Origin of the sequence: Natrarchaeobaculum aegyptiacum, from assembly GCF_002156705.1 — an archaeon.
Classification (GTDB): domain Archaea; phylum Halobacteriota; class Halobacteria; order Halobacteriales; family Natrialbaceae; genus Natrarchaeobaculum; species Natrarchaeobaculum aegyptiacum.
On sequence record NZ_CP019893.1, the window covers coordinates 2,540,795 to 2,656,137 of the forward strand.

The window sequence follows — 115,343 nt, forward strand, 5'->3', positions numbered from 1 at the left end:
GCCGTCGCGGCGACACCGCCGGCGAAGCTCACTGCCGGCGAGAACGCCGGACCGAAGGCGACTGCACCCGTGATGTGCCCGTACTCGTCACCGCCGACCAGCACCGCCGACTCGCCGGCGATCACCAGCAGGCCCGTGAAGACGAACGCCGGGAGCGGCCCGATCGCCGCCCCGAACGCCCCGCCCCCGAGCGCCGCGACGATCTCCGGCAGACTCGAGAGCGCCTCGAGCAGCCCGCTGACGGTCATGCGTCGTTTCCTCCGTCACCGTCGGCGTCTCGCGCCCAGCCGAGCGAGCACTGGACGGCGTCGCTCCAGCGGTCGTACCGCGTGTCTGCGGTCTCGCGGTCCATCGTCGGGTCGAACTCGCGGTCGACCTGCCAGTTGCGTCGCAGTTCCTCGAGGTCGTTCCAGTAGCCGACTGCCAGTCCCGCGGCGTAGGCGGAGCCGAGCGCCGTCGTCTCGTCGACGACTGGCCGGACGATGGCCGAACCGAGGATGTCGGCCTGGAGCTGACAGAGGAAGTTGTTCTTGACCGCACCGCCGTCGACCTTGAGACTGCGCATCTCGATGCCCGAGTCGGCCTCCATGGCCTCAGCCACGTCGCGAGTCTGGTAAGCGATCGACTCGAGGGTCGCCCGGACGATGTGCTCGCGACGGGTGCCCCGTGTCATCCCGACGATGGTCCCGCGAGCGCGCTGGTCCCAGTGGGGCGCGCCAAGGCCCGTAAACGCGGGCACGACGTAGACGCCGTCCGTCGAATCGACGCTCCGGGCCAGTTCCGCGGTCTCGGTCGGGTCGTCGATCAGCGAGACGTCCTCGAGCCACTCGATGGCCGCGCCGGTGACGAAGATCGAGCCCTCGAGGGCGTACTGAACGGGTTCGCCCGAGCGCTGGAACCCGATCGTCGTCAGCAGGCCGTGGTCCGATTCGACGGCCTCCGGGCCGGTGTTCAGCAGGAAGAACGAGCCCGTCCCGTAGGTGTTCTTCGCGTCGCCCGCGTCGAAGCAGGTCTGGCCGAACAGCGCCGCCTGCTGGTCGCCGAGTGCGCCCGCGACGGGGATTTCGGCCTCGAGGAAGCCCTCGGGGTCGGTCGTCCCGTAAGTCTCCTCGTCGCTCGAGGGACGCACTTCGGGGAGCATCTCGCGTGGGACCGAAAACTCCGCGAGGAGGTCGTCGTCCCACTCGAGGTCGTGGATGTTGTACAGCATCGTCCGCGAGGCGTTCGTGACCTCGGTCACGTGTGCGCCCGTGAGGTTGTAGATCAACCAGGTGTCGATCGTTCCGAAGAGTACGTCGCCACGCTCGGCCCGGTCGCGGATGTCGTCGGGCCGCGAACGCTCCATCTTGATCGGGTCGCCCTCCTCGAGTAACCACTCGGCTTTGGTCGCCGAGAAGTAGGCGTCGGCCTCGAGGCCGGTCTTTGCGCGGATCGACTCGACCTGTCCGTCGGCCTCGAGTTGCTCGACGCGCTCGGTCGTGCGCCGGTCCTGCCAGACGATGGCGTTGTGGACGGGTCTCCCGGAGTCTGCGTCCCAGAGTACCGTCGTCTCGCGCTGGTTGGTCACGCCGATGGCCTCGAGCTGGTCGGGCCTGATCCCCGCCTGCCCGAACGCCTGCGTGATGACTTGCTTCGTGTTCTCCCAGATCTCCATCGGGTCGTGTTCGACCCAGCCCGGCTCCGGGTAGATCTGTTCGTGTTTTTCGTATGCGTTCGCGACGACCCGCCCCCCGTGATCGAAGACGATGAAGCGAGTCCCGGTCGTTCCCTGGTCCACTGCGCCGACGTAGGTATTGTCTGTCACTGGTGTCACCCCGGTGGCTCACGCACCATCTTTATCGACGGTCACGTGCTACTGGTAAACAATCATGACGATCATTATAAAATTTTCCACGGTCAACTGGTAGTTACACCGGTTCGATTCGGTCGATCCACCGGACGGGCCGGACTCAGGGTGAGAAATTGTCGATCTGTGTGGCCGCTGGGACAGTCGACGGGTCCCCCTCGGGTGCGCTGATCGGCTACCACCTCGTCCGTCGTCGCCGACTCTCCTATCTCTTACGGACGCTCTGCTGGTGCCGATAAAATAAAGGGAAGCGGGCTCGAGGTACGAGTAACGGAAATGCCATCGGACACCGACGTGCTCGTCCTCGGTGGCGGCTCGACCGGCTGTGGCATCGCCCGGGACCTGGCGATGCGCGGCCTCGAGGTCACCCTGCTCGAGCGCGGGACGCTGACGGACGGAACCACGGGTCGCATGCACGGACTCCTCCACAGCGGCGGCCGCTACGCGGTCTCTGACCGGGCGAGCGCCCGCGAGTGCATCGAGGAGAACCGGGTGCTGCGAGAGATCGCGGGCCACTGCGTCGAGGAGACTGGCGGGCTGTTCGTCAAGCGCCCCGAGGATCCCGACGAGTACTTCGAGGAGAAACTCGAGGGCTGTCGCGACTGCGGGATTCCGGCGCGCGTGCTCTCCGGGCGCGAGGCCCGCGCGAACGAACCCTACCTGGCCGCTGACGTCGAGCGCGCGATCGAGGTGCCCGACGGCGCGGTCGACCCGTTCCGCCTCTGTGTCGCGAACGCGATCGACGCCGAGAACCACGGCGCGCGCATCGAGACCCACGCCGAGGTGGTCGACCTGCTGTGCGACGGCGACGACGTCACCGGTGCCGTAGTCCGCCACGGCGCAGGCCCCGGTAAACGGACCGACGTGGCCGCGGGGAGCCTCGAGGAGATCACCGCCGAGTACGTCGTCAACGCGACGGGCGCGTGGGCCGGCCAGATCGGGGCGATGGCCGACCTCGAGATCGCCGTCCGCCCGTCGAAGGGTGTAATGACCATCATGAACGTCCGGCAGGTCGACACCGTGATCAACCGCTGCCGGCCGAAAGGCGACGCAGACATCGTGGTTCCCCACGAGACGACCGCCATCCTCGGCACCACGGACGTCGAAGTCGAGGACCCAGACGACTACCCCGAGGAGCGCTGGGAGGTCGACCTGATGATCGACAGCCTCGCCGAACTCGTGCCGATCCTCCGGGAGGCCCGGACGATCCGCTCGTTCTGGGGCGTTCGCCCGCTGTACGAACCGCCGGGGACCGGAACCGTCGATCCGACCGACATCACGCGGGACTTCTTCCTGCTCGATCACGCAGACCGCGACGAGGTAGCTGGAATCTCGAGCATCGTCGGGGGGAAGTTCACCACCTACCGCGCGATGGCGGAGGATATCGCAGACCACGTCTGCGACAAACTCGGCGTCCGGGCCTCGTGTGCGACCGCCGAGGAACCTCTGCCCGGGAGCGAGAACCTCGAGACGCTCGCGGCCGGCATGGACGACTTCGGGTTGCGCTCGCCGATCGCTCGCCGGTCGAAACAGCGTCTGGGAAGTCGCAGTCAGGCGGTACTCGAGTGCTCGGACCCGAACCCGGTGATCTGCCAGTGCGAGGGCGTCACGCGAGCGGAGATCCGTGACGCAATCGAGCAGTCCGGCGCGGACCTGAACGCCGTTCGCATCCGGACCCGGGCCTCGATGGGCAACTGCCAGGGTGGCTTTTGCTGTCAGGCGATGGCGACCGAACTCCATCCCGACCACGACGCCGACACCGTCCGCGCGGCCCTGTCGGAACTCGTTGCCGAGCGCTGGAAGGGCGAACGCCACGCCTGCTGGGGCGAACAGCTCTCCCAGGCGATGGTCAACTACGCGCTGTACGCGACGACGGCGAATCTGGACGCCGACCCGGCGAGCGACGCCGGGACGGATCCGGGGGATGGCTCGGACTCGCTCCCCTACGCAGCGTTCGACCGCGGTCCGGATCGCGAACCCGAGGGAGCGGCTCCTCGAGCGGGGACCGACCGCCCCGACACTCGAGGTGCCGGAACCGACGCCGGAGGTGGCCGCTGAATGGCCATCGAGGACGACGTCCTCGTAGTCGGTGGCGGCCTCGCCGGGGCGACCGCCGCGCTCGCGGCCGCGCGAGAGGACGTTCGCGTTCGCATCGTCAGCGCCACACAGAGCACCCTCCGGCAGGCGAGCGGACTGATCGACGTGCTGGGGTATCCGCCGGACGGTGCCGGTACCGAGGACCCGATCGTCGACCCGTTCGACGCCATCGCCGACCTGCCCACGGGCCACCCCTACGAGCGAGTCGGAGCCGACGCCGTCCGCGACGCGCTCGAGTTCTTCGACAGGGTCGCCGGCGACGCCTACGCCGGTTCCCACACCGACGTGAACGCGCTCGTGCCGACCTACGCCGGTCGGGTCAAGCCGACCGCCCGCTACCCGGCCGCGACGGCCGCCGGCCTCGCGAGCGACCCGCGAGACACCCTCCTCGTCGGCTTCGACACGATCCCCGACTTCGACGCGCCGCTCGCCGCCGGCCACCTCGAGGCCGCCGGCGTCCCGTTCGCCGTCCGGGGCGTGACGGTCTCATTTCCCGGCATCGAGCGGGACGACGCGAAGGTCACTCGCTACGCTCACCTGCTCGACCGGAACGAGCCCGTCTGGCGTGGCGGGAGCGAGACCGGCTCGCGGGCGGCCCTCGCCAGCGTCGTCGAGGATCGACTCGCAGGCGAGTCCCGCGTCGGGTTTCCGGCCATTCTGGGCGACGACCACGCAACCGCGGTCAGGACCGACCTCGAGGCGGCTCTGGACGTCGACGTCTTCGAGGTCCCGATGGGACCGCCCAGCCTGCCGGGATTGCGACTCGAGGACCTTCTTTACGGCGCGCTCGAGGACGCAGGCGTCCGGGTGACCACGGGAGTGCCGGTGGTCGACTACGAGTCGGCCCGCGGTGGGGCCGACGATCGAACCGGAGCGGACAGCGACCGGATCGGCCACGTCGTCGTCGACCGCAACGGCGCTGCGGTGCCCCACCGGGCCGACCAGTACGTCCTCGCGACGGGCGGTCTCGTCGGAACCGGAATCGAGTCGGATCGCGAGCAGGTTACCGAACCGGTCTTCGACTGCCACGTCGCGCACCCGGACGATCGGTACGACTGGTTCGTCGACGACGTCTTCGGCGACCAGCCCTACGCCCGGTTCGGCGTCGACGTCGACCGCGACCTCCGACCGCTCGAGGCCGGCGGCGGCCTCGAGTTTTCCAACCTGCGGGCCGCGGGTTCGGTCCTGAGCGGCTACGACTTCGCCGCCGAGAAGTCGGGCAGTGGCGTTTCGCTGGCGACGGGCTACGTCGCCGGCACGCGTGCAGCCGCGGAGGTGACGAGCTAATTCCATGAGCGATGCAGATACCACGGCCGATGCTGGCCGACCGACAGACGAGCACGCTGACGACGAGAACGACGCGTTCGAACCGATCGAGGTCTTCCCCGAGGCCGAGTCGATGGACCTCCGGCCCGGTGCCGACAGTTGCTACAAGTGTTCGACCTGCGATACGAACTGCCCCGTCGCGGAGGTCGACGAGGAGTTCCCCGGGCCGAAGTTCCAGGGGCCGGAGCAGTGGCGGCTCAAACGGCAGGACGACCACGACATCGACGAGACGGTGATGAAGTGCTCGAACTGCATGCGCTGCGATAGCGCCTGCCCGACGGACGTCCCGCTCTCCCAGATGCACAACACGGCTCGCGGGGCGTACGTCGACGACCAGATGAACACCCTCTCCCGCGAGTACGTCCGCAACCGGCTGCTCGCGAACTACCGCCGACTCGCGCCGCTCGCAGCCACGTTCCCGCGTACCGCGAATTTCGTGATGGGCCTATCTGCCGTGCGCTGGCTCGGCGAGAAGACCCTCGGGATCACGAGCGAGCGCGAGTTTCCGGAGTTCGCGACCGAGACGTTCCGTGAGTGGTTCACGGCTCGAGGTGGCGCGCACGTCGAGAACCCCGAGAAACGCATCGCCTACTTCCACGGTTGCTACGCGAACTTCAACACCCCAGCGGTCGCGAAGGCGCTCGTCCGGGTATACGAACACTTCGGCTACGAGGTGCTGGTCCCCGAACAGGACTGCTCGGGCACGCCGATGTTCGCCAACGGAATGCTCGCAGACGCTCGCCGAGCAGCAGAGACCAACGTCCGGGAACTCGCCGGGGCCCTCGAGGAGGGGGCGGACGTCATCACCTCGTGCAGTTCGTGTTCGATGTCGCTCCGCCAGGAGTACCCCGAACTGTTCGACTTCGTGGACACGGAGACGGTCGCCGCGAACACCTGGGACGCCCTCGAGTACCTGCGGGTCCACGAGGACCTCGAGGCCGCACTCGAGGGGGCCGCAGTCGGCGAGGAGTTCGACGACGTCGTCTATCACGCACCGTGTCATTCACGTAACCAGGGACTCGATAGCCAGACGATCGAAGTGATGAACGCGATCGACGGGATCGAGGCACACGACGTGGGGGATTCCTGTTCGGGGATCTCCGGAACCTACGGGTGGAAGGCCGAACGCTACGAGACGTCGATGGCGATCGGCGAGGAGATGTTCGAGCACATGGCCGCCGCACCGGCCGAAACGGGCCTGACGGAGTGTCCGACGTGTTCGATGCAGATGGAACACGGCTCTGGCTACCCCGTCTACCACACCCTCGAGGTGCTCGAGGCGGCGCTCGTCGGGTCGGAGGCTGACGGCACCGAATGAATCTCCGGGATCGCATCGCGAGACGACGATCCGTCCACCGGGACGCCTCCGTCGTCGTCGACCGGAGTCACCTGAGTCCCGTCGTCCACCGTTCGGACCCGGTCGGTCGTGGCCCCGTCTTCGAGCAACTGCTCGACGCACTCGAGCCAGTCTTCGACGACGGCCTCCCGGAGCCAGTCGCGGTGGTCGGTCCGGCCGGCTCCGGGACGTCTGCGATCGTCACCGCGCTGTTCGACGCACTGAACGATCGACTCGGTGACGCGAGCCGGGCGATCGGGACGACCACGCGCGACGAGCAGGTCGAGCCGGTCACCTGGTTCGTCTACGTCGACGGCCGACGCGTCGAGAGTCCCTTCGCGTTCTACCGGGCCGTCCTCTCGGTTCTCTCACCCGATCCCGTTCCGCAGAGCGGCATCGGAACCGATCAGCTTCGTGAGCGCCTGCGAGAGCGCCTCGCACGGCCCGACCGTCGCGCGGTCGTCGCCGTCGACCACCACGACGAACCGGAGACGCTGGCGTACGAACAGGCGTGTGACCTCCTCGAACCCGTCGCGGACTCGGTCTCGACGGTTGCCGTCGGCCAGCGCGAACCGGCCGGGTGGGCCGGCGAACGCGTATCGGTGCCCGCCTATCGCAGTCACGAACTGATCGACGTCCTCACGGACCGCGCCTCGACGGGGCTCGCCGCGGGCGCGCTCGATCACGAATCGGTCCGCGAACTCGCCGCGTGGGCCGACGGAAACGCCCACGACGCGCTCGCAGCGCTGTTCTCGGCTGCGGTGTGTGCAACCGCCGACGACGCCGACCGCATCGAAGAGGCCCACCTCGAACGAGCGAGGATGGACGTCCCCGACGACGGGGTCCACGTCGACCGTGCGCTCGCCCTCTCGAAGACGCGACAGCAGGTTCTCGTCGATCTCGTCGCGCTCGAAGACCGCGATCGGCCGATCAAAGCCATCGCGACGGAAATCGCCGACCGATCGGAACTGACCACGGGAACGGTGACGCGGTTTCTCTACGAACTCGCAGATCAGGGGGTGATCGAGCGGGTTCCGCTGTCGCGCGCCGGCAGCGGTCGCCGTCCCAGCACCGTCGTGGCGCGGTTCCCGACGATCGTCTTTCGCGAACAGAGTTCGGCGTCCGCAGGTTGCCCGCAGTAGTTTTCGCCTGTGGGACGGCCGGACAACGCTGCTTCCTGCCAAATTGACGCCACAATCGTTTTGCACCCGCGGTCGAAAACAAGAGCCAGCCCTAGCCGGAGTTATGACTATCACCTTCGACGCGACGACTGATCCTCCCGGCCTCGAGTTTCACGACTCGATCGAGCAGCGGCGACTGCAACTCGGGATCGACGGGTCCGTCGACCCCGAACCCGTCGCGGTCGAGACGTTCGAGTTTCCACTCAATACTGCCTGTACCGTCGAGACCGATGCGCTCAGGCTCGACCAGACCTGTTCGGTGACGATCCACGACGAAACCGGGCGAACCGAGGCCGCCCTCGGCACCGGCCAGACGGCCGAACTCGAGGATCGGCTGCAGTTCGTTGGCCTCAGTGGCCCGATCAAACTCTACTGTCGAGTCCCCGTCGCCGGAACGGTCGGAATCGGTATTACGGCGGTTCGGATCTCCCTCGAGCGCGAGGCGACCGTCGGCGTCGGCGCTCGTTCGTTGCACGACCGCCCCGCCGGCACGATCACGACCACTTCCGATATCGACGACATGATGGCGGCCGTCTCGGCGATGCCGTCGGCGTTGAAGACGACGTCACCGGAGCGCACGTGGCCGACCCTGCGCGGTCATCCGCCGCTGATCGAACTCGGCGATCGACTCGAGATTCCCGACCCGGTCGACGTTCCGGACAGTGACGTTTCTCTCGTCGTTCCGCCGAATTACCGCTCGGTGTTCCAGGCCGCCCCGCTCGCGTTCTTCCTCGGGGCGACCGTCCGTGCGGGCCAGGAGCCCCGGCTCGAGACGTCGGAATTTACCCACTCGCTGATCGAGGCCGGCTCGCTCGAGGATGGGATCGCGACCCTGTTGAAGCGCGTCTTCTTCCTCGATTCACTGGTTCGGATGGAGGGGGTCTTCCAGTACGACCTCTACGAGCGGTCGGTCCTCGAGGACGACCTGCCGTTCGAGTTCCGGGAGACCTACGACCTGTCGCTCACCGAGCGACTGGAACGGTACCTCGAGGTGCCGTTCGACCGGCTCGAACCGTACGTGCCGCGGTGGCCGTTGACCGCGCACGTTCCCGCGGATCCGGAGACCGTGGAACTGTTGCCGTTCGTGGTGAACGAACTGGGGATCGTCCGCGAGACTCGCGGGCAGGTCCCCGAGGCGATTCCGGAGCCCGAGCCTGCGACTGCCCAGCTGGTTCGGTCTGCAGCCGGGTCCCGGAGCCAGTCTCGCGCGCCACCGTCGTCGCCCGGCGAGTCGGTGTTCGTCCGTCCGGCGGTCGCCGACGAGTCGGTCGAACACGCCTGGTTTGGCGATGGGATTCCCAAGCAGGCCTCCAAGGCCACGGTCGAAGCCTACCGCAACCAGCTCGATCACGACGAGCGCACCGCCTCGATCGAGATCCTGCTCGTCTGTAACGACGCCCGGATGCTCGAGGAACACGACATCCTCGACGAGACCTACGGCAACCGGGAGACCCTGCCGTTCGAGATCGATTCGGAGTTCGGCGTCAGTACCCGACGACTCACCGAGTTACTCACCGGGGGTGGCTACGACTTCCTCCACTACATCGGTCACGCGACCGAAGACGGGATCGAGTGTGCAGACGGCGACCTCGACGTCCGTACGCTCGAGGCCGTGGACCTCGGCGTCTTCTTCCTCAACGCCTGTCGGTCCTACGAACAGGGACTGGCCCTGACCGAACGCGGTGCGTTCGGCGGCGTCAGCACCTACGCCGACGTCGTCAACGAAGACGCCGTCGAAGCAGGCGAGACGATGGCCCGCCTGCTCAACAGGGGCTTCCCGCTCCGAGGAGCCCTCGAGATCGCACAGGATCACTCCGCACTCGGCGATCAGTACCTGATCGTCGGTGACGGCTCAGCCGATATCGCCCAGTCGGACGGTGGAACGCCCGGCCTGCTCGAGTTTGATCCGATCGACGACTCGACCTATACACTCGGTGGACAGGCGTACACAACGAAGGAATACAAACTGGGAAGCGTCTCGACGCCCGCCATTCAAACGATTCAGCAACATCATTTGAGCCCCGGTGCTCTACCTCAGGAACGAGTCGAAAGGGACGCGCTTGAGGAGTATCTTACGTGGAGCAAATATCCGCTTCTATTCGAGGATGAAATTTACTGGAACGACGAGGTTGGGACTGACCTATTAAGATAGCTCGATTATAATTTTCTTTATTTGTAGAACAGGTGTGGTTTCGTCCCGGAACGCGTAGATAATTCTACACTTAAAAAATCACGGGCCAACTTGAGTAGCAATCGCTGCAGAGGCCGACCCTGCCTGACTCAGCAGGAGCAGGATGGTGAACAGTGCGCCGATCATTCGGGGGTGCTGTGCGAGGTAATCTTTCATGCTGTCGTTGTCGGACATTGCATTCTAATGGTTATTTCCATTAGTATTAAATTTTTCTTATACTTTCTTACGTATCCAAAGATAATTCTGAGTTGGTGTGTTCAAACATAACAAGGAAACGTCGGCAAGCACGACTATCCGGCCGTGGCGACGGTACGAAAGACGGCGTGCACTCTCGAGACCGCGGAACGGTAGCCGGGTGTGCCACCGATCGGCTCGCTCTCACCTGTCCTGGAACCTACGCGGTAGTCGTCGTCACTCGAGAAGTCGGTAGAACGTGTGCTCTCCGGGTCAGAGACTGCGTGTCACCGGCGTTCACCGGCTGCAGCTAAAATATCAGTCGATGTGGCCTTCGCGACGGAGCTGATCTGCGTCCTGGCTGGTGTAGCGCCACTCGATGGTGGCTTTCTCGTCCTGCCAGTCCCAGGGTTCGGCGACGACGATGTCGTCCTGCTCGATCCAGGTGCGGTACTTCATGCGGCCGGGGATGCGCCCGAGGCGCTCTTTCCCGTCCTGGCACCGAAGCTGGACGTGGTTTCCACCAAGGTGCTCGGTCACGATTGCGAATACTTCGTCGCTGTTTGGCATACGGAGGTTCCGTCGCCCTGATTCTTCTGTCACAACCCGACTACGTGCGGAAGACATTTAAATGGTTGGAGATGCGTGGTAACACGAGACAGCCACGTCTCCGGATCGTGACGGTCCCCGAACTCACAGCACGCGGTCTGAATCGGGGTTCTCGAGCTCCCAGAGCAGTTCCGGTAAGAAGGCCTCGAGATTGTCGATCACTCGCCGGTCGCTGACGTCGAGTCCGTCGCAGTGGTCGTGGGCCGACTCCCGGATGTCGACGTGGAGGTCACCCTCGTCGAGCCAGACGCCAAGTGGAAAGACCGAACACCGCGTTGGCTTCCAGTCTTCCTCGAGATGGAGGGTACAGAGGCCGTCGTCGCGAAGGAACGCACAGGCGTGGCCGTCCTCGCCGACGTGGTCGTCCCGGGATTTCTCCTCGCGCGTGACGAACTTCTCTCCGCGGAAGTCGGTCGTCGTCTCCGCGAGGGTCGCCCGCTGGGCCAGCTCGAGGAGGTCCCGGTCGTAGAGCAAGACACCGTGGTGACAGCACCAGGTGCACTCCTCGACGCACTCGAAGGTGAGGTCGGGGTCGAATTCGACGACGACCTCGCGGCCGGGGTAAACCTCGACGCGGCGGGCGGAATCAGCGCTCACATCTCGTCGGTGGCAGTCGGCGGTCAAAGGCGTTTCTCCACCGACTGCTCACGGGACTGCCTCACTCCCGACCCTCGACTACCGTATTTCGCAGGGTGCCGATCCCCTCGTAGGTAATCTCGACGGTGTCGCCTGGCTCGAGCAGGCCCGGATTGGCCGGACTCCCGAAGGCGACGACGTCGCCCGGCTCGACGGTAAAGCGCCTCGAGAGGTAGGAGACGATCTCGTAGGGATCGAACAGCATCAGCTCCGTGTTGGCCTCCTGCCGGCGCTCGCCCGCGACGTCGGTGTGCATGTCGATCGCGCGCGGATCGAGATCCGTCTCGAGCCAGGGGCCGAGCGGCCCCGAGCGGTCGAAGGCCTTCCGCGCCGTGCGGCCCTGCTGGTCGAGCGCGTCGACGTCGTTCATGATCGTGTACCCGCGGACGACGTCGGGGACGTCCTCGGGGTCGACGTTACGACAGCGGTCGTCGATCACGGCCGCAAGTTCGCCTGCGTAAGTCAACTCCTCGGTGAACGAAGGGTAGGGAATCGGTTGCTCGTGGCCGACCACCGACGCCGGCGGCTTGATGAAAAAGTCCGGTTCCTCGGGTCGGTCGTACTCCATCTGCTCGAGCGTTTCGGCGAAGTTGCGCCCGACGCAGTAGAGTGCGGTTGGTTCCGCCGGTGGCAGGAGACGGCCGTCGACGCCGACCTCGTAGGCTCCGTCGTCGGCGTAGATGATACCCTCCTCGTACCTGCCGGCCACCGGTCCGTCCGGTGTCAGGAGTCGTGCGAGTCGCATATCCGGATTCACTGCTCGAGCGGGTTACCAGTGCCGATCGACGGCGGTTTTACGGCCCGAATCTGCGTCGGCGTTTCCGGGAGTTGTTGCCGGAAGTCGCCACGACGCAGGAGCCCGTCGGACGCCGGGTACGATTCTCGAAAGTGCCGGCTGACGTTTCCTCCGGCCCCTGTCTTCGGGGCGATTCGATGGCTGTCGCCGTCACAGCTAGCACCCATACATACCCATGCTGACACCTATTAGTGGCTCCTCGGGATAGAAAGAGGTGTATGACCGACTACGACACCGACGTACTCGTTTCGGCCGACTGGGTCGAAGACCGACTCGACGACTTCCAGTCCGACGATCCGGCGTATCGTCTCGTGGAGATCGAGAGTCCGAGCCCACCGGACAACGACTTTCCGTCGCTGTACGACGAGGGCCACATTCCGGGTGCGATCGGCCTCAACTGGGACGACGATCTCTCGGACGACGATCAGCGTGACATCCTGAAGAAAGAGGACTTCGAGGACCTCGTGGGCGAAATCGGCATCGGCGAGGACTCGACGGTCGTCTTCTACGGCGACGGCCACGTCCCCAACTGGTTCGCCGTTTTCGCCTACTGGCAGTTCAACTACTACGGTCACGAGGACACCCGGATCCTCGACGGTGGAAAGGACTACTGGGTCGAGAACGACTATCCGCTGACCGAAGAGCAGCCAGACTACCCGTCCCAGGAGTACGAGGCCCGCGGGCCGTTCGAGAGCATCCGCGCGTATCAGGGTGAGGTCGACAAGGCCCGCGAGGCTGGCCTCCCGATGGTCGACGTGCGCTCGCCAGAGGAGTTCTCCGGCGAACTCATCGCACCACCCGAACTCGACGAGACTGCCCAGCGTGGCGGCCACATCCCCGGCGCGTCGAACGTTCCCGTGCCGACGAACCTGCAAGACGACGGGCGCTTCCTGCCGCCGGAGGAACTGCGGGATCTCTACGAAGAGGCCGGCATCGACGGCGACGAGTCGGTCGTCACCTACTGCCGCGTCGGCGAGCGGTCGGCGATCGCCTGGTTCGCCCTCCACGAACTGCTGGGCTACGAAGACGTCCAGAACTACGATGGTTCGTGGACCGAGTGGGGGAATCTTATTCGAGCGCCGATTGCGAAAGGGGAGGACGACTGAGCGAAGCGAGGGAGTGCTCCAAAATGCGAACGGGGAGCGAAGCGACCCGTGAGCAAGGCGAGGAGTGAACGTAGTGAACTCCTCGAGGCGGAGCGGTGACCGGGAGGGAACCGCGAAGCGGGCGAGGAGTGAGCGAAGGGAAGTTCTCGAGGCGGAGCGGTGACCGGGAGGGAACCGCGAAGCGGGCGAGGAGTGAGCGACGTAATTTTTCTGGAGCCGTTCCCTTCGAGTCGTGACCCTCGCATCTCCACTCGAGGAGAAGTGGCGGCGGCAATCGCAAGGTGAGGTGGTTTCCACTGTGCTGGCTCAACGAGGAGTATGTCGACGACGACCGGCGACCGACGGAACCTGGTATCGAACGCGAGCACGATGACGACGATCGCCGACGCGGTCGTGGAGTTCGCGAAGGGGCGCCGAAAGGCCGGTGCGCTGTTGCTCGGGGCGGCGGCGATCTCGAGGCGGGTGCCCGGGTTCGGGACGGCGGTCTCGATCGGACTCCGGGTGTACCGGCGGCTCGGTTGACGCTCACACGAGGAGCGACTGGAAATTCTGGTACCGGATGTCGGCCCACGCCTCGAGTGAGAGGTCGAATCGGTCGAAGAGGTCGAAGTGGTCGACCTCCTGGCCGGGATAGAGGTAGTCGGTTCCGAAGACGAGCTGGTCGTGGTGGTCCTCGAGGAACGACTGGCCGAAGTCTTCGTCGCGGGTGAGTGCAGTCCAGCCTGCGGCAGCGGAGAGATCACCGTAGAGGTTGTCGTAGCTAGCGAGGAGTTCCGGAACGCGGCCGCCTGGTTCGACCGGGCCTTCGTGGGCGCTCCCGCGTTCCATCGTGTCGACGTCACCGGAGACGTGGATCCACCAGCCGTGGGCGTGCGCGAGGAAGTCGACGTCGGGGAACGACTCGAGGACCGACTCGAGTCCGGGGAGGCCGAGGTCGTCGGTCATCGCCCGGCCGTCGGTGTGGAGGGTGACGGGAAGGTCGTAGGACGAACACAGTTCGTAGGCCTGGCGAGCCATCTCGTCGTCGATACCGATGCCGGCTTTGAGTTCGCCGAAGCCGCGAGCGCCGCCCTCGAGGTACTGTTCGAGGACGTCTTCGATGACGTCGCGGTCGTGGACCAGCGTCCGCGGGTCGATGGTGACGAACGGCACGAGGCGATCGGCATACGGCTGGATTTCCTCGAGGAGCCACCAGCTCGTCGCCTGAACGGGATAGGCCTCTGGTGACTCGAGTGCGAGAACGGCCGCGGTGTCGACGCCGTTGCTGTCCATCCAGTCGACGAGGGCGTCTGCCGAGAGCGCGTCGTGCCCGCGGGCTGCCATCGGCGTAATGTGGGTGTGGGCGTCGAACAGCGGGAGTTCGTCGACGCTGTCGGCCTCCTCGTGGTGGGGGTCTGCTCGGGACGATGCCGGCGAGTCGTCGGAGTCCGTGTCGACGCATCCTGCGGTCGCCGAGAGGACGGTCGATCCGGCCGCGACGGTGAGGAAGCGTCGCCGCGGGGACGAGAGAGCGGACGAGGGCGCGGGCGAGGGCAGGGTGTGGCTCCGATCACGGTCAGAACTCGAGAGGGTCGACTGGCGCTGGTCGTGGTCGTCGCGCGACGGGCTGGCGGACCGGTCGGACATACGCCGCTGTGTGCCGACGGCTTACAAAGAACTGATTCCGTACGGTGAGCGTACACGCCGAGAAACGAGTCGATATCCATCCGTCCGCCGACGGTTTCTTCGGTAACGTGTCAGTTATCGTCTTCGCGCCACTTGTACTCACACTCGGTGCAGATGAAAAACCGCGTCTCGGACTCGTCTGCAGACCGGATCTGTTGCATGTACCAGTAGGCGCGGTCGTTGCCACACTCCGGACAGAAAGCGTCGGTCTCTGGCAACGAGGTTTCCTCCGAGGACTCGATAATCTCGGTTGCCTCCTGGCTGTCGGTGACGGTGTACTGGGCGGCGTCACCTTTCGGCTTCGTAAAGCCACAGCTGCCACACTCCCAGACGCCGTCGACGGCTTTCATCATCGAACCGCAATCGTCGCAAAACTCCATCAGTGTCGGGGATACGTCGGCCGAACGACTTAAGCGACGCGTTTGGATCGTCCACACTCGAGGGATAGGTCAGGCCATCCACCGACGGTCGGTGACACGTACGGTCCATCGTCGCCAGCCTCCGTTATGCTTCGAAACGTAATACTAATCGGATAGCCAACGTGACGGGTGGTATGCAGCGGTTCGCCCGCCTGGTCGTCGCCCAGTTCGCCGTCGACCGGCGGGTCCTCGCGCTGGCGTTCGCGCGGATGGCCGACGGTATCGGGAACTCGTTTCTGATCATCGTGATCCCGCTGTACGTCACCAGCGACGTGATCGGCGGGGCGACCTTCGGCCTCGAGGAGGCGATGATCATCGGCATCATCCTCTCGCTGTATGGCTTTCTCAACAGCAGTCTCCAGCCGGTTACGGGGCGTTTCTCCGACCGTGTCGGGCGACGAAAGGCGTTCATTCTCGTGGGCCTCGGCGGGCTCACCCTGACGAATCTGGCGTACCTCTTGGCGGAGTCGTACCTCTCGTTGCTCGTTATCCGCGGGTTGCAGGGGCTGAGCGTCGCGTTCATCGTTCCCGCGTCGATCGCGCTGGTGAACGAACTCGCCACGCGGGGCGATCGCGGTGGGAACATGGGCGTCTACAACACGTTTCGCCTGATCGGCTTCGGTGCCGGGCCGGTCGCGGCGGGGGCCGTCGTCAACCTCGGGCCGTACACGCTCCCCCTCGGCTCGTCGGGGGTGACGATCACCGGGTTCGACGCAGCGTTCTACGTGGCCGCGATCACCGCCGCCCTCAGCACCCTCCTGGTGACGGTCCTGATCACCGACCCCGAAGGGACCCAGGCGAACGCGGCCGCAGACCTCGCGATCGACGTCCGCGACCCGAGCGGGCGGAACCTCCTCGACCCGATCTTCACCCTCGGGGTCGCGACGCTATTTATGGCCACGGCGATCGCGCTGCTCGCGACGATCCAGCCGCAGGTCAACGCCCGACTCGAGCAGGGCTCGACCTGGTTTGGCATCCAGTTCGCCGCGTTCATCCTCGCACAGGTGCTCCTTCAGACGCCCGTCGGTCGGGCCTGCGACCGGTACGGTCGGCGCCCGTTCATCGTCATCGGAATGGTGTTGCTGATTCCCACGACGCTCGTTCAGGGACTCGTGACGACTCCGGAGACGATGTTCCTCGCTCGACTCGCTCAGGGGATCGCCGGCGCGCTGGTGTTCGCCCCCGCGCTGGCGCTGGCCGGCGACCTCGCGGGCGAGGGAGAGTCGGGTTCGAAGCTCTCGGTGCTCACGATGGCTTTCGGGTTCGGTATTGCCGTCGGCCCGCTCGCCTCCGGCGCGCTGGTCGGCTACGGCTTCGTCGTCCCGTTCGTCTTCGGGACGATCCTCGCCATCGTCGGGACCGTTCTCGTCTTCACACAGGTCGAAGAGACACTCGAGACACGGGCGTCGTTCCCGATTCCGCTCGTCGGCGGGGACTGACTGTGCTCTCGTTCAGTCGCTCGCTCGCGACCTGACGGCGACCTGTCGGCCCATCACGGCCCACATAAACAGTTTTCATAGCGGAGTGTCCACACACTGAGTATGAGTACGCAGGAGCAGTCGGCCGCCGGCGGGACGCCCGAGACGTACGACCCGGACGTGGTCGTCGTCGGGGCCGGAACCGCAGGCTGTTACGCCGCGGCGACCCTCGCCCACGAGGGCTACGACGTCGCCCTCGTCGAGCGCAAGTCCGAAGAACTGGCTGGCCACATCGCCTGTGGCGACGCGCTCAAGGGCGCGAGTGCGTTCCCCGATTCGATCCCGAAATCACAGATCGAACCGGCGTTTACGAACACCGACGTCGACCACGGGCGTTTCGAAATCCCGCAGGAAGACACGGTCCTCGAGATTCCCGTCCCCGGCGAACTCGCCGTCATCGACCGCTGGGAGTACGGTCGGCTGATCATCGAGGGCGCGGAGAACGCGGGCGTCGACATTCACTACAACACCGTCGTTCAGGACGTCGTTCAGGACGCCGACGGCCGCGTTACGGGCGTCGAGGCGATGAGTCAGGGGACCCCACGCACCTACGATGCGGAAGCCGTCGTCGACGCCGCCGGTTCACTGTCGGTGCTGCAGGACAACGTCGACTTCGGCGACTCGACGTTCGACACGAACGTCAACTACACGCACTTCTGTTCGGCCTACCGTGAGATCGTCCACGTCGACGAGCCAGTCGAGTGGTCCGACGCGCTCGTGTTCAAGCCGACCGAGCGCGCGGCGGGCTATCTCTGGTACTTCCCGCGAACCGAGACCGAGATCAACGCCGGACTGGGCTTCCAGATGACCGAAGAGCCGATGGAACTGGTCGAGGACCTGAAACGCGACCTCGAGAATCGCTCGGAGTTTCAGGGTGCGGAAGTCGAGAACAAACTCGGCGCTGCGCTCCCGACCCGTCGACCCTACGACTCGGCGGTCCACCCCGGTTACGTCGCCGTCGGCGACGCTGCGGGCCACGTCAACCCGACCACGGGTGGCGGGATCGCTGGCGCGGCCTACGCCGGCAAGTACGCCGCCGAGGCGATCGTCGACGGTCTCGAGAACGGTGGCGTAACCGAGGACGTCCTCTGGGAGTACAACGAGCGCGTGATGGACCACTTCGGGGCCCGGTACGCCGCCCTCGACGTCTACAACATCCTCTCGACGGCCGTCGACGTCGACGACCTGATGGGGCTGCTCGCGGCCATGCCCGGCGAGAAACTCGCCGAGGCGCTCTACTCGGGCAGTACGGACATCGGCTTCAAACTCAAACTCGAGGCGCTGCTCAAGAGCCGCGGTCACTGGGGAACGGTCTGGAACCTCTACCAGACGAAACGCCGTGCCGACGAGGTGCTCGCCCACTACGAGAACTACCCCTCGAGTCCCGACGGCCTCGCCGAGTGGCAGGCTCGCCGCGACGATCTGATGGAGTCCGTCTACGAGACCACGGGCGCAGATCCGAAGTACTGACCTGCGTCTCGACCCCCGTTTTCCCCGGTCGATCGAACAGTCGTGACCGTTCACCCGAACAGGGTGGTGCCTCCAGATTGGCCACGTGTCGGATACGTACACCGGGGACAGGTCGACGAACAAAGTTATTTGCTTTCGTAGTCGAGTTGTACCACATGGCACGGACGACTGCCGCGGACATCATCGAAGAGGACGTCACGGCGTTCGAGGCGTCCCAGACAGTCGACGAGGCGATCGACGCGATCCGGACGTCGACCGCCAACGACGACGCTGAACGGACGGTCTACTACGCGTACGTCGTCGACGAAGACGGCGCACTCGAGGGCGTCGTCTCGCTTCGAGAACTGTTGAATGCACCCGGTCAGACACCGCTATCGACGATCGAGACCGAGTCGGTCGTCACGGTTGGTGCCGACGACCCGGTCGACCAGCTCGCGACGACCTTCGCTCGCCACCGGTTCATGGCACTCCCGGTCGTCGACGAGGGACAGGTCCTCCGCGGCGTCGTCACCGCTGGCGACCTCATCGAGGCGTTAGACGAGGAGACCTCGAAGGAAGTGCTCGCGGCGACGATCCGAGACGTCGCCTACGACCCGGCCGAGGAGAGCACCTACGAGTGTTTCAATTGCGGGACGCTCATCCACGCGACCGACAATCCCGGCACCTGCCCGAACTGCGGCGGCGACGTGCGCCACCGCCAGACGTCGATCGAGTGACTGCTCCTCGACGGCCGTCGGCCGTTTTCTGTCTCCCGTCTCCCACGTCCGCATCTCGAGACGTGGCGTGGATCCGGTCATCGTCGTGAAGGCGCGAGCTGTTGCGTGAGGTCGGGTCCGTAACTCGAGGGAAAGCGGCGTCGGATCGGCTACTCGTACTCGCGTGTGACTTCCCGGAGACGTCGAACCCGGCGTTCGGTTCGCGGGTGGGTTCCGAACAGCCGTCGGCGGACGAACCGTCGGGTCCGATCGAAGAAACGGTGTTCTTCCCACGGTGGTGGGACGATCGAGAACGCCGCCGTCGAGCCGTGTCCGCGCAGGTCGCGTCCGGGTTGGCGAGTGACGTCCCGATCGAGGGTCTCGAGGGCGCTCGCCAGCGCGGCAGGATCGCCGGTGAGGGCGATGGCACCGCGGTCGGCGACGTACTCGCGGTACCGTGCGAGCGACGCGATGGCCAGTGAGGTCACGAGAAAGACTGGAACTGCTGCCACGAGTACGAATCCCGAGTGGGGCCCGGCTGTGCTGGGATCGGTGTTCGTCTCCTGCTCTTGTGCATCCTCGTGTTGCTCACCCTCGGCGAACATCGCTTCGACCTTGGTCGCAGGCAGCGACAGCGCGGTCAACACCGCGGCGTCGCGGTTGATCACGTGGGCGAGTTCGTGGGCGAGGACGGCCTCGAGTTCCCGCTCGGAGAGGCGATCGACGAGGCCGCGAGAGACGACGATCGAGGACGTGGCCGGACGGTAACCGACGGAGGCCGCGACGGGGACGCTGGATCTGCCGAGTAGAACGGTGGGGGACGGGGCGTCCGCCTGGGCAGCGAGTCTGTCGACGCGCGCCTGGACCGCCCGTCGCTCGGCCTCGAGCTCGTCGTCCGAGTCGGCGTCGTCCGAAGCCGGCACCCGCGCTGTCTCCGCGATGTCGTCGCGGACAGCACCGTCGGCGGTTACTTCCTCGTAGACCAGTCGGCCAGTTCCGTAACAGACCAGCCCCACGCCGACGACGAATCCGAGCACGAACGGCGTGACGACCGGGAGCAGGTCGATCGCGAGGTAGCCGGCGAACGCGAGGACCGGACCGCCGACGGCGATCGCGAGCCCCCGTCGAGTGACGGGGACGGTCGGGTTCGCCAGACCGCGTGCCAGTGGCTCGAGCGCGTCTGCCATCCCGTCGTGGCTGACTCGCCCGACGACCAGGGGGGCGGGCATCAGGCGTCGGTACGTCGCCGCAACCGTGATCCAGAGTCCCAGCGTGACCGCGACGACGGCGACGAGACCGAGGATGATGAGGGCGAACTCGGGAATCGCCTCGATGAACACCGCAGCCATCAGGGCGGCGAACGCGACCTCTGCGACGAAGAGCACCACCATCCCGACGCCGGCGACGACGCCAGCGACGAGCATCCGAATCCACAGGCCGAGTGTGAGTCGATCGAGTGCCATCGTCGGTCACCTCGAGGGGAGTCGGTTTCGAAGCCGCTCGATTCGCGACGCGGTCGTCGGGTGCGTGCCGAAGATCCCACGAGCGACGAACCGTCGGGTCCGATCGAAGAAGCGGTGCTCCTCCCACGGCGGCGGGACGATGGCGAACGCGGTGGCCGTATCGCGCTCGCGCAGGTCTGCTGACGGCCGATGCTCGAGCTCGTCGTCGAGAGACTCGAGAGCACTGGCCAGCGCCGCGGGATCGCCCGTGATCGCGACAGCGCCGTCGTCGGCAGCGTACTCCCGGCCGCGGGAGACGAGGGCGACGTACCAGCGACTCGCGAACCGAACGGCCATCGCGAGCGGTTCGACGACTGGATTGTAGCCGTACCGGCTGCGCGCGAGCTGGGCGACGGCACCCGGGGCCGACAGCGCGGTCAGGACGGCCGCGTCCCGGTTGGCGACGTGGGCGAGTTCGTGGGCGATCACGGCCTCGCGTTCCCGCTCGGTGAGCGTCTCGAGAAGCCCCCGAGAGCAGACGAGCGTCGTCGCGTCCGGGCGGTAGCCGACCGTCAGCGCGACGGGCGTGCTGTGTTCGAGTACTCGAACGTCGGGAGCCGGTAGGTCGGCCTGTCCGGCGAGTCGCGTGACGGTCGACTCGAGTGAGTCGTCGGTTCCGGGAGCACCAGTCGCGTCACTCGGACGCCCGGCGTCCTCGGCGTCGACAGTCGCGACCGGACGGTCGGAGGCCCCGGCCGTGCGCGACTCGAGGTTGAATCGGTCCTCGAGGTCCCGGAGGACCGCGGTGTCGCCGGCGAACTCCGCGCGGATCGCGCCGCCGACGTGGACGCCGACGAACGCGAGCGCGCTCACGACGGCCACCGTGACGGCGAGCGTTTCGACCGACACGACGGTCGTCGACCAGTAACTCACACCGATCACGGCGAGGGTGGCGACCATCGCCGGAACGGCCGGTCCCAGCCCGGTGGTCCGCTCGAGGCGGGTACGAACCCGTCGAACCTCGTCCGTGAACCCGTAGACGTCGTCCGGGTCGACGGGTTCCTCCTCGGCGCTCTCGGCAGCACGCCGTTCGACGGCGTCTCGAACCCGTTCGACGTGGCCGGGGACGACGGTCGAGCCGAGGACGAGCCAGACGAGCGCGGCCACGACCAGCAGGGCGAATCCAGCCCAGTAGGAGACGCTGAGGTAGCCGACGGCGATCACGCCGATGACGAGCCAGTTGCCGCCGGTCGTCCGTTCGTCTTCGTCGTCGTCTCTCGAGTGGACCCACTCGTGGGCGGCCCAGGCGTACCCGACCGTCAGCAGGTAGAAGAACCCGAGCAGGATCAGGATGGCGAACACCGGGTCGGGAAGCACCGGTCGAACGAACGGCACTGCTGCGAGGACGATCAGCAGCGACGACAACAGGAGGACGTAGGAGGCGAGTTCGACGGTCCCCTGGGTGAGTGCGCCCGCCGGTGACGACCGCTCGCGGGCGCTCCGGACGGCTCGAAGCGACAGTTGGACGGCGACCAGACAGGGAATCGCGACCGCGACCACGAGCGCCGCGGCGAGCGGTTCAGCGACGAGTCCCGAATCGGTTCCTGGCACGAGTCCCGGTGCCGAAAGCGTCTCGATGCCGTAGTAGACGCCTGCGTAGACGGGGACGCCGACGAGCAAGAGCGCCGCGACGACGACGGTACTCGAGAGGACGAGACCACAACCCGCGGCGACGAGCGTCCGAACGAGGAGGCTGGCGCGGGTTCGAATCGAGGTCACGGCGGAGTCACCTCGAGTGCGTGCAGGCCAGTGGTGGAGGGAGGCTGCGGGGAACGCATTTCGTGTCGAAAATTCGTCTCGAGTGCCATATAGGTGTCCGGCTTCCAGGCCGAGTAGGAGTCACCGGAAGGGGTGGACGGTCACCGGAATGGGTCGGTGATCACTGCGGCCGATACGACCGCGCGCGGCTCACTTCTTCCGCCGGGGTCGCTCTTTCTTGGTTCGCTTCGGGGGCTTGCGAACCCTGACCGGTGCCGGAATCAGCACCGGTTCGGGTTCGGGGACCGGCGTCGGAACCGGATCTGGAACCGTAATTGGCTCCGGCAGTCCCTTGGTGAACGACTCGACCGCGCCGACGATCGTCAGGCCGTCTGCCTCGACGACGGCGCGGAACTCGTATCTGAGTCCGAACGCCAGACCGTCGATCTCGGCGGCGAACGCGCCCGACTCGGTCCGGGTGAGTGGGCCAGTCTCGAGCCACGTGTCGGTGCCGGCGACGCGGTACTGGAACGAGACGTCGACTGCTGGGAAATCGCCGAGGGTCTCGAGCGTCGCGTTGAGCGTCGCCGAGGACTCGTTGACGTCCGTCGCAGGGTCGGTGGTGACCACCGGCAGGACCACGTCGGGGGCCTCCTTGACGAACGTCTCGAGGTCGCCCCTGATGGTGGTCGCCTCGGTGACGAGCACCGGCCGGAACTCGTACTGGACGCCCTGCTCGAGGTTCGTGACCTGCTGACTGATCGGGCCGGGTGCCTCGAGTGTGACGGTGTCCGTCGTGAGCCACGTGTCGGTGCCGACGGCGCGGTATTCGAAGCCAGCGGCGACGACGGGGAACTGTCCGAGGTCGGTGACGGTGGCGTTCAGGGTGGCGCTGAACTCGTTGACGTCGGTCGCTGGGTCGGTGTCGACTGTCGGCAGGTCGACGACGATCGGCGGCTCGATCGGAATCGGCTCCGGTGGTTCGAACGGCGGGGTGACTGGGGGTTCGAACGGCGGCTCGATCGGTGGCTGGATCGGCGGTTCCGGTGGCTCGGGCGGTTCGACTGGTGGCTCGACCGGCGGGTCGATGGGTGGTTCGACCTTGGCGAACCGCTGGATCGGCCCGACAACGACGCTGTCGTTCGCGAGCGCGACCGCACGGTACTCGTACTCCAGCCCCTCGGTCAGCCCGGGTATCTCGGCGCTGAATGGGCCGGGCCCAGTGAGCGTCTGGGGGGACGTCCCGGTCCACTCTTCGGTCCCCACGAGCCGGTACTCGAAGAACACGTCCACTTCGGTGAACGTTCCGGGATCGACGAGGACGCCGTTCGCGGTCGCAGTCGCCTCGTTGACCTCGGTTGCGGGTTCGGTGCCGACGGTCGGCAGCTCCTCATCTGGTGGGAGCAGGGGCTTCGTGAACGTCTGTGTGAGTCCCTCGATCCGGATCCCATCCGTGACGACGACGGCGCGGTATTCGTAGTCGTTACCGGGCTCGACATCGACCCCGGCGCTGAACGGTCCGGGTGCGGTGAACGGCTGGGGAGCCGTCTCGAGCCAGACGTCGCTGCCGACGATGCGGTACTCGAAGAAGACGTTGACCGGGGAGAAATCGCCGAGTTCGACGAGCTCGCCGTTGAGCGTCGCGGTCGACTCGTTGATCTCGGTCGCGGGGCCGGTGAAGACGACCGGGTCCATGACCGGCTCAGCAGACTTGGTGAACTGCATGATCGCACCCGTGCTGGTGGTTCCATCGGCCGCGACCGCGACGGCGCGGTACTCGTAGGTGGTGTCGAGGTTCAGCCCCTCGATCCTGACGCTGAACGGCCCGGGTGCGGTGAGCGTCGTTGCGCCGGTGGTGATCCAGATGGCATCGCCGGCAACCCGATACTGGAAGAAGACCTCGACGGGAAACGGCTCACCGACGGTCATCAGCGTTCCGTTGAGGGTGGCCCCGCCGCCATTGACGTCGGTCGCCACGTCGGTCATCGCTGTGGCCTCCGGAATCTGGTCCGGATCTTCGATACACTCCCCTTCGCTGATCGTCAACACTGGGTTGTCTCCACCGCCAGTGAAGTCGGCGAACGCGCTGACGATCGTCCCGCCGCCTGGACGCGTTACCTCGAACTGGATCGCACCCTCTCCACCACCCGGGAAAAATCCGGGCACAGTCAGGGTTTCACCGTCGGAGAAGACGACGGTCAACTGGGCCTCCTGAATCGCCGTTGGCCCACCGCGCGTGAGGTTCCACTTCCAGAACCCGAGTTCGCCGGGACACGCCTGCGTCGCGTTTTCACTGCCCATCCCACCCCACTGTATCACGCGCTCGAATCCCGGGGCGGGGTCTTGCTGGGCACCAGCGGTGCCATTCGCGAACCCAAACCCGGCACCGAGGCCGATGGCTGTCGTTCCGGACGCCGCAAGAAACCGCCGTCTGCTGGTCGAATCGACCATACGACGCCGTCGCCCAGGAGGTTCATTGTTATCAACTGGTTGAACGATAGTGGGCCAGATGCTACAACCTGTTCGGTGGCACTACTGTAGCACCGTAGTAGAGGACGCCACTCGTCGGCTCCCCACTCGAGGTGTATCCACTCACTTCGGTACTGGTCCCGGTCACGTGGCCATCCCTGTATTCGTCGATTAGCGACGGATACGCCCTCGAGAACCGAATTGGTACGATCCGAGTACCCGCGTTCACACTGTCGTATCTCTGCTCGAACGCCCCCGAAAAGCACTGACACCCGCCCGCCCCGTCACGAGGGAGTGCCAGCGACGCCGGTTCGCCACTCGAGAACCGACTGGAACGCGATCCAGAGGACGAGCCACGCTGCCGCCCAGCAGACGACGAGTGCGGTCGTCGAGAGGCCGCCGAACGTCTGCGTCACCGCGGCCAGTACCGGATACAGGCCGTAGACGAGGGGTATCGTGAGTCCGAATGCGACCAGACAGGTCGCAGCGGTCCACCGTGGTCGTTCCTCCTCACCGGTCGACGTCGGGTCGTTCCCCGAGCGATACGGATCCGCGCCCGAATTCGGTGTGGTCATACATACCAGCCCCTGATTCGAGGTTCTCGGCGTACGGTAATAATTGCTCGTATCGTTTCGTTGAAACGGGAATCTGCGGTTTCAGGGCCGCTCGATCGCGATCTGCTCGATCGTTTGCGAGAGGACGTCGACGCCGTGGCCGATACTCGTCTCGTCGACGTCGAACGTCGACGTGTGATGGCCACCGGGGTGGTCGGTGCCGATCCCCACGTAGGTCGCCAGCCCACCGTTTCGCTGGACCTCACGCATCAGGTAGGTCGCGTCCTCGCTTCCGCCGAGGTCGTCGCGCTCGAGCACGCGGTCGACGCCGGGCGTCCCGGCTGCGACGCTGGCGACGATCGAGACCAGTTCCCCGTCGCTCGTCGCGCTCGGGGCCTCCGCACCCGTCTCGAGATCGACCTCGCAGTCGTGCATCTCGGCGGCACTGTGGAACACCCGCTCGGCTCGGTCTCGGACGTACTCCATGAGGTTGGTCGTCTCGCCGCGAACTTCGGCGACGATCCGGGCGTGCTCGGGGACGATGTTCGCGGCGCTGCCGCCCTCGACGATTCCGGCGTTGACCCGGGTCGCGCCGTCGTCGTGGCGCGGAATCGCGTACAGGTTCTGGACCGCCGTCGCCATCGCCTGGACGGCGTTGCGCCCGCGTTCCGGATGCCCGCCTGCGTGGGCTGGTTCGCCCGTAAACTCGGCCTCGAGCTGGGTGATCGCGAGGAAGCCGTCGATCCCGGCGACGACCTCGCCTGTCGGGTGGTCGAGTCCGACGTGCAGCGCCAGCAAGTAGTCGACGTCAGCGAGGTGGTCGCTCTTCGCCATCGGCTTCCCGCCGCCAACGACTTCCTCGGCCGGCTGGAAGAACACCTTCAGCGTCCCCGAAAAGTCACTTGTTGCAACCTGCTCGAGCACGCCGATTCCGATCGTCGCGTGCGCGTCGTGGCCGCAGGCGTGCATCGCGCCGTCGTTTGCCGAACGAAAGCCTTCTGCTGCAGGGACGTGCTCGGCGTCGGCGGCCTCCTCCCGCGGCAAGGCGTCGATATCGACTCGCAACCCCACGGTCGGCCCCTCGCCGCGCTCGAGAACCGCCACCGCGCCGGTGTACCCTCCCTCGAGACGCTCGAGCGTCGCTTCGTCCGCACCGGCGGCGAGCGCGCGGTCGTACCAGTCCTCGAGGGCGTCGTCTTCGGGAACAGCCAGTCGGTGCTCGCCGGCGATGGCATCCGGGCCAGTGTACAGTTCGTCGAGGTCGACCCGGGACTCGAGTTCGTCGACGATCCGGGCCGTGGTGTAGAACTCACACCAGGCGGGTTCGGGCCGACGGTGGAGGTCCCGCCGGAGTGAGACGAGGTCGTCTGCGGTCATACCCGTATCTCGTCGCGCGAGCTATAGTAGCCACTGCAAGTCAGTGCACACCTGATCGCCAGACGAATCGGCGATCAGTGTGTGGATCGTTGCAGTTGTTACTATAAAAAGTGCTGTAGCTCGAGTCGCTGGAGCGTTCGAGAAGACGATCGTTCCCGCCGTGGCGTCTGGGGCGGTCCGGCGAGAGTCAGTTCGTCCGACCCGTCCCGCGAAGCTGTTCGATCTCGGCTTCGACGTGGACCGAGTCGGGGAAGTTTCGACTGGCGACCGTCCGGGCGAACTGGGCGTGACCGTGGATCTCGAGTTCTCGGGTGAAGACGGTGTACTGCCAGGTGTCGAACTGGCGCTCGTCGTCGACGTGGAGCCGGCTGTGCTGGGGTACCGAGAGCGTCTCGGGCGGATGGGTGTGTGGTCCTTTGAGTGCGGCTCCCTTGCGCTCTGCAGCGGATTTGATATCATCGACGACGCCGTCGAGAGCGGCGCGATCGCCGCTCTGGAGCGTGAGGCGGGTAACGAAGGTCATGGCTGTCACACCGTCTGCGGTCGGCGCGTAAAAGTCTGCTGAGATTCGACGGTTCGGGGCGGACGCTCCCGGGCGGAAGGCGGTGACGGTCACTCGAGCCCCTCGCGTAGCGTCGACACGTTGCGACCGCCTCGCCGACGCCCGCTCTTCGGCGACGACGAAACGGTGAGTTCTCCAGTCCAGTTCGGGACACGCGTTGGGTCCGGTCCGATATTCTCTTAACGACGTATCTATTAGTTCGGGTAATGGCAGTCGAAGCTACGAGCGCAGGCGCGATCCTCTTCCGCGACACGCGGGGCCGGCGCGAGTATCTTCTACTCAAGAGCCGCCCGGGTGACTGGGAGTTTCCGAAGGGCGGTGTCGAAGGAGAGGAAGAGCTACAACAGACGGCAATTCGAGAAGTACAGGAAGAGGCTGGAATCGAGGACTTCCGCCTCATCGACGGCTTTCGCGAGGACTACGACTACGTCTTCGAAGCCAACGGCAAGACGATCCACAAGACGGTCCATCTCTTCATCGCGAAGTCGTTCGAAGCGAGTGCGGAACTCTCGAACGAACACCGCGACCTGCAGTGGCGCGACTACGAACAGGCCGTAAACACCGTCACACAGGACGGCCCCCGCGAGATCCTAGAGGAAGCCCACGAGTTCCTGGACGAACTCGAGGCCGAGGCCGAAAGCGAGGAGGCGTAGTTTCTCCTGCCGGCGATCCATCGTGGTGACCGGCGGCGGACCGACCGACGATCGCCGGCCTAGCGCTGGCTGACGACGACCGTGTCGGCCGCGAGGTCGCCGACGCGCTGGTTCTCGTTCGTGACGAACAGCATGACGATGCCGAGGAGGTAGAAAAACGGCAGCGAGTCGACGATCAGCAACAGGTTTCGGATCGCCGAGGAGCCGAGCGTCATGTTCTTTCCGTCGGATTTTACCACGACGAGCCCGAGCAGGTGTTTTCCGGGCGTACAGCCGTACAGTCCCTCGAGGACGATGAAGTACGCGAATCCGAGCACGGGCGCGACGAACCAGCCGAACAGCATGGCGAGGCCCACGTCGCCGATGGCGACCAGAATACCGACGATGACGGCGTACGCGATGCCCAGCAGAAGGCTATCGACGACGAACGCGAGTACACGCTTGCCGACGACCTGTCCGTTCGTTCCCATCTGTGGCGTCGGGTACTTTTCCATACGTGACTGTGTTTATCCAGCCAACTTAACAGTTGATGTTTCCTGCATCACGACGAGAGTATACGTCCCCGATCAGTCGATCAGCCGGAACGGAACGGTCCGAAACGGTGCCAGCAGGTTTATCGGCTACCGGTGAGACCGGACGCCCGAACGATGTCGCGACTCGAGGACCCACTCCGGTATCCGCTTCGTGGCAACTGGCTCGAGCGGACGCTCTACGGGTCGGCACTCGTCGTCGGTTCGATCCTCCTCGTCCCGCTCGTCGTCCTCGCGGGCTACGGCGTTCGCGTCCTCGAGACGAGCCTCGAGGGTCTCGAGGAGCCGCCGGCGTTCGACGGCTGGGGGTCCCTGCTCCGCCGGGGAGCGGGTGCGATTGCGATCACACTTGCGTACCTTTTTGGTCCCCTCCTCGCGGGGACGCTGCTCGCGCTCGCCCTCGGCGTCGTCGGCTACTACGGATTACAGGGCCTCGTACCGGTGATCGGCGGTGAGACGACGATCGTCTGGCTGGTCAGCGGTGCAGCAGGGCTGTTCACGGCGCTCGTCGGCCTCGTCGTCGCCGGTGTCGTGTTCGTGAGTTGGCTCTGTCTGCCGGCGGGGCTGGTTCGGTACGCCCAGACAGGCCGCCTTCGGGCTTCGCTCGACCAGACGGCCGTCGGGTCGCTGGTCCGCACTCGCGAGTACCTCGGTGCAGTCGTCGTCTTGCAACTCCTCCCACTGGTGGTCCCGCTGCTCGCCGTCGTAGCGCTGGTGACGATCGTCGGCGTCCTTGCACTCCCCGCACTCGGTTTCCTGACGGTGCTCGTGTTCGCTCGCGTACTCGGGGTCTTCCTCGCCGGTCCGGGGGCCAGCCAGGTGCCGACCGCTCGAGACGCCCACCTCGAGCAGGCCGCACTCGAGTGAGTCGGTCAGGGCTGCCGAATGGGCGAGTCTTTTCCTCTCTCGGTCCTAGTGGCACTCGTGACAGTCGAGGCTGGAGAGTTCGGGTTCGAACTGCGGACCTGTCGCTGGGCCGAACGCGAGTGGCCACCTCACGAACCGCTCGCGAGAGCGACGACCGTCCTCGTCGCGAGACAACTCGGGACCAGACGGCGACGCTGGGATACGATCGTCCTCGAGTGCGACCGCGAGGCTCTTCGCCAGCGCGCGAACTTCGGCCCGGAACGGCTCGATAGCGACCTCCTGCACGTGGTCCGGAACGCGCCAGCAGAGTGGGAGTACTACCGGGATGCCCTCCCCCACCCCGGCTACCCGTGGCGATACGTCCGCGAGGCGATCCACCGGGCAGCCGACCGCGACGTTCTGGAAACCCGCAAGCGGTCGAACCGGATCGAGATCAGGCGCAAGTGGGCCTACCCGGACTGGCTCGAGCGCCTGATCGCCATCGAGAACAAGCCGGACCTCGACGCGAGCGCTGCTCGCGCACTTGGAACACAACTCGAGTACGACGTCGCGATGGCGCTGGCCGACGAGGTCTGGGTGGCGACCCGGGAGACCGGCGAGCGCGTCGAACCGGTGTTGCTCGAGGACTTGCCGATCCAGGCCGGCGTCCTCGCGCTCGACCCCGATGCGCTCGAGGCGAGCGTCGAGTGGTATCCCCGGTCGCTCGCCGTCGACGATCCGGGGACGCGCATCCTCGAGCGACCGGGTCGATCGACGGACGGTCGGAACGCCTCCGCCGCCCGCTTCGAGTACGTCGATCCCGACGAGAAGGCTGCGACGCGCCTCGAGATCGCCGAACGGGCCTACGAACGCGGCTGGCGCTCGTTCGTGGAGACGATGCGACCAGACTGCCGACACTTCGAGTTACGGGCCCGGGACGGCCTGCAGGCACTCCCCCACTGTGGCGCGAACGGGACTTGCCAGACGGCGTCGGCGTGTTCGGGCTCCTGCCCGGACTTCGAACCCGAGCCGCCGATCTGGCGGACCCACGACTGGCCGATCGAGGGTGGGCCCGGAAAACGGCTCAAACGCGTGCTCGAGGAGCGCCGAGAGCGGCGACGGCCCGGGCTGTGAGTGGTGTGTTCGGCACCTGATTCGTGTGCCGGCGGGAACAGTCGTCAGTCCGAAACGGAGACCTCGAGGTCGTCGGGATCGACAGCCAGCCGGAACGTCGGCACAGTGCGATACTCGACCTCGACGACGTCCTTTCGGCGCAGGCTCTGGAGGCTCGAGCGAACGTCCTCGGCGTCGGGATCGACGTCGAATTCGTCTCTGAGCTTGTGCAGGACGGAGACGACGCTCTCGGAGTCTTCGTCGGGTCGGGCGAGCACCTCGACGATCTGGGCGTGTAGCTCCGGGACGCGGATGCGTGAGGGTGCGCCATCTGCGTCGGGATCGCTCTCGATGCCGGGTTCGACGTCGACGAGGTCTGCGGCCTCCTCGGTCGCGCGGATCAGACTGTTGTCGTCTCGAAAGTAGTAGTCCCCGAGTTCGTTCTCCAGATACTGGTGGACCTCGCTGCCGCTCTCGAGCCCCCATCGCTCTTGCAACTCGGCGTTTTTCGTCGGCTGTAACTCGACGACGTCGGCCAGCCGGTCTCTGGCCTCCTCCGAAAGCGTCATTGGCTGGTTCTTCGCGGAACCGGTACTTTTGCGTTGCGTCCCCCGATCAGTTCGTTGTCGCCGATCCAGACACTAACAATTTTGAGGGGGTCCTCCGTACCTGCCGGTATGACCGAGTACACCGTCGAGTTCGTGGGGACGGGCGAGACCATCACCTGCTCCGACAAAGAGACTATCCTCAGCCGGTGTCTCGAGGAAGGCATCGCACAGGAGTACTCCTGTCGCGTCGGGATGTGTCTCGCCTGTTCGGCCGAAATCATCGAGGGGGAGGTCACCCAGCCGGCCGCCCGGGGATTCACTGAGCAGGAAGCAGAGAACTACGCACTGACCTGCATGGCTCGCCCGCAGTCGGACCTGAAACTCGAGCGCGGTGTCTACCCACCGAGCATCGAGGGCGACCTCTCGGGTGACGCTGCGCCCGCGGACGACTGACCGGTCGCTCGAGGTGCCGTTGTCCGCTGAACAGGCGCAATACCACGCCGTTTACGGCGTGGATATGCGCCGCCACTTGATGGCACTTTCAACGATGACAGCATTTCTCGAGTTTTGATCCGTACTTTCAGACGCCAAGAAATACTATGCGTCAGTAAGGTCAGGTCGGAACGGAGCGGATTCCGAGCGACCTTCAGAGGTCGTTCGAAAATCGGAGATTTTCGTGATCACGAGAGGCTCCGTCTCTCGGACGACAGTATCCGAAACGCCGACGCGGTGAACGCGAATCCGTGAAGGGTTCGTCGCCTGCCTGTCGGTCGGGCACGCACGACGATACCTCCGAATGCGTCGAAGCGCTACGACCCCTTGCTGGCAAAAACAACAGGTGGGAGTCACCGGCGTCGAGGATAGGAGAACGGCGGTTTGGCACTGCCGGTCAGCTACCGCCACGACGGCTGGATCAAACGGGTTCTCGTGAAGTGGCGGGGCAATGATTGGGAATCTGACATTCTCACCGCTCGAGATTCCTCCGCGTGAACACGGAGGCGGACGTCAACCCACGTTTCGTCGTTTCGAACACTGTCCGATCCTGTGCAACGACGGACACCCTCCCCGCGCTGAAGCCCGAGGGTTTGCGCCTGTTCATCCCAGACCCTCCGATACTCTCGAGCGAACACTCCTGCGGTCGACTCGCGTTCCGAGTTGGAATCGAGACTGCCTCGTATTCGATTTCTGAGTTGTTCGATGCGTAGCTGGCGGTCGGGGATGAGAGGAAAGCAGTCACACCAGTGCACTCGAGTGCTTGCTGAGTGTAGTGTAACAACGCAGGTCCAGCGGGAGAACGAACAGCGCAGATACCTCGAGTGAGCGAACAGGGCGAAATAGGACGTGACGATCGTTCAGTCGACGAAGTCGATGTCGTTCGTCATCTCGGGCTGGACGGCCTCGCTGCCGTCGGGGCGGCCGTAGATCTGTGGGGACTGGACGCCCGTGACGACGATCATGGTGCGCATGCTGCCCTCGAGTGTTTCGTCGATGGAGGTTCCCCAGATGATGCGGGCGTCGGGGTCGATGCGGTCGTAGATCTCTTCGACGACGCCTTCGGCTTCCTCGATGGACATGTCGTTGCCGCCGGTGACGTTGACGAGCGCGGAGTTCGCCCCGGAGATGTCGACGTCCAGAAGCGGCGAGCGCAGCGCGGTCTTGACGGAGTCTTCGGCTTTCGCCTCGGAGTCGGCTTCACCGAGGCCGATCATAGCGACGCCACCGCGTTCCATGACCGTGCGGACGTCGGCGAAGTCCAAGTTGACGAGGCCGGGTTTCGTGATGAGTTCGGTGATGCCCTTCACCGAGCGCATCAGGACTTCGTCAGAGACCTTGAACGCCTGACGGACGGGCAGTTTGCCAACCGAGTCGAGCAGGCGGTCGTTCGGGACGACGATGACGGTGTCGGAAACGTCGCGCAGACGCTCGAGGCCAGCCTCGGCGTTGGTCCGTCGGACCTCGCCTTCGGCGGTAAAGGGCGTCGTGACGATCGAAATCGTCAGCGCGCCAGCCTCGCGGGCGGCCTTGGCGACGACGGGGGCCGAGCCGGTGCCGGTGCCGCCGCCGAGTCCGGCGGTGACGAACACCATGTCCGAGCCTTCGATGGCCTCGTAGATGTCTGCCTGACTCTCGAGGGCGGCCTCCTCGCCGACCTGCGGGAGCGAGCCGGCACCACGGCCGCCGGTCTTCTCCTCGCCCATGAGGATCTTGGTGTCGGCCTCGATTTCGACGAGGTGCTGGACGTCGGTGTTGGCGGCGACCATCTTCGCTCCGTGGATACCTTCCTCGAACATCCGGTCGATCGTGTTGCCTCCGGCACCGCCGCAGCCGACGACGGTGATGTCCGTCTGGAGATCCTGCAGCACGTCTTCGAGCTCTTCGTCCGTCATCGTCCCCGATTTGCGCTCGCTCGAGGAGTCGGTCGGGGGCTGGCCGCCTTCCGTGGCCGGCGGCTCCCCCTCCTCGGCCTCGTCGATGGCGTCGTCGATGAGTGAGTCCATTCTTGGACGCGTCTACACGATGGAGCGTAATTACCTTTCCCCTGTACGTCAGTCAGGCGTCAGACATAGTACATTGTGATTACCTATCAAGAATGGTCTCTTTAGTCATCCTTAGACAGTGGTGAGTACTGTGTTATTACTATATGGGAAATTTCACATTGGAACTCGTCTCGAGGCGACAGGTAGACAGGTCGTTCGGTCGACGCCTGCTCGCGTGTGACGTATCCGTGGTTGGCGTAAATCGCCCCGGGGTCAAGTGGTTCGAGAGACTTCGTCTCTCGTCATCGAGCGAGATCGGAGGTCTCGCGGACATCGCGGAGCTTCGCTCCGCTCAGTCACGGAAGATCTCTGATCTTCCGAACGACCCCGAGGCTTTCGCGTGGACTCCCGTTCTATGCCTCAACCGAAGCAGGAGGGTTGTACTCCTCACTCACGTTCAGCGTCCCGCGATCTGCTCACGGGCGCGCAGCGCCCGTTTGCATGGTATGCGGGACCTCTGGTCCCGCACTATTCAGGCGCACATCTACGGGTGCGCCTCCGTCGTCTGCGTTTTGCCGACGTTGACGAGACGCTCCGCGTCTCGTTCGCACACCAGAAATCGAACATTTCTGGGGACGACGGAGATACTGCAAACCGATGTTCTTCGAGGCGTTGTAGTCAGCGTGGTTCTCGTACCCACACTGCTGACACTCGAACGACTCCCCGTTACGGTTATCGTTGTGGGTGAACCCACACGTCGAACAACGCTTGGACGTATTTCGAGGGTCTACGTGGACGACTTCAACACCGTGTTCTTCGGCCTTGTATTCGACGTACTCGTAGAGGCGTCGGAACGCCCAGACGTGTTGCCACGTTGCCTCGGGAATGTTCTCCCGAATGTGGGTCAAGTCCTCGAACACGATGTGCGAACAATCGTGTTCGACGGCTTCCTCGATAAGTTCGTTCGCCACCGTATGCAGGTATATCTCGAACCGTCCCTGCTCTTTCTGCCCGACGCTCTCGATGTTTTCGTGGGCGTGGCGAGAGCCACACTGCTGGAGCGAGGCACGGCGCTTCTCGTACGCTCGACGCCAGTGATTGAACTCGTCTGCCGACCAGAACCGCCCCGTCGAAGCAACGGCGATGTTGTTCACGCCCAGATCCACACCAAGGACTGTTCTGTGTCTGGACTCGGATTCGGACGATTCCTCGTCTGCTTCGACTTTCCGCATCGAAGCGTGGAGATACCAGTCACCGTCACGGTACTGGAGCTGGGCCATCCGAAACTCGAAATCCTCGTCGGAGACGTACTTCGTCGGCGGTGTCTCCGAGTCGTCGGGAAGGATGTAATCGCACTCGATTCGCCCGTCTACGGTCGAAAGGGAAACGTGGTCGCGGTGGAACGTCGCACTCCGCCTGTCGTAGACCGCGCTGTCTGCCGAGAAGTGTGGTTGCGACGTGTTCTCACCACGTTTGAGCCGTTCGACGCCGCTTTTGACGGCTTCGACCGCCCGTCGAATCCCTTTCTGGACGAGATTCGCGGTAAGGTCGGTTTCGTCACGGAGTCGGTCGTAGAGGGCGCGTTCGGCTTTCGCTTTCGAAGTGACGTGGTAGCCGTCGTCGTCACCAGAAACGCGCCGCGTTTCTGGTTGGCAGCCAGATTCCGCAGGAATCTGGCGACGCCCGTGCCAGCACCACTCGCTCGCGGTGTTGGCGCAGTGTTTGAACTGCCTGACAGTCTCTCGAAGGGAAGCCTCTGCTCCTTCAGGAGTGTCGAGTTTGATGACGGCGGTACGACGGTATTCCACTGTGTTTTCACATATACTGCTAGTGTTACTCATACATTCGGGGGTCGGCCTATCACTCTGGCGTGGTTTGTGTCATCGAGTGTCGGCTTCCTCCACGGGGTCAAGCCCCGTGGCATCCGCCTCGGTTCTTCTGTGAAACGATCGGTCGACCGGTTCGTGGCTCGGACGGAAGCCGGGGTTCCGTGACACCGATTCCGGCTTGTTAGTTTCTGACCAGTCAGATCGAGAACCGATCCGTCCGGTGTCGCCGAACGTCGTTCGGGTCGATCCGCTCGCCGTCGACGGTCACCGACTCGCCGCTTGCCAGTTTGCCGAACGCCGGTCCCTCCGGGACACCCACCTCGCGGGCCAGTGCCGGATCAAACGCCAGCGTCTCGGCGACGACTTCGTCCTCGCCGACCGAGACTGACTCGTAATTCAGCTCGAGAATCGCTGCCAGTTCCTCGACGAGCGTCCGGTACGGGTCAGCCGAGGTTGCCGATGCGTCTGAACCGCCACCAGCACTCGAGTCCGGAATCGCCGCTTGCGACCCGATTCGGCTGCCACCGTTGGTCGTCTCGAACGCCACCGTGGTCGCCTCGACGGTCTCCCGGACGGCTTCGGGGTCGATCCCCTCCGCGGTTCCGACGAGGTCGGTGGGGAGCGAGCGGATCGTGAACGACGTAGCGGGGCAGTCACCGAACCGGATGCCGTCCTCGACGCGGCCAAGGGCGGACTCGACGGCCTCGACGACCTCGAGCGGTCGATCACCCACGGCTCGAACCCACGTCTCGCTGACAGTCCGGTAGCCGAGGTCGGTGATTGTCGCCTCGAGGACGGGCCACTCGCCGTCGACGACGGCCAGATCCGTGCCGCTGGCTTCGAACAGTGACGCGACGAGGTCCTCGTGGGCGCCGGGGTGGCCGAGCTCCTCGAGGCCCCAGTCTGCGGCGACGTGGCCCACCGCCCACGGAGTCTCCCGGAGGATTCGCTCGAACCGCGGTGCGTAGTGGTTCCCCCCGATTCCGACGACCGCTCGTCCGCGGTGAGGTTCGACGCCCCGAAGCTCGAGGATCGCCCGTGCGACGGCCTCGGCCCCGTCCGGATCGTCCCACTGCTCGTCGCCGCTGCCCAGTTCGGCGAACAGCGACGGGCAGCCCACGTCGGTCGGACCGTGATGGGTGCACTCCACGCCGGTCTCGTAGCCCTCGGGCGCGTACTCGTCGAAGGCCTCGCGTAGCCGTGCGAGGGCGTTCGGGGCTGCCTCGGCGACGGCGTGATCCGCACCGCCGAACTCCGCGGGACCGACGTTCCCCGTGAAGTGACCCGTCAGCAACGCGCCCGTGTCTCCGCTGTGGCGCGAGGCAAACACCAGCAGATCGGGCTCGCAGTCGAAGGCCGACGCCGGTCGCTCGAGCTCGAGGTGAAGGGCGTCGAACGACCGCAACTCGAGGTCGTCGGCCCGCCAGTAGGTGCCGCCGCCGTCGCTCTCGGCCCGGTCGTCGTGGCACACCTCCCAGTCGACCAGTTCCCGCAGGTGATCGCAAATGTGCACTGACGCCCGATCCGCCCGGCTCTCCACGATCGCCAGCTCGGTCATACGCGTTCTCGAGGGTCCCCGATCCTTAACTCGCCGGATTCTCTGCTCGGTGGGTGGTCTCTCGACCTCTCTTCCGATGATACACTTCGGCTAGTGGCGGTCCAGGCCTGAACTGAGAGGTCGATCCGACTGACGCCGATCGGTTCGACCTCTCAGTCGACGCTTGGAACGGTACTAGTAGTCTGTCAAAAAGACTTCACTCAATTCGCCCCCCATTCATAGAATGTAACACAGAACGAGAACACGACGAAAGCCCTCGGCACGCTCTCCCTTTCGATCCACCAGGGCCGCAGAACGCCTGCCCTTCCCCGTTGAGCGAACTCGACGAGTTCGCGAGCAACGCGAGCGAACGGCTCGGAAGACGCTCGCGTCTTCCGGTGGACGAGCGAACGCAGTGAGCGTGCCGGGGGCTTCCGAGGCGTTCTCGATCATTTTGACCGATGCTCGTGACGGGATACTATATCGAAAATGGACAAAATATTGATGGGTTGAGAGACGACTAGCCGACGTTTTTCAGCAGCAGTGTTACTGCGTGGGCTGGGTGACGGCCTGGGCTTCGCGGGCTTCGTAGGCGTTGTAGCCGGCGAGCCCGGCGATCAGCAGTCCGGAGGCGAGCGTGCTCCAGAAGAGCCCGCCGAGCATCTCGAGCAGGGCGGCGGCGACGATCAGCCAGATGCCGAGCAGGGCGACGAGCGTGGAGACGCCGATGCTGAGCGGGACGTCGTTCGAGAGCCGGTAGACGTTGTAGCCGGCGGCGAGCAGGACGAGCAGGCCGACGAGCACGTTGTTCCAGATGGATGCGGTCGCGGCATCGAGTAGGAAGACCGAGATGGCGACCCAGAGGCCGACGGCCGCGGTGATCGCGCTGACGGCGACGGTCTTCCGGCGGCGTTCCTCGCTGGCGAGCTGGGTGGTGTCGTCGCGTCGGTCGATCCCCTGGTCGTCGCGGTCGCCGTACCCGGTCCCGGAGTCCGGCTGCTCCCCGGGTTCGGTGTGGCCCGGCTCGTCGACGTCGTCGGCGCTCGGGTCGCCGACCGGAGACGCCGCCTCGTCGTCTCGACCCGGGATCGACGGCGTCTCGTCGGCGCTCGAGTCGGTGTTCCACGGTTCGTCCTCGTCTCGCCTGTCGAGGATGCTCTCGTCCGACGTCGACTCCGCTGGACTCGAGTCCTCGGTCCGTGTGGCCGGCGTCTCCGGTTGCTCGCCGCGACCAGCGTCCTCGGCATCACCACGCTCCTCGTGGCGCTCGGGCGCGTCGCTCGAGTCCGAATTGGCTACTGGATCCGGCTGGTCGCGACCCGGACTCGAGTCGTCTCCCGGCTCGCCTTCGTCGCCGTCACGGTCGCTCATAGCTGACGGGCCGCGTGCGACCGGGAAAAGGGCCGCGACCGTTTCGTTTCGACCGCGGAGCCGCGGGTCCGTAACCCGCCGTTACCGGGCACTGTCGTGTCAGTCGCCGCCGGGGTTCCACGCCGCCGCCCGCTCCCAGAGATCGTCGAAACTCCGGCCGAGACTGGCGGCCAGGTCGACGTCACGGAAGTCGACGACGGCGAGGAGTTCGTCGTCGGCGGCCGGGTTCACCACCTCGAGACAGACCTCCTGGTCGTCGAAGAGGATGAACCGCTGTGGTGGCACGCGTTCGGCCACGCGAACCTCGAGCCCGTCGTCGACGAGACGCTCGAGGGTCTCCGTTGCGTTCGCAAAGTCGGTCGCGAGCAGGCGAACCTCGACGCCGCGCTCGAGCAGTTGTTCGATTCGCGCGACGGCGGCCGATCGGAGTTCCGGCCCGACGTCGAGACTCTGGACGACCACCCGCACTGACGCGTCCGCTGCAGCGAACCGCTCGTCGAGCAGGTCGCGGGCAGCCTCGTCGCCGAGCGCGCTGGTCGCGAACCCCTCGCCGCCGTCGTGGTCTGGAGCGAGCGCAGAGAGCGTCGTCTCCGCGCGGTCTGCGACGTGTTCATACGACGTGCGACGCTGCTCGAGTTCGTCTACCCGGCGCTCGAGCAGCCGGTCGACGGCGGCTGTCGGCTCGACGTGGGTGTACGTTCGCGGGCGGCCGTCGTCGGCCCTGACGAGCGCCCGATCGACGAGCCCGTTCAGCACGTCGTAGACTCGGCCACGCGGGACACCCGATTCCGCAGCGAGGTCGTCTGCGGTCATCGCACCGTGTTCTGCGAGCGTCACGTAGGCCCGGGCCTCGTAGTTCGAAAGGCCGAGTTCGGCCAGTAACTCGGCGCTGTCGTCGTCCATACTCGACCCACGATCGGATGAAACAACAAGCTTGTGGTTTGTAATAGAAAACATTATGAATCAGCTGTCAGAACTGCCGGGCAATGAGAGTCAACCGGCTTGCCACCCTGGGAGTCGTCCTGTTGCTGTTGGCCGGGTCCCCCTTCGTCGGTTCCGTCTCTGCCTCGAGTACGCCCGATTTCGAGGTGTACACCCCGGAGAACATCGTCGAACCGGGCGAAGAGACGTCGTTCGAACTCGAGCTTCGGAACGCCGCTTCCGCCGAGGAGGAGTCCGATACCGATCCTGGCGACATCCCGACGACCGAGGCCCGGGACGTGACGGTGACGCTCGACGGTGACGGTGGGCCGGTCGAGGTGAAAAGCGACGAGACGCCGATGCCGACCATGTCGGCCCAGGCGCTGTTCTCGGAGACGTTCACGATCGCCGTCGACGAAGACGCCGACGCTGGCGTCCACGAGGTCGACGTCGAGATCGAGTACACCAGATCGACTTCGAGCGGTGCCGAGCGGTCCGAAACCGAGACCGAGACCATCGAGGTCGTCGTCGCCGACGAAGCCCGGTTCGAGGCGGGTACCGTCACCTCGGACCTCGTCGTCGGCGACCGCGGGCTCGTCGCGATCGAACTCGAGAACACCGGCGCTGACGCCTCCGACGCGGTCGTCAGATTCGACTCGCCCGACGAGAACCTCGAGGCACTCAGACCGGTCACCGAGGATTCGGAACTCGAGACACAGGGGAGTAGGGCCTACGTGGGCGACTGGGACGCCGGTGAGAACCGGACCGTCGTCGTCGCGATGGAACTGGCAGACGACGCCGTTGCGCGAACCTACCCCGTCTCCGCGACGGTCCAGTTCCGCGACGAGGAGGGCGTCGACCGGACCGCCCGAGAGGTCCGGGTCGGCGCACGCGCCGCCCACGAACAGTCGTTCGCCGTCGAGCAGCTCGAGTCCGACCTCTACGTCGGCGAAGACGGCACCGTCACCGGGAACGTGACTAACGAGGGGCCACACGCGGTCGACGGTGCGGTCGTCGTAATCGCCGACAGGGGAAGCGTAGATCTGGTGCCACACTTCGACGATCGGCTCGGTCCGACGTCGAACGTCTACCCGCGAGAGACTCACTACGCCGTCGGTTCCCTCGAGCCCGGCGAGTCGGCACCGTTCGAGTTCCGGCTGGGCGTCGGTAGCGAAGCCGAACCCGGCCCACGCGTGCTCGAGGCCGACGTCAGGTATCGTAACGCCGACGGCGACGTTCGGATGACCAACGAGCCGGTCGACCTCACGCTCGACGTCCAGCCCGACCGCGACGAGTTCGCCGTCGAACCCGTCGACTCGACGCAGACCCTCGGGGAGACCCGCGTCGTAAAACTCGAGGTGACGAACCGGCTCGAGGAGACGGTGACCGACGTCGAGGCGAACGTCTACACCGACGATCCGCTCGACGACGAGGGTGACGACCCCCTGATCCCGGTGCTCGAGCCGGGCGAGACGGCGACGGTCGCCGTCGAGGTCTCGGTCGCCGACGACGCTACGCCCCAGACGTACCCACTGCGGGTCGACTTCCGGTACGACGACGAGCGCTCGAACTCACAGCTCACGGACACCTACCGGGTTCCCATCGAAGTCGTCGAACCCGACGACGGACCCATCTCCGCGCTCGGACTTGCCGTCGCCCTGCTGACACTCGGGGCCGCTACAGCCGTCGGCTGGCGCTACCGCGCCCGCCTCGAGCCCTACGTCGACGGTATCCCCTATCTCGAGAACCTGCCCCACGCGGAGACCCCAGAGCGGATCGCCGCACTGGTCGCCCGCCTGCCCGTCGGCGAGCCATCTGACACACTCGACGCTCGTTCGGGCAACGGCTCGGCCGGTCCACTGGCCGACGACTCGAACGGCGGATCGACCACGGACGTGACCCAGACCTTCGACGAAGCCGCGGTCGCGCCAGCCGACCTGCTCGAGGACGACGAGGAGGCTGCTGGCGATGGCAGTGCTGTCACCGACGACGACAGGCCTGACCCGCTCGCGACCGAGGCGTCGGATCGGGACGACACGCAGAACCGTGACGAAGAGCCGGCCGAACGACCGGCAGACGTCGACGACACCTGATCCGATGGCCCCACCCTCGATCGAGCGAACGCTCGCGGCGTCCACCCGCGTCATCACGGAGCGACCGGGCACGATCGTGGTCGCGTTCTTGCTCCTGACGGCGCTGTTTGCCGGCGGGTTCAGCGACATCGAGATGGAAGAAGGACTCGACACCTTCGCCGAGGGTGTCGAGGCGCAGGAAGCGCAGGATCAGATCGAATCCGAGTTCGAGCCACCGTTCGAATCTGACGCGCCGACGACCCAGCTCATCCAGCGCGGCGAGAACGTCCTGACGAAAGACGCCCTGCTCCGGCTGCTCGAGTTCCAGCACCACCTCGAACGCGGCGACGACTATCGCGTCGAGGAGACCTCGAGCATCGCTGAGGCGGTCGTCCAGTCGATCGACCCGACCGCGGAGAGTCGCGAGGAGCAGATCCGGGCGCTCGAGGACGCCTCCGACGGCGAGGTTCGTGAAACGATCCGTGAGCTGTCCGAGGAACCGGCGTTCACCGCGTCCCTGAGCGACGACTTCAACCCCGACGAGCCATACGCGTCGGCGACGATCGCGACGGCGACCCACGATGGTGGTGCTGACGCGGAGGTGGTCCAGTTCCGGGTGCAAGACGCCGCCGCGTCGATGGACGGCGAGTTCGTCGTCTTCGGCGGCGGGATCCTCGACGCAGAGTTCGAGAACGTCATCGAGGATTCGCTCGCGATCATCGTCCCGGTGGTGATCGTCCTGATCCTCGCGTTCCTGGTCGCCGCCTACCGCGACCCGTTCGACCTGTTGCTCGGTCTGGTCGCGCTCGTGATGGCAGTGATCTGGACGTTCGGGTTCACCGGCTACGCCGGCATCCAGTTCACCGACATGATGATCGCCATCCCGCCGCTGTTACTGGCGATCGGGATCGACTTCGGCATCCACGCCGTCAACCGCTACCGGGAAGAACGGGTCGACGGCGCCGGCATCCACGACGGAATGCGCGAGGCCGCGACCCAGTTACTGGTCGCCTTCTTCATCGTCACGGGGACGACTGTCATCGGCTTCGGCGCGAACGTCACCAGCGACCTCGAGCCGATCCGGGACTTCGGATTCGTCGCGAGCGTCGGCATCGTCTTTACGTTCCTCATCTTCGGTCTCTTCCTCCCCGCGGCGAAGGTCTGGCTCGACGACGTTCGGGCGACCTACGGTCTCCCGACGTTCGGGTCGTCACCACTCGGCTCTGAAGACTCCACGCTCGGCCGGGTTCTCCCCGTCGGCGCACATCTCGGAAACCGGGCTCCCGTGACGATGTTGCTGGTCGCGCTCCTCGTCACGGCCGGGGGCGGCGCCTACGCCACGACCGTGGACACGACGTTCGAGGAAGAAGACTTCCTCCCGCCGGAAGAGCTCCCGGACTACGTCGAGGCCGTTCCCGGTCCCATGGCTCCCTCGGAGTACACCGCGACCGGGACGATCAACTACCTCGAGGACACCTTCGAGAGCGGCGAAGACGACGAGGTGACGGTCTACGTCGAGGGGCCGATCGCCGCCGATCACACCCTCGAGTCCATCTATCGCGCCAGCGAAGACCCTCCCGAGACGGTCGTCACGACGACCGACGGGACCGCCGTCGTCGCCGAACACGAGAGCGTCGTCGACGTCATGCACGAATACGCCGCCGACGACGTGGCCTACGCTCGCGCACTCGAGGCCAACGATCGGAGCGGCAGCGGCGTTCCCGACCAGAACGTCGAGTTTCTCCTCGAGGAACTGCTCGCTTCCGAGTTCCGCGAGGACGCCCTCGAGTACGTCACCGAGGATCTGGACAGCACCCGGGTGATCTACACCGTCGAAGCCGACGCGACTCAGGCCGAGGTCACCGCCGACGCCGAGGAACTCGCCGACAACTACCGACTCGAGGCGACGCCGACCGGCGACGTCGTCGTCTTCCACGAGATTTCAGAACTCATCCTCCGCTCGTCGTTGCTCAGTCTGGGCCTCGCGATCGTTTTCACCGCGGCGTTTCTCGTGGCTATCTACCACGTTTTCGAGGGGCGAGCCTCGCTCGGAATCGCGAATCTCGTCCCGATCGTGGTCACGGTGGGTGTACTGGGCGGGACGATGCCACTGCTTGGAATCCCGCTGAACGCGCTGACGGGGACCGTGCTCTCGATCACGATCGGCGTCGGCGTCGCCTACTCGGTCCACGTCACTCACCGGTTCGTCGACGAGTACAACGAGTGTGGCGACGGTTACGAGGCGCTACTGATCACGCTACAGGGAACCGGTGGTGCGCTCACCGGGTCGATGCTGACAACCCTCGGCGGGGCCGGGTCGCTCGTGCTGGCGATCACGCCGCTGCTCGGCCAGTTCGGCTTCCTCATGGTGGTCAGCGTCATCTACTCGTACCTCATGGCGGTCCTCGTCTTGCCACCGACGCTGTTGCTCTGGGAGCGGTTCGCAGGGTGAGGACTGTCAGCCGTGGAGGCCGAGTCGAATAAACTAAGAGTCGACGCTCGTTCGTTCACGAAAACGAGGGCGTCTCCTCGGGATCGAAATGTTATCTCAGCTATATTCAGTCGGAGGCAGCGGCTCGAGAGAGCGTGATCTACGATGACGGGCGGAGACGAAGAACTCGCGAAAGACCTCGGTCTGATCTCGGCGCTGGCGATCGGCATCGGGACGATGATCGGCGCCGGGATCTTCGTCCTGCCGGGCATCGCCGCACAGGAGGCGGGTCCTGCCGTCGTTATCTCGTTCGTCATCGGCGGGATGATCGCGATGATCAACGCCTTCTCGGTGAGCGAACTCGGCACGGCGATGCCGAAGGCGGGCGGAGCCTACTACTACATCAATCGTGCCCTCGGGCCACTGTTCGGCTCGATCTCGGGTATGGGCGACTGGATCGGACTCGCCTTCGCGAGTGCGTTCTACGCGATCGGCTTCGGCGGCTACCTCGCAGACTTCCTCGACGGTGCCACCGTTACGCTTCCTGCACTGGGGGAGGTCGCTCTGTTGCCGACGATCGTACTCGGTCCGCTCGTCCTCACTGACGTTCAGGTCGGGGCCGTCGTCGCCGGCATCATCTTCGTCGGCGTGAACTACATCGGGGCCAAAGAGACCGGCGGGGTCCAGACCGCGATCGTTACCCTCCTGCTCGGGATTCTCACGATCTTCGCCCTCGTCGGCTTCTTCTCGTTCGACTGGGGGACAGTCGCCGCCGACGGAAGCTACTTCCCGGAGGGAACGGTCACGATCCTCCCCGGCGCGGCGCTCGTCTTCGTCTCGTACCTCGGTTACGCGAAAATCGCCACCGTCGGCGAGGAACTCAAGAACCCCGGCCGTAACCTCCCGATCGCTATCATCGGCAGCGTGGCGATCGTGATGGTCATCTACACCATCCTCGTCGGCATCCTGATGGGGCTGATCCCCCACGAGGAATTCTTCCTCGAGACCGTCGAGAACGCACCGATGTCCTACGCCGCCGAGATCGTTTTCGACTACGAGTTCGCGGTCGTCGGCTTCGAGATCCCCGTCCTCGGCGTCGGCGTGACGTCGATTACGCTCGGGGCGCTGCTCGCGACCGCCTCCTCGGCCAACGCCTCGATCCTCGCGTCGGCGCGGATCAACTTCGCGATGGGCCGGGACAAGATCGTCACCCCTGCACTCAACGAGATCCACCCGCGATTCGCGACGCCGTACCGATCGATCGCCGTCACCGGGGCCATGATCGTCGTCTTCATCATCGGGCTCGGGGAAACCGTCGAGATCCTCTCGAGTGCCGCGAGCGTCCTCCACCTCGTCGTCTACGCGCTGATCAACGCCTCACTGATCGTCTTTCGCGAGACGCAGCCACCCGAGTACGATCCGGACTTCGAGGTGCCGTTCTACCCGTTCCTGCCGATCGCCGGGTTCGTCCTCTCGCTGGCGCTGATCTACTTCATGGACCCGCTCGCGACACTGATCAGCGCCGTGTTCGTCGTCTTCGCCGTCTTCTGGTACTTCCTCTACGCTCGAAGCAAAACCGACCTGTCTGGAATCCTCGGGACCTACATTCTGGACCGCTCCGAAGAGATGCCGGACGTCGCGGTGACGGCCGCGAGCGCGGTCCAGCCAGAGAGCGACGACGAGTACACCGTGGTCGTGCCGGTCTCGAACCCGAGAACCGAGTCGACGCTCCTCTCGCTGGCGAGCGTCGTCGCGAAGGCCAACGGCGGCCGCGTCCAGGCCGTCCACGTCGTCGAAGTCCCCGACCAGACACCCCTCGAGGAGGGCTCGGAACACCTCCGACAGATCGACGACGAGTCACAGAAACTGATGACACAGGTCCGCGAGCGCACCGAGACGCTCGACGTCCCGGTCGACGTCCGAACCGTCGTCTCCCACCGCTCGTTCGAGGAGGTCTTCAACGTCGCCCGCCGGGAGAACGCAGACACCGTCGTGATGGGCTGGGGGCCGGACCGTCACTGGTCTGCCGGCCGCGTCGAACGCCCGCTCGACGAACTCACCCACGACCTCCCGTGTGACTTCCTCGTGCTCAAAGACCGCGGGCTCGACCTCGAGCGCGTCCTGGTGCCGACCGCGGGCGGCCCCGACTCGGTCCTCAGCGCCGAAGTCGCCCGCGACCTGCGCGATCAGGTCGACGCCGACCTCACCCTCTTGCACGTCGTCGACGACGAACGTCAACTCGAGGAGGGCAAGACCTTCCTCGAGACGTGGGCCGAGGAACAGGGGCTCGAGGACGCGACGATCCGCGTCGACGCCTCCGGGAGCCCGGACGAGGCGATCGCCGCCGCCGCGGCCGACCACACGCTCGTGATCCTCGGGGCGACCGAGCGGGGCCTCCTCTCGCGGCTCGTTCGTGGCTCGCTCGCGTACGACGTGGTCGACGACCTCGACACGTCCGTGGTCCTCGCCGAACGACCGACCTCGCGGTCGCTTCGCGAACGGCTGTTCGGTCGCTGACCGCCGTCGACGCGTTCGGGAACGGCTTTAGGCCCCCGGCCGCTACGGGACAGGTATGACCGACGACGACGCAGCCGCGGGCTGGTTCGTGGCGCTCGATCCCGACGATCCGAGCCTCGAGTCGGCCACCGAGGCCGTACGCGACGGCTCCGCGTCGACCCCGCGTAACTGGCCGACGCTGGCTGTCGAGGCTGGCGTCGCCGACGACGCCGAGGACTACTACGACCTCCTACACGAGGCGACCGTCGACGCCACCCGTGAGGCCGTCCGTGAACGAGAAGCGGCCGACGACCGCCAGCTCGTCCACGCCGTGCGCGCGATGGACGACTGCGAGCGAACCGCGAACGAACTCGCCGAGCGCCTCGCCGAGTGGGCCGGGTCGGTCGATCCCGACGCTGGCGTCGGCGTCGAGTACGCCCGCGATCTCACAGAGCGTGAGGACGTTCCGCTCCGGATCGCGTCGCTCGCCGAGCGCGTCGTCGCCCTCGACGACGAGACCGCCGACCTGCGCGAGTACGTCGAACGGGAGACGCCCACGATCGCACCGAACCTCGCCGCGCTGGCCGGCCCGGTCCTCGCCGCCAGACTGCTCTCGCTCGCTGGCGGCCTCGAGCCCCTCGCAAAGAAACCGAGTGGGACGATCCAGGTGCTCGGCGCCGAAGACGCGCTGTTCGCCCACTTGCAGGGCCACGCTCCCTCGCCGAAACACGGGATCATCTACGTCCACGACGCGGTCCGGGGAACACACCCGGACAATCGCGGCTCGGCCGCGCGGGCGCTGGCTGGCAAACTCGCCATCGCCGCACGCGTCGACCACTATTCCGGCGAGATGAAGCCCGAACTCGAGGCCGAACTCGCAGAACGGATCGAGACGATTCAGTCGCGGACAGACGGATCGAACGCCGATGCCGACGACTCGAGCGACGACGAACCCGGAGGTGACGGTGATGACTGAACCGGAATCGCTCCCCGAGGGCGTCGAACGCCGGGAAATCGACGGCCAGCAGCGACTCGCGACCCGCGGTGAACCCGTCTACGGCGAGCCGACCGAGGGAGAGTGGCGCGCGTGGGACCCCACTCGCTCGAAACTCGGTGCAATGTTGGAACTGGGGATGGACACCGCCCTCGAGGGCGGCGACACCGTCTGCTACCTCGGTGCCGCGAGCGGGACGACGGTGAGCCACGTCGCCGACTTCGCCGGACCGACCTACGCCGTCGAGTTCGCGCCACGACCCGCACGCGACCTGCTCTCGGTCGCCGACTCGAGACCGCGACTGTTCCCCCTGCTCGCCGACGCCCGCAAACCCGAGACCTACGCCCACGTCGTCGAGGCAGACGTCGACGCGCTCGTCCAGGACGTCGCCACGCGCGGGCAGGCGCGGGTCGCTCTCGAGAACCGGCAGTTCCTCGCCGACGACGGTCGCCTCCTGCTGGCAGTCAAGGCCCGCAGCGAGGACGTGACACGTGACCCGAACGAGGTCTTCGCAGACGTTCGCGAGACGCTCGAGGAGGGCTACGAGGTGCTCGAGTCCCGGCGACTCGACGACTATCACGCCGACCACCTGGGGATCGTCGCGCGACCGCGGCGCTGACAGGCCCCCGGAACTGAAGGCGTGCGCAGCAAATCACAACCACTACTTCACCCGCTCGCCGAGTGCACCCCATGCAACTGGGCGTCATCGGACTCGGACGGATGGGACAGATCGTCGTCGACCGCGTGCTCGAGGCGGGCCACGACGTCGTCGCCTTCGACCTCGACGAGGAAGCCGTCGCGACGGCGGCCGATGGGGGCGCGGACCCGGCGGACTCACTCGAGGACCTGCTCGACCGACTCGGCGACGAGAAACGCATCTGGCTCATGGTCCCCGCCGGCGAGGCCGTCGATATCACGCTCTCCGAACTCGAGACCCATCTCGACGAAGACGACGTCGTAATCGACGGTGGAAACTCCTACTTCGAGGATTCGGTCCGCCGGGCCGAGTCCTGCCCCGCGGCCTACCTCGACTGTGGCACCTCCGGCGGCCCCGCAGGTGCGGAACTCGGATTCTCGCTGATGATCGGCGGCCCCGAGTGGGCCTACGAGGAGTGCACGCCGGTCTTCGACGCCGTCGCGACCGGTCCCAACGGCCACGAACGCGTCGGGCCCGCCGGTTCGGGTCACTACGTGAAGATGGTCCACAACGGCGTCGAGTATGCGCTGATGCAGGCCTACGGCGAGGGCTTCGAGCTCCTCCACGAGGGCCGGTACGACCTCGACCTAGAGCAGGTGGCGTCGGTCTGGAACAACGGCGCGGTCATCCGCTCGTGGCTGCTCGAGCTCTGCGAGGAGGCCTTCCGCGAGGAAGGGACCGACCTCGGGGACGTGGCCGACCGCATCGAAGGTGGCTCCACGGGGACGTGGACCGTTCAGGAGGGCCTCGAGCAAGAGGTTCCCCTCCCGTTGATCTACACGGCGCTCGGCGAGCGCTTCGGCTCGCGGGCCGACGACGGCCGGTTCTCGCGGCGACTGGCGAACAGATTGCGGTACGGCTTCGGGCGACACGAAGTGCAGCGACGGGACTGAGGTCAGTTCGCGTTCGCTCTCTGCATCCGCTGTGCGGTACGTGACGTGGCTTTTTACCGCCGATCGTGATACCGCGTTGTATGAGTTCCTGGGCCGGTGTGACGAGGTACAGTTCGTATCTGGTGGCAGTTGCGCTTGCGGTCCACGGGCTCATTCACTTCCTCGGAGTCGTGGTCTACTTCGAACTCCTTCAGCTCGCAGACCTTCCGTACAAGACGACGCTGCTCGGCGGGGCCGTCGCCGTGGGTGGGACGGGGATTCGGGTCTTCGCTGTATTGACCGCCGTGGCGGGTGTCGGATTCCTCGTATCGGCCGTCGCACTGGTCACCAACTGGCGATACTGGTGGTCTCTATTGTTCGCAGTGACGGCGTTTTCGCTCGTGCTTACCGCTCTCGACTGGACGGTCGCGTCGATGGGTGTGCTGGCCAATCTGGCGATTCTGGTCGGACTCGTCGGTTACAGATTCCGCGCGACCGTCAGATAGCCCGTGTGCCCCACGGGAGCCGTCGACGGGCGCGAGCCGCGGTCGTCGAACTGCATCTCCCGCTGGATCGTCTCTCTGGTGGTGACCTCGACGAGACCGGCTTCGCGCGCGGCCTCAGCGACTGCCCGCGTGGACTCGATGAATGGGCTGTAGACCGCGAGAAAGCCGCCCTCGACCAGCAGGTCCGGCGCGTGCGGAACCACGTCGGGCGCGTCGCCCGTATCGAGGGTCAGCACGTCGAACGACGAGGCCTCGAGCCCCTCGAGTTCCGCGGTCAGGTCGCCGGTCCGGACGTCGACACGGTCTTCGACCCCGCCGAGGGCCATGTTCTCGCGGGCGACGTCGGCGAAGTCGGGGTCACGCTCGTAGGTGACGACCGTCGCGCCCGCCCGGGCCATCGAGGCGGCGAGCACGCCGGTTCCGGTACCCGCATCGAGCACGCGATCGCCTGCGGCGACGCCGGTCTCGCCGATCACGAGACCGATATCGCGGGGCACCATCGGCGCGCCGGTGCGCTCGAAGTGGTGAAAGAGGTCCGGCCCTCGCAGTCGCCGGACGGTGAACGCCTCGCCGAGATGGGTCTCGACGGTGTCGCCGGGTTCGACGTCCTCGGGAACCTCGAGCACGCCGAGGTCGGTCCCCATTTCTTCGCCGGGTTCGACGAGAAACTCGCGGTCACCGCAGACGAGCAGGACGGGGACGCGGCCGGTGGACTCCGCCCCATCGGCGTCGCTGTCGTCGGCCGACGCGTCGCCTTCGAGGCCGGAATCGTCAGCGCCCGGCACGTCACTCGAGGGCGGCGATCGCCGCCGCGAGGTCGCCGTCTGCGTCCTCGAGGGCCTCGCGGGCCTCGTCCTCGCTCACGCCGGCGCGTTCGGCGACGAGCCCGACGTCTTCGTCGGGGATCGCGCTTCCGGCATCATCGGCGCTCGCGCCGGCATCGCCGCCCGCGGAGCCGGCTTCGACCTGCTCGGGCGAGCCGATGATCTGGTAGGTCTCCTGGCCGCGTGCGTCCATCTTGGTGACGTCGGCGTCACTGAAGACGAGGTCGTACTCGTCGGTGCGGATGATAACCTCTTCGGCGTCGATGTCGTCGACGTCGATGCCCATCTGTTTCATCATCTGTTCCATCTTGCGCGGGTTGAGCCCGCCGCCTCCTCCGAACATAGGCGAACCGTCGGCACGCGCAGTCTTTTATGCTGTGGTTCCAGCTAGTGTCATGTCACCCAGAGTGATGATCGACAGCACGGGTGAATCGAGTTGATTCTACCGAGACGGTACTCGACGGTGTCACACCCGGCGTACGAGAAGCGACCAAACGGCTAAGTGTCCGGTCGTCTACGCTCGAGACATGAGCGACAAAAAGTTCACGTTCGTCGAGTTGCATCTCGAAGGCGCACAGTTCGGTCCCAGCACGATTTCAGACGCGCTTCCGTTCGGTGACGCCGGACCGGCCCTCGAGGGCGAGGCTGAGACCGAGACCGAATCCGCCATCGAGGAGACGAGCGGCGACCTCGAGGGCGACGACGAGTCGGGATCGAAGGGAAAAGCTGCGATCGGTGCCATCGTCGCCCTCGCGTTCCTCGTCGGGATTGGCGTCGCCGTCAAGAAGTTCCGCGGCGGTGACGAGGAAGAGGCAGACGCGCTCGAGGAAGAACCCGAAGTCATCGTCAACTGACGGCCCGCCCGTCTCACCGTTTCCGTTCGTTTTCACCCACCAGTCACTACCACGTGCCAAACACTTTTCGTGTCGTATTGCTAACTGGTCGGTGTGAACCTCTCACGCCGTCGCGCACTCGCGGTCTGTGCCGCCGCGGCCGGCAGTGGCGGCCTCGTCTGGTACGCCCGGCGGGGTCACGAACCGATGGCCGGTCCGCAAACCCGCCCGCAAGCCACCGACGCGGGCCTCGAGGCGTTCGTCCGCGACACCACCGAGTTTGGAACCACTCTGCTCTCGGAACTCGCCGCGGACGAGCCGACTGGCAACGCGATGCTCTCCCCGCTCAGCCTCACCAGCGCACTCGCGATGGTCTGGGCCGGCGCTCGCGAGGAGACCGAACGACAGATCGCCGACACCCTCGAGTTCCCCCACGAGCAGGACGAACTCCACCCCACAGTCGGTGCGTTACTGTACGACCTCGACGGGCGCGCCGAGGACGCCGCCTCGCCCGGTCTGCTGGACCGCCTTCGGGGCGGTCGGGCGTTCGACCTCGCGGTCGCGAACGCCCTCTGGGGGCAGGAGCGCTTCCCCTACCGCGAGTCGTTCCTCGAGACGCTCGAGACCAACTACGGCGCTTCACTCCGGACCGTCGACTTCGTCGGCGACCCCGATGGCGCTCGTGAGGTGGTCAACGACTGGGCCGCGGCCGCGACCGACGGCCGGCTCGAGGACCTCCTCTCGGCGCAGGCGGTCACCGAGGAGACGCGGCTGGTCCTCACGAACGCCGTGACGCTGCTGGCCGACTGGGACGAACCGTTCGACCCCGAGGACACGACCGACGAGCCCTTCACCGCCCTCGACGGCTCTACCGACGAGGTGGCGACGATGACCCAGACCGAGGACTTCCCCTATGCGCGTACCGGATCGGGTCTTCAGGCCGTCGAACTCCCCTACGTCGGCCAGTCGGTCAGCATGGTGGTCGTGCTCCCGCCCGAGGGCGAGTTCGAGTCGTTCGAGGATGACCTCGACGCCGACCTGCTCGCGGAACTGCTCGCAGACCTCTCCGAACGGGAACTCAGGCTCTCGCTGCCACGGTTCGAGTTCGAGGTGGGATTCGACCTTCGAGAAACACTGTCCCGTCTCGGCATGCCCGACGCGTTCGATCCGGAGGCCGCCGCCTTCGATGGTATCGTGTCGGCCGACGACGCCCCCGACCTCCACCTCACGGATGTCCGCCACGAGACCTACGTCGCCGTCGACGAGGAAGGCACCGAGGCCATCGCGGCGACCGGTATCTCCGGTGGGCTCGCCTCAGGCCCCGCCGATATGACCGTCGATCGGCCGTTCTACGTCCTCATCCGGGACAGAGAGACGAACGCGCCCCTATTCCTCGGGCGCATCGTCGACGCTGCTGTGGCGCAGTAACAGTAGCTGTAGCAGTACCTGGAACAGTACCGGTTCTGTTGAACTCCCTAGCAGACGACTGGAGGCGGCTGCTGAATCCAGAGTATAGATGCAGCACAGTGATATCGTTTGTATCACGTCTAATTCTCCAAACATCTAAATACCATGTATGGGGACTAACAATCAACTCTGGTTCACTACCCTGCAGACTTTTCCCCTCTCCCAACTAACATCTAACCATGGAAATTGGCAACTTGCTGTCGCAATTTAGTGAATTCCTCGAAGGAGAGGATATGACTGGAAAACAGGCGGCTCTATTAGTTGCTGTCTGGATGGGGGCTACCGCTCTCTTTGGTATAGTTTCCTATATTGTAGTGTTCGTAATTATGGGTGTTTGATATTATTGCTTGCTCTGTCTCTCACCTGTACTGACCGATCACTACTGTCGTAAATCGAGGTGAAACCCGTGCAACATTCGCGCTTTGTATCTTGCAGGTCTCGTTCTAGTTATCCGGTAGCTGGCAGAAAGCGCGTGCAACATTCAGGCCAGCAACAAAGAGTCGGAAAGACGAAATGACAATAGCAGGCATGACTGAGTTTGTGTACCGAATAATCTGGGGCTGCTGATAAAAGGCCACGCTGATTTTAACAAACAGTACTAAGAATATTGTACATATTATAACAACCTTTTTTATGCGATGGTCGCCAACTTAGCAATACAATGGCAGTCACTTGCTCAAACTGCGACGAAGAGTTCGAAACCGCAGCAGCACTCACCCAGCACCTTCCGCTCCACCACAACACCTGCGGCGTCTGTAGCGAGAAATTCGACGATACAGAGTCCCTGCGCGAACACGTCCACGCATCGCACTGACCGAACTGTCCCTTTTCGTTCGTATCGTTCAGCCGCATTCGTTCTATTCAGCACTGATTTTCGTGGTCGACAGAGGACTGTATCGATAGGTCGTAATTCCGACCAGTCGAGATACGAACAGCCACCAGATGCTTCCGCTACGATCCGCACCGGATTAATAACGCTAGATTTAATATTATTAAACCCCGTGTTACCAGGTGCGAGAGACGTGAAGCAAGTGCGGACTCAGCATCGTACCCGTCTCTCGCCACTGGTCGGTAGCCAGCATCCGCCATCGTATGGCAACGACACCAGCATTCCCCTTTCTTCCTTTCGAACGGTAGCATCGAGACGGGGTAAGAGCAATCAACACCTCGAGTCGGCGCGCTGTCGACACGGCTACCCCGTCGAGATGAGCGATCGGTCGGTTCCCATCCCACGTCGCCTCCGTCACCGAAGTTCGGCCGAACGCTTTTGCGCGTCCTGCCCGTACGACAGGTGTGAATCTCTATCGTAGCGTCCGGACCGTCGCCGGCGCGTCCGGCCCCGACGCGATCGACTGGGAGTCGGCAGCCGACGCCGCCAGGGCCGGCACCGACCCCGGGTCGCTCGACCTCTCGGAAGCGGAGCGGCAGGGTTACGCCCGGGACGTCCGGGAGGCCCGGGCCGCCGTGCGATCGGTCTCCGGCGTCGACTTCGAGGTCCCCGACGCCGTCGAGATCCAGAACCGCCACCACTGGATCGACGCCAACGTCGAGACCTTCGAGCGCGTGATGGGGACGCTCGAGCCCCACACCGACGACTTCCCGGGGATTGCCCGGACGATCAACACGGGGACGATGACGATTTTGCTCGCGTACCTCGGGCGAAACGTCCTCGGGCAGTACGACCCGCTGTTGCTCGCCGATTCTCCCGACGCCGACCACGCGCTGTACTTCGTCCACCCCAACATCTGTGCGGCCGCCGACGCACTCGAGGTCGACCGCGAGCGGTTTCGCCGCTGGATCGCCTTCCACGAGGTGACCCACGCCGCGGAGTTCGGTGCTGCCCCGTGGCTCTCGACGCACCTCGAGGATCGGATGGAAGATGGCATCGCGACGCTCTCGACCGGGCGATTCGATCGTGAGGCCTTCCGGGACCTCGACGCGGCGATGACCGTCGTCGAGGGCTACGCGGAACTGCTGATGGATCACGCGTTCGACGACGAGTACGCGGATCTTCGGCGAAAACTCGACGAGCGCCGGCAGGGTCGAGGCCCGCTCCAGCGGACGTTTCGGCGACTGCTCGGACTCGGACTCAAGCAACGCCAGTACGAACGCGGCAAGCACTTTTTCGAACGCGTCGTTGCTGTCCGGGACCTCGAGACGGCGAGTCTGGTCTGGGAGGGCCCGGCGTACCTCCCGACCCACGACGAACTGGATTCGCCGGGGCTGTGGCTCCGGCGGGTCGACCGCTAGTGCCATTTCCGCAAACCCACGAGGCCACCCTCCTCCGATCGACGCCGCTCGAGCGGTGTCCCAGATTCGACCGCCTCAGAATTCCTCGCTCGTACTCACGTGCAACGTCGCGAACCGCCATGGTGCGGTCGACCGGTCGCTCGCCATCACGCTCGTCGCTGCCGTCGACTGTTCGCCACCGCTCGGGTCGGTGGTGGCCTCGCGGACGAGCGTGCCGCTCCATCGGGTTTCGAACGCCTTGCGCTCTTCGCTCTCTGCGTCGGTCCAGGCCATGGTCACCTCGTCTGCCATCGTGGCGAACCCGTCGCGCTGGTCAACGACGAGGTGGTGGCTCTCGACGGTCCAGTCGGTCGTCGTCTCCGTCTGGGTGCGCAGGGCCTCACAGACCCGGGAAGCGCCGAACAGCGCCTCGCTAATTCCGAACTTGATCGTCGACTCGCCCGGGAGCACGAACGGCTCGAGTGCCTCGCCGGCCCGGAGCGCGTCGTAGTACGCACGAACGGTCTCGTCGGCGCTTGCTGGGGCGTTCAGGCTCATGACTGGGACGTCACCGACCGCGTACAAAGCGTTCGCGGGGACACTCGCAGGCTGAGACGAGTCTCTCGCGTTCCGATCACATGAAGCCGCGGTCGACCTCGTCGGTCTCGATGAGGTCCTCGAGTTCCGCGTCCAGCAACTCGTCGGCCTCCTCGAACCGGGTTGCGAGGTCGTCGAGTTCGTCCGGACGGCCGTAGCCGTCGTACTCCATCGGGCCGAACGCCGGACTCTCGAGTGCGTCCATCACGTCGTCGAAGAGGTCTTGCGGCCGCGTCGGAGCGTCCGCGTGGGTCTCGAGAACCGTCTCGAGTCGCTTCGAGACCGTCTCGGCCTGGTCTTCGTCTTCGGGGGGCGACTGGACGGCGAAACGTCCGCCCGCGTCCTCCTCGGGGAGGAACGAGCCGATCTCGTCGTCCAGTTTGCGGGCGACTTGCGTGCCGACGCCACGTACCTGATAGGGATTTTTCGCGTATGTCTTGAGGAAGTAGACGCCGGCACGAGGGTGTGCGAGGTACAGTTCCTCACCGACACCGCGGGCGCGGTCGCCGGCGACCGCCCGCCAGCCCTGGGAATCGACGCCGCTGCCGGTCACGTCCTGCAGGACGTCCTGCCACTCGCGAATCCGCATGGCAGACGGTTTCGGCCCGCAGAGAAAGAACGTATCGGTTCGGAAAGAGTGACTGACAGAACGGACGATATATTCGCGTCGGAGCTCGTGAACCAAAAGAGATACCCTTGCTCGCTCGAAGAACTGGTAACTACCTGTTTCCATGCCTGCCCGTCGATCACTTCCGCTCGTCGAACTGTTTCGGACCGCCCCAGCGAAGAGTTTCCTCCTTACAGTCGGTCCACTGGCGCTCGCACTCGGCCAGCTCGCAAACGCCGCACTCACCGACTTCTCACCGATCCTCGCCGTCGGCTTCGCTGCCGTCATGGTCGCGTTCGCCGTCGTCGCGACCCGCCACCACGCCGCGGAGGTCCGTCTCGAGCGTCTCGAGGGGTCTCTGTCCTGGGACGATGCGACGCCCACGGCGGGCGAACTGAGTGACTGACGCGGTCGGACGGTTCTCTCGCAGCTCGTTTCGCAGGCCGGTCGTTTTCGCTCGAGTTCACCGGGTGAGCAACGTGTGATTGCGCCCGGTAATGGCTCCGAGTCGACACCGACGTTCGCGGACAGTCAGGGGACGAGGGCGTAGACGAATCCGACGTATCCGGCGAGTAATATCGCCCCGTCCAGCCGTGAGAGTCGGCCGCCGGTGGCCATCATCGCGACGAGAGCGAGCGTGAATCCGACGAGGACCGGAAACTCGAACTGCAGGGTCGACGTGGCCACCGGAATCGGCGTGACCACGGCCACGATTCCGAGGACGGCGAGCACGTTGTAGACGTTCGACCCGACGACGTTCCCGATGGCGAAGTCGACTTCGTCTCTGATCGCACCGACGACCGAGGCCGCGAGTTCCGGGAGTGACGTTCCGAGCGCGAGGACGGTGAGCCCGACGAACAGTTCCGAGAAGCCGAAGGCGAACAGTAACTCGCTGCCGCCGGTGATGAGCCACCGCGAACCGAGGACGAGGCCGACCAGTCCACCGAGCACGAGCGCCACGTCACGAACCCCGAATCCCGCTCTCGAGCGCGCCTCACTCTCTCCCTTCGATCGGCCGGGCTCCCGGCGAGCCGATCGAAACAGGAACGCGGTGAACGCGGCGAGCGTCGCGAGGAGGATCGTCCCCTCGAGTCGCCCGATCGTGCCGTCGGCGGCGAGAACGACGAGCAAGAGCGCGGCGAACACCATAAACGGGACGTCACGGCGCATGACGGTGTCGCTGACCGAGAGCGGACGGATCAGCGCCGCCAGTCCCAGTACGAGCCCGATATTGGCGACGTTCGATCCCAGGACGGTGCCGAGCCCGGTATCGGTCGAGACGTCGAGTGCACCGAGGACGGCGACGAACAGTTCCGGTGCCGTGGTGGCGAACGCGATCACCGTCACACCGACGGTCACCGGGCGAAGGCCGAATCCCAGCGCGAGGCGACCGGCACCGGCGACGAGCAACTCTGCTCCGACGTAGAGGACGACGACCCCGGCGAGGAGGACGAGGACGGCGCCGCCGGTGCCCGTGAACATGCAGGTGGGTACTCGAGAGCGTCGTATAAACGGCGCGGGACGGTTCTCGAGCCCAGGGGAGTGCGACTGGTGCCCCAGTAACTGATGCCCGTCGGCACACTACACTCGAGAGTCGAGAGCGAGGACCAAAATCAACGATCGTCCTCCCGTCGTAGCTTCATCTTGTGACCAGAGACACTTAAGCGACGCCGGCTCACCGGATCCGACTGGATCGTCACGAGCCTCGGACGGTCGTGGTCGCCCCCCGAGTCGAGTCGCTTGCTCTCGGCCCGCGTCGGGCCGCTGCCCCGGAATTTACTCGTCAGTCTGTGCGCAAAATGTGGGTTCCGAAACCCCTATTCACGCGCTGTCCCGAATGCGAGTAATGAGTCATCAGTTGCCCGACGTGCAGGCGACGTCGCCCGAGGTCACCGTCGGCCTCAGTCAGGTCGGCGTCACCGGCGTCGAGAAACTCGTGAAGATCGCTCGCGAGGACAAACGCCCGCTCGTCTTCACCGCGGAGTTCGAGGTCTTCGTCGATCTCCCCGCCTGGCGCAAGGGCGCGGACATGAGCCGCAATATGGAGGTCATCGACGAAATCCTCGAAGACGCTACCCGCGAGGAGGCCTACCGCGTCGAGGAAGTCTGCGGGGAGGCCGCCGAACGCCTGCTCGAGAAACACGACTACACCTCCCGCGCAGAGGTATCCATGGAAGCTGAGTTCATGCGCCGCGAGCAGACGCCCGCGACAGACCGCGAGACCCAGCACACCGTCGACGTCATCGCCTCGGCCACCGCAACGGAGGAGGGCACCCGCGAGGAGATCGGCACCCGCGTCACGGGGATGACCGTCTGCCCCTGCTCGCAGGGGATGTCCGCCGCGCGGGCGAAACAGACCCTCGAGGACCTCGAGGTCGACGAGGAGACGATCACGCAGTTCTTAGAGGAGGTCCCACAGCCAGGTCACTCCCAGCGCGGGCACGCGACCCTGACCGTGGAGACACCCGGCGACCCCGAGGTCGACCTCAACGACCTGATCGACGTCGCCCGGGACGCGATGAGCGCGCGGATCTACAACCTGGCGAAGCGACCAGACGAAGATCACATGACGTTCGCGGCCCACTCGGACGCGAAGTTCGTCGAGGACTGCGTCCGGTCGATGGCCGAGGGTGTCGTCGCCGAGTTCGACCACCTGCCCGACGACGCAGTGGTGACGATGAAGCAGTCCAACGACGAGTCGATCCACCAGCACAACGCCCACGCCGAGCGCGTCGTGGAGATGGCGACCCTTCGCGGGGAAGTCAACGGCGACGGCTCCTGACCGGGGTTACTCGTCGTCCGGTCGTCGCGCGATGATCCCGTTCCCGATCATGGTGATGACGACCTCGTCGTCCTGATTGAACCCCTCCGTTTCCAGCTTGACGTATCCGCGGTCGTCTCGACTCTCCGAGGGTCGTTTTTCGATAACTTCGCTCCGTCGTCGGAGGGTGTCACCGGGTTTGACGGGTGCCTTCCACCGAAGTTCGTCGACTCCAAACGAGCCGAGAAAGGCCCTGTCCCGGCTACTTTCGACGCCGAGGCGCATCATGATTGACGCGGTGTGCCAGCCGGAAGCGACGAGTTCACCGAACATGGAGTCGGCTGCAGCCTCTTCGTCGACGTGAAACGGCTGTGGATCGTACTGCTCGGCGAACTCGACGATTTCCGCTTTGGTCACGTCGTACTCGCCGGACTCGTCGACGTCCCCGACCTCGATGTCTTCGAAGTATTGCATCGACGTGATATTCTCTCACAACTATTGTTATCTTTGTGGACGGCCGGTGTTCTCACGCCTTCAGATCATTCGTCACTCGTTCGAGACGCGAACTCGAGTCGAACTCACAGGTAGCCAAACAGCGGCATCGCGAGGCCGACGACCCAGCCGAGCAGTCCGATTCCGAAGATCGCCGCACCTTCCGCGTCGCTCCGAGCCGACCCCGCGGCGAGCAAGCCGAGTGCGACCATCAGTCCGAGCCGGTGGAGCAGCAACTCGATCGGGAGCGTCGTGATCCCGATCCCGAGGAAGTCGAGGACGAATCCCGCGCCGAGGCCGACCAGGCTGAACGCGAACGCCGACTGGGGCGCTAGCGGCTTACCGAGCCAACTCGCGACCCGTTGCAACCGCAGGAACCGGCTCGCTCGCTCGAGTGGCTGGGTGAGCACGATCGCCGTCACCGGCAAGCCGACGACGAGTATCGGATAGAATACCGTGACGAACGCCTGTGGGGAGATCCACGGCACTGCCGCCTCCACGGCGAGACCACCGGCTCGGACTCCGACGACCAGTCCCGCGAGCGCGACGGCGAGGACGAACCCCCTGACGTTCAGATACGCCCACGTGAGTGCCCGACGGCTCCCTCGAAGGACGCCGCAGAGTGCGTCGGTGCTGAGAACACCGAGCAGCCCGAGGACGCCCCCGACGACGATCGGTGCGACGAGCGCCAGTTCGATCACCGAAAGCCAGCCGTCGTTCCAGCCCTCGTGGGTACCGTGGTACTCACGGCGCACCTCCTCGACGTACGGCTCCTCGAGAAACTCACCCTCGAGGGTGTTCTGGGACCTCTGGATGTCCGTCACCGAGTGGCGCAGCCGGAACCAGTCGAAGTACTCCTGGTGGACCTGAATCGCCGTCCAGTCGTCGTGCTCCGTCGTGTACGCGCGAATGTGGTGTCGGCTTCCGAGGTACGTCCCCGCGTGGAGCTGATAGCTCTCGTCGATCCAGATGCGTTCGCCGCCGTGTTCGGCGGCGTCGACGTAGGTATATCGCGTCGAGCCGTGGGCGTCGTCCCACTGGATCTGGTCGTCGGCGTCCTCGTACACCTCGGGTTCGTCTTCTTCGTCGGGATCCAGTTCCTCCCACTCGAGGTCCTCCTGGCCGACGAGCAACCGCTGGACTCGCTCGTCGGAACCGTGGACGACGAGGTTGATCGCGAGCGTCTGCTCGTCGGTCGACCGGTCGCGACTGGTGTACGGCCAGAGGTAGCTGCCGTTGTCTGCCGGCTGGATCAGCTGCTCGCGGTCGAGGGTCTCGGGTTCGCCCGGATCGGGTAACGGGTCGACGAACCCGCCGGCGACCAGATAACTGGCAGCGAGGACGAGCAATCCGAGGACCAGGAGGTGGCGGCGCTTCATCTGCGGCTCGACTCGAGTACGTCGTTACTCGCCGCCGGGCATGTAACACGAGTGCTTGCGTCACCCGGTGAGAACCGTGGGTGCAACGATACGCGTGGACTCGGGACTAGAACTCGAGTGGCTCTGCGTCTCTCCAGCGCGGGAAGAACTCCTCCTGGACGCTGGCGGCGAACTCGGGGTCTTTGAGGTCGATCATGCCGAAGGCGTCACCCGAGGAGAGCGGGTTCGGCACCTGAATGCAGATCTCGACGTCGTCGATGATGTTGAACGAGCCAGTGACGTCGTCGTTCGTCCGGACGCGGAAGTCCTCCCGGCCCTGCAGTTGGGTCCGGTAGCGCTCGCCGACCCGCTCGGAGAGTGAGGCGACCATCTTGCGAGTCATCAGGACGTCGACGGACACTCCGCGATCCAGCGCATCGTCGAGCTGGGCGTAGACCTCCTCGCTGACGGCCTGCATGTCCCGTTCTGGAACTGGGTCTGCGGCGACCATCACGATGTGGTCGTCGGCTGCGGCCAGCCGCTCGAGCAGGAGGTCAGTCGTCTCCTCGGGGCCGACGGCGGCGGTCCAGAACTGCTCTTCGACCGGGTCCGCGGCGTCGAGTTCGTCCGAGAGGTCGTCGACGATCGACTCGTACTGGTCGACTTTCTCCTCGAGTTCCCGTTTCTTGTCCTCGAGCAGGCGATCGAGTGCCGTCGCGGGCTCGACCGCGACGTACTTCTTCGGGCGACTCGCGGTCTGGCTGCGCACGAGATTGTACTGCTCGATGCTGTTCAAGACGTCGTAGATGCGTCCCATCGGGACGTCGCTCGCCCGGGACAACTCTTTGGCCGTTGTGGGACCGGTGTTCAGCAGCGCTCGGTAGGCTCGAGCTTCGTACTCCGAGAGTCCGAGATCCCTGAGGCTTGCCATACTGGTACAGACGACTGTGGAAACTTAAACACTGTGGTAGTTTGTCGAAATGGCCGATTCTTCGGTTCTGGGCTCAGAGGTCACTCGAGAACGGACTGGAGCCGTTCGCTCAACTCGTCAGGAGTTTCGGCGGTCGCGGAGGCGTGATCGCCCAGTTCGACGCGGGCAGTCCCGGCCTCGAGTTCAACCGCTTCGGGGACGACGACCTTCTCGTGGTCTGCCATCCGGAGTGCCGCCCGGTGGAGCTCCGTACCCGGCTCGTCACCGACGCGGATCACGAGTGGTCCCTCGAGTAACCGGGAGACGGTCGTGGCGTACCGTGCGACCTGCGGACCGAACCGGTCGCTGGCCCCCGCGAACGACTCGAGGGCTTCCCGGGCGTGCGTGCGGTGGGCCTCGTCGCCGGTCAGGATGGCGAGCTCGAGGAGGCCGTCGGCGAACGCCACGTTCGAATCGAGTGGACGGAGCTGACGCTCGAGCAAGCCTGCGCCTGCAGCGGGCCCGTCGAGGAACGACCCGTCGTCCTGCAGTCGGTCGATCGTCGCGTCGGCGACCTCGCGAGCGTCGGCGGTCGCCGTCGGATCGATCGTGCTCGCGACGGTCGTAAGCGCACCTAGCACGCGCGCCTGGTTCGAGAGGAGACAGGTCGGTCCCGCCTCTGACTCGAGGGCTGCCTCGCGCTCGTGGGCGACGACACCGTCTCTCAGGAGATCTTTCCGGAGGGTCTCGAGGGCGCGTTCGGCGTAGCGGCGGGCGCGTTCGTCGTCGGTGTAGGCGTAGTAGGTGAGCAAGCCTTCGATGGCGAGCGCGTTCGAGCCGGCGAAGACGCCGTCGTCGACTGGTGGCTCGTCGGCGTCGGCGCGGTCGGTGGCGTCCAGCCCGTGTGCAGCGGGCTCGCCGGGTGCCTGGCTGTTGGCGAACGCGTCAGCCTCGTCGTTCCAGAGCGTCGTGGTCAGGAACTCGATGGTTCGTTCGGCGGGCTCGCGGTAGGCGTCTGCACCGGTGTGGAGGTAGGCGTTGGCGAACGCCCGGACGAGCGCCGCGTTCGAGTCCAGCAGCTTCTCGTGCTGGAGTCCGGACCAATCGCGCTCGGTCGCAAAGCGATAGAACCCGCCGTCGTACTCGTCGAGCAGGTTCGCGCTGACGGCGTCGAACGATCGCAGCGCCATCTGCCGATCTCGCTTGAGGGAGAACTCGAGGGCGTCGGGAAGGGGGAACTTCGGGCTCTCACCCCAGCCGCCGGCGTGCTCGTCGTAGGACTCCGTGAGCTGGCCGAGCATTGCGGCCTCGACGTCGCCCGTGAGGTCGCCGGCTGGTGGTTCGTCGTCGCGAAGCAGGCGGGGGACGCGTCCCGCGCCGCTACCGCGGGCCTGCCACGTCGAGCGGACGCTGTCGAGCACCTGTCGCATCCCGTCGGGGCCGAGGTAGCCCGCGCCCGTGAGGATCGTTCCGTCGGGTGCGAGAAAGACGGTCGAGGGGAATCCACCCGAATTGTAGCGGTCGCGAACGCGCGGATGGCGGTCCACGTCCACGCGCACGGGAACGAAGCTGTCGTTGACGTTCGCGGCGATACGCGGCTCGGCGTAGGTCGCTGCGTCCATCTCGTGACAGTGATCACACCAGGTTGCCGTCAGCGAGAGCAACACCGGGACCTCGGCTTCGGCAGCCTCCTCGAACGCCGCCTCACCCCACTCGCGCCACTCGACGCGCGTTGGATCGTCCACGTTCATACGCGAGGGTAGCCCGTCGCGTGGGTAAGCCCTTCGCTCGCCACCGTGACGGCGCGGCTGGCCTCACGAGCGAATCGCCACTCGTCACGAGAGTAAAGCGTTTTCACCCTTCGCGGGTTACGTCGGGGTATGTACCGGTGGATCGCGGTCCTGTTGCTCATCCCGTTTCTCGACGCCGTCTTGCTGGCGGTTCTCGTCAGCCAGTTCGAGGCAGTCGGCTGGGTCGCAATGGTCCTCTTCGTCGTGCTCACGGGCCTGCTCGGGATGCTCTTCGTCCGCGCCGAAGGCCGGCGCACCCTCCGGAAGATGCAACGCTCGCTCGTCGCGGGAGAGCCCCCGACAAACCAGCTCCTCGACGGTGGGCTGCTGATCGCCGCCGGGGCGTTCCTGCTTACGCCCGGTCTCGTCACGGACATCCTCGGGTTCCTGCTCGTCGTCCCGATCACCAGAGTTCCGATTCGGATGGGGCTCAAACGGTTCGTGATCGTCCCGTACCTCGACCGGAAGGCCGACGGGCTCGTCAGTGGCACCGTCTGGACTGCTGGCTTCCCCGACGAGACGATGGCCGGACAGGGGACGGCCGACTCGAGTGGCACCGGTGGCGGTGCTGGTGGCACCTACGACCTCGGCGCGGACGCCTACTCCGTCGACAGCGAGGGCCGCACCACCTACACCGTCGACCTCGGCGACGAGCGGACCACGGATCGGTCGGACGACGAGGACGACGACCCCTCCGCTCGGTAGCGATTCGCACCCCTCCTCAGGAAGGAAACGCTTAAACCTTCCACCCGGCAACGATAGGATGCGAAGCACGAAACGCGGGCCGATAGCTCAATCAGGTTGAGCGCCACTCTGATAAGGTGGAGGCTCTCGGTTCAAATCCGAGTCGGCCCATGTTCTTGTCGTGAGCAAATCGGCGAGCGGAAGGTATCGAATTCAACTCGGATTCGAATCAGGGAGGAGTGTGCTCCGACCGTGGTTCGAATCCGAGTTGGCCCACTCAGTTTCTGAACGGTTCGTAGACACCCGGTACCGCTAGGTTTAGCGTTCAACAGTTCCGTTCACGGCGGTTGGGGAAATCGGTGCCCCCTCGATTTCGCCGCTTAGTTGATTCAACTTTGAACGCGGGTCACCTCCGTCTCGGGATTCCGGTTAGCCCAAACGATAAATCGAGTGATAAAACTAGGGGTGGTATTCGTTGAAACGGTGCCTCTTGACCTATTCGGGTCTATTCCGTGGCGAGTGCTCGCTCGCAAAAGTCCGGGCTGGTCATCGATGCGTTGCTCGCCTGCTCTGTCGATTTTCTCTCTGGCGCTGATCTCTCAAAGTAGTCGTTGACAACTTCTGCACGCCTCATGGCTCATGGCAGCGCGCAAGAGCCCCACTGACTCGATCGATTCGCCCTCCACGAGATCAAATCTGGTTCTCTCGATTGGTTTTGTCATCGCTCGACCGAACGGTCTCATTGCTCCGAGCTCGGTGCTCTCGAACCGCTCGCTTATCGGGTCGAGCACGCTCGAACCGTATCGGTAGACAAACTCAATGTGCCCGTGGGTGTCTACTTTAGCCGGTTTCGACTGCCAACTGATTTCTGCCTTGGAATCACCGACTCGCTGAAATTTCACGGAATACTGAGTGGGGGGTCGTCGATTCGAACCCGTACTTTGAGTACGTTGCTTCGTAGGCTCGCTAGACGATGCTTGATTTCGGCGTTTTCACTCACTCTGCCATCCGGCGGAGCCGAGCGTGCGCTTGATCGACGAGAAGCCAGTCTCACCCATCCAGCGGTGGGTGTACCAGCGGCTACTCATTCGGGCGTTATGTGCTCGGTCGAGCGAGGAGTAGATCCGATGCGTGATTGACAGGCAAATGCCGTCTGCACGAAGATCGTCGCGGAACGGCTTTCGGTCGTAGCCACGATCAGCAGCCAGTGACGGAAGGTCTGCGGCGTTATGCCGCGCGACCTGTGGCCCGATCTTCGTGTCGTGTTTCTTCGTCGTCGTACAGTGAACGTCGAAGATGTACAGTGTTTTCACGTCCGCGAGGGCAGTGACTGTGAGCGAGCGAATCCGGGGTGTGCCCGCTGTGCGTAGTGACGAGACGGCTGATGACGATCGAAGCCAGTCGTTTCGATCGCCGCGTGGCCAGTGCGTTTCTCGGCTGATTCGCCGAGAAACGCACGGTAGGTCTCCATCGAGATGGTCTCGAACCAGTCGCGGAGCACGGTGAAATGAGGAAGGCACGTAAGCCCGATTTCGTCGAGAATGCCGGGCATCTCGCTGAGGAGATCGATCGTCTGGCGGTAGGACTTCGCCAGCTCGATTCGGAGTGCTTGCAGGGTGAGCATCACCCACTCGGCGAACCCGCCACCCCCTTCGGGGTCGGCGGGTTCGTCTGGGTTCTCGACAACGTCTTTAGCTTTCGTGACGCATTCTCGGGTGAAGAGGCGGATTTCGGATGTCAAACCAGTCTGCCTCTTCGCTTTCTACGGAGATAACACAGTCGTAGCGACGCTGTCTAGCGATCCTACAGAGCAGATTAAACAAATATGTTCATCAATCAATAGTAAGTTCGGGATGGGCGTCACGAACCGAACGGATAGCCTCTTCCAATGACGTTGGAAGTTCATCATTTGCGGAGGCTTTAAATCCATGATGAGTGGCGACTAGGGAAAACATTACATCGTCACCTTTCTCCTCAATGCGAACGCGGTGGTGAGGGCCAAACTCAATCTCTACAAATGAGTCTTCGGTGTCCGTAATGCTAAGATCAACGTTCCGGATGCCGTTGGCATCTGATGTCATGTTAGAACACGGCACACCTGGTCTTATTAGCGTTTCTCTGTTACCCGCGGCCCCTCGCCTTGACATGAGAAGTGACTATGTACCGTTCCAAACGTAGGGTGATGCGTCGAACTGATGTGCACTACGGGAGTTCGCTCCTTCAAATTAGGCTCGAAACACCACAAAGAGCCAATACATAGTGAATTCACTCGTTGAACGCATCACGTTTTCCCGTGTCAACAAATCCTGCGTCTGTCTGCTCGACGTACCCGTATGCTTCGAGCTGCTGTAGCTGCTCTGTAACATAGTCCCGATGGAGATCGCGCTCTTCAGCAATCGCGTCGACCGACAGGGGATTGTCCTCACTCAAGACGAGTCTGATCTCCAACGTCTTCATATACTGCGCGTAGTATTCGTCGATAGCGCTTTCCAGGGGAGTCTGAACCTCGTATTGCTCGTACAACTCATCGAGCGACTCGCGGATATGCGTCGTGAACTGTTTCCCCTCCAGTAACTCAATCTGTGCCGCGATCTCGTGCTCGATCGCCCCGAAGTCCAAGCTCGTCTGTACCAGCGTGTTCATGTCGTCAATATCGTCAGGACGCTTGGCGACCGTCTTGAACAGGAAAATATCTTCCAGCGCGGTTAACCGGACAGATAGCGCACCGGACGTGAGGTACTCCTCGCCTCGCTGTTGCATCCCGTTGCTGAAGATGAGTTTGTTGGCAACCTGTCGGTTGAACACGTCGATCCGACATCCATCGTCGTTCTCGACACACAGTCTGGCTCCCAGCTGTTGGTACGTCTCGTCGAGTTCGGACACTTCCTCGTACCCCTGGTCGCCCAACGCAGCGAACAGTCGGTCGAACTCGGCTTCGGTCGTGACCACCAGGTCGATATCCTTGGTTGTGTCCTTTAGCCCTCGAAACGCCATTGCTCCGCCTCCGATGAGAAAGGGCGCGACCTCGGCGTGTAACCTATCGCCGAGCTCCTGCAGCTCGCCCTCGATATATTCAGAGTCGAACTGTGGACGTGGCGTCATACGGATATATCGTAATCAGCGGCCGTCGATTTGAACGTGTCCCATTCCGGGAGCTTCTCTCCTGACACCGCACCATTGGATTCGAGGTACGCACAGAGCTCTTGGATAATGTTGCTGAGATCTATCTCGGCTTCTCGATCATACTGGCCGGCTGACCGCGCAAGTACGTTTGCGTCGATCTCACAGGAAGCAATCAGTAGCAGACAGTACGATCGGTACCGAGCGCCGTCGTCGATGAGCAGCAGTTGGCACACGAGGTCTTCAGGAGCAAGTTCTGTCCGGTCTTCGGAGCGGAAATAGTACCGCCCCTCTCGCGTCAATAGAGAGATACCGTACTGATCGAGCGCGTCCGGGCCAGTCTGGTGGAACAGTGGCGCAGTCACCTCAGTCCGGCAGCTGAACAGATACTCATCTACATCGGTCCAGATAAGCCGGACGCCAGCAGCGTGGTCACTCGCTTCCTGCCGATGCAGATGACGCACGAGCGACCGCGCGAAAGCGGCTAATTCTTCGAATTGCTTCGTCAAGGCAAATTGACTGTCGCGTTTCGTGACGATACCGACGTTCCGTAACTGTTTGAGCCGGCGGTAGACTGTCGCTCGACTCACTGTAGACCTTTCCGTGAGTTCCGCTGCAGTTCGCGTAGCATCCAAATAGTACAGGAGCTGGATCGAGGGACCAGCGAGGAGTTCGGGAAAATCGACATGTGGGAACTCGCGTGTGAGATCAGCGAACCGCTCGGTCGGCTCAGCGTTCGACAGTGATATCCTGTACCGGCCGTTTCGTTGCTCTCTGATGATCAGCTCGCGCTCTGCGAGTTTCGATACAACGCGAGATGTATGGCCCGGATCCCAGCTGAGTTCGTCAGCTAACTCCCGCTGTATCAAGCCCTCCTCTGTGTGTGTGCTTAGATGTGAGAGGGCAGTGAGTTCCGATTCTGAGAGCAATCTGTCTCAGAATAGGCAATGTATTTATAAATATCTTGCCTTTTTTGAGACACTGCATCCGGCTGGTGGACCTCCAAATGCGCGTCTAGTATCCATCAAAATTTATGCATTGAGTAATAACGCTTAGCATCACCTGATCCCGGCTATTGACTCAAAGCTTCAATAGCTGGCACTACAAGGAGAGACACATGTACATCGGCGTCGATGGGTGCTCGGCGGGATGGGTCGCTGTCCAGTTCGACGAGGATGGCTACGAAGGCACCGATCTATACGAAGATATCCAAGAACTGTGGACGGTTCACGGCCATGCGGCAGAACAAATATTAATCGACGTACCAATCGGTCTCCGAGAAAACTCAAACGCGAAGCGCCCGTGTGACGATGCCGCCCGCAAGAAACTCAGTCCCAACCGCCACTCCAGCGTGTTTCCCGTTCCCGTACGGGCTGCCGTTCACGAAGGGAGCTACGAGGATGCAAAGAAGACGCAGGAGAAGCGCACTGATGGTAGTCTCGGCGTTCAGTCGTGGGGTATAGCCGATAAGATCGCCGAACTTGATTCATTCCTCTGCGAGACAGAGCCAGATGCTGTTGGAACGATCCGTGAGGCCCATCCCGAAGTCTGCTTCTGGGCGCTGAACGATGAATCCGCCACGGAGTACTCAAAGACTGGAAAACCGGCAGCAGCCTTCTGGGAACGGATCGGGATACTCGAAGCCATCGATGAAGCGATTATCGATGACGTCCGTGACGCATCATTGAATCTCGATGCTAAGGTTGGAAATGATGACGTCATCGATGCGTTTGCATTAGCGCTTATTGCCAGCCCAAAGACCGGACCACCACGAACGCTTCCTGACGAGTGGCCAGATAACGATACAGGTGATCCAACTGATAAACTCCCGATGGAGATGGTCTACGCCTATCCGTAGCCTACCCGGACTCCCACTCATCCTCCTCGACGAATTCTGGCAACGTGTCTTGAAGTGGGCCACTCGCTTGAGAAACGAACTCGTCGAGTGGTTCACCAGTTCCACCGCCTGGCATCGGACCGTAATGATCCCACGTGGTAGCGAATCGAACAACAACCTGCACGTCTTCACCGTGCCCGGATTCGGTATTGAACCCATCCGTTCTAGTTTAACAGGTCGGGGTATCCAGAGACGCCAAGCTAGAATCGTCAGTAACTAGGAATGTGAGAATCCGGTGGGAAGTGTGTACAAACCACCGGATTCAGTAGTTGTGAACCGAATTCAAAGAGCGTTTCCATCCGATGAGTTGCGCGAGCGTGCTCGCGCAACGAATCTTATCCAGCGAGAGCGGAAACTCGACGTCGTCGCGTTGTTTTACACGCTCTCCCTCGGCTTTGCCGCTGGTTCTGATCGATCCATTCAGGCGTTTCTCGAACGCTACGTCGAGATGGCTGACTGCGACGAACTCTCGTATGCGACGTTTCACGGCTGGTTCAAACCAGGGTTCGTCGCACTCCTTCGAGAGATTCTCGATGAGGCCATCGAGAATCTCGACACCGGCCAAACCGAGCTGAGCGGACGTCTCGAACGATTTCGAGACGTCCTCATCGTCGACGCGACGATCATCTCGCTCTACCAAGACGCCAAAGATGTCTACGCACTCGATGATGACCGAGCCGGGGCGAAACTCCATCTCACCGAATCGCTCTCAACGGGACTTCCAACGCGATTTCGGACGACCGACGCGAGCACCCATGAACGGAGCCAGCTACCCACCGGCGAGTGGGTAGCTGGCGCCCTCATTCTGTTCGATCTCGGCTACTACGATTTCTGGCTGTTCGACCGCATTGACGCCAATGATGGCTGGTTCGTCTCTCGCGTCAAAGAAAACGCAGACTTCGAAATCGTCGAAGAACTCCGGACGTGGCGAGGGAACAGCATTCCGCTAGAAGGCCAGTCGCTGCAGGCCGTCCTCGACGACCTGAAGCGACAGGAAATTGACGTACAGATCACGCTCTCGTTCGACCGCAAACGAGGGTCGGGCGCCAGCGCGACCCGAACCTTCCGATTAGTCGGCGTTCGCAACGATGACAGCGGCGAGTATCATCTGTACCTGACGAATCTGGAGAGAGACGACTACCGCGCGCCCGATATCGCACAGCTCTATCGGGCGCGCTGGGAGATCGAACTGCTGTTCAAAGAACTCAAATCACGGTTCGGTCTGGACGAGATCAACACGACCGACGCCTACATCATCGAGGCGCTGATCATCATGGCAGCACTCTCGCTGCTGATGAGCCGGGTTATCGTCGACGAACTCCAGAAACTGGACGCAAAGCAGCGAGACTGCGCCGACGACGCCGCGGCGTCGTCGACGCGGCTTCCTCGACGACGATGTTCACACGCTGTCGAACGCCACGCTCATCTGATCCAGTTGTACCTGATGTTGGATCTGGGGTACGAGCTACCGGATCTCGATTCGTTGTTGCTGTGGTCGTCACGAGATCCAAATCCACACCGTCCGAGGTTACGTGAACAGGTGGAGTCAGGCGAGTTCTGGTAACGAACTCGCCTGACGAGACGGGCTGGATCGCCCAGGCTGGTCAGCGACGGCTCTGGAACGGCGGCGCACTCACGACTGCGAGTGCGCCGCCTTCGACGGGAGACATGACCAAGAACCGGCTGGTTTGCTTGAGCAGCAGCTATCTCGGTATGATTGCGGTGAGACTCGACGCATTTTCGGCGTGATCACCGTCTCAGTTAGTCGCTAAGCTAGAACGGATGGTATTGAACCGGTTGTAAATCCGGTGAAGCCCGAGAACGACGATACGTCCGTGCTCATCGTGTTCGTAGAATCGATTCGCCTCTATGAGCATACCCGCAACCATTCGGGCAACGCTCAAAACTGCACGGGTCTAGTGTCCTTACTGGATCCGCAGTAGAGTCAATAGAGATCGGCTCTGTGGCCACGCGATGAAATCTACCTGATTTGATTCTGCCCGCTGTTCAACCTCGTCTAAGCCCACTCAACAGACCAGAAACAATTGGCTCCGGCCTTGTTGAAACCCTCAATTGGTGATGGGTTTCAGCGGACTTGCTGACTCGATGGAAATTCTGCTATATCCCATGAGAGCGTGAAACAAGTATGGGACGCAAGAGACCGAGCTGTATTCCGTGCCCGAGAGCACGTGCTGCTGACTGGTCCGAGTGCGTAGGAAGCCGAGTCCTGGGCATTACAGCCCGACTGCCGCCAGGAGCGGCAGTCGGGAAAGCCCGCATAGGTGAATCTCTGTTTCACGCACCGGCGTTCCAAGGTGAGCCCAATGTTCATTGGAATCGACGTACACAAGCGGTACTCACAGATCGCAGTACTGGACAAAAACGGTGAGATCGTCGAAGAGGTTCGCGTCGAAAACGCGAACCTCGACGACTTTGCCCAGCGGTACGCTGGGTCCAAAGCCGCGCTTGAAGCCACCAGCAACTACTACCACATCCACGATACGCTTTCAGCGTATCTGGATGTGACTGTCGCTAACCCCGGCGAATTGAAGCTGATCTCTGACTCGGATAAGAAAACTGACCGCGTTGATGCGAAACAACTCGCTCGAATGCTTCGGTTAGGCTCGGTTCCAGAAAGCTACGTTCCAACCGACGAGGTTCGGCAAGCCCGCGCACTCGTGCGCGGGCGCCAGAAACTCGTTGAGAACCGGACTGAGTACGCGAACAAGATCCATGGCTTGTTGAGTGACCACGGTATCACCCGTGAGGTAAAGCCGTTGAGTGTGGAGGGACGAGAGTTCCTGGCGGAACTCTCGCTCCCGGCACCGTGGGACGCGTTGTTGGAGTCGTACCTGGAACTGATTCAGGTGCTCACCGAGCAAATCGAATCGTTAGAAGCAGAGATCGAGGAGCGGGCTGGGTCTCTGAAGGAGACCCAGCTCCTGATGACGATTCCTGGTGTGAGTTACTTTACGGCGTTGACGATTTACGCGGAGTTGGGCGAGGTCAACCGGTTTGACCGGGCCAAGGAAGTTGTTAGCTACTTCGGGTTGAACCCGATAATCCGCGAGTCTGGCGACTCGCGGTTTGAGGGAAGCATCTCGAAGCGAGGGTCAGGACGGGTCCGGTGGCTGCTCGTTCAAGCGTCGTACACAGCGGTTCATACATGCGAAGACGAGTACCTTAGCCGGTTCTACAACCGGTTAGCTCGAAAGAAGAACTCGAAAACAGCGATTGTGGCAACCGCTCGGAAGTTGCTGGTTTCAATGTATCATATGCTGGACCGTGAGGAGGTGTACGATCCACCAGGGGTGAGTGCCTGAGCGCCGCCGGGGCGGCGCTCATTGGCTGGCTGGTGGCAGCGTGAGTGATTACTCTCGCAAACAGGAAGTCCCCCGCCTGATGGTTGTGACAGTAGCCACCGGTTCGCCGGTTGTCGATTCTAGGCCAGAAAACCACAGCAAGTCCTTGTCGCCCGAAGAATTATCTTGGCAAACGTGGTTTGATCGATTAGCAGAATTTCCATAGGTGAATATAGAGGGAGAGTGCAGCACCGCGACTCTGTTTCTTTCGCGCCGGAATCGCTGAACTAGCCGCCCACTACACCTGCGAACTGATCAGCATTTCGAGTGGCGCAAGAGTTTTGTATGTCAGCATAGTAGTGGGAATTAGGTGATTCAAAATGGGAAGGTCTGCATCTGAAGCGAACAGCGGGGAAGAACTCACACTCACAGTGGACGATAGAGGGCGGGTAACACTCCCAAAAGAGGTTCGGGACCGATTAGGAATCGAATCAAACGATGAGGTTCCTGCAACCCTCGTCGGGTCGGTCCTTGAAGTCAACCCCAAACCAAGCTCGAAATTAGAAACAGCAACAGCCGGTCAGAAGAACTGGGAGAACACGACACCAACTGATGCCGGAGAAACCCTCTTCGGGCCGATGGACCAGTGAGCGACTATCCGATGACTGATTCTCTCCCTACTGAAGTGACAGTTCTCACTGACGTGAACGTACTAGCAATCGCGCTCACCGATGATCATCCTGCACATGACGATGTGTATCCGTGGGTCCAAAACGCAATTGATGGGCCAAACGTCTTGCTCGTGTTTGATTATTATCCGTTGCGAGCGCAGTATCTGATGACGAGCAATTTTGGAGTAGACGCAGTTGATGCTCGAAATGCTATCCAATCACTTGTTCGTAGCCCTGCACGAATCGTCAGTGCCACCGAGACAACGCTGCTTGAGGCGTACGAGATTAGCGCTGAGAAAAACCACGACGTGTACGATTCGTTCATCGTTGCGCTTGCACGAGCATATGACGCCGATTACTTGATTACAACTGACGGCGATTTCGACGATCTTTGTGACGACGAAGATGTGAAATACGTCAATCCAATCCCAACTGAGACACGTGAGAAATTAACCCTAATTGATGGATAGTATGGTCTGTGATGCATATGCGGCCTGCACTGACCGATCAGTGCCTTCGCAAATCAAGCCACGCTTTGTGTGACATTCGCGCTGTGTATTCCCTATAAAAACTATCGTCGCCTGAGGGTTTCAACAAGACCATCCTTCTCTAAAAGTTGGACTGCGACAGCTGCAAGCGCGGCATCTGCCTTCTCGATTTGGTCTTCGGTCCGGTTTGACGAACGAGCGATGAACGTTCGGACATCATCCATCACTCGTGAAACCGTCCCCTTCGTGGAGTCGGGTTCGGTAGCGATCTGGACCCACTCGGCGTCGATCGCGCTGTTGATCGGCGTCTGTCCTGGAGTGCTACGGTCCGGTGCTCCGCCCAGTTCGTCGTAGACGCGCTGTGGAACACAAACGTGAGATCGTTCTGTGCCGCGAATCGTTCGAGTGCAGCGTACGTGTTGTTCTGCTGTCGGCCACAGGCGATAAACAGACCCGAATCTGCTATCCAGGCTACGGACCCCTGAAACGGGTCGAAAGACTCACTCATCGTTTCCGCCCCTCATTCATCTGCAACCGGTTGATCACGAGCGTTACGGATGTCTTCGAAGTAGGGATCTACCACCTTCATATCCTGCACGACATCTCCCAGTGCTTGGAGAACGGCAATAGCAAACGCGTATTGAAGATCGAGTTCCCGGGCAGCGATTCGTTCGGGCATTTCTCCCTCGGCGTACGGTATCGCGTATGTGAGAGCAGCTGCGAGCTTCCCGAGCCCGTGTTTTTCGATTAGGAGGTCAAGGTCCTGATCTTGGGGCGAGCACCCGAACGCTTCAACGAGCGTTGGGGTGACCGTATATTCGTCTCCGTCGAGGTTCGCGGTGAGTGTAACTGGAATCGCCGAATAGGTGTGCGTCTTCTGCTCCTCATCTCGGGTCAGCACGCCGAGTTCGACGAGCGTCCCTGTGTCCGAGTACGCCGTAGTGCGTGGCATCTCCAGTTTGTCGACAATATCGTCGATAGTGACATCTCCCTCTCGCAGGACAAACGTGTAGAGACGAGCCAGTCGCGGCTCTTCCAGGAGCTGTGCGACCGACATGAGACCGTTGATCGCTCGTTCGGGGTCACCGGCGGCCTCCGACATACAATTCATGATTTGTGTGTTGAATAATAACGCTTGGGGAGAGAGAGAAGATCGTTTGGTTGATTCACTTCAACGCCAAGTGACTCACACGAGCTACATTTCGGGCCAAGAGGCATTTGGAGCACCACTACTCCAAGTATCTTCGGCGTTGCTCCATTTTCGTTTTCTCGCTTCGTTTGTCGTAATGGATTTCCAGAACTCGTGAGCTGACGTTCATCCGGTTACTGACGACATCTGTCGGGACGTCCTGAGTGAGATGGTACGTTATTGATCCACGTCGTATCGCGTGAGGGGGAACTGAAGACGGGCAGAGACTCGGCGATTTCTGGGTATCGTTGAGGGCTTCGCAAGTAGCGAAGTCCCTGTTGTGGGGACAGACCCCGGTGTATACGCAGGGACGAGTCCATCGGTAGATAGTAATCCGAAGTGTATTCTTATTATATAATTGGCCATTGGCACGGGCCGTCGCCAGAATATGGCTGTAACGCTGAATATGGTACGTCTCCCCGTGGGCGGTGGGTCGAGGTGGGTGAAACTGGAGTCGATCGAGTCGAACTGATCCCCAGTGCACATGCCCACGTCATTCTGTGCTCCGACGACCGAGAACGCCCGCTCGAGCGTACCGTGGGCGAGTGAAGGACGCTGTCCTCGAGCCTCGAGCCCCGTCAGGCGGCCTGACTCGTCGCCGACCGATACTGGCCTTGCCAGCCGAACTCGAGCCAGGCCACACTGAGCGTGACCATCGCGGCGCCGACGACGTCCACGTAGCCGCCACCGTGGCCGACGACGACGAGGGGGATGCCGGCGAGCAGGAGGACGGGAACGAGCGGCGCCCCGGAGCGCCGGAGCAGGACGCCGAGAGCGATCGTCGAGACGGTGATCCCGGCCGATCCGATCAGTACGAGGGCGGCGACCAGTGGGTCCGTGGCCATCGCCTCGAGGGCCGCGGCGACGCCGGCCTGTTGTTCGCTCGGCAGCCCCTGGCCGGATCGAACCAGGAGCCCGGTTGCGAGTCCGGCGATCGCCTCGAACGCGAGGTAGGCGACGAGGTAGACGGCGACGCCGATCCGTCCGATCGTCGCCAGTCGTCCCGCGTACTCCGCGAGGAGGAGGTACACGCTCACGCCGAGGAGCCCGAAGAGGGGGAGCAACGCGACGTGGACGTGGAACCACTGGTCTGCGACGGGTGTGAGACTCTCGTAGAGGTTCTCGCCGCCGTGGGGGTGGACCGCCAGGACGACACCAAGAGCGATCGGCGTCCCGAGGAGGACGAGCCAGCGTATCGCGTTGGTCACTGGCCCGGGTCGGCCATCGAGCCCCGTGCCGGGGTAGCGCCTACTACCGGCACCGGACGCGAGCGTCCCGTCCCCGTCGCCGGCGGATGAACGACGTTCGGTCATCGGTCGACACCCCGGTGATCGCCGTCGGGTGGCTCACAGACGATTCCCGTGATGCGACCGAACTGGGCGGTTTCGACCTCCGCGACGGGGAGGCCCGCCCGGTCGACGACCTCGAGTGGCTCCTGGGTCAGCCGACAGCCGGACTGTTCGTAGTGGGCGTCGGCGCGCCACTCCTGAACGCGAGCGAGGAGTGGGTTGTCGCTGCGGCCGTGCTCGAGCAAGAGGATTTGTCCGTCTGGCTGACAGACCCGGCCCATCTCCCGGAGGGCTGCCTCCTGGTCCGGAAACGTACACGTCGAAAACGACGAGATAACGGTGTCGAAGCTGTCGTCGTCGAATTCGAGCGCCTGGGCATCCATCCGTTCGACCGTGCCGTCTCGGTCGAGGGCCTCGAGTTCCGCGCGAGCCTGTTCGATCAGCGGCTCGCTGATGTCGATACCGACGATGTCGGCTGCCTCGGGCAGGTACCGGAAGTTCGATCCCGATCCACAGGCCACGTCGAGCACGCGACCCTCGGCGGAGTCGAACTGACGGCGACGGTAGCGGCCGGTGAGCAGGTGGTCGAGCCACCCCAGTCGGTCGATCCAGGGTGCGTTTCGCGCGTAGACGTCCTGAACATCCTCGAGCGTCATCGTTCCGGTCTTCGCCGACTCCGTGTGCGGAGACGCCACTTCGTCGGGCGAGCGTGCGTCGGTCGGTCCTGAATCGGGTGGCTGTGAACTCTCGAGCGCGTCGTGTGGTTCGTATCGGGTCATTGGTGGTCACCTCGATCCTCGTTCGACCAGACGCCGATCCGGCCCTTAAATATTATCGAATAATTGATATATTACCGGCTCGCTTGCAAAATCGTCGTTGAGCCATCGACTGCGATCCCGAGCGACTGACTCCATTCGAGGTGGTTCACGAGGAAATGGTGTCCGTGGCGCTCAACGGTGCTTTTGTAACGATTGTGTCACGGTTCGGTCAGTCGCCCCCCTCGTCCGCGCACGCGCTCGGTCCGGATGGTTCGGGCGTCGTCGTCGAGGAACATCCGTAGCTCCGCGTTTCCGTGGCGAAAGACGACGCGGTACTCCGCTGGGTCGGTCGCGATCCGATCGGCAGTCCACTGGCCCGCCACGAGGTGGTCGTAGAGTTCCCACCAGCCGTGCTGGACGAGGTCGACGCCGTGGTCCCAGTGAAAGGCGATCGGCGGCGTGCGGAACGCGGCGGCGTAGGCAAGCGGTCCGCTGAATCGTCGGAGGCACGCTTCACACTCGTGCATCGTGAAGTGTGAAATCGGCACCTCCTCGAGCGTCGCCAGATCGTCCACGCTGTAGACGTCGGTTTCGACTCGTCCGGCACACTCCGGGCAGACGCCCGCCTGGACCAGTCCGAACTCTGCCCACTGTTTGCGCGTGAGCGACTCCAGCAGTGCCTCTCCAGAGGAGGCGCGCGCCTGGGCGGGCGTGACGATGTAGCCGGTTACCGGTCGATCACAGGCCTGACAGCGGACCACGAAGTACTGGTCGTCAAGCCCTGCCTCGAGTGCGGTCTCCTCGCAGTAGAAACAGGTCCCGTCGGTCTCGATGGTGCCGACGTCGGTCGGTTCGTGGAAGTTCTCCGCGAGAATGAACCGGACGATCTGGTCACCGGCGTGGGTGAGTGCGTAGCCGTCGTCGTCTTTTCGCAGATACGTTCCGGTGAGCTCGCCGAGGTGGTACGACAGTTTCGAGGTGTTGTCGACGTCGACGCGGTCGTAGATCTCGGAGAACGCCAGCGACTCGAATCCCGGGCTCGAGGGGTCCTGTTCGTACTGAGCTACGGCGACTGCCCGGAGGATGGTCACCCGGCTCGGATCGGAGAGGAGAGCGAACGCGTCGGCCGCCGTCTGCGCAGCGGTCATATCTACCCGGCCAGTGTGTGACGAGTTGAATCTATGGGGGTTGAACCCATGGGTGCGACCATCTCGTCTCTCGCGTCCCTGCGAACGGGCACCTTTTTTACGCGCAGGACAGAGGGTGGGAGACGATGGGAACCGACGGCGACGGGAGTGGGGACGGCCGCGTCTACTACGTCATCAGCGACCTCCACATCGGCGGTGACGAGCAACTCGAGGAGGTCGAGTTCTTAGACGAGCTACTCGCGTTCCTCGAGCGCCTCGAGGAGACCGACGAGGACGCCGAGTTGATAATCAACGGCGACGCGTTCGGGCTCTGGGAGTTCACGCAGGTCGAGGGCATCGAGAAGTTCGAGATGCTCGAGGAGACGTATCCAGAGCTGTTCGAGCAACTGCGCGCGACGGGTGAGAACGTTCAGGTCACGCTGTTGCCGGGGAATCACGATCACGAACTCGCGGCCTACGACGAGTACGTCGAGCGCTTTGCAGCCTACAACGTCGACCTCTGTCAGGAGCAGTCGATCACGCGGCCGGTCGGCGAGCAGGCGATCCACTTCGAGCACGGCCACCAGCACGACCAGAACAACCGGATCGAAGACTGGGGCAATCCCCACGCGACGCCGCTTGGGTACTACTACAACACGCTCGTGACGAGTCGGGCGGGCAAGCTCTCCGACCGCGGACGGTACAACTGGCTGAAAGACGTTCAGGCGGTGACGCCGACCGAGCGGATGCCGGTCTGGCTCTTCTCGAAGTACTTCTACCGGGAGATGAACCCGCTCTTGCGGTATTCGCTGGTGCCGTTTCTCCTGCTGTTCAACATCAGCGCTCTGCTCGCGATCCTCGCTGGCCTCGACTTGCTCGGGATCTACTCGATCCCGACCGAGCAGGCCGCCGACGCGTTCAGCCAGTTCGGACGCGCGGGCGCGGCTGCCTGGTTCCTTCTCTCGCTCAACGTCACCGTCGTCGGCCTGTTGCTTCTCGTCGGCATCCCGCTGTACTTCATTCGACGGGACGTTCGCAAGACGATCAACCGCTTCGGCGTCTTCGAGACCGAGTTGACCGTCGACCCGGAGACGCCCTACTACGACGCCGCTCGAGCGGTCTTCGCCGAGCAACCGGAGACGACGATCTACTGCTTCGGTCACACGCACCGTCCGACGATTCAGGAGGTCGACGGCGGGATCCTCGTCAACACCGGAACGTGGCTCAAACGTCTCCACCGCCGTGACGGCATCATCGGCATCCTGCCACCGGTCTTCTATCCGTCCTACCAGCTCGCGTCCGTGCGCATCGAAGCCGACGCGGAGGAAGATGGCGTCGTCGTCGAGTTCGAACGGATCACCAAGCCCAGTCCCGCGACGGAGGAACTCACCAGAACGGAACGATTCTTCACCGTCGGCAGGGAGCCCGAACCCGAGTTCCCTGATCGGTACGTCGTCCCAAACGACGAGATGAGAACGGAGACGGAACGAGCAGTGTCGACGGACGCTCCGTCGTGACTACCCCGACCACCGCCCCACTCAGAACGCTCGCAGCCCCTCGAGCACTGCCTCTGCACTGCCGTCGGCGAGCACGTCACGTGCGCGCTCGAGTCCCGTCTCGAGGTCGTCGACGTCGCCGCGGGCGTAGATCCGAAACGCGCCGTTGAGGGCGACGGCGTCGGCGAAGTGGTCCTCGCGTTCACCGGCCAGTACGGATTCGGTGAGCGACGCCGAATCGGCGGTCACGTCCTCGACGGCCAGATCCCCCCGTTCGACGTCCATCCCGTAGGCCGCGGTTTCGATTTCGTAGTCCTCGAGTTCGCCGTCGACCTCTCCGGTACTGCCATCGGAGCTCCACTCGGCGACCTTGGTGTACCCGGGTCGGATGTCGTCGTAGCCTTCCATCCCCTGGAAGAAGATCGCCCGGGAGTACTCGAGTTCGTCACTCTCCTGGATGCACTCGGCCATCTTTTTCGCGAACGCGAGGTGGTAGAACGAGCCGAGGTGGACGTCGGCGTTGGTTGGATTCGCGAGGGTCTCGATCGTGTTGACGAACGTCCGGACCCCCATCTCGTCGCGGCGCTCGATCAGGTCGTCGACCGCAGGGTTGAACGCCGGCTGGTAGTAGAAGCCAAAGCCGGTCTGGTCGACCATCTCGGCGCTCTCGGCTGGCTCGAGTTCGGTGCGAACGTCGAGGGCGTCGAGGACGTGTTTGTACGCCGTTGCCTTCTGGGTCGGAACCCGATCGCCGGAGTGGACGACGACAGGTGTGCCAGCGGCGGCAGCGACGACGCCGGCGGCGACGCCCAGCAACGCGGTGGTGTGTTTCCCGTCGTAGTTGGCCCCGCAGTCGACGGGGTCGACGCCGGGTTCGGCGGTTATCACCGACTGCTCGCGCATGACGTCGACGTAGGCACCCAGTTCCTCGGGCGTGTTTCGTTTCCAGCGGTTTGCCAGCCAGAACGCACCGAGGGTCGTCTCGTCGGGATCGCCCGCGAAGATGCGCTCGAGCGCCTCACGAGCCTGTTCGCGGGTCATGTCTTCGGCGGACTTGTGTCCCGAGCCGACGACCTCGGTCATGAGTCGTTTCACCGGCCACTCGTCTCCGGTCTGCGAGTCGTCTGTCATTGCTGGCGACTCGAGAGCCGCCCGCAAAAGGATCCCGTTCTGTCCAGTCGTTGCCGCCATCTCGGAGACGGCGCGCCGTCAGGTCCCCGGGGCCGGCCCACCGTCGTGCCAGGTCGCCCCCTCGAGATCGACGTCCCGCAAGCGCGCGCTCTGGAGTCTCGCCCCCTCGAGGTTCGCCTCGCGGAGCGTCGCGCCGGTCAGGTCGACCGTCCGGAGGTCGGCGTCGACGAGCGTCGCCCGCTCGAGGGTGGTCTCCGAGAGGTCTGCTCCCGACAGATCAGCGCCGGTGAGGTCGGTCCCGGAGAGATCGGTTCCGGAGAGGTCCTCCCCGGAGAGGTCGACGCTCCCGACGACGGCCCCGGTCAGGACCACACCGTCGAACGACGCCCCCTCGAGCGTCGCCCCCTGCAGGTCGGCGTCGGTGAGATCGGCGTCGTCGAACGCGGCGTCGGCGAGGTCGGCGTCGGTGAGGTCGGCCTCCGAGAGGTCGGTCCCGGAGAAGTCGACCTCGGCGAGGTCGGCCTCCCGAACCGTTACGCCGCGGAGATCCAGGCCGGAGAGGTCGACCCCGGGGAACGACGCCCCCTCGAGCGTCGCGCCGCGAACGGAGGATGCGGATCGAAGGGACCTCGAGAGCATCGCTGCGTCGGTGAGATCGGCGTTGCTGAGGTCTGCGTCCTCGAGGTCGGCGAGAAACAGGTCGGTGCCGGTGAGGTCGGCTCCAGACAGGGTTGCGCCAGAGAGATCGGCGTACGCGAGGTCACAGCCGGAGAGGTCCACACCAGAGAGGTCGGCGCCGGGTTCGATCGCGTGCCCGTTGCAGGACGTCGCTCTGCCGTCGCCACGGGCGAGACAGCCGGCGAGGCTACCGGTGGCCGTCGCGACGGCGGCGAGACTCGTCCGACGTAACAGGCGTCGTCTGGTCGGGCTCGAGTCCGGGTCGCTCGCGGGCATGGATGGTCTGCCGGAAGCAGGACGCTCGGGTGGCAAATCTCTTGTGATCGATCCGGTTCTCGACCGACGCGGTGACGGAGCCACTACCTGTGGGCAGCGATCCACCGAACGTGCGGCCCGCCCGCCTCCTGCGGGGGGACCGCCGCCGGTCGATTACCGCGGGGGAAGGGCCTCGGCGAGGACTTCGACGGGGGTCGGTGGCTCCCCGCTCGCACCGGGTCGATCCCCGAGTTGCGTTCGACAGGAGGAACCGGGGGCGACGACGCGGTCACCGGGACTGTCTGCGACCTGTTCGTAGAGGACCTCGCCGATGGCGCGGCTCATCGAGTAGTGTTCGGCCTCGTAGCCGAAGGAGCCGGCCATCCCACAGCACGTCGAGTCCAGCGGGTCGACGGCGTAGCCGGCCCGCCGGAGGACGCCGACGGCGTGGTGATCTCTCGCGTGGGCCTTCTGGTGGCAGTGGCCGTGGTAGGTGAGGTGCTCGTCGGACGCGTCGAAGTCGATCCCCTCGTCGAGGTCGAACCGGTCGAGGTACTCACAGACGCCGTAGGTGTTCGCGGCGACCGTCTCGACGGCCTCGCCGGCGTACAGGTCCAGGTAGTCGGCCTGGACCATCACCGCGTCGGAGGGCTCGAGCACGAGCAGGTCCCAGCCGTCGTCGACGCGGGGAACGAACGTCTCGATGGCGTCACGGGCCCGTTCGGCGGCGTCCTCGAGCAGTCCCTTCGAGAACGCCGGTCGCCCCAGGTCGCGAGGGGCTGCGACCTCGACGTGGACGCCCGCGGCCTCGAGTACCTCGAGTGCGGCCTCGCCGGCGCCGGGATACTCGTGGTTGGTGTAGATGTCGGGGACGAAGATGGCCTGTCGGGGTGCCTCGGCGGCGGGGACGGCCGGTTCTCGCTCGGCGACGCGCTTCGCGAACGTCCGTCGGTGGAACGTTGGGAGGTCCCGTTCGCTGGCGATTCCGAGGGTTTTCTCGCCGATCAGCCCGGAGCCGGGGAGACTCGAGAGCCAGTTCGAGACGGGGGCGGTCGCGGAGCCGAGGCGGGCGAGGTGTTCGAAGTCGGCAAAGAGGCGGTCCCGGAGCGAGGTGCCGTGGCGCCGGTGGTGGGCGTAGGAGACCTCGGCTTTGAGTTTCGCGAGGTCGACGCCGCTCGGGCAGTCGTGTTTGCAGCCCTTACAGCCGATACAGAGGTCCAGCACTTCCCGAACGAACTCGTCGTCGGTGGGGTCGTCGGGCAGGTCGCCGCTCATCGCCTGTCGGAGCATGTTCGCCCGGCCGCGCGTCGAGAGGATCTCCTCGTCTTCGGCGCGGAAGGTCGGACACATGACGCCGCCAGTGGTCGACTGCTCGCCGCGACAGCCGCCACAGCCGTGACAGAGTTCGGTCATCCCCTGGAACCCCTGTTCGGTCTCCCAGCGCAGCACGGGATCGAACCCGGCGTCGAAGTCGTAGTCGGGACCGAACCGGTGGTCCTCGGTCATGTCGGTCGGATCGTCTTCGCGATAGACGACCTGTCCGGGGTTCAGGAGCCAGTCCGGATCGAACGCCGACTTCAGGTCGCGGAAGGTCTCCCAGAGTTCCTCGCCGTAGCGCTTCCGACTCCACTGGGTGCGAGCGCGGCCGTCCCCGTGCTCGCCGGAGACCGAGCCGTCGTACTCGAGTGCGAGATCCGTCACGGCGTCGGCGATCGACTCCATCGTCTCGAGGCCGTCTCCGGTCTTGGTGTTCACGAGCGGGCGGACGTGGAGAACGCCGGGACCGGCGTGGGCGTAGAAACTCGCGTAGGTGTCGTGCGCCTCGAGAATTTCCTGAACGTCGGCGACGTACGCCCGCAGATTCTCGGGCGGAATCGCGACGTCTTCGACGAACGCGACGTGTTTCTCGTCGGTCGTCCGCGAGAGCAAGATCGGCAGGCCCGACTTGCGGAGCTTCCAGAACTGTTCGCGTCGGCGCTCGTCGTGGGCCTCGAGGGCGTCGAACGCGACGGGGTCGGCCCCGGTCACCGTCCGTTCCTCGGGCGGATCGGAGTCGACGGACGGCTCGACGGCCGGGCAGCGATCGGCGAGCAGGTTCGCGACCTGCCGCTGGCCGTCTTCGGGATCGTCGGCGTAGAACTCCACGAGCAAGGCGGCAGTCGTTCCCCCCGGTAAGAGCTCCGTCACCGGCCCAAACTCGGGCGTCTGGCGTGCGAGGTCGAGCAACACGTCGTCGATGGCCTCCACTGCCGCCGGGCCGTGCTCGACGATCCGGGGGACGTCAGCCATCGCCTCGAGCACCGTCTCGTAGGCCAGCAGTGCCATGCTCTTCTCTGCCGGGATGGGCTCGAGGACGACGGTGGCCTCGGTGACGACCGCGAGGGTTCCCTCGCTGCCACAGAGCAGTTTCGCGACGTTGACCGTGCCGGCCTCGGCGTCTGGTTCGCCGACTCCGCGTTTTGCCCCACGCACACCTTCGACGAGCCAGTCGAGATTGTACCCCGAGACGTTCCGTTTCAGGTCTGGATAGACCTCCTCGATGCGATCACCCTGCTCCTCGACAATCCGGGTGACTTCGGCGTAAATCTGAGACTCGAGGTCGTCACCCGTCGAAAGTTCGGGCAGTTCGTCGACGGCGACCTCGCCAAAGGTGGTGACGGTGCCGTCTGCGAGCACCACCGTCACCGCTTCGACGTAGGCGTCGGTCTTCCCGTACTGTAGCGAGTGCGCCCCCGTCGAGTTGTTCCCGATCGCCCCTCCCAGCGCGCTCTTGTCGCCCCAGGAGGGATCCGGCGCGAACTTCAGCCCGTGGGGAGCAACCGCTTCGTTCAGCGTCTCGAGGTAGATTCCCGCCTCGGCCGTGACACGGGCGTCGGCGGGGTCAACCGAGACGACGTCGTCCATGTGCCGGGTGAAATCGAGGACGACGGCCTCGTTGACTGCTTGCCCGGCGAGGCTCGTTCCGCCGCCTCGTGGGAGGACCGGAATGTCCCGGTCCGCACAGTAAGAGACGACCGCCGCGACGTCCTCTGTCGACGTCGGGAAGACGACGCCGATCGGGGTTACCTCGTAGATCGAGGCGTCGGTCGCGTACAGCTGTCTCGAGTAGGAGTCGAACCGGACCTCGCCCTCGACGAGGCGCTCGAGGTCGGCGACGAGCCCCGGTCGGTCGACGTCCTCGCTGTGGTAGTCGTAGCGCGCTCGCTCGTCGGCAGCCGGGTCGGTCTGGTCAGGTGGACTCGAGGTCATTGCTCGGCGACCGTGGTGGTCGATACTCGCCTACCACGTGGTGACGGGTCAATGTGTGGGCCGACTCTCGCTCGCTGCGGTCCGCGTGGAGATGCGCTGTCGCAGTCATAAATATCGATAGAATGTATATCTTCTAAAAATGGTACTACGGGACAAGCACGTACGTTGGAATATATATTGAGTCGATCGATGTTTCCACCCGACGACTTCCTGTTCCGGATTGCCGTGTCGATTTTTCGAGCAGTGCTGTGGATCTCTAAACGCACGATATTGGCAGAACGTGGCCCCGGTGTCTCGTCCACCGAGGAATATATTGTAATGTTGATTGGTCCATTCTGCGATGAACCCCGGACGGTCGGTCACGTCGTTCACTCCCGGACCCACTCTCGAGCCTCGCCGATAGGGGGTGAGAGGAGCGTCCTCGACGGGACCCTGCCCCGGCGTCTCACGTTGAACTGGGCTGGGGGCACTGGTGATCTGGTACGATCGATTACCATTCTGGACTAACCATCTATCTGTGTCTGTTCTTCTATACTTTCGCCCAAATATAGTGCTTATTCTATATCTGTGGACGTCGTCTCGCGCCGGCGGCCGACTGGCTTCGTGAGCTCACTCGAGCGGCCGTTTCGAGAACCGGATTCGATCGTCTACGGTGCTCCTTCCGGGAGGGCCGCACGAATCGGTTTCGGATCGGAGACTATACGGCCCGGGTGCGTGTACTGTTCTCTCACGATGAGCGATAGCCAACCCGTTATCGTCGACGCAGCCAGAACACCGCAGGGAAAACACGGCGGCGTCTACGCCGACCTCGGGAGTGAGGAACTCTCGGTGCCACTCGTCGACACGATGCTCGAGCGGACGGGTCTCTCGAGCGACGCGGTCGACGACGTTCGCTGGGGCTGTGCCAAGCAGGTGAACGAACAGAGCAACAACATCGCGCGCGTCATCGCCCTCCTGTCGGAGCTCGGCGAGGACGTGCCCGGGACCACGATCGATCGCCTCTGTGCGTCCTCGGCGGAGGCCATCGCGAGCGCGAGCGACGCAATCCGGGCTGGCCAGCGCGAGGTGATCGTCGCCGGTGGCGTCGAGAACATGACCCGGAACGAACGGCGGAAGGGGATCGACGCGTACGACGGGATCGCCGAGCAGTACGACGCTGCAGGGCTTCAGATGGGGCAGACGGCCGAGACGGTCGCCCGCGAGTACGACATCAGCCGCGAGGCACAGGACGCCTACGGCGCGCGCAGCCAGCAGCGCGCAGTCGAGGCGACCGACGACGGTCGGTTCGACGCCGAGATCGTCCCCATCGACACCGGTGACGAGGTCGTCGAGGAAGACGAGGGACTGCGTCCCGCCACGACGAAAGAGAAGATCGCAGACCTCCCACCGGCGTTCGTCGAAGACGGCACCGTCACCGCCGCGAACGCCTCCCAGATCTCAGACGGTGCCGCGGGCGTCATCGTCACCTCACGCGAGTTCGCCGAAGCACACGGCCTCGAGATTCGCGCGGAGATTCTCGATCACGCGGTCACCGGCGTCGATCCGCGCGTGATGGGAATCGGTCCCGTTCCCGCCGTTCGCAGCCTCTGGGAGCGAACCGGCCGCTCGGCCGCAGAGTACGACCTCGTCGAACTCAACGAGGCCTTCGCCAGCCAGACGCTCTACTGCCAGCGCGAACTCGGCTTCGACGACGACGTCTTCAACGTCAACGGCGGCGCGATCGCGATCGGCCACCCGCTCGGTGCCTCCGGCGCTCGCCTCCCCGTGACACTCATCCACGAACTCGAGCGCCGTGGCGGCGGCCTCGGGCTCGCGACGATGTGCGTGGGTTACGGGCAGGGGATGGCCACGGAGTTCCGCGTCCCCGAGCAGTAGCTCCTGACCCCGGTTCCGTTCCCGGGGCGGTCACACCGACGCCACGGGAGTCGAGTCCGATAGTGATCCGAGAAAGCGATGGGGAAGTGAACTCGAGAAGACCGCGAGCACGCTCCGGGCTCGAGCGGGTAGCGCGAAAAATCCGACGGGACCGATCCGTCGCGAGTGCGTTACAGTACGCGGTCGGCGATGATGCCCTTCTGGATCTCGCTCGTGCCCTCGTAGATCTTCGTGATGCGGGCGTCGCGGTAGTAGCGTTCGGCGGGGTAGTCCGTGACGTAGCCCGAGCCACCGTGGACCTGGATGCCCTCGTCGGCGACCTCGACGGAGATCTCGCTCGCGAACAGCTTCGCCATGCTCGAGTACTTGGCGGCGACGTCCTGATTCTCCTGTTCGACCTGACTCGCAGCGCGGTAAGTCAGCGAGCGGGCGGCTTCGACCTTCGTCGCCATCTCGGCGATCTTGTGCTCGATGGCCTGGAACTCGCCGATCTTCTGGCCGAACTGTTCGCGCTCGTTGGCGTAGTCGACGGCTGCGTCGAGTGCACCCTGGGCGGCACCGACGGCCTGGGCGGCGACGTTGGTACGCCCGGAGGCGAAGAACTCCATCAGCTGGTAGAAGCCCTTGTCGACTTCACCGATGACGTACTCCTCGGGAATGCGCACGTCGTCTAAGATGACTTCCGCAAGGTCCGAGGCGCGGATACCGAGTTTGTTGTCGATCTTCTCTCTCGAGATTCCGTCCCAGTCCATCTCGACCAGGAAGGCGGTGATGCCGCGGTGGCGCTCGCCGGGGCTGGTCTTTGCCATCAGGACGCCGACGTCGGCGACGGTCCCGTTGGTGATCCACATCTTGTTCCCGTTGACGACGAACTCGTCGCCGTCCTTCTCGGCTACCGTCTCCATCCCGGCGACGTTCGAGCCGTGGGCTGGCTCGGAGATCATCGAGACGGACGCGACCTCACCGTCGGCGATCTTGGGCAGCCACTCTTCTTTCATCCACTCGTCGCCGAACTCGATGATCATGTTCGAGCCGAAGCCGGCACTGCCGATCGCAGAGCCGATCCCCGGGTCTGCACGCCAGAGTTCCTCGGTGACGATGGTGCTCGAGACCTTGTCCATCCCGGCACCGCCGTACTCGAGCGGGATGCTCGGTGCGACGAAGTCGTACTCTGCGGCCTTCTTGCGCAGGTCTTCGGGGTAGATCTGTTCCTGATCGTACTCCTCGGCGACGGGTTTGATCTCGTTCTCACCGAACTCGCGAACGGCGTCGCGAATCGCCTTCTGCTCGTCGGACAGACTGAATGCCATATCTAACGATTGTGTGCGAAATACAAAACAGCTTCGGATGTAATCGAACGATGCAAACTAAAATCGCCTGTCAGTAAACGTTGTTAAGATACACTGTCCAGTCTCCTCGGGGATGAACGACGGCCTCGGATCGCCGAGACGGTACTTCAGCAGCTACTCCTCGTCGCTGATCTTGAACTTCTGAACCTTGCCCGTCGTGGTTCGCGGGAGTTCGTCGACGAATTCGACCTCGCGTGGGTGCTTGTACGCCGCGAGATGCTCGAGGCAGTACTCTTTGATATCTTCTGGTGTCGCCTCGGCGTCTGGAGTTGGAACGATCAGGGCCTTGACGGTCTCGCCCCGTCGGTCGTCTGGAACCCCCACTACTGCTGTGTCAGCAACGTCCTCGTGTTCGAACAACAATTCTTCGATTTCGCGCGGGTAGACGTTGTAGCCGCCGGTAACGATCATGTGTTTCTCCCGGTCGACGACGTAGAAGAAGTCGTCTTCGTCCCAGTACCCGACGTCGCCGGTGTGGAACCACGTTTTGCCGTCGGCCTCGGTGAATACTTCCTCGTTGGCCTCCGGAAGGCCGTAGTAGCCCTGCATGACGTTTGGTCCGGAAATGACGATCTCGCCGGTGATTTCGTTCAGATCGACCTCTCCTTCGTCGACTGGCCCTTCCTCGACGCGTGGGACCTCCTCGAAGTCCTCGTCGACGACCTTCGCGTCCATGCCGTCGAATGGCTGACCGATACTCCCCTTTCGGCGAGCGTCCGGTGCGTTCGCGTGAGTCGTCGGGCTGGTCTCGGTGAGCCCGTACCCCTCGTAGAGGGTGACACCGAACCGCTCCTCGAACTGTGCGAGAACCTCGAGCGGGAGGCTCGAGCCGCCGGAGTTGACAAAACGGAGCGAGGAGAGGTCGTACTCTCCGGCATCGGGCTGGTTGATCATGTCGTTGAACATCGCCGGGACGCCGAACATGATGGTGATGCGCTCGTCTTCGATCAGGTTCATGACGTTCTCGGCGTCCCACTCCGGGACGGGGTAGTAGCTCGCGCCGTTGAATAGTCCGCCGTTCATCACGACGGACATTCCGTAGATGTGGAACAGCGGCAGGGTCCCGATCATTTTGTCCTCGGGCTCGATGCCACCAATGAGGTCTGCGTTCGCCTTGGCCGTCCACGCGAGGTTGTCGTGGGAGAGCAAGACGCCCTTCGGCGTTCCAGTCGTCCCGCTCGTGTAGGGCTGGACGGCGATATCGTCGTCCTCCCGGTCGACGACGTCGAGGGATTCGTCGGCCAGGAAGTCTTCGAACGCGGTGGCCCCGTCAGCGTCGCCACCGACGGAAACGATCTGTTCGACGTCCGTCTCCTCGAGAACCTCGCGCACTTCAGGGACGTTGTCGGCGAGTGAGACGACCGCCTTTGCACCGCTGTCGCCAAGGAGGTGTCCGATCTCGCGTGCCTTGTACTGGGGATTCATCGGGACGACGATACCGCCAGCACGCAACGTCCCGTGGAACGCGGTCACGAACTGTGGGAGGTTCGGCAGGTATATCCCGACCCGGTCGTCTGCGCCGATACCGCAGTCTGTGAGTGCCTGGGCGAATCGACCGGCACGCTCCCAGAATCGTTCGTAGGTCGTCGTCTCGCCGTCGAAGACGATCGCCGGTGCGTCGGGTGTCGATTCGACCGAATCAGCTACGTTCGTCACGAGATTAGTCATTCGTTCTGTGCGTCGTGTTAACGTCACAAAAACGTTGTCTTCCCGGCGGCGTGCACGCGTTTCTGGTCACTCGGCTGATGTCTGCTCGACGGGTGTCGAGTCGCGATCGAACTCGTACCCAACCACCATGGTGGCGTAGACGAGGCCCGCGACGATGATGGCAGCACCGACGACCTGAACGCCGACATGGACGATCGAGCCGAACATAGCGACGAACGCGAGTGTACCGTAGGCCGCTCGCCACGGCACCGAGAGGGTTCTTGCACCGTCGAATCCCACGGTTGCGACGACGAGGCCTGCTGTTCCTGCAAGTACCACCGGGAACGCTATTAGTGTTTCGGGGAACGACCAGTAGATGAGGCTGTTATTCGTGACGAACGCGAACGGGATGACGAACCCCGGGGCGCCAATACGCATCGCCTGGACACAGGACCTGGTGAAACTCGCACCGGCAATACTCGAGCCGATCGCGACGGAGACGGCGACCGGTGGTGTAATCGCCGACAGCATGGCGAAGTAGAAGACGAACATGTGGGCCGTGATGTCGGCGACTCCCATCGCCGTCACGCTCGGCACGATCAACATCGCGACGAGGACGTACGCCGCAGGGGTGGGCATCCCGAGTCCAAAGAGGATGCTCGCGAGCATCGCCATGATCAACAGGAAGATCAGTACACCACCGGCGAGCGAGACCATCTGTTGACTGATTGCGCCGGCAAGGCCGGTCCCCTCGATCAACTGGAGGACGACCCCGAGCGAAGCGAGGATCCCGACGAGCGGAGCCATCTCGACGGCACCCTGCTTGAACCCCTCGATCGTCTGTAAGACCGTCCGGAACAGACTCGAGCCGAGTCGTCGAACCGGAAACTCCGTCAGTCCGCGTGCGACCGCGGCGAGTGCCTTTGGGACTGTCGCGAGCAGTGTGACGGCGACGGCGGATTTCGAACCGGCGTCGCTCAGGTCCTCTCTGGCTGTCTCGCCGACACCGAAGACTTCGACCAGTGGATTTCGAAGGAACATGACGACTACGATCGTGATCGTCGTGTAGAGCCCCGCTGCAAGCGGCGTGTATCGGAGGTAAACGAGCGTGTAGAGCAACACGGCGAGCGGAATCGCGAAGTGAAGTCCGCCGAGCAACGAGGTGAAATCAAATCGCTCGATCTCGTCGGTGGTCCACCCGAACTTCAAGACGATGAGATACACCGCGAAACCGACGCTCAGGTAGAACAGCGCGGCTGGAACGATGCCTGCCTGGACGATCGACAGGTACGGCACACCTAGTAGATCGGCCATCAGAAAGGCAGCGACACCCATCACGGGGGGAAGCATCTGTCCACCGGAGGAAGCTACCGCCTCGATCGAGGCGGCGAAGTCGTCGCGGACGCCCTGTTCTTTGATCATCGGGATCGTAAAGCTTCCCGTCGTCGCCGTGTTTGCGGCCGCGCTCCCGGTGATCGACCCCATGATCATACTCGAGACGACAGCCATCTGGACGACGCCAGTTCGGAGGCTCTTGCCGACCTCTCGGCCCACCTCGAGGACGTAGTCGAGCGCGCCGAACGCTTTGGCAATCCCGGCGAACATGATGAAGATCGCTACCCACGTCGATCCAATCTCGAGAATAAAGCCGTAGGTTCCCTGCAGGGAGATCGCGCCTTCGCGGGCGATCCGACTCGGGCTCATTCCGCTGTGGTTCAGGATGCCGGGTAACAGCGGCCCGACGTATGCATAGACGATCGCGAAGACGACGACCGACGTGAGCAGGTTCCCGAACGCTCGTCGCGTCGCGTCGGTCACCAGGAAGACGATCAAAAGCCCCACGAGAATGTCCATCGTCGTATAGCCGACGAGGTACGCTTCCTCGAGTCGCCCGAAGTGGACGTGGACGTATCCGGCGGCGGCGAGCGACAGCGCAGCCGACACGACCGCGACTGTCGGGACGGCGAGCGCTGCAATTCGGCGGAGGAGGGGGCTGACGCGCTCGAGGCGGCCGCCCGCGAACGGGTTTCCGGTGAGTCCCTCACGGGCCTGCAAGATGTAGAACAGCGCGAGCCCCATCCCGAGAAATACGTTGGCGTACTGGGTAGGATCGGAGAACGGCAACGCGTAGGCGTAATAGACCGTCAGACTGGTCAGTCCGACCCCAAATAGGTATACGAGTACCGTCAGGATTCCCGCGAGGGTCACGTCCCCCGGCGATGGCAGGTCCTCTCGGGTCAGCTCGTGTAGCCCGGGCCTGTCGCCTCCATCTCGAACGGATACGTCGTCACTCATGGTAGCTGATTACTCCCCGACGACGAAGTCGTCGTCCCAGACGCCGATCTCTTGGTAGAAGTCGGCTGCCGCGGGGTGGAAGGGGAAGTCATCGTACATACGCGACGTGAACCACTCGTCGTCCATGAAGTATCCCAGGTAGGCGTGGTCGTCTTCCATCTCTTCGCGGTGTTCGTACAGCGTCTCGAGGAACTCGTAGACGACGTCGTACTCGAGGTCGTCGCGAACGACGAAGTTATACGGAATATTGATCGCGACTGCCTCGTCGGGTACGTGGGCGTAGCCGTCGAGGTGGTCTCTGGTCATGTCGACCGTTTCGACTGGAACTCCGGGGTCGTTCTCGAGGTCCTCGACGACCTCCTCGGGCCACTCCAGAACGTACGTGTCGACCGTCTGTTTCATCTCCTGAATCCATGCTGCCTCGAAGTCGAAGTTCGAGATCGTCACGACGCCGACGTCCAGTTGCCCCTCTTGCATTGCACCCGCCTGTTCGCCGTAGGAGACGCTGATGGTTTCGTAATCGTCGAGGGCGTAATCGAGTGCGTCCGTCAGCGTATCTCTCGTCCCCGAGGACCCGGGCGTAGGAGAGATGGTAGCTCCGTCTTCGATCTCGTCGATCGATGTCCAGCCGTGGTTGTTCACGAGCAGCCACGGGAGGTCGTTGTAGTTGAGGATTTGCTGTGGTTCGTAGCCAAGGTCGTCGTATGGCGCTTCGCCCTCGAGAATGTCGAGCGCCGCGCGGTGTTGAATCATTCCGATGTCTGCCTCGCCGCGTCCGAGACGACCGATGTTGTCGGAGGTTCCCTGACTCGGCTGGGCGTCGACGCTGATCATGTCACTGTTGGTGTCGACGGTCGACGCAATCCCCTGGCTGGCGGCATAGGTCCCAGTTTCCGACTCCGAGGTGACGATCACGAGATCCGAATCGTCGCCGCTGCCACCAGTATCACCATTATCGTCTCCGAGTCCGCCATCGAGACAGCCTGCGAGTGCGAGTGTCGAACCGGCTCCTGCAGCGGCGAGGAACGTTCGTCGTGATGTACGAGGTACGCTGTTGAGTCTCCGATCTTCCATACGAACCTCTTATTAATTGACCGGATTTAACGATGTCGGTTACGCTTCGGGTAGCAGTTCCTCGTATACACTCCGGTAACTGGTCCTGCAAGAAAAGCGCGCGAGGGAATCGACGTCGTCCCGGCTCACTCGGGCGTCGACGAGGGTGATGCCACCCTGTTCGAGTCGTAGCCAACGACGAACTTCGCGTGTGCCAGCGTGGCGACGATGACCGTTGCGGCGACGAGCTGGACGCCGACGTGAAGGATCGACCCGTACATCGCTGCAAACGACAGGACGACGTATGCACCGACCCATGGCAGTGAGAGGGTTCGCGCACCGTCGAACCGGACCGTTGCGACGATGATCGCGACGGTTCCTGCGAAGACGACCGGGAACGCGACGAGCGTCTCCATCGACCAGTAGATCAGACTCTCGTTCGTGATCAGGGCAAAGGGGATCAGGAAGCCCGGCGCACCGATTCGCAACGCATTGACACACGCCGTCATGAAGTCGGTGTTCGCAATCCGCGACCCCACGGCGACCGAGATTGCCACTGGAGGCGTGATCGCCGAGAGCATGGCGAAGTAGAAGACGAACATGTGTGTCGTGATCTCCGGAACGCCCATCTCCATGACTCCCGGAGCAACCAGCACGACGACGAGAACGTACGCTGCTGGCGTCGGCATCCCGAGCCCGAACAGGATACTCGCGACCATCGCCAGAAGCAAGACGACGACCAGCAGCCCTCCGCCGAGCCCGACGATCATCGTGCTCGTCCGCTGGGCGAGCCCAGTCTGTGTCAACATCTGGATGATGATCCCCATCGCTGCCAGCACGCCAACCAGGGGAGCCATCTCGAGGCCGCCACGGCGCAACCCGAGAACGACGGTCTCGAGTTCTTCGAGCGGTGCGCGAGGGGAAAGCTCGCTCTGATAGGCCTTTCTCGCGAGAGATACCACGATTCCGATGGCGAACATCACCGCGATCGTGTAGAGACCAGCTGTCAACGGTGTAAACTGCCGCCAGATGAGGAAATACAGCAAGACGGCTAGTGGAACGGCAAAGTGGATACCCTTGGTGAGGACTCGATAGTCGAACGACCCTGTATTCGGCGTCGTCCAGCCGAACTTGAGTACCAGGAAGTGGACCGCGATGCCGACGCTCAGGTAGAACAGCGCGGCCGGGATGATCCCTGCCTGAATGATGGTGACGTACGGAACGTCGACGAAGTCAGCCATCAGGAACGCAGCGACGCCCATTACCGGCGGGAGCATCTGGCCGCCTGCAGACGCGACGGCTTCGATCGAGGCTGCATACTCAGACCGGATGCCCTGATCTTTCATCATCGGGATCGTGAAGCTTCCCGTCGTCGCCGTGTTTGCGGCCGCGCTCCCGGTGATCGACCCCATGATCATACTCGCGATGACGGCGATCTGGACGACACCTGTCCGAAGACTTTTCCCAAGCTCACGACCGACTTCGAGGACGAAATCCATCAACCCGTAGGCTTTGGCGATCCCGGCGAACATGATGAAGATCGCCACCCAGGTCGAACCGATCCCCATCAGCGTGTCGTGGTACACTCCGGTAAGTCCGACGGCACCCTCGGTTGCGACGTCGGTCCAGTCGAGGCCAGTGTGACGGAGCAGCCCTGGTAGATTCGGGCCAATCAGGGCGTGAGCATACCCAATCGATGCTACCGTGACCATCGCAATTACCCAGCCGAACGCTCGCCGCGTCGCCTCGAGTGCCAGCCCAATCAGGATGAGTCCGACGGCGAAGTCTGCGAGTTCGAACCCGAGAAGGTGGACCTCTTCGTGGAGGCGCTGGAAGTTTATCCAGACGTAGGCGCTGGCCGCCAGCGAGAGGGCTCCGAGGACCATCGCCACGTATGGATCTACTCGCGCCCACAGCTGTTGAACCTCGTCGACGAGCCCGCTCTTTCCACCGTCCCCCATCGCCTCGACGTCCTCGGTTGGCGTGTCGTCTGACGACGGCCTGAAGTGTTTTCGCGCCTCGTCGAAGAAAAACGTCGCGAGCCCGAGTCCGAGAAAGATCACCGAGTACTCGAGTCTGATCGTCCACAGCGTGATCGCGTAGTGAAGCGTATACGCCGTGAACAGCACCGCGAGAACAGACGTCACTCCGTTCAATGCGACGTAGGACCGCGGTTGTGATTTCACCCGTGAAAGAACGTTCATTGTCAGTGCCTGTCTATGGCTCGTCGGCGCGTTCGAACCCGTCAGCGAGCCCGTGCTCGTCCCAGAAGTCGTACGCTGCCGCGTGCATCGGCACGTCGTCGAACAGCAGCTCGGTCATGTTCTCTTCGGCTTCGAGCAACTCGAGGACGGCATGATAGTTCCCGAGCTCTTCGCGGTTCTCGTAGAGCACGTCGAGGAAGCCGTAGACGGTATCGTAATCGAGGTCGGTGCGACTGATGAAGTTGTACTCCATCACCGGTGTCGCGATTTCGTCCGGACCGTCCGCGATACTTTCGAGTTCGTCGGTGGGGAACGATTCAACGGCCATCCCGGGATCGGCCTCCCATTCCTCTCTGACGTCGTCCGGTACCGAGAGGATCTTGGTGTCGACCGTGCCGCCGATCTCCTGAAGCCAGCCGGGTTCGATCGAGAAATTCAGATACGTACCGGAGCCGACGTCGAGTCGGCCCTCTTCCATCGCTGGTCCCTGCTCGCTGTATCCGTAGCTGACGCGTTCGTAGTCGTCGGCAGCGAACGATAGAGCGTGTTCCAGTGCGGGAGCGGTACCCGACCCTTCTGGTGTGGGGTTGACCTGGGTCTCTGGACCGATATCCGAGAGTGTCTCGAGTTCGTCGTCGGCGGTCAGGAAGAACCACGGCAGTGAGTAAAAGTGGAGAATCTGTGCAGGCTCGAAATTGACCTCGTGGAACGGTTCGACTCCCTCGAGGATCTGGTTCATCGTCCAGTTCTGGACGTAGACCATCTCTACGTCCTCGCGCATGAGTGCACCGATGTTTGCTTCAGAGCCCGCACTGGGCCGAGCTTCGACAAAAAGGTCGTCGGTGTGCTCGTTGACGACCGCGGCGAGTCCCCCGTTTGCCGCGTACGCGGTTGTTCCCTCCGTTGCCGTTTGCATCCGGATCGTCTGTTCATCTGTCCCCTCGGTATCGCTTCCACCGAGGCATCCTGCGACCGAGAGCGTCGTCCCTGCTGCTGCGCTCGCTAGAACCTTTCGTCGGCTCACGTACCTATCTCTGGCCATCACAATGGAATCGAATTAATCGAGGTGGTTAAAGATGTCGATGCCCGCTTTCACGATCGCGTCAGACGCGGTCCCTTATGGCGATTATTACCTCGGCGCACAGTCCGTGATGACGCCGCTGAGGGCTAACTTGCCGGTCGCCTGTCACTCGAGTTTCTTATACGCGTGTATCGCCGTCCGAAGCGATGGATTCCACAATAGCTAATGCACAGCCGGTAGAGGTACCAGTATGCTCGACTACGTTCAGCTCGAGGAGGACCTCGACCAGGAAGAGAGACTGATCCGGGACACGGCTCGAGACTTCGTCGAAGAACACATCAAGCCAGATATCGGCGAGCACTTCGAAAACGGCACGTTCCCGACCGAACTCATCTCCGAGATGGGTGAACTTGGCTTCTACGCGCCCAACCTCGAGGGCTATGGCTCCCCGAACGTCTCCGAGACTGCCTACGGCCTGCTGATGCAGGAACTCGAGGCGGGCGATTCGGGGCTGCGTTCGATGGCCTCGGTGCAGGGTGCGCTCGTGATGTACCCCATCCACGCCTACGGGAGCGAGGAGCAGAAAGAGGAGTGGCTCCCCGAACTCGGTAAAGGCGAGGCCGTCGGCTGTTTCGGCCTCACCGAACCCGAACACGGCTCGAACCCGTCGGCGATGGAGACCTACGCCGAACGGGACGGTGATGGCTACGTCCTGAACGGCTCGAAAACCTGGATCACGAACTCGCCGATCGCCGACGTCGCCGTCGTCTGGGCGCGCGACCGCTCGGCCGACGAGAATCCCGTTCGCGGATTCCTCGTCGAGACCGACCGCGACGGCGTCAGCACGAACAAGATCACGGAGAAGCTCTCGCTGCGCGCTTCCATCACCGGCGAGATCGGCCTCAACGACGTTTACGTGCCCGAGGAGAACGTCCTGCCGGGCGTCTCCGGGATGAAAGGTCCACTCTCGTGTCTCACGCAGGCCCGCTACGGCATCGCGTGGGGAGCCGTCGGCGCCGCACGGGACTGCTTCGAGGAGGCCCGCCAGTACGCACTCGACCGCGAGCAGTTCGGTGGCCCGATCGGGCGCTTCCAGCTCCAGCAGCAGAAACTCGCCGAGATGGCCACCCAGATTACCCTGGGTCAGCTGCTCGTCTACCGCGTCGCCGAGATCAAAGAACGCGGCGACCTCGAGCCGGCACACATCTCGCTGGCCAAGCGAAACAACGTGCGCATGGCGCGCAACCAGGCCCGAATCGCCCGTGAGATGCTCGGGGGCAACGGGATCACGACCGATTACTCGCCGATGCGTCACATGGCGAACCTCGAGACCGTCTACACCTACGAGGGCACCCACGATATCCACACGCTCGTCCTCGGCCAGGACCTGACTGGCATCCCCGCGTACGAGTAACTGGCACACTCCCGAATTCCATTATGTGGAACAGGCCGTCACCGGCGGCCCGGTCGACCCCGCCTCGTCCCGACTGACGAAGTCGTTCCACTATTCGGAACATTGAACTGGCCGCCGACCGAGTGTCACGTATGGCCAGCAAGGACGGTCAGGGGGACGCCGATGGGGTCTCGACGACCCGAAAGACCTTCGAGATCCTCGAGACCATCCGGGACGAGGAGGGGCTCTCGATCACGGAGTTGACCCGTCGGACTGGACTGCCCAAGAGTACCGTCTTCCGGCACGTCAAGACGCTCGAGGACCTCGGCTACCTCGTCGAACGCGACAGCGGTTACTACGTGGGACTGCGTTTTCTCCAGATCAGCGAGACGGCCCGGACCCGGCGCGTCGGCTACACTGCCGCCAAGCGTAAGGTGTTCGAACTCGGCCGCGAGACCGAGGAACGTGCCGTCTTCATCGTCGAAGAGGAGTACGACGCCGTCTACGTCCACCGGTACGGAAGCCTGGCGGACACGATGATCGGTGCGCGCCGGCCACTTCACACCATGGCCTCCGGGAAGGTCATCCTCGCCGAGTGGGACGACGACGACGTCCGGACGTTCCTCGAGGAGTCGGACCTCGAACCCGTTACCCGCAATACGATCACGGACCCCGACGACCTGTTCGAGGAACTCGAGTGCGTTCGCGAGCGGGGGTACGCGGTCAACGATCAGGAACACATGGATGGACTTCGCGGCGTCGCCGTCCCCGTGTACACGCCCGGAGACGACCTTCTCGGGGCGCTCGGGGTCTTCGGGCCGACCAGCCGGCTCAAAGGAGAGTACCTCCACGACGAACTCACGACGCTCTTACAGGAGAAAGCCGGTGAGATTCGGGTGACGCTCGCCTACGGCTGACGAACTGACTCGGCCCCTCGCGTTCCGCTATGTGAAATTGGGTCTGGTGGAGCAGTTCGTCCCCCTCCTTTCGTCCCGTCGCTCGTCCGGCGGTTTCACCTCGTGAACTTGCTGCTCGTTTCCACCGATTAGTACAGGACGACTCGAGCGCTCGTAACGGGGCCGACCGACCGAAACGGTTTTCGACCGCACGCCGTAACTGTAACCGATGGCAGAGGAACGCGCCAGCCCGGGCCCCCGTCCGAAAGTCGCCCGGCTCATCGACCAGTACGGACTCGAGGGCGTCGGCGACGAACTCGAGGCGAAGTGGACCGATCCCGGTGCGGACGAGAGCCTCCGAAGCCTCGCCGACTGGTTCAACGAACGGCTCCTCCGGACCGCGCTGTCGGAGGCCGGGGTCGACACCCTCTCGGAGGACGTCTCACGCCTCTACGCGGTCCTCGCTGGCGAAACGGGGAGTCGGGGCGAACGAACACAACTCGAGCGCCGACTCGAGCGCGGGGGCGTCGACGTGGCGACCTTGACCGACGCGTTCGTCTCCTACGGCGCGATTCGCTCGTATCTTGTCGGTCACAGGAACGTCACGCCGCCGACGGCCTCACCCGGTCCCGATCGTGAGGATGCCGCGGACACGATCGAACGGCTCAGACAGCGGACCACGACCGTCACGACGGATAAACTCGAGCGACTTCGAGAGACGGACGAACTGGACGTCGGGACCCACCGCGTGCTCGTCGACGTACAGGTCCTCTGTGAACGCTGTGGGAAGCAATACGAGGTGACGCGCCTGCTCGAGACGGGCGCGTGTGACTGTTTTCAGGCGTAGGCCGTCTCGTAGCTCTCGGCTGACTCGAGAGCTGGTTCGACTAACGTATAACAGTGGTACTGCTGTTATGGTATGGGGCCACCGTGTACCTCACCCCGCTGTCACGAAGAGAAGTCGGTGGTCCGAACCGGTTAGATCTCGGTGATCCGGTCGTGTTCGTCGCCGATCGCGGCGGCGTCCTCGGGGAGCAACGCGACGACGAGGTAGTCGGTGTACTCCTCGAAGTAGTCGACGAGTTTGGCGATGCGACTGGAGTCGAGTGCCTCGAGTGAGTCGAGCAGCATGAACGGAACGACCTCGTAGACCTCGTGGACGAGGTAGCCAGCGAGCGCGAAGATCAGGCCCGTCACTTCGCGTTCGCTCTCCGAGAGGTGGTCGATCGTGTCCTCGAAGGTGCGGCCGCCCTCGGTCGAGCGCACGATGTGGAGGTCGAAGGCGGTGCGTTCGACGGTACGTCGTCCCTCGCGAACGGTCCGGGCGACGCGTTCGATCCAGATCCGCTCGATGTTCTCGTACTCGAGCACCTCGAGGACGGCGTCCATGTGCTCGTTGAACGCCTCGACGGCCTCGCGTTCGATCCGGTCGATCCGGGTCCGAAGCTCTTCGAGTTCGTCTCGAACCTCCTCGAGTCGGGCCTCGAGGTCGTCCTCTTCGTCGAGTGCGGACTCGATCTCGTCGATCTCGTCGGTCGTCGTCTCGAGGTCGCGCTCTAAGCGACCTAGCGAGAACTCGAGTTCGTTCGCCTGGCGGTTGAGTTCGAGCAGGCTCTCCTCCTCGTCGTCTTCGCTCTCGTCGGCGTCCTGTGCGGCCTCGAGTGCTTCGGCCTCGGCCTCGAGCTCCTCGATTTCGGCCTCGAGTTCGTCACGGCGCTCCTCGAGGTCTTCGAGGCGTTCTTCGCGGCGGTCGATCTCGGCGTCGACGTCCTCGAGACGGCTCTCGATTCGCTCACGCTGGGAGCGCGTCTGGTCGATCTCGCGGCGTTCAGATCGCAGCGATTTGATCTGGCTCTCGAGGTCGTCGCGTTCTGCGAGTTTCGACTCCTGGAGCGAGCGCAGCCGGTCGATCGTGTCTTCGATTTCGCCGCGCTCGACGGCGCTGCCACAGGTCCAGCACTGGACCGTTTCTTCGTCCGCCAGCAGTTGATCGGTGACGTCGCTGTCGTCGCCGTCGCTGTCGGCGAGCAGTTCCCGTATTTCGGGATGGGCCCCCTCGAGCATCTCCTCGTTGAACTGGACGATGCTCTGGAGCTGGCTGACGACGCTGTCGATCGACTGGGACCGGCGCTGGAGGCGGTCGATCTCGTCGTCGACCTCGGCGCGGTTGAGCGAGCCCGGATCGGGAAGCTCTTCGAGCTCCTCCTCGAGTTCCTCGCGTTCGGACCGAAGGGCAGCGAGACTCTCGCGTTCGGTCTCGCGGTCGAACCGGACGTCGTCGAACGCCGCCCGCCGCTCCCGGAGGGTCGTGAGCTTCTCTTCGAGTTCGCCATCGTCGTCGTCGGTCGTGTCGTCGGCGGACTCGGCGGCCTCGATCGCGTCGGTGATCTCTGCGAGTTCGGCGCGTTTGTCCTCGATCTTGCCCTCGAGGTCGGTGCGCTCCTGTTCGAGTTTCGGAAGTCGTCCCTTGAGCGACTCGAGGCGGTCGAGTTCGTCCGTCAGTTGGTCTTTTTCGGACTGGAGCCGCCGGATGTTGGCCTCGATCTCGTCGGTGTCGACCGGCCGGAGGATGATCTCCCGGAGGTCGTCCTCGGTGGTGACCGCCCGGCGGGCCGGGTTCGATTCGAGCAAGAACGCGAAGAGTTCGGCCAGTTCCGGCTCGTCGAGGAACGGTTCCCCGCCCATGACGACGGTATCGCCCCGCCGTTCGAGCGTTCGTCTGTACGTCTGATCGCCAATCTCGAGTTCGGCGGTTCCCTCTTCGGCATCGGCTTTCAGGGAGGCAGATTCGCCGCCGAGAGCCGCCATGAACGCCTGCAACAGTGACGTCCGATTGGTCGCGTTTCGCCCCGCCAGCACGGTGACGCCCGACTCGAGGCCGACGGTCGTTTCGTCGATACCCCCGACGTTGCGGGCGTGCAATCGTGCCTGCTGGGCGATCGGTTGCTGCGTAGCCATCGTGTACGAGTATTAGCCAGCCAGGTGATAAACCTTTGGAGGGAAAGAGGCGATTACAGCCGGAACCGACAGGGGACGCCGTGTCTGCGGACGCGTCCGTTACGTTCCGTACCGGTACTTGATCGTGATCGAATCGATCGTTTCACGGAGTTTCTGGAGGAGCGTCTGCTGGTACGATTCGTCCTGCAGCCGTCCGGTCGGACAGGCAACGCCGACTGCGCCCTCGAGTTCGTCGTCGACGATGATCGGTGCGCCGACGATCCCCATTCCCGTCACTTGCTGGTCCCAGTCGACGGCGTAGCCCGCTTCGCGGATCGTTTCGAGTTCGTCGTACAGCGTCGCCTCGTCGGTAATCGTCCGTTCCGTCACTTGCGTCAACCCGTCCGTTTCGACGATAGATTCGGTCCGATCCGGCGGTAAGAACGCTAACAGCACCTTACCCGTCGCGTTCGAGTGAAGTGGCGTTATCATTCCGGGGTACATACCAAGATCTAATGAATTATTGCCCCGGACGAGGTGGAGGACGACGGATTTGCCGTCTTCTTCGATTACGAGTGTGATCAGCTCGCCGGTCGATTCGGCAAGTTCGTCCAGAAGCGATTCGGCTGCCTGATAGAGACGGTTTCGGTGCTTGAGTCTCGATCCAGTACCAAGAAACTGATAGCTCAACGAATAGGTTCCTTCGTCGTTCACGACGTAACCGGTCTTCGAGAGGGTCTGGAGGTAGATGTGGGCCGTACTTTTCGGAATGTCCATCCGTCGAGCGATCTCCGACGGCCCGGCGCCGCCGGTTTCCCAGAGTACGTCGATCACCTCGAATGCCCGGAGAACCGACGTCATCGCCGACGTATTTTCGCTCATACCCTGTGTTCGGGTGCGTTCGGTATAAATCGTTCGATCATATTAGACGGCTCTCTCGAGCGACTGCCACTCCTCCAGCAGACGCCACCGCGTGGGAGATACATCTCGAAGCACATGTTTTCTGAACGGCATATTCCCAGGATAGATCTCGCTTCCGTCCGAATACCTGGAATATAGCTACTAACTCGCCGTCGTTTCTCACGATCGTTTGTCGTGGTTTTGAACAGTCATCTCTTTTGACCGAGAAGCACACCGGCGTTGGGTGTGCGTCATCGTTCAATCGAAGGGGGTGTTCTCGGCCTATCGTCGTCGACCTCTGCGTTCTATTACAGCGGTACCGGTGTAAGATACAGTCGACGAGGCTGGTTTCGCCCCACCGTCGAATTCCTCCGTCGCTGGTAGTTATTTGTCCACGATGTTTGGACGCGGTCGATCCGGTAAACCGGATGATTCTGACGGGTCGTCAGGTGCCCGAGGAGCGACGATTTCTGGCACGAGACGCTCGAGCAGGCGAACGCGTGACCGTCTATGCTGATTGAACGGGATGGTTACCGTACACGGCCCACGTGGGGTGAGTCGAGAATCCGGCGTCGACGAGGATTCGACACTCGTGGTCACCGTGGCCTCGACTCGGGCGGGTCGGCTCGTTTGGCAGGACTGCCAGACGGTCGTCCACCGCGGCTTCTGGCCGAACGTGACAGCTGGAAAACGACGTGATCGTTGGTGAGCGATGCGCGTGCCGTAATTTACGGTTATCCGCCCATGAACGATTCGACGAACTCGGTGGACTGGAGGCCTTCGGGCGTCCCGGTCTGTCGGACCGTACCGTTTTCGAGCAGGTAGAGTCGGTCAGCGTGCTCGAGGGCGAAGGTGATGTTCTGTTCGCAGATCATCACGGTGACGTCGAGTTCGGTGATCTGGTGGAGTGCCTCGCTGATGTCCTCTAAGATGACGGGCGCCAGACCGATCGACGGCTCGTCGAGGATGAGGAACTCGGGATCGCTCATCAGGCCGCGACCGAGCGAGAGCATCTGCGCCTCACCGCCGCTGAGCGTCCCGGCCTCCTGGTCGCGTCGTTCTTCGAGACGTGGGAAGAGGTCGAACACCTCGCGGAGCCGTTCGTCCTCGCCGTCTTCGTTGAGGTACGAGCCCAGCCGCAGGTTCTGTTCGACGGACATGTAGTCGAACAGGTCCCGGCGCTCGGTGCAGTAGAAGAGACCGTCCCGGATCAGGTCCTGGGTCGAGGTTTCTGCGACTTCGACGCCGTTTACCCTGATCGACCCCTCGTACTCGAGGAAGCCGCTGACCGTGTCGACGAAGGTCGACTTGCCTGCGCCGTTGGGACCGATGACGCCGACGGTCTCGCCCGCGTCGACCTCGACGTCGACGTCGTGGAGGGCGGTCACCTTGCCGTACGTGACGCCGAGGTCCTCGACGGCCAGCACTGGCGTATCGCTCATTCGACGTCACCTCCGAGGTAGGCCTTCTGGACGACCGGATCGTCCCTGATCTCCTGTGGAGCGCCTTCGGCGATCTTCTCGCCGAAGGAGATCACGACGACGCGGTCGACGAGGTCGAGCAGGCCGTGCATGTTGTGGTCGATGACGACCAGCGTGGTGCCCTCTTCACGGAGGGACCGGAACAGGGAGGCCGATTCCTCGATCTCCTCGCTGGTGAGGCCGGCGAACGGCTCGTCGACCAGCAACAGGTCGGGGTCCGTGCCCAGCGCCCGGCCGATCTCGAGGCGGAGCATCCCGGCGTGGGGGACCTCCTCGGGCGTGAGGTGGGCGTACTCTTCGAGGCCGACGCGCTCACAGAGTTCCCAGGCGCGTTCGGTGGTGTCCGCCCGGAGGTCCGAGACCGAGAAGAGTTTGTCCGGCACCTGCGAGAGTTCGATGTTCTCGAGGACGGTGCGGTCGTTGAGCGGGCGGAACGTCTGGTAGGTACGGGAGATGCCCTTCTTGACGAGTTCGTACTGGGGCATGCCGGTGACGTCTTCGTCGCGGTAGTAGATGGTTCCCTCCGTCGGTGGGAACGACCCGGAGACGCAGTTGAACGTGGTCGACTTGCCGGCACCGTTCGGGCCGATGAAGCCGAGAATCTCCTGTTCGTGGACCGCAAAGGAGAGGTCGTCGACGGCGGTGACGTTCCCGAAGCGTTTCGTGACGTTCTCCAGGCGGAGGACGTCGGTACTCTCGTCCGGTGTGGTTGCCGTTTTGGTAGTTTGGGGTGTCATTGTCTTTGATGATTAGCTCGGTGTTGGGCTCTCTCGGCTCTCCAGAACGTCTCGGCTCCACTCGGTGGCCCAGGGGACGACGCCCTTGGGGAGGAAGAAGAGCACGAGGAGTGCGAGCAGGAAGAACAGGACCATCGAGACGTGGCCGACTGTCGTCCCGAGGATGGGGATGCCGACGTCGCTGGTCTGGAGGGCGTCGCGGACGAAGTAGTAGCCGATGCCGGCGATGGCGGGGCCGGTGATGGTGCCCATCCCGCCGACGATACTGATGATGACGACCTCGATGCTCAGCGTGAGCGCGAGGATTTCGCTGGGCAGCGGGTCACCGACGGGCACGTGGACGAACGCGGCACCGGCGAAGCCACCGACGGCTCCGCTCATGGTGAACGCGAAGATCTTGAACTTCGCGGCGTTGATCCCCGCCGAGAGGACGGCGTCTTCGTCCTCGTGGATGGCGGTGAAGATCGTCCCGACGTACGAGCGCGTGAAGACGAAAAAGAGGGCGTAGATGCCCAGAAACAGCAGGAGGGTGAGGTAGTAGTAGACGAGTACCTCCTGTTCGAACGGCGACTCGAAGCCAAGTGGCGCGAGTGTGGTGCCGATGGTTTCGACGATGCCGTCCGAGAGCACGTCGTCGGGGCTCGGCAGACCGGCGTCACCACCGAGGACGCCCGGGAAGATGTTGACGATCTGCATCAACACGAGTGGCGCGATCAGCGTGATCAACGCCAGGTACGGGCCCCGCAGTCTGAGCGCGGGGAACCCGAGAGCGAAGCCCACGACGCCGGCGAAGATCGTCCCAACGAGGATGGCGATAACTGGACTGACGTCCAGCTGAAGGTTGAGGACGGCGGCGGTGTAGCCGCCGATCCCGAAGAACATACTGTGGCCGAAACTGAGCTGGCCGGTGTAGCCGGAGACGTAGTCCCAGCTCATCGCGAACATCCCCAGGAACATCGCGGCGGTGAGTTGTCTGAGGGTGAGAACATCGAGGACGAAGGGAGCTACCCCCAGTCCAACCAAACCGACGAGCCCGGCGATATACCGGGGTTCGAGGTCTAAACGTGTCATGGCATCACTTACCCGTACACGATACAGGAAAAGCATCCTCATTATATCTTTCTATCCGGGGTACGATACCACCGGCGAGGTACGTAATGTTCCGTCGTACCGGGGGACCAGTACCAGTACATTTATGTGGTATGGACAATCTCTGTTATTCTATGCGTGGGAATGCAACGCAAAGAATAGGACGTCGAACCTTCGTTGGGATGGCTGGTGCGGGAATTACCGCGTCGCTTGCGGGCTGTGCCGGCGGTTCGAACGGTGACGGCCCCGGTGACGACGGCCTCAGTATTGGCCTCCTCGCGTACGAACCAGGTGCCGCGCCGATGGGTACCGCCCAGGAGAACGCAGCCGAACTCGCCGTGCAGGAACTCAACGACGAGGGCGGCGTCCTCGGCGAGGACGTCCAGCTCGACGTCGCGAACTATCAGGGTTCGGCGTCGACGGCGAGCGATCGCTACCTCGAGTTCGTCGTCGAGGACGACGTCGACATCACCGCCGGCGTCTTCCAGACGGAGGTCATGGTCGACCTCATGTCCGAAATCGCCAGCCACCAGACGATCCACATGAGCGGTGGACACACCTCTCCGGTCATCTCGGAGATGGTGGCCGACAACTACGACGACTACCGCTACCAGTTCCGGCCGTACGGGAACGCGGTCCACTGGATGCACTCGATCGCCGACATGTGTGGGTACATGCAAGACCAGGAGGGCTGGGAGCGAATCGCCCTGCTGAACGAGGAATTCGAGTGGACCCAGACGTTCACCGACGACCTGCCGGACGAACTCGAGGACCTCGGTCTCGAGGTCGTGTTCAACGACCGATACCCGGCTGACACGGAGGACTTCTCGCCGCTGTTCGACTCGATCGAGGCAGAAGATGCCGACGCGACGCTGATGGGGATGGCCCACACGGCAGGCCCGGCACTGCTCCAGTGGCAAGAACAGGAACGAGAGTTCGTCATCGGTGGCCAGATCGCCCAGATCGTTAACCCGGCGGCCTACGGTGACTTCGACGGCACCATCGAGTTCGCCATGAGTAACGCGCCGGCAGTCCACACGGCCGAACTCACCGACGAGACGATCCCCTTCGCCGAACGATACTACGACGAGTTCGGCATCTACCCAAACGACGACTTCGCGTACGCGACCTACGACGGCATCAAGATGTGGGCGGAAGTCGTCGAGGAACTGGGTACGGCCGATACCGAGGACGTCATCGAGGGTCTGCTCGATGCCTCCTACGAGGGAACCCGCGGCGTCGTCGAGTTCCAAGGTGAGAACGACGAGTTCCCACACGACGCTCGCTTCGGTGAGGGTTACCTCGAGCGCATCAACTTCCAGTGGCAAGAAGACGACGGCGAGGGCATCCAGAACGTCGTCCACCCGGACCACCACGCGACGGCGGACTACCAAGAACCAGACTGGTACTAGACAACAATGGTCGATTTCGTTGGAATTGCGTCAAACACGTTGATACTGGGATCGCTCTACGCGCTGATCGCGATCGGCTTTACGCTGATCTTCGGTGTCGCCGGGCAGGCGAACCTCGCTCACGGTGCGACGATTACTATCGGCGCGTTTACCGCATGGTTCGTCGCCTCGCTCGGCCTGGGCGTCTGGGTCGGCCTGGCGGCGGCACTGGTCACGGGTGCGCTGTTCCACCTCGTGCTCTACCAGGTGTTCATCAGGCACATCGACGACCCGATCAACGTCCTCATTCTGACGTTGCTCGCGTGGTTCGTCGTGGAGTACGGCTTCCGGGCAGCCGTGGGGACAGAACCTCGGAGCGTTCCGTCCCTGTTCGCCGGCTACACCCCAGAGATTGCCGGCTTCTCGATCCTCTACAACAACCTGCTGATCGTCGTGCTCTCGTGGGTGTTCATCGTCGCCCTCTTCCTGTTCATCAACCGGACGAAGACGGGCCAGGCGATCATCGCCACCAGCATGAACGAGAAAGGGGCCGCGCTCGTCGGCGTCAAGACCGACCGAATCACACTGTTCACCTGGGTACTCGCCGGGCTCCTCGCCGGCTGTGCTGGCGTCCTCTACGCCACCTCGCGAAGTGCGACCTACAGCATGGGCGAGACGCCGCTCATCCTCGCGTTCGCCATCGTCATCCTCGGCGGCATCGGCTCGATCCAGGGCAGCGTCATCGCCGCCTACGTCGTCGGCTTCCTCGAGGTGTTTACCGTCTCTGCAGTCTCGCCACGACTCAGCGGCATGACGGCACTCCTGTTGATCGTGCTCGTCCTGCTATTCAAGCCGACCGGCCTCTACGGTCGCGAACTGCCGGCCTGAATCCGGCCGATCCCACCGGTTCTGATTTCTCGCCAATCCAGTCGTGGGAGCGACGGTGCCATCGACTCGAGTTCACGGGTTCATCGTCGGAATCGCTGCCAACAGGTGCGTTCACCCCGGCTGTGACACCGGTGGACTGGGTCCCGGAGACGATCCTGACGAACACCAGCCGTATCCAGAACTCGGAGCTATAGTAGCCACTGAACGTCGGTGCACACCCGATCGCACGACAGCTTGCGATCGGTGTGGCAACCGTTTCGGTTGTTACTATACCGCTGATGGGTCAGATCGTCCGGATCGACCCGACCAGCGCTGTTCGGGTCTGGAACTCGAGCGTGAACGCGACGTCGTCGATCAGAACTGGCTGTAAATGAACACTGCAAAAACTGGTCGGACGCCGGTCTACTGGTCGTCGACCGGCAGACTTCCGTACTCCTCGTCGAAGGAGTCACGGAGCGACTTCTTGTCGAACTTGCCGGTGGTGGTCTTCGGGATCGACTCACAGAACTCGATCACGTCCGGGAGCCACCACTTCGGGAACCGCTCGAGCAGGTGTTCCTCGAGTTCGTCTTCGTTGACGTCGTCTCCCGTGACGACGTAGGCGACGGGGCGTTCTTCCCACTTCGGGTGGTCGACGCTGATGACGGTCGCCTCCTCGACGGCGTCGTGAGCCATCAACTCGTTCTCGAGGTCGATCGAGGAGATCCACTCGCCGCCGCTTTTGATCACGTCGTCGAGTCGGTCGACGATTTCGAGATAGCCGTACTCGTCGATGACGCCGACGTCGCCGGTCTTGAACCAGCCGTCGTCGGTGAACGACGACTCGGTCTCTTCGGGGCGGGCGTAGTACTCGTCGATGAGCCACGGTGCCCGGGCCTGAATCTCACCGCTCGTCTCGCCATCGTGGGGCACCGGCTCGCCGTTGACGGTCCGGAGCCGGATCTGGACGCCCGGTGCCGGGAGTCCCGGTTTCATCTGTTGCTGGTAGCGTTCGCTTTCGGGCAGGTCGGCCACCTCGGTGGTCGTCATGGTGTTGACGAGGTGGGGTGCCGCCTCGGTCATGCCGTAGCCCTGGTGGATCGGTGCGTCGATCTCCTTGTCGAACTTCTCCATGAGCCACTCTGGTGGCGACGTACCGCCGATGAGAACGCGATTGAGACTCTCGAGTTCGACGTCGTCGCGCTCGTCGTAGAACTCCGCCATCTGGAGCCAGACCGTCGTCACCGCGGCGGTGACGGTCACGTCCTCGCGGTCGATCAGTTCGGCGATCGCCTCGGCGTCGGTCTTCGGGCCCGGCAGGACCAGCTTCGCGCCGGACAGCGTCGACGAGTAGGGGAGTCCCCAGCCGTTGACGTGGTACATCGGGACCACGGGCATCACGGCGTCGTTCTCGCTGATCTCGAAGACGTCGACGTGGCCGTGGGTAACCGCGTGGAGGTAGAGGTCCCGGTGGGAGTAGGCGGCTCCTTTCGGCAGTCCCGTCGTCCCGGAGGTGTAACAGATCCCTGCCTCGTCGTCCTCGTCGAGCGTGGGCCAGTCGTAGTCGGTGTCCTGTGCAGCTAGCAGGTCCTCGTAGGCGACGACGGGTTCGAGGTCGGTCTCGGGCACCTCGTCGTCCAGCACGACGTACTGTTCGACGGTCTCGAAGTCGTCGGCGACGGCCTCGACGACGTCGACGAACTGGGGATCGACGAAGACGACCTCGTCTTCGGCCTCGTTGACGATCTCGACCAGATGCTCCTCGGGGAGCATGTGGTTGGTCATGTGGATACTCCGGCCGCTGCAGGCGGGACCGAAGTACAGCTCGTAGTGGCGGTAGTGGTTGATCGCCATCACCGACACGCGCGAGCCGGCACCGACGCCGAGGTCGTCCAGCGCGTTGGCGAGCTGGCTGATGCGGTCGTAGGCGTCGTCGTACGTGTAGCGGTGGGTCGTCCCGTCCGGCAGTTCCGAGACGATCTCCTTGTGACCGAACAGGTCGGTCGCCCGCTCGAGCAGCACCTGCAGGGTGAGTTCGTAGTCTTTCATACTTACTCGCTAACTGGTTTGAACCGATAAAATACCCGGTCCTCGTCGGTCGGGCCGTCGATCTCGACGATCACCAGTTCGACCTCGTCGCCGATCTCGAGGTCGGCGTAGGCGACGTCGTCGATTCGCGCCGAGAGCCTCACTGGGCCGAGGTCGACCACGCCGAGCACGTACGGCGTCTCGTGGTCGGCGAGGCCGAGCGGGAGGCCGCCCCGGACTTCCGAGAAGGCGAGCACCTCGCCCGTGTGCGGCAGGTCGACGTACTCGAGGTCGTCGCTCATGCACTCGGGGCAGACGATCCGGGGTGGGAAGTGGATCTCGTCACAGTCCTGGCACTGGGTGGTCGTCAGTTGGCCGTCCCGGAGGTTGTCGTAAAACTCGGCGATCTGGGTGTGGTCGTCGGTCTGGAGTTCGTAGAAGTCGAGCATTCGTGGGAGCTCGATCTCCTCGGGCACCGAGACGCGCTTTCTGGTAGGTGTGTCGTCGCTCATTGTGGATCACGGTCGAGGACCATCACGCTGTGGACGGAGGCGCTGCCACTGAGGTTGTGGATCAGGCCCGTCGTGGGGTCGTCAACTTGCCTGTCGCTCGATACCTTCCCCTGGAACTGGTGGGTAATTTCCAGCGCCTGAGAGACGCCGGTCGCGCCGAGTGGGTGGCCACAGCCCAGCAGGCCACCGCGGGGGTTGACGGCGACGTCGCCGTCGATGTGGCTCCGGCCGTCCTCGATGAACTGGCCGCCTTCGCCGCGGTCGGCGAAGCCCAGTTCTTCGTACTCGATGATCTCACTGATCGAGAAGCAGTCGTGGACCTCCGCGACGTCGATGTCCTCGACGGGATCCTCGATGCCAGCCTGCTCGTAGGCGTTCTGGGAGGCCTTGCGGGCCTGAGGCCAGGTCGACAGCGACGGCAGGTTGTTGATCGAGTTGCCCGCCATCGACGACTGGCCGCTGCCGGTGATGTAGGCGGGTGTGTCGGTGACTTCGCGGGCTTTCTCCTCGCTCATGAGGATCGCGCCGGCGGCACCGTCGGTGATCCCGCTGCAATCGTAGAGGTACAGCGGGGCGGAAATCTCCGGCGAGTCGGTGACTTCCTCGATGGAACAGGTCGACTGGAACTGCGCGAAGTCGGTCTTCGAGGCGTTGGTCTTGTTCTTGGCGGCCACCATCGAGAGCTGTTCGCGGGTGGTGCCGTACTCGTGCATGTGGCGCTGGGCGTACCAGGCGAAGAAGGGTGGCGCGGCGAGGCCGTTGGCACCGTCGAACTCCCGGTCGAGGACGTTCGCCATCGACGCCTGCATCTCGGGCATGTACTCCCGGCCGAGGTTCATCTTCTCGACCCCGAGCACGAGCGCGACGTCTAACTGGCCGGCGGCGATGGCGAGCCACGCGTACCGGAGCGCAGCCTGCCCGCTGGCACAGGCCAGTTCCGTCCGGGCGGTCATCTCCGTGACTTCGATGCCGAGTAACTCGGCGACGAGCGGTGCGACGTGGGTCTGGTTGGCGAACCGTTCGGGCTGGACCGCGCCGACGAACAGCCCCTCGATGTCCTCGGGGCCGACCTCGGGGACGGCGTCGAACGCCGCCTTCCCGCCCTCCTGCGCGAGGTCCTTCCAGGTTGCGGCGCGCTCACCCCACTCGGAGTGGCCACCGCCGACGATTGCCACATTGCGCGTCATCGCTCACTCACCCTGAAAGTCCGGCTCGCGGTTCTGTCTGAACGCCGTGACACCTTCGTACATGTCGTCGGTGGTCGCCAGCAGGCCGAAGGACTTCTTCTCCATCGCCAGGGCCGCCTCGAGGCCGGCCTCCTGGCCGTCGTGAATGACGTCCTTGGCGAGCTTGAGCGCGAGCGGCGCGTTGGCCGTGAGGTCAGAGACGACCTCGTCGACGAGCGCTTCGAACTCCTCGGCAGGAACAGCGTGGTTGACGATGCCCCACTCTTCTGCCTGTGCGGCGTCGAACTGCATGCCGCGGAAGACCATCTCCTTGGTGCGAGCCTCGCCGACCAGTCGGACGAGGCGCTGGGTCGCACCGCCGCCGGGGATGACGCCGAGGGTGGTCTCGGGCGTGCCGATGAGGGAGTCCTCGGTGGCGATGCGGATGTCACAGGCCAGCGCGAGTTCGATGCCAGCGCCGAGACAGAAGCCGTCGATCTTGGCGACCGTCGGTCGCTCGAACTCGTAGACGGTCTGGAACATCTCGTCGACCTCCATGATCTCGGTCGGCTCACCCGACGTGAAACCGGTGATGTCCGCGCCCGAACTGAAGGCGCGGTCGCCGGCGCCCTCGAAGACGACACAGGAGACCTCGTCCGTGTCGACGCTCGTGAGCAGGCGATCGATCTCCATGAACATGTCCTCGGACATGGAGTTCATCCGCTCTTCGCGCGAGAGCACGACGTTCAGGACGCCCTCGTCGTCGATCTCCCACTCGAGGTAGTGGTACGGTGGGTCGGTGCGGTAGTCGTAGAAGCCCTTGCCGGCGTCCTCGCCGGTCCAGCCGTCCTCGACGAGTTCGATCAGGTACTCACAGGGCTCGAAGCGCTCGGCCCCGTACTCCTCGTGGAGGTCCTCGAGTTTTTCGAGGACGCGGTCGAGGCCGAGGCGGTCGCCGCGGCGACACATACCCTCGGGGAAGCTGCCGCCGAGCCGGCAGCCGGTGTCGATCGCTTCGGGGGTGGCGACGTCGTTGCCGATGAGCCAGGCGGCTTTGTTGATCATCACCGCCTCGGTGCGCAGCCAGTCGAAGTCGCCGGAGTCCTCGGGGAGGTAGTCGACGCCGTCGCCGTCGTCGTAATCGTAGAAGCCCTTCCCGCTCTTTTTGCCGAGGTTCTCGTTGTCGACTTTCTCCTCGACGACAGGCGGAACGGGCTGGTCCGATTCGGCGCGGAAGTGGTAGCCGATGTCGATGCCGCCGAAGTCGTTGAGTTCGAACGGCCCCATCGGGAAGCCACGCTCGTAGACCATCGTGGCGTCGGCTTCCTGGATCGTCGTCTCGTCCTCGGAACGCATCCAGGCGGCCTCCTCCATGAACGGGACGAGGACGGTGTTGACGACAAAGCCGTGGACGTCCTTGCGGACGTAGATCGGCGTCTTGTCGATCGATTCGGCCCACGCGTAGGCGGTCTCGGCGGTCTCGTCGGAAGTGGCCTCACCGTAGGTGACCTCGACGAGGTCCATCTTCACCGGTGGGTTGAAAAAGTGCAGGCCGACGACCTGCTCCGGGCGGTCGGTCGCCGAGGCGATGTCCGAGATCGAGAGACTCGACGTATTCGACGCGAGGATCGCGTGATCGGGGGCGTGCTCGTCGACCGAGGAGAAGGTGTCTTCCTTGATGTCCATGACCTCCGGCACGGCCTCGATCACGAGGTCGGCGTCGGAAACGGCGGCCTCGAGGTCGGTCGTGGTGTCGACGCGAGCGAGGATGTCTTCGGCGGACTCGTCCAGTCGACCTTTTTCCTCGAGCTTCTCGAGGCTCCACTCGATCTGGTCGTAGCCGTCGTCGACGAACTCCTGTTCGATGTCGCGGATGGTCACGTCGTAGCCACCCATCGCGGCTACCTCAGCGATACCATGTCCCATGCTACCTGCTCCGAGCACTGCTACTCGCTGCACTGTCTCTATCGTCATCGGGAACATGTCCGTCATTGTATCTCATATATCTTTGGAACCGCGCGCGCGAAGCGGGGGTCGTCGCTCGATGCGGTCCCCGTGGCGTCGGCCACTTCCATCCGTACTCGCGTGCTCCTCGACGTTCGACAGGAGTGAACACGAATCAGGATACCAGTCGACAGGCTATCTTCCTCGTCTCCGGCACGGAACGGATCGAAATCGACCGCCTTACCGGAATCGTTCCGTCACACGCGTCGCCGTTCCGCGAGCGAGAACGGGATATCACAGGAATCGACGTTCAACAGTGGTGGATAATGTCGTCCAGAATCGTGCCGACGGTGGGGTAGACGCCAATTCCGTCCAATAGAATTGGCACATTAGCTCGTCGCTTCCAGTCGCACCAGGGTGTCGGCAGTACCATCTGGCACCGGCAACACGTATCGCTCGAGGGCGATCAGGAGAGCTGGGACTCGAGTTCGCGAACGTCTTCTTTGACCGTCTGGACCCGGTCGGCCTGTTCGGCGTTGGTCGCCGCGAGGGTCTGGACCTCCTCGGCGATGTCCTGGCTCGCTTCGACGGCCGATCCGAGCATGGAGGCGACCTCCTCTGCGGTCGCGGCCTGTTCGTCGGTCGCGCTCGCGATCTGGTCGATTCCGGCCGAGGCCTCGTCCACTGCGTTCTTGATCTCCGTCTGGTTCTCGTCGACGGCCTCGGCGTGGTCGATCGCCTCCTCGACGTACTCGAGGGTCGTCTCGACGCTTCGGGTCGTTTCGGCGGTAGTCTCGCGAACCTCGTCGACGATGTCCTCGATCGTCTCGACCTCCGCTTTCGACTGGTCGGCCAGTTCCTTGACCTCGTTGGCGACGACGCTGAACCCATCGGCACCACTGCCCACCTGTGCGGCCTGGATGTTCGCGTTGAGCGCGAGCAGGTTCGTCTCGTCGGCGATCCCGTCGATGACGTCGACGATCGTGTCGATCTCCTCGATGCGTTCTTCGAGTTCACGGCTGTTCGTCGCCAGCGCGTCCGCCGCTTCGCGGACGTCGTCGACGCTCGAGACGATCGCGTCGGTGGCCTCCTTCGACTCCTCGGCAAGGTCGGCGGCCGCCTCACTCTGACCGCTGACCTCCTCTGCGCTCGCGGCTACTTCCTCGACCGTCGCAGAGAGCGATTCCATCTGGTTCTGGACGGACTCGAGGGTCTCGACCTGGTCGTCGACCAGCGCCTCGAGTTCGGCGTTGGTGTCGGCGTTAGTCTCGGTGACCGCCTGCAGGTCCGCGACCGTCTCCGTGACCGTCTCGCTGATCGCCTCCTGGACCCGCCTCACCTCCTCGCGCTGTTCGACGAGTTCCGTGACGACGCTGACGTACTCGAAGGCGCCGACGACCTCTCCGTCGGGGGTCCGAAGCGGTGCGCCTGCAGCACGGAGGTGCCAGCCGTCGTCTCCCCCGCCGGAGCGAATCCGACTCTCCCGGATCGATTCACCTGTGCGCGCGATCTCTTCTGCGAGGGTCTCCTCGACGCCGTCGGTCCCGAGGACGTCGATCGCCTGTTCGCCGAGTGCCATCTCGGCGGTGACGCCGGTCAACGGCTCGTGCTTGTCGTTCCAGTGTGTGATGGTTCCGTCGTCGTCGACGACCAGCGCCGGCTCCGGAAACGCGTCGACGAGGTCTTCGAAGAGGTGTCGCCAGAGGTCACGCTCGCGTTCTGCCCGCGTCAGGTCGTCGAGCTCCTCGAGGGATTCACCCGCCTCGGTCAGATAGTCCGCGAAGAGATCCCGATCCTCGATGAGGGTGCTGGGAGACATTCACTCGGCGTATCTGGAGACGAATGGCAAGAAGCTACTGGCCCAAGCGTTCGCTAATGGCGAACGAATTTCCCGAGATTGCGGCCCCGTCGGTCGATCATCGTCGATCGTGAACTTCTGAATCTGCGTTATTCGACGGGAATACCCGGCAAATAACGGGATTGGATGCGAACGTGGACCACAACAATTATGCCGGTTATTCAGCAATGTGAGAGCACACCATGAGCAGTGATACGACCGAGAAGCCGGCCCTCGTCGCTGGCGCGGGCCCAGTCGGGATGACGGCAGCGCTCGCGTTGCACGCACGCGGGGTCGATACGGCGATCCTCGAGGCAGAACCAGAGGATCGTGACCGCGACGGCAGTCGCGCGATCTACATTCACGGTGCGACCTGCCGAATCCTCGAACGCATCCACCCGGGGCTGGGGAAAGCCCTCGTGGACGACGGGCTGGTCTG

97 protein-coding genes, 1 tRNA gene and 3 pseudogenes (2 of these 101 running past the window's edge) are annotated in these 115,343 nt (G+C 63.7%); 43 read left to right on the forward strand and 58 right to left on the reverse strand.

Annotated features, from left to right (window positions below; all coding sequences use genetic code 11):
* Together B1756_RS12400 and glpK are read right to left on the reverse strand one after the other, a co-directional pair.
* Window positions 1-248: the beginning of a DUF7973 family transport facilitator gene (locus tag B1756_RS12400; RefSeq protein ID WP_349675641.1), read on the reverse strand. Its footprint begins 853 nt before the window's first position; 248 of the gene's 1,101 nt are visible here — the first part of the coding sequence; the start codon lies at window positions 246-248; its stop codon lies beyond the left edge, outside the window.
* Complete coding sequence (gene glpK, locus B1756_RS12405) at window positions 245-1,804, reverse strand: glycerol kinase GlpK (RefSeq protein WP_086888827.1); 1,560 nt, start codon at window positions 1,802-1,804, stop codon at window positions 245-247. Before glpK ends, B1756_RS12400 begins: the two co-directional genes overlap by 4 nt.
* A gap of 318 nt (window positions 1,805-2,122) precedes the next feature.
* On the opposite strand from glpK, the gene glpA reads away from it, so the two are divergent.
* The 5 genes from glpA (at window position 2,123) to B1756_RS12430 (ending at window position 9,938) form a co-directional block, all read left to right on the forward strand.
* On the forward strand, window positions 2,123-3,904 hold the full coding sequence (gene glpA / locus B1756_RS12410; protein ID WP_086888828.1) for an anaerobic glycerol-3-phosphate dehydrogenase subunit GlpA: 1,782 nt from the start codon (window positions 2,123-2,125) through the stop codon (window positions 3,902-3,904).
* Window positions 3,905-5,230 (forward strand): glycerol-3-phosphate dehydrogenase subunit GlpB, encoded by a 1,326-nt coding sequence (glpB, locus tag B1756_RS12415; protein WP_086888829.1) that lies wholly within the window; start codon window positions 3,905-3,907, stop codon window positions 5,228-5,230. It begins immediately after the preceding gene.
* Window positions 5,231-5,234: 4 nt separating this feature from the next.
* Complete coding sequence (locus B1756_RS12420) at window positions 5,235-6,587, forward strand: anaerobic glycerol-3-phosphate dehydrogenase subunit C (protein ID WP_086888830.1); 1,353 nt, start codon at window positions 5,235-5,237, stop codon at window positions 6,585-6,587.
* Window positions 6,584-7,747: a Cdc6/Cdc18 family protein gene (locus B1756_RS12425; RefSeq protein ID WP_086888831.1), complete on the forward strand. Its 1,164-nt coding sequence runs from the start codon at window positions 6,584-6,586 to the stop codon at window positions 7,745-7,747. Before B1756_RS12420 ends, B1756_RS12425 begins: the two co-directional genes overlap by 4 nt.
* A 103-nt stretch (window positions 7,748-7,850) precedes the next feature.
* Window positions 7,851-9,938: a hypothetical protein gene (locus B1756_RS12430; RefSeq protein WP_086888832.1), complete on the forward strand. Its 2,088-nt coding sequence runs from the start codon at window positions 7,851-7,853 to the stop codon at window positions 9,936-9,938.
* Between the two features lie 78 nt (window positions 9,939-10,016).
* Here B1756_RS12430 and B1756_RS20060 read toward each other — a convergent pair whose 3' ends face one another.
* The 4 genes from B1756_RS20060 to B1756_RS12445 form a co-directional block, all read right to left on the reverse strand.
* Window positions 10,017-10,151, reverse strand: a complete 135-nt coding sequence (locus B1756_RS20060) for a DUF7503 family protein (protein ID WP_267128190.1) — start codon at window positions 10,149-10,151, stop codon at window positions 10,017-10,019.
* A 318-nt stretch (window positions 10,152-10,469) separates the two neighbouring features.
* The gene (locus B1756_RS12435; protein ID WP_086888833.1) at window positions 10,470-10,778 is read right to left on the reverse strand and encodes a translation initiation factor eIF-1A; all 309 of its coding nucleotides are present in this window, start codon (window positions 10,776-10,778) and stop codon (window positions 10,470-10,472) included.
* Between the two features lie 66 nt (window positions 10,779-10,844).
* A complete protein-coding gene (locus B1756_RS12440) occupies window positions 10,845-11,357 on the reverse strand; it encodes a hypothetical protein (RefSeq protein WP_086888834.1) in 513 nt (170 codons plus the stop codon).
* A 61-nt stretch (window positions 11,358-11,418) separates the two neighbouring features.
* Window positions 11,419-12,141: a fumarylacetoacetate hydrolase family protein gene (locus tag B1756_RS12445; RefSeq protein WP_086888835.1), complete on the reverse strand. Its 723-nt coding sequence runs from the start codon at window positions 12,139-12,141 to the stop codon at window positions 11,419-11,421.
* Window positions 12,142-12,410: 269 nt separating this feature from the next.
* Here B1756_RS12445 and B1756_RS12450 point away from each other — a divergent pair, with 269 nt between their 5' ends.
* Both B1756_RS12450 and B1756_RS12455 read left to right on the forward strand, forming a co-directional pair.
* Window positions 12,411-13,298 carry a sulfurtransferase gene (locus B1756_RS12450; protein WP_086888836.1) on the forward strand — a complete coding sequence of 296 codons (888 nt, stop codon included), beginning with the start codon at window positions 12,411-12,413 and terminating at the stop codon, window positions 13,296-13,298.
* A gap of 318 nt (window positions 13,299-13,616) precedes the next feature.
* Entirely contained in the window at window positions 13,617-13,820 is a 204-nt protein-coding gene (locus B1756_RS12455; protein ID WP_086888837.1) for a hypothetical protein, read from the forward strand.
* Between the two features lie 3 nt (window positions 13,821-13,823).
* Here B1756_RS12455 and B1756_RS12460 read toward each other — a convergent pair whose 3' ends face one another.
* Window positions 13,824-14,924: an amidohydrolase family protein gene (locus B1756_RS12460; protein ID WP_086888838.1), complete on the reverse strand. Its 1,101-nt coding sequence runs from the start codon at window positions 14,922-14,924 to the stop codon at window positions 13,824-13,826.
* Window positions 14,925-15,034: 110 nt separating this feature from the next.
* On the reverse strand, window positions 15,035-15,343 hold the full coding sequence (locus B1756_RS12465) for a transcription factor S (protein WP_086888839.1): 309 nt from the start codon (window positions 15,341-15,343) through the stop codon (window positions 15,035-15,037).
* A gap of 173 nt (window positions 15,344-15,516) precedes the next feature.
* On the opposite strand from B1756_RS12465, the gene B1756_RS12470 reads away from it, so the two are divergent.
* The 3 genes from B1756_RS12470 to B1756_RS12480 all read left to right on the forward strand — a co-directional run bounded on the left by B1756_RS12470 (window position 15,517) and on the right by B1756_RS12480 (window position 19,046).
* Window positions 15,517-16,821, forward strand: a complete 1,305-nt coding sequence (locus tag B1756_RS12470; protein ID WP_086888840.1) for an MFS transporter — start codon at window positions 15,517-15,519, stop codon at window positions 16,819-16,821.
* Window positions 16,822-16,923: 102 nt separating this feature from the next.
* Entirely contained in the window at window positions 16,924-18,330 is a 1,407-nt protein-coding gene (locus tag B1756_RS12475; RefSeq protein ID WP_086888841.1) for a geranylgeranyl reductase family protein, read from the forward strand.
* Between the two features lie 155 nt (window positions 18,331-18,485).
* Window positions 18,486-19,046 (forward strand): rubrerythrin-like domain-containing protein, encoded by a 561-nt coding sequence (locus tag B1756_RS12480; protein WP_086888842.1) that lies wholly within the window; start codon window positions 18,486-18,488, stop codon window positions 19,044-19,046.
* Between the two features lie 149 nt (window positions 19,047-19,195).
* On the opposite strand, the gene B1756_RS12485 is transcribed toward B1756_RS12480, so the two are convergent.
* The 6 genes from B1756_RS12485 to B1756_RS12510 all read right to left on the reverse strand — a co-directional run bounded on the left by B1756_RS12485 (window position 19,196) and on the right by B1756_RS12510 (window position 27,148).
* A complete protein-coding gene (locus B1756_RS12485; RefSeq protein ID WP_086888843.1) occupies window positions 19,196-20,488 on the reverse strand; it encodes a M48 family metallopeptidase in 1,293 nt (430 codons plus the stop codon).
* A 6-nt stretch (window positions 20,489-20,494) separates the two neighbouring features.
* Window positions 20,495-22,246, reverse strand: coding sequence for a M48 family metallopeptidase (locus tag B1756_RS12490; protein ID WP_086888844.1), 1,752 nt, complete (start codon window positions 22,244-22,246; stop codon window positions 20,495-20,497).
* A gap of 189 nt (window positions 22,247-22,435) precedes the next feature.
* The gene (locus B1756_RS12495) at window positions 22,436-24,676 is read right to left on the reverse strand and encodes a hypothetical protein (RefSeq protein WP_228434358.1); all 2,241 of its coding nucleotides are present in this window, start codon (window positions 24,674-24,676) and stop codon (window positions 22,436-22,438) included.
* A gap of 302 nt (window positions 24,677-24,978) precedes the next feature.
* Window positions 24,979-25,269, reverse strand: coding sequence for a hypothetical protein (locus B1756_RS12500; protein WP_086888845.1), 291 nt, complete (start codon window positions 25,267-25,269; stop codon window positions 24,979-24,981).
* Between the two features lie 81 nt (window positions 25,270-25,350).
* Window positions 25,351-26,625, reverse strand: a complete 1,275-nt coding sequence (locus B1756_RS12505) for an amidohydrolase (protein ID WP_086888846.1) — start codon at window positions 26,623-26,625, stop codon at window positions 25,351-25,353.
* A 187-nt stretch (window positions 26,626-26,812) separates the two neighbouring features.
* Window positions 26,813-27,148 (reverse strand): uS10/mL48 family ribosomal protein, encoded by a 336-nt coding sequence (locus B1756_RS12510; RefSeq protein WP_086890175.1) that lies wholly within the window; start codon window positions 27,146-27,148, stop codon window positions 26,813-26,815.
* A gap of 245 nt (window positions 27,149-27,393) precedes the next feature.
* On the opposite strand from B1756_RS12510, the gene B1756_RS12515 reads away from it, so the two are divergent.
* Window positions 27,394-27,840, forward strand: a complete 447-nt coding sequence (locus B1756_RS12515; protein ID WP_086888847.1) for a bis(5'-nucleosyl)-tetraphosphatase — start codon at window positions 27,394-27,396, stop codon at window positions 27,838-27,840.
* 59 nt (window positions 27,841-27,899) lie between these two features.
* Here B1756_RS12515 and B1756_RS12520 read toward each other — a convergent pair whose 3' ends face one another.
* Window positions 27,900-28,334, reverse strand: coding sequence for an RDD family protein (locus B1756_RS12520; protein WP_086888848.1), 435 nt, complete (start codon window positions 28,332-28,334; stop codon window positions 27,900-27,902).
* Window positions 28,335-28,487: 153 nt separating this feature from the next.
* On the opposite strand from B1756_RS12520, the gene B1756_RS12525 reads away from it, so the two are divergent.
* Both B1756_RS12525 and B1756_RS12530 read left to right on the forward strand, forming a co-directional pair.
* Window positions 28,488-29,237 carry a DUF4013 domain-containing protein gene (locus tag B1756_RS12525; RefSeq protein WP_086888849.1) on the forward strand — a complete coding sequence of 250 codons (750 nt, stop codon included), beginning with the start codon at window positions 28,488-28,490 and terminating at the stop codon, window positions 29,235-29,237.
* A 57-nt stretch (window positions 29,238-29,294) separates the two neighbouring features.
* Window positions 29,295-30,350, forward strand: coding sequence for a DUF5787 family protein (locus B1756_RS12530; RefSeq protein WP_228434359.1), 1,056 nt, complete (start codon window positions 29,295-29,297; stop codon window positions 30,348-30,350).
* 44 nt (window positions 30,351-30,394) lie between these two features.
* Here the strand turns inward: B1756_RS12530 and B1756_RS12535 are convergent, their stop codons facing one another.
* The gene (locus B1756_RS12535; RefSeq protein ID WP_086888851.1) at window positions 30,395-30,898 is read right to left on the reverse strand and encodes a DUF5797 family protein; all 504 of its coding nucleotides are present in this window, start codon (window positions 30,896-30,898) and stop codon (window positions 30,395-30,397) included.
* A 108-nt stretch (window positions 30,899-31,006) separates the two neighbouring features.
* Between B1756_RS12535 and B1756_RS12540 the strand changes: the two genes are divergently transcribed.
* On the forward strand, window positions 31,007-31,330 hold the full coding sequence (locus tag B1756_RS12540) for a 2Fe-2S iron-sulfur cluster-binding protein (protein ID WP_086888852.1): 324 nt from the start codon (window positions 31,007-31,009) through the stop codon (window positions 31,328-31,330).
* A gap of 899 nt (window positions 31,331-32,229) precedes the next feature.
* Here B1756_RS12540 and ftsZ read toward each other — a convergent pair.
* The 5 genes and pseudogenes from ftsZ to B1756_RS12570 all read right to left on the reverse strand — a co-directional run bounded on the left by ftsZ (window position 32,230) and on the right by B1756_RS12570 (window position 38,994).
* On the reverse strand, window positions 32,230-33,375 hold the full coding sequence (gene ftsZ / locus B1756_RS12550; protein WP_086888854.1) for a cell division protein FtsZ: 1,146 nt from the start codon (window positions 33,373-33,375) through the stop codon (window positions 32,230-32,232).
* Window positions 33,376-33,767: 392 nt separating this feature from the next.
* Window positions 33,768-35,162: pseudogene (locus B1756_RS12555) on the reverse strand (RNA-guided endonuclease InsQ/TnpB family protein).
* 217 nt (window positions 35,163-35,379) lie between these two features.
* Window positions 35,380-36,741: a D-aminoacyl-tRNA deacylase gene (locus B1756_RS12560; protein WP_086888856.1), complete on the reverse strand. Its 1,362-nt coding sequence runs from the start codon at window positions 36,739-36,741 to the stop codon at window positions 35,380-35,382.
* A 525-nt stretch (window positions 36,742-37,266) separates the two neighbouring features.
* Complete coding sequence (locus B1756_RS12565) at window positions 37,267-37,809, reverse strand: SPW repeat domain-containing protein (protein ID WP_394340699.1); 543 nt, start codon at window positions 37,807-37,809, stop codon at window positions 37,267-37,269.
* Between the two features lie 381 nt (window positions 37,810-38,190).
* Entirely contained in the window at window positions 38,191-38,994 is an 804-nt protein-coding gene (locus B1756_RS12570) for a TrmB family transcriptional regulator (protein WP_086888857.1), read from the reverse strand.
* Between the two features lie 83 nt (window positions 38,995-39,077).
* Between B1756_RS12570 and B1756_RS12575 the strand changes: the two genes are divergently transcribed.
* The 7 genes from B1756_RS12575 (at window position 39,078) to B1756_RS12605 (ending at window position 49,080) form a co-directional block, all read left to right on the forward strand.
* Entirely contained in the window at window positions 39,078-41,105 is a 2,028-nt protein-coding gene (locus B1756_RS12575; protein WP_228434361.1) for a COG1361 S-layer family protein, read from the forward strand.
* Window positions 41,106-41,109: 4 nt separating this feature from the next.
* Window positions 41,110-43,536, forward strand: coding sequence for an efflux RND transporter permease subunit (locus B1756_RS12580; RefSeq protein WP_086890176.1), 2,427 nt, complete (start codon window positions 41,110-41,112; stop codon window positions 43,534-43,536).
* Window positions 43,537-43,680: 144 nt separating this feature from the next.
* Window positions 43,681-46,032, forward strand: coding sequence for an amino acid permease (locus tag B1756_RS12585; protein WP_086888859.1), 2,352 nt, complete (start codon window positions 43,681-43,683; stop codon window positions 46,030-46,032).
* 55 nt (window positions 46,033-46,087) lie between these two features.
* Window positions 46,088-46,987 (forward strand): NOP5/NOP56 family protein, encoded by a 900-nt coding sequence (locus tag B1756_RS12590; protein WP_086888860.1) that lies wholly within the window; start codon window positions 46,088-46,090, stop codon window positions 46,985-46,987.
* Window positions 46,980-47,624 carry a fibrillarin-like rRNA/tRNA 2'-O-methyltransferase gene (locus tag B1756_RS12595; protein ID WP_086890177.1) on the forward strand — a complete coding sequence of 215 codons (645 nt, stop codon included), beginning with the start codon at window positions 46,980-46,982 and terminating at the stop codon, window positions 47,622-47,624. Before B1756_RS12590 ends, B1756_RS12595 begins: the two co-directional genes overlap by 8 nt.
* 71 nt (window positions 47,625-47,695) lie before the next feature.
* Window positions 47,696-48,595: a phosphogluconate dehydrogenase (NAD(+)-dependent, decarboxylating) gene (gnd, locus tag B1756_RS12600; RefSeq protein WP_086888861.1), complete on the forward strand. Its 900-nt coding sequence runs from the start codon at window positions 47,696-47,698 to the stop codon at window positions 48,593-48,595.
* 80 nt (window positions 48,596-48,675) lie between these two features.
* Window positions 48,676-49,080, forward strand: a complete 405-nt coding sequence (locus B1756_RS12605; protein ID WP_394340683.1) for an ABC transporter permease — start codon at window positions 48,676-48,678, stop codon at window positions 49,078-49,080.
* On the opposite strand, the gene B1756_RS12610 is transcribed toward B1756_RS12605, so the two are convergent.
* Both B1756_RS12610 and B1756_RS12615 read right to left on the reverse strand, forming a co-directional pair.
* Window positions 49,053-49,865 (reverse strand): methyltransferase domain-containing protein, encoded by an 813-nt coding sequence (locus B1756_RS12610; protein WP_086888862.1) that lies wholly within the window; start codon window positions 49,863-49,865, stop codon window positions 49,053-49,055. The two genes, B1756_RS12605 and B1756_RS12610, sit on opposite strands and share 28 nt — an antisense overlap.
* A gap of 1 nt (window position 49,866) precedes the next feature.
* Window positions 49,867-50,247, reverse strand: coding sequence for a nascent polypeptide-associated complex protein (locus B1756_RS12615; protein WP_086888863.1), 381 nt, complete (start codon window positions 50,245-50,247; stop codon window positions 49,867-49,869).
* 184 nt (window positions 50,248-50,431) lie between these two features.
* Here B1756_RS12615 and B1756_RS12620 point away from each other — a divergent pair, with 184 nt between their 5' ends.
* The 5 genes from B1756_RS12620 (at window position 50,432) to B1756_RS12630 (ending at window position 54,454) form a co-directional block, all read left to right on the forward strand.
* A complete protein-coding gene (locus B1756_RS12620) occupies window positions 50,432-50,758 on the forward strand; it encodes a hypothetical protein (RefSeq protein WP_086888864.1) in 327 nt (108 codons plus the stop codon).
* A 93-nt stretch (window positions 50,759-50,851) separates the two neighbouring features.
* A complete protein-coding gene (locus tag B1756_RS12625; protein ID WP_086888865.1) occupies window positions 50,852-52,165 on the forward strand; it encodes a serpin family protein in 1,314 nt (437 codons plus the stop codon).
* A 218-nt stretch (window positions 52,166-52,383) separates the two neighbouring features.
* Window positions 52,384-52,542: a hypothetical protein gene (locus B1756_RS19675; protein WP_186336459.1), complete on the forward strand. Its 159-nt coding sequence runs from the start codon at window positions 52,384-52,386 to the stop codon at window positions 52,540-52,542.
* Window positions 52,543-52,865: 323 nt separating this feature from the next.
* Window positions 52,866-53,018, forward strand: a complete 153-nt coding sequence (locus B1756_RS19680) for a C2H2-type zinc finger protein (RefSeq protein ID WP_186336460.1) — start codon at window positions 52,866-52,868, stop codon at window positions 53,016-53,018.
* 479 nt (window positions 53,019-53,497) lie between these two features.
* The gene (locus B1756_RS12630) at window positions 53,498-54,454 is read left to right on the forward strand and encodes a zinc-dependent metalloprotease (RefSeq protein ID WP_086888866.1); all 957 of its coding nucleotides are present in this window, start codon (window positions 53,498-53,500) and stop codon (window positions 54,452-54,454) included.
* 75 nt (window positions 54,455-54,529) lie between these two features.
* Here the strand turns inward: B1756_RS12630 and B1756_RS12635 are convergent, their stop codons facing one another.
* Together B1756_RS12635 and B1756_RS12640 are read right to left on the reverse strand one after the other, a co-directional pair.
* Entirely contained in the window at window positions 54,530-54,991 is a 462-nt protein-coding gene (locus tag B1756_RS12635) for a hypothetical protein (RefSeq protein ID WP_086890179.1), read from the reverse strand.
* Between the two features lie 76 nt (window positions 54,992-55,067).
* The gene (locus B1756_RS12640; RefSeq protein ID WP_086888867.1) at window positions 55,068-55,619 is read right to left on the reverse strand and encodes a helix-hairpin-helix domain-containing protein; all 552 of its coding nucleotides are present in this window, start codon (window positions 55,617-55,619) and stop codon (window positions 55,068-55,070) included.
* Between the two features lie 142 nt (window positions 55,620-55,761).
* On the opposite strand from B1756_RS12640, the gene B1756_RS12645 reads away from it, so the two are divergent.
* Entirely contained in the window at window positions 55,762-56,043 is a 282-nt protein-coding gene (locus tag B1756_RS12645) for a hypothetical protein (RefSeq protein ID WP_086888868.1), read from the forward strand.
* A 125-nt stretch (window positions 56,044-56,168) separates the two neighbouring features.
* Here B1756_RS12645 and B1756_RS12650 read toward each other — a convergent pair whose 3' ends face one another.
* Window positions 56,169-57,119, reverse strand: a complete 951-nt coding sequence (locus B1756_RS12650; protein ID WP_086888869.1) for a calcium/sodium antiporter — start codon at window positions 57,117-57,119, stop codon at window positions 56,169-56,171.
* Window positions 57,120-57,483: 364 nt separating this feature from the next.
* Here B1756_RS12650 and mptA point away from each other — a divergent pair, with 364 nt between their 5' ends.
* Window positions 57,484-58,419 carry a GTP cyclohydrolase MptA gene (gene mptA, locus B1756_RS12655; protein WP_086888870.1) on the forward strand — a complete coding sequence of 312 codons (936 nt, stop codon included), beginning with the start codon at window positions 57,484-57,486 and terminating at the stop codon, window positions 58,417-58,419.
* Between the two features lie 6 nt (window positions 58,420-58,425).
* Here the strand turns inward: mptA and B1756_RS12660 are convergent, their stop codons facing one another.
* The 4 genes from B1756_RS12660 to B1756_RS12675 all read right to left on the reverse strand — a co-directional run bounded on the left by B1756_RS12660 (window position 58,426) and on the right by B1756_RS12675 (window position 62,903).
* Window positions 58,426-58,872: a MaoC family dehydratase gene (locus tag B1756_RS12660; protein WP_086888871.1), complete on the reverse strand. Its 447-nt coding sequence runs from the start codon at window positions 58,870-58,872 to the stop codon at window positions 58,426-58,428.
* Between the two features lie 104 nt (window positions 58,873-58,976).
* Window positions 58,977-60,269 (reverse strand): hypothetical protein, encoded by a 1,293-nt coding sequence (locus tag B1756_RS12665; protein WP_086888872.1) that lies wholly within the window; start codon window positions 60,267-60,269, stop codon window positions 58,977-58,979.
* Between the two features lie 106 nt (window positions 60,270-60,375).
* Window positions 60,376-61,179, reverse strand: coding sequence for a TrmB family transcriptional regulator (locus B1756_RS12670; protein ID WP_086888873.1), 804 nt, complete (start codon window positions 61,177-61,179; stop codon window positions 60,376-60,378).
* An 80-nt stretch (window positions 61,180-61,259) separates the two neighbouring features.
* The gene (locus tag B1756_RS12675; protein WP_086890180.1) at window positions 61,260-62,903 is read right to left on the reverse strand and encodes a DUF255 domain-containing protein; all 1,644 of its coding nucleotides are present in this window, start codon (window positions 62,901-62,903) and stop codon (window positions 61,260-61,262) included.
* Between the two features lie 135 nt (window positions 62,904-63,038).
* Between B1756_RS12675 and B1756_RS12680 the strand changes: the two genes are divergently transcribed.
* Both B1756_RS12680 and B1756_RS12685 read left to right on the forward strand, forming a co-directional pair.
* Window positions 63,039-63,653: an FxsA family protein gene (locus B1756_RS12680; RefSeq protein ID WP_086888874.1), complete on the forward strand. Its 615-nt coding sequence runs from the start codon at window positions 63,039-63,041 to the stop codon at window positions 63,651-63,653.
* Window positions 63,654-63,729: 76 nt separating this feature from the next.
* Window positions 63,730-63,803, forward strand: a tRNA-Ile gene (locus tag B1756_RS12685).
* Window positions 63,804-64,642: 839 nt separating this feature from the next.
* Here the strand turns inward: B1756_RS12685 and B1756_RS12695 are convergent.
* The 4 genes and pseudogenes from B1756_RS12695 to B1756_RS12705 all read right to left on the reverse strand — a co-directional run.
* Window positions 64,643-65,373: pseudogene (locus B1756_RS12695) on the reverse strand (IS5 family transposase); the annotation flags it as partial.
* Between the two features lie 91 nt (window positions 65,374-65,464).
* Window positions 65,465-65,713, reverse strand: coding sequence for a hypothetical protein (locus B1756_RS19215; protein WP_152031307.1), 249 nt, complete (start codon window positions 65,711-65,713; stop codon window positions 65,465-65,467).
* Between the two features lie 184 nt (window positions 65,714-65,897).
* Window positions 65,898-66,734 carry a DUF6036 family nucleotidyltransferase gene (locus tag B1756_RS12700; RefSeq protein ID WP_086888875.1) on the reverse strand — a complete coding sequence of 279 codons (837 nt, stop codon included), beginning with the start codon at window positions 66,732-66,734 and terminating at the stop codon, window positions 65,898-65,900.
* Window positions 66,731-67,681 carry a MarR family transcriptional regulator gene (locus B1756_RS12705; RefSeq protein WP_086888876.1) on the reverse strand — a complete coding sequence of 317 codons (951 nt, stop codon included), beginning with the start codon at window positions 67,679-67,681 and terminating at the stop codon, window positions 66,731-66,733. The genes B1756_RS12700 and B1756_RS12705 overlap by 4 nt, the downstream gene beginning before the upstream one ends.
* A 188-nt stretch (window positions 67,682-67,869) precedes the next feature.
* On the opposite strand from B1756_RS12705, the gene B1756_RS12710 reads away from it, so the two are divergent.
* From B1756_RS12710 to B1756_RS12730, 5 genes are all read left to right on the forward strand, one after another.
* Window positions 67,870-68,610 (forward strand): DUF429 domain-containing protein, encoded by a 741-nt coding sequence (locus B1756_RS12710; RefSeq protein ID WP_086888877.1) that lies wholly within the window; start codon window positions 67,870-67,872, stop codon window positions 68,608-68,610.
* A gap of 274 nt (window positions 68,611-68,884) precedes the next feature.
* The gene (locus tag B1756_RS12715; RefSeq protein WP_086887708.1) at window positions 68,885-70,213 is read left to right on the forward strand and encodes an IS4 family transposase; all 1,329 of its coding nucleotides are present in this window, start codon (window positions 68,885-68,887) and stop codon (window positions 70,211-70,213) included.
* 760 nt (window positions 70,214-70,973) lie between these two features.
* Window positions 70,974-71,972 carry an IS110 family RNA-guided transposase gene (locus B1756_RS12720; protein ID WP_086888190.1) on the forward strand — a complete coding sequence of 333 codons (999 nt, stop codon included), beginning with the start codon at window positions 70,974-70,976 and terminating at the stop codon, window positions 71,970-71,972.
* A 359-nt stretch (window positions 71,973-72,331) separates the two neighbouring features.
* Window positions 72,332-72,601 (forward strand): AbrB/MazE/SpoVT family DNA-binding domain-containing protein, encoded by a 270-nt coding sequence (locus tag B1756_RS12725; RefSeq protein WP_086888878.1) that lies wholly within the window; start codon window positions 72,332-72,334, stop codon window positions 72,599-72,601.
* Between the two features lie 11 nt (window positions 72,602-72,612).
* The gene (locus tag B1756_RS12730; protein ID WP_086888879.1) at window positions 72,613-73,092 is read left to right on the forward strand and encodes a type II toxin-antitoxin system VapC family toxin; all 480 of its coding nucleotides are present in this window, start codon (window positions 72,613-72,615) and stop codon (window positions 73,090-73,092) included.
* Window positions 73,093-73,229: 137 nt separating this feature from the next.
* Here B1756_RS12730 and B1756_RS20185 read toward each other — a convergent pair.
* From B1756_RS20185 to B1756_RS12755, 5 genes and pseudogenes are all read right to left on the reverse strand, one after another.
* Window positions 73,230-73,618: pseudogene (locus B1756_RS20185) on the reverse strand (PIN domain-containing protein); the annotation flags it as partial.
* A 12-nt stretch (window positions 73,619-73,630) separates the two neighbouring features.
* Window positions 73,631-74,212: a DUF7437 domain-containing protein gene (locus B1756_RS12740; protein WP_086888880.1), complete on the reverse strand. Its 582-nt coding sequence runs from the start codon at window positions 74,210-74,212 to the stop codon at window positions 73,631-73,633.
* 665 nt (window positions 74,213-74,877) lie between these two features.
* Window positions 74,878-75,612: a hypothetical protein gene (locus tag B1756_RS12745; RefSeq protein ID WP_228434363.1), complete on the reverse strand. Its 735-nt coding sequence runs from the start codon at window positions 75,610-75,612 to the stop codon at window positions 74,878-74,880.
* Window positions 75,609-76,367 carry a class I SAM-dependent methyltransferase gene (locus tag B1756_RS12750; protein WP_228434364.1) on the reverse strand — a complete coding sequence of 253 codons (759 nt, stop codon included), beginning with the start codon at window positions 76,365-76,367 and terminating at the stop codon, window positions 75,609-75,611. The genes B1756_RS12745 and B1756_RS12750 overlap by 4 nt, the downstream gene beginning before the upstream one ends.
* Before the next feature lie 197 nt (window positions 76,368-76,564).
* Complete coding sequence (locus tag B1756_RS12755; protein WP_086888882.1) at window positions 76,565-77,494, reverse strand: DUF7351 domain-containing protein; 930 nt, start codon at window positions 77,492-77,494, stop codon at window positions 76,565-76,567.
* Between the two features lie 125 nt (window positions 77,495-77,619).
* On the opposite strand from B1756_RS12755, the gene B1756_RS12760 reads away from it, so the two are divergent.
* The gene (locus B1756_RS12760) at window positions 77,620-78,990 is read left to right on the forward strand and encodes a metallophosphoesterase (protein WP_086888883.1); all 1,371 of its coding nucleotides are present in this window, start codon (window positions 77,620-77,622) and stop codon (window positions 78,988-78,990) included.
* Between the two features lie 21 nt (window positions 78,991-79,011).
* Here B1756_RS12760 and B1756_RS12765 read toward each other — a convergent pair whose 3' ends face one another.
* The 3 genes from B1756_RS12765 to B1756_RS12775 form a co-directional block, all read right to left on the reverse strand.
* Window positions 79,012-80,100, reverse strand: a complete 1,089-nt coding sequence (locus B1756_RS12765; RefSeq protein ID WP_086888884.1) for an anthranilate phosphoribosyltransferase — start codon at window positions 80,098-80,100, stop codon at window positions 79,012-79,014.
* Window positions 80,101-80,178: 78 nt separating this feature from the next.
* Window positions 80,179-81,054 carry a pentapeptide repeat-containing protein gene (locus B1756_RS12770; protein WP_086888885.1) on the reverse strand — a complete coding sequence of 292 codons (876 nt, stop codon included), beginning with the start codon at window positions 81,052-81,054 and terminating at the stop codon, window positions 80,179-80,181.
* A gap of 153 nt (window positions 81,055-81,207) precedes the next feature.
* Window positions 81,208-84,282: an FAD-binding and (Fe-S)-binding domain-containing protein gene (locus B1756_RS12775; protein ID WP_086888886.1), complete on the reverse strand. Its 3,075-nt coding sequence runs from the start codon at window positions 84,280-84,282 to the stop codon at window positions 81,208-81,210.
* Between the two features lie 732 nt (window positions 84,283-85,014).
* On the opposite strand from B1756_RS12775, the gene B1756_RS12785 reads away from it, so the two are divergent.
* Window positions 85,015-86,157 (forward strand): thiolase family protein, encoded by a 1,143-nt coding sequence (locus B1756_RS12785; RefSeq protein ID WP_086890182.1) that lies wholly within the window; start codon window positions 85,015-85,017, stop codon window positions 86,155-86,157.
* A gap of 170 nt (window positions 86,158-86,327) precedes the next feature.
* Here the strand turns inward: B1756_RS12785 and B1756_RS12790 are convergent, their stop codons facing one another.
* From B1756_RS12790 to B1756_RS12815, 6 genes are all read right to left on the reverse strand, one after another.
* Window positions 86,328-87,467 carry an acyl-CoA dehydrogenase family protein gene (locus B1756_RS12790; RefSeq protein WP_086888888.1) on the reverse strand — a complete coding sequence of 380 codons (1,140 nt, stop codon included), beginning with the start codon at window positions 87,465-87,467 and terminating at the stop codon, window positions 86,328-86,330.
* 153 nt (window positions 87,468-87,620) lie between these two features.
* Window positions 87,621-89,174, reverse strand: coding sequence for a long-chain-fatty-acid--CoA ligase (locus B1756_RS12795; protein ID WP_086888889.1), 1,554 nt, complete (start codon window positions 89,172-89,174; stop codon window positions 87,621-87,623).
* Window positions 89,175-89,240: 66 nt separating this feature from the next.
* Complete coding sequence (locus B1756_RS12800; protein WP_086888890.1) at window positions 89,241-91,448, reverse strand: TRAP transporter permease; 2,208 nt, start codon at window positions 91,446-91,448, stop codon at window positions 89,241-89,243.
* 9 nt (window positions 91,449-91,457) lie between these two features.
* Window positions 91,458-92,522 (reverse strand): TAXI family TRAP transporter solute-binding subunit, encoded by a 1,065-nt coding sequence (locus B1756_RS12805; protein ID WP_086888891.1) that lies wholly within the window; start codon window positions 92,520-92,522, stop codon window positions 91,458-91,460.
* A gap of 125 nt (window positions 92,523-92,647) precedes the next feature.
* Window positions 92,648-94,705, reverse strand: coding sequence for a TRAP transporter permease (locus tag B1756_RS12810; protein ID WP_086888892.1), 2,058 nt, complete (start codon window positions 94,703-94,705; stop codon window positions 92,648-92,650).
* Window positions 94,706-94,718: 13 nt separating this feature from the next.
* Window positions 94,719-95,747: a TAXI family TRAP transporter solute-binding subunit gene (locus B1756_RS12815; protein WP_086888893.1), complete on the reverse strand. Its 1,029-nt coding sequence runs from the start codon at window positions 95,745-95,747 to the stop codon at window positions 94,719-94,721.
* A gap of 229 nt (window positions 95,748-95,976) precedes the next feature.
* On the opposite strand from B1756_RS12815, the gene B1756_RS12820 reads away from it, so the two are divergent.
* From B1756_RS12820 to rdfA, 3 genes are all read left to right on the forward strand, one after another.
* Window positions 95,977-97,140, forward strand: coding sequence for an acyl-CoA dehydrogenase family protein (locus B1756_RS12820; protein WP_086888894.1), 1,164 nt, complete (start codon window positions 95,977-95,979; stop codon window positions 97,138-97,140).
* 131 nt (window positions 97,141-97,271) lie between these two features.
* Window positions 97,272-98,036, forward strand: coding sequence for an IclR family transcriptional regulator (locus tag B1756_RS12825; protein WP_086888895.1), 765 nt, complete (start codon window positions 97,272-97,274; stop codon window positions 98,034-98,036).
* Window positions 98,037-98,244: 208 nt separating this feature from the next.
* Window positions 98,245-98,862, forward strand: a complete 618-nt coding sequence (gene rdfA / locus B1756_RS12830; RefSeq protein ID WP_086888896.1) for a rod-determining factor RdfA — start codon at window positions 98,245-98,247, stop codon at window positions 98,860-98,862.
* Between the two features lie 131 nt (window positions 98,863-98,993).
* On the opposite strand, the gene B1756_RS12835 is transcribed toward rdfA, so the two are convergent.
* The 5 genes from B1756_RS12835 to B1756_RS12855 all read right to left on the reverse strand — a co-directional run bounded on the left by B1756_RS12835 (window position 98,994) and on the right by B1756_RS12855 (window position 105,141).
* Window positions 98,994-100,973: an archaea-specific SMC-related protein gene (locus tag B1756_RS12835; RefSeq protein WP_086888897.1), complete on the reverse strand. Its 1,980-nt coding sequence runs from the start codon at window positions 100,971-100,973 to the stop codon at window positions 98,994-98,996.
* Window positions 100,974-101,072: 99 nt separating this feature from the next.
* Window positions 101,073-101,834 carry an IclR family transcriptional regulator gene (locus tag B1756_RS12840; protein WP_086888898.1) on the reverse strand — a complete coding sequence of 254 codons (762 nt, stop codon included), beginning with the start codon at window positions 101,832-101,834 and terminating at the stop codon, window positions 101,073-101,075.
* Between the two features lie 752 nt (window positions 101,835-102,586).
* Entirely contained in the window at window positions 102,587-103,294 is a 708-nt protein-coding gene (locus B1756_RS12845) for an ABC transporter ATP-binding protein (protein ID WP_086888899.1), read from the reverse strand.
* A complete protein-coding gene (locus B1756_RS12850; RefSeq protein WP_086888900.1) occupies window positions 103,291-104,070 on the reverse strand; it encodes an ABC transporter ATP-binding protein in 780 nt (259 codons plus the stop codon). The genes B1756_RS12845 and B1756_RS12850 overlap by 4 nt, the downstream gene beginning before the upstream one ends.
* Before the next feature lie 12 nt (window positions 104,071-104,082).
* Entirely contained in the window at window positions 104,083-105,141 is a 1,059-nt protein-coding gene (locus B1756_RS12855; protein ID WP_161493181.1) for a branched-chain amino acid ABC transporter permease, read from the reverse strand.
* A gap of 152 nt (window positions 105,142-105,293) precedes the next feature.
* On the opposite strand from B1756_RS12855, the gene B1756_RS12860 reads away from it, so the two are divergent.
* Together B1756_RS12860 and B1756_RS12865 are read left to right on the forward strand one after the other, a co-directional pair.
* A complete protein-coding gene (locus B1756_RS12860; protein WP_161493182.1) occupies window positions 105,294-106,571 on the forward strand; it encodes an ABC transporter substrate-binding protein in 1,278 nt (425 codons plus the stop codon).
* Window positions 106,572-106,577: 6 nt separating this feature from the next.
* On the forward strand, window positions 106,578-107,438 hold the full coding sequence (locus tag B1756_RS12865; RefSeq protein WP_086888903.1) for a branched-chain amino acid ABC transporter permease: 861 nt from the start codon (window positions 106,578-106,580) through the stop codon (window positions 107,436-107,438).
* Window positions 107,439-107,840: 402 nt separating this feature from the next.
* Here B1756_RS12865 and B1756_RS12870 read toward each other — a convergent pair whose 3' ends face one another.
* The 5 genes from B1756_RS12870 to B1756_RS12895 form a co-directional block, all read right to left on the reverse strand.
* Window positions 107,841-109,466, reverse strand: coding sequence for a long-chain-fatty-acid--CoA ligase (locus tag B1756_RS12870; protein WP_086888904.1), 1,626 nt, complete (start codon window positions 109,464-109,466; stop codon window positions 107,841-107,843).
* A gap of 2 nt (window positions 109,467-109,468) precedes the next feature.
* Complete coding sequence (locus B1756_RS12875) at window positions 109,469-109,957, reverse strand: Zn-ribbon domain-containing OB-fold protein (RefSeq protein WP_086888905.1); 489 nt, start codon at window positions 109,955-109,957, stop codon at window positions 109,469-109,471.
* A complete protein-coding gene (locus B1756_RS12880) occupies window positions 109,954-111,144 on the reverse strand; it encodes a thiolase C-terminal domain-containing protein (RefSeq protein WP_086888906.1) in 1,191 nt (396 codons plus the stop codon). The genes B1756_RS12875 and B1756_RS12880 overlap by 4 nt, the downstream gene beginning before the upstream one ends.
* Window positions 111,145-111,147: 3 nt before the next feature.
* Window positions 111,148-113,097, reverse strand: a complete 1,950-nt coding sequence (locus tag B1756_RS12885; protein WP_086890183.1) for a 3-hydroxyacyl-CoA dehydrogenase/enoyl-CoA hydratase family protein — start codon at window positions 113,095-113,097, stop codon at window positions 111,148-111,150.
* 436 nt (window positions 113,098-113,533) lie between these two features.
* Window positions 113,534-114,886 (reverse strand): methyl-accepting chemotaxis protein, encoded by a 1,353-nt coding sequence (locus B1756_RS12895; RefSeq protein WP_086888908.1) that lies wholly within the window; start codon window positions 114,884-114,886, stop codon window positions 113,534-113,536.
* Window positions 114,887-115,107: 221 nt separating this feature from the next.
* Between B1756_RS12895 and B1756_RS12900 the strand changes: the two genes are divergently transcribed.
* On the forward strand, window positions 115,108-115,343 hold the start of the coding sequence (locus B1756_RS12900; protein WP_086888909.1) for an FAD-dependent monooxygenase. 1,000 nt of this gene lie beyond the right edge of the window; only the first 236 of its 1,236 coding nucleotides appear in the window; the start codon lies at window positions 115,108-115,110; its stop codon lies beyond the right edge, outside the window.

Excerpts from the sequence above, each read along its gene's own strand:
- B1756_RS12860 (WP_161493182.1), top strand. The coding sequence starts at position 105,294 with ATGCGTGGGAATGCAACGCAAAGAATAGGACGTCGAACCTTCGTTGGG.
- B1756_RS12800 (WP_086888890.1), bottom strand. The coding sequence starts at position 91,448 with ATGAGTGACGACGTATCCGTTCGAGATGGAGGCGACAGGCCCGGGCTA.
- B1756_RS12420 (WP_086888830.1), top strand. The coding sequence starts at position 5,235 with ATGAGCGATGCAGATACCACGGCCGATGCTGGCCGACCGACAGACGAG.
- B1756_RS12620 (WP_086888864.1), top strand. The coding sequence starts at position 50,432 with ATGAGCGACAAAAAGTTCACGTTCGTCGAGTTGCATCTCGAAGGCGCA.
- B1756_RS12450 (WP_086888836.1), top strand. The coding sequence starts at position 12,411 with ATGACCGACTACGACACCGACGTACTCGTTTCGGCCGACTGGGTCGAA.
- B1756_RS20060 (WP_267128190.1), bottom strand. The coding sequence starts at position 10,151 with ATGTCCGACAACGACAGCATGAAAGATTACCTCGCACAGCACCCCCGA.
- B1756_RS12500 (WP_086888845.1), bottom strand. The coding sequence starts at position 25,269 with ATGACCACACCGAATTCGGGCGCGGATCCGTATCGCTCGGGGAACGAC.
- B1756_RS12540 (WP_086888852.1), top strand. The coding sequence starts at position 31,007 with ATGACCGAGTACACCGTCGAGTTCGTGGGGACGGGCGAGACCATCACC.
- B1756_RS12825 (WP_086888895.1), top strand. The coding sequence starts at position 97,272 with ATGGCCAGCAAGGACGGTCAGGGGGACGCCGATGGGGTCTCGACGACC.
- B1756_RS19215 (WP_152031307.1), bottom strand. The coding sequence starts at position 65,713 with ATGACATCAGATGCCAACGGCATCCGGAACGTTGATCTTAGCATTACG.
- B1756_RS12445 (WP_086888835.1), bottom strand. The coding sequence starts at position 12,141 with ATGCGACTCGCACGACTCCTGACACCGGACGGACCGGTGGCCGGCAGG.
- B1756_RS12720 (WP_086888190.1), top strand. The coding sequence starts at position 70,974 with ATGTTCATTGGAATCGACGTACACAAGCGGTACTCACAGATCGCAGTA.
- B1756_RS19675 (WP_186336459.1), top strand. The coding sequence starts at position 52,384 with ATGGAAATTGGCAACTTGCTGTCGCAATTTAGTGAATTCCTCGAAGGA.
- B1756_RS12590 (WP_086888860.1), top strand. The coding sequence starts at position 46,088 with ATGACCGACGACGACGCAGCCGCGGGCTGGTTCGTGGCGCTCGATCCC.
- B1756_RS12665 (WP_086888872.1), bottom strand. The coding sequence starts at position 60,269 with ATGAAGCGCCGCCACCTCCTGGTCCTCGGATTGCTCGTCCTCGCTGCC.
- B1756_RS12535 (WP_086888851.1), bottom strand. The coding sequence starts at position 30,898 with ATGACGCTTTCGGAGGAGGCCAGAGACCGGCTGGCCGACGTCGTCGAG.
- B1756_RS12880 (WP_086888906.1), bottom strand. The coding sequence starts at position 111,144 with ATGACGCGCAATGTGGCAATCGTCGGCGGTGGCCACTCCGAGTGGGGT.
- B1756_RS12710 (WP_086888877.1), top strand. The coding sequence starts at position 67,870 with ATGTACATCGGCGTCGATGGGTGCTCGGCGGGATGGGTCGCTGTCCAG.
- gnd (WP_086888861.1), top strand. The coding sequence starts at position 47,696 with ATGCAACTGGGCGTCATCGGACTCGGACGGATGGGACAGATCGTCGTC.
- B1756_RS12790 (WP_086888888.1), bottom strand. The coding sequence starts at position 87,467 with ATGGCATTCAGTCTGTCCGACGAGCAGAAGGCGATTCGCGACGCCGTT.
- B1756_RS12760 (WP_086888883.1), top strand. The coding sequence starts at position 77,620 with ATGGGAACCGACGGCGACGGGAGTGGGGACGGCCGCGTCTACTACGTC.
- B1756_RS12470 (WP_086888840.1), top strand. The coding sequence starts at position 15,517 with ATGCAGCGGTTCGCCCGCCTGGTCGTCGCCCAGTTCGCCGTCGACCGG.
- B1756_RS12745 (WP_228434363.1), bottom strand. The coding sequence starts at position 75,612 with ATGACCGAACGTCGTTCATCCGCCGGCGACGGGGACGGGACGCTCGCG.
- B1756_RS12455 (WP_086888837.1), top strand. The coding sequence starts at position 13,617 with ATGTCGACGACGACCGGCGACCGACGGAACCTGGTATCGAACGCGAGC.
- B1756_RS12585 (WP_086888859.1), top strand. The coding sequence starts at position 43,681 with ATGACGGGCGGAGACGAAGAACTCGCGAAAGACCTCGGTCTGATCTCG.
- B1756_RS12820 (WP_086888894.1), top strand. The coding sequence starts at position 95,977 with ATGCTCGACTACGTTCAGCTCGAGGAGGACCTCGACCAGGAAGAGAGA.
- B1756_RS12810 (WP_086888892.1), bottom strand. The coding sequence starts at position 94,705 with ATGAACGTTCTTTCACGGGTGAAATCACAACCGCGGTCCTACGTCGCA.
- B1756_RS12805 (WP_086888891.1), bottom strand. The coding sequence starts at position 92,522 with ATGGAAGATCGGAGACTCAACAGCGTACCTCGTACATCACGACGAACG.
- B1756_RS12865 (WP_086888903.1), top strand. The coding sequence starts at position 106,578 with ATGGTCGATTTCGTTGGAATTGCGTCAAACACGTTGATACTGGGATCG.
- B1756_RS12495 (WP_228434358.1), bottom strand. The coding sequence starts at position 24,676 with ATGGTCGATTCGACCAGCAGACGGCGGTTTCTTGCGGCGTCCGGAACG.
- ftsZ (WP_086888854.1), bottom strand. The coding sequence starts at position 33,375 with ATGGACTCACTCATCGACGACGCCATCGACGAGGCCGAGGAGGGGGAG.
- B1756_RS12645 (WP_086888868.1), top strand. The coding sequence starts at position 55,762 with ATGCCTGCCCGTCGATCACTTCCGCTCGTCGAACTGTTTCGGACCGCC.
- B1756_RS12850 (WP_086888900.1), bottom strand. The coding sequence starts at position 104,070 with ATGACACCCCAAACTACCAAAACGGCAACCACACCGGACGAGAGTACC.
- B1756_RS12505 (WP_086888846.1), bottom strand. The coding sequence starts at position 26,625 with ATGACCGCAGACGACCTCGTCTCACTCCGGCGGGACCTCCACCGTCGG.
- B1756_RS12435 (WP_086888833.1), bottom strand. The coding sequence starts at position 10,778 with ATGTCTTCCGCACGTAGTCGGGTTGTGACAGAAGAATCAGGGCGACGG.
- B1756_RS12755 (WP_086888882.1), bottom strand. The coding sequence starts at position 77,494 with ATGACCGCTGCGCAGACGGCGGCCGACGCGTTCGCTCTCCTCTCCGAT.
- B1756_RS12595 (WP_086890177.1), top strand. The coding sequence starts at position 46,980 with ATGACTGAACCGGAATCGCTCCCCGAGGGCGTCGAACGCCGGGAAATC.
- B1756_RS12430 (WP_086888832.1), top strand. The coding sequence starts at position 7,851 with ATGACTATCACCTTCGACGCGACGACTGATCCTCCCGGCCTCGAGTTT.
- B1756_RS12480 (WP_086888842.1), top strand. The coding sequence starts at position 18,486 with ATGGCACGGACGACTGCCGCGGACATCATCGAAGAGGACGTCACGGCG.
- B1756_RS12520 (WP_086888848.1), bottom strand. The coding sequence starts at position 28,334 with ATGGAAAAGTACCCGACGCCACAGATGGGAACGAACGGACAGGTCGTC.
- B1756_RS12840 (WP_086888898.1), bottom strand. The coding sequence starts at position 101,834 with ATGAGCGAAAATACGTCGGCGATGACGTCGGTTCTCCGGGCATTCGAG.
- B1756_RS12640 (WP_086888867.1), bottom strand. The coding sequence starts at position 55,619 with ATGCGGATTCGCGAGTGGCAGGACGTCCTGCAGGACGTGACCGGCAGC.
- glpB (WP_086888829.1), top strand. The coding sequence starts at position 3,905 with ATGGCCATCGAGGACGACGTCCTCGTAGTCGGTGGCGGCCTCGCCGGG.
- B1756_RS12615 (WP_086888863.1), bottom strand. The coding sequence starts at position 50,247 with ATGTTCGGAGGAGGCGGCGGGCTCAACCCGCGCAAGATGGAACAGATG.
- B1756_RS12855 (WP_161493181.1), bottom strand. The coding sequence starts at position 105,141 with ATGACACGTTTAGACCTCGAACCCCGGTATATCGCCGGGCTCGTCGGT.
- B1756_RS12785 (WP_086890182.1), top strand. The coding sequence starts at position 85,015 with ATGAGCGATAGCCAACCCGTTATCGTCGACGCAGCCAGAACACCGCAG.
- B1756_RS12870 (WP_086888904.1), bottom strand. The coding sequence starts at position 109,466 with ATGAAAGACTACGAACTCACCCTGCAGGTGCTGCTCGAGCGGGCGACC.
- B1756_RS12465 (WP_086888839.1), bottom strand. The coding sequence starts at position 15,343 with ATGGAGTTTTGCGACGATTGCGGTTCGATGATGAAAGCCGTCGACGGC.
- B1756_RS12670 (WP_086888873.1), bottom strand. The coding sequence starts at position 61,179 with ATGGCAAGCCTCAGGGATCTCGGACTCTCGGAGTACGAAGCTCGAGCC.
- B1756_RS12485 (WP_086888843.1), bottom strand. The coding sequence starts at position 20,488 with ATGGCACTCGATCGACTCACACTCGGCCTGTGGATTCGGATGCTCGTC.
- B1756_RS12475 (WP_086888841.1), top strand. The coding sequence starts at position 16,924 with ATGAGTACGCAGGAGCAGTCGGCCGCCGGCGGGACGCCCGAGACGTAC.
- B1756_RS12765 (WP_086888884.1), bottom strand. The coding sequence starts at position 80,100 with ATGACAGACGACTCGCAGACCGGAGACGAGTGGCCGGTGAAACGACTC.
- B1756_RS12875 (WP_086888905.1), bottom strand. The coding sequence starts at position 109,957 with ATGAGCGACGACACACCTACCAGAAAGCGCGTCTCGGTGCCCGAGGAG.
- rdfA (WP_086888896.1), top strand. The coding sequence starts at position 98,245 with ATGGCAGAGGAACGCGCCAGCCCGGGCCCCCGTCCGAAAGTCGCCCGG.
- B1756_RS19680 (WP_186336460.1), top strand. The coding sequence starts at position 52,866 with ATGGCAGTCACTTGCTCAAACTGCGACGAAGAGTTCGAAACCGCAGCA.
- B1756_RS12525 (WP_086888849.1), top strand. The coding sequence starts at position 28,488 with ATGTCGCGACTCGAGGACCCACTCCGGTATCCGCTTCGTGGCAACTGG.
- B1756_RS12635 (WP_086890179.1), bottom strand. The coding sequence starts at position 54,991 with ATGAGCCTGAACGCCCCAGCAAGCGCCGACGAGACCGTTCGTGCGTAC.
- B1756_RS12680 (WP_086888874.1), top strand. The coding sequence starts at position 63,039 with ATGTACCGGTGGATCGCGGTCCTGTTGCTCATCCCGTTTCTCGACGCC.
- B1756_RS12700 (WP_086888875.1), bottom strand. The coding sequence starts at position 66,734 with ATGACGCCACGTCCACAGTTCGACTCTGAATATATCGAGGGCGAGCTG.
- B1756_RS12795 (WP_086888889.1), bottom strand. The coding sequence starts at position 89,174 with ATGACTAATCTCGTGACGAACGTAGCTGATTCGGTCGAATCGACACCC.
- B1756_RS12740 (WP_086888880.1), bottom strand. The coding sequence starts at position 74,212 with ATGTCGGAGGCCGCCGGTGACCCCGAACGAGCGATCAACGGTCTCATG.
- B1756_RS12775 (WP_086888886.1), bottom strand. The coding sequence starts at position 84,282 with ATGACCTCGAGTCCACCTGACCAGACCGACCCGGCTGCCGACGAGCGA.
- B1756_RS12425 (WP_086888831.1), top strand. The coding sequence starts at position 6,584 with ATGAATCTCCGGGATCGCATCGCGAGACGACGATCCGTCCACCGGGAC.
- B1756_RS12660 (WP_086888871.1), bottom strand. The coding sequence starts at position 58,872 with ATGCAATACTTCGAAGACATCGAGGTCGGGGACGTCGACGAGTCCGGC.
- B1756_RS12515 (WP_086888847.1), top strand. The coding sequence starts at position 27,394 with ATGGCAGTCGAAGCTACGAGCGCAGGCGCGATCCTCTTCCGCGACACG.
- B1756_RS12560 (WP_086888856.1), bottom strand. The coding sequence starts at position 36,741 with ATGACCGAGCTGGCGATCGTGGAGAGCCGGGCGGATCGGGCGTCAGTG.
- B1756_RS12460 (WP_086888838.1), bottom strand. The coding sequence starts at position 14,924 with ATGTCCGACCGGTCCGCCAGCCCGTCGCGCGACGACCACGACCAGCGC.
- B1756_RS12885 (WP_086890183.1), bottom strand. The coding sequence starts at position 113,097 with ATGACGATAGAGACAGTGCAGCGAGTAGCAGTGCTCGGAGCAGGTAGC.
- B1756_RS12815 (WP_086888893.1), bottom strand. The coding sequence starts at position 95,747 with ATGGCCAGAGATAGGTACGTGAGCCGACGAAAGGTTCTAGCGAGCGCA.
- B1756_RS12835 (WP_086888897.1), bottom strand. The coding sequence starts at position 100,973 with ATGGCTACGCAGCAACCGATCGCCCAGCAGGCACGATTGCACGCCCGC.
- B1756_RS12750 (WP_228434364.1), bottom strand. The coding sequence starts at position 76,367 with ATGACCCGATACGAACCACACGACGCGCTCGAGAGTTCACAGCCACCC.
- B1756_RS12895 (WP_086888908.1), bottom strand. The coding sequence starts at position 114,886 with ATGTCTCCCAGCACCCTCATCGAGGATCGGGATCTCTTCGCGGACTAT.
- B1756_RS12570 (WP_086888857.1), bottom strand. The coding sequence starts at position 38,994 with ATGGACGACGACAGCGCCGAGTTACTGGCCGAACTCGGCCTTTCGAAC.
- B1756_RS12605 (WP_394340683.1), top strand. The coding sequence starts at position 48,676 with ATGAGTTCCTGGGCCGGTGTGACGAGGTACAGTTCGTATCTGGTGGCA.
- B1756_RS12725 (WP_086888878.1), top strand. The coding sequence starts at position 72,332 with ATGGGAAGGTCTGCATCTGAAGCGAACAGCGGGGAAGAACTCACACTC.
- B1756_RS12580 (WP_086890176.1), top strand. The coding sequence starts at position 41,110 with ATGGCCCCACCCTCGATCGAGCGAACGCTCGCGGCGTCCACCCGCGTC.
- glpA (WP_086888828.1), top strand. The coding sequence starts at position 2,123 with ATGCCATCGGACACCGACGTGCTCGTCCTCGGTGGCGGCTCGACCGGC.
- B1756_RS12575 (WP_228434361.1), top strand. The coding sequence starts at position 39,078 with ATGAGAGTCAACCGGCTTGCCACCCTGGGAGTCGTCCTGTTGCTGTTG.
- B1756_RS12770 (WP_086888885.1), bottom strand. The coding sequence starts at position 81,054 with ATGCCCGCGAGCGACCCGGACTCGAGCCCGACCAGACGACGCCTGTTA.
- mptA (WP_086888870.1), top strand. The coding sequence starts at position 57,484 with ATGAGTCATCAGTTGCCCGACGTGCAGGCGACGTCGCCCGAGGTCACC.
- B1756_RS12510 (WP_086890175.1), bottom strand. The coding sequence starts at position 27,148 with ATGACCTTCGTTACCCGCCTCACGCTCCAGAGCGGCGATCGCGCCGCT.
- B1756_RS12845 (WP_086888899.1), bottom strand. The coding sequence starts at position 103,294 with ATGAGCGATACGCCAGTGCTGGCCGTCGAGGACCTCGGCGTCACGTAC.
- B1756_RS12650 (WP_086888869.1), bottom strand. The coding sequence starts at position 57,119 with ATGTTCACGGGCACCGGCGGCGCCGTCCTCGTCCTCCTCGCCGGGGTC.
- B1756_RS12730 (WP_086888879.1), top strand. The coding sequence starts at position 72,613 with ATGACTGATTCTCTCCCTACTGAAGTGACAGTTCTCACTGACGTGAAC.